Raw genomic sequence first — 115343 nt, forward strand, 5'->3', positions numbered from 1 at the left:
ACCCCACCATGATCACGCCTTAGCGGTCTCGGGCCGCCAGGTCCACTCCGTGCGGTCGTACAACGGGGTGAGTCCGAGCCGGGCAACCTTGTTCAGCGACGGGTTGGCACCCTCCACCTCCGGCTTGTCGACCTCGACGACAAGCCAGCGGCAACCGGCTGCGGCAGCGGCCTCGGCCCGGGCGGCGATCAGGGCCGACTGCACCCCGCGCCGACGATGGCTCTCCCGCGTCGCAGCGCAGTTGAGGTGCGCCGACTCACCGTCCAGGAACAGATTGGCGACGCCGACCATCTGATCGCCGTCCCACGCGGCGAACGCGTGGCACATGCCGCTCCGGGCCGCCGCCGACATGGACGCCGCCAGGTGCTCGTTCGGCGCGCCGAACAACTCCCAGGTCAACGCCGCCCACTCGTCGATCTCCTGGTCGCCGACCGGCCCGACGCGCAAACCGGTGCTGGCCGGTTTGACGTCACCAACCGCACCGGCGCACTGCACCAGAGTCGCGCCCGGGGTGAGGCCGTGCGCGGCGGCGATCTCGGCCCAGTCACCCGGGAGAAATTCCGGGGCGATCTGAATGTGGACCAAGGGGCTGCCGTGCTCCCGGTAAAAATCGACGATCTCGGTGATCAGCTTCTCGGTAACCGGTTCGGTGATGCCGAAACCGAGCGCCTTGTTGAAAAAGCCACCCATCGGATCGTTGCGGAGGGACAACATCACCCCGCCGCCGATCCGGCCGGTAGTGACACCGAACGCCTCTAGCACCGACTCGGGCGCGTTCGCGCCCCAACGGTGCATGAACTCCGCCTCGACAAGTTCGGCAATCTTGGTCAGGTCAGCTCGCGACATGGGCACTCCGGTCAAGAGACGATCTCGCTGGCACGCCGTCATTGAACGCCGCAGGACGGCGAGAACGTAACGGCTGTCGCCGAGGTGTGATCGGGATCGCCACGGCAAACCGCAGGTCAGAAGCGGTGCGCAGGCGACGCCCAACGGTACGTGTCAGTAACCGGTGATGCCGTCAGGGGGCGCAACTGTCGTCATGGCGCTCCAGCGAACTGCACCGGAACAGTGACGGGTTCACCTGCGACGGCGGCTGCCACCTCCGCGACGCCTGCTCGTAGTCGTACGCGAGGGAGAGCAGGGACGCCTCGGTGTAGGCGGTGCCGAGGAAGGACATGCCGACCGGGCGGCCGTTCGCCGGGTCGTACCCGATCGGCACCGCGACCGACGGGTACTGGGCGCGGGCGCCGATCCCGGCCGAGCCGCTGCCGACGAAGACGATCGCGTCCAGGGTCTGCGCCCGCAGCACCGAGTCGATCCGGTCCCGCGCGGCGGCGATGCCGGTGTCGCGGTTGGTCTCGTACGCCGCCTTTGCCACCGGGTCGGTCAGGTCGATCTCGTTCGAGGTGACCAGTTGGGTCTGGCCGAACTTGATCGTCCCCTCGGCCGCGTGCGCCAGGTTGTACCGGACCACGTCGTCCAGGGTGTCCATCGGCGCGCTGCGCGGCAACCGGGCCAGGTAGGCGTTCAGATCCCGCTTGAACTCGTAGTCCAGGATGCCCGGCGGCAGCCCGCCGGTGCTGACGGTGACCGGTACGACGGTGGCGCCACGCGCCCGGAGCACGTCGAGCGCCTCGTTGAAGACGACCCCCTGGTTGCCGGTCGGGGTGCTGGCGACCCCGATCCGCTTGCCCGAAAGCGCCGTGGTGGACAGTGCCCGGGTGTAGTCGGTGCCGACCACGCCACTGCTGGTGGCGGTGACCGGGTCCTCCGGGTCGATCCCGGTGAGCGCGGTGAGCAGCGCGGCGGCGTCGTACACCGAACGGGTCATCGGCCCGGCGGTGTCCTGGCTGGCGGCGATCGGAACCACACCGGTCCGGCTCACCAGGCCGACCGTCGGCTTCACCCCGACCAGCGAGTTCGCCGCTGACGGGCTGAGAATCGACCCGGAGGTCTCGGTGCCGATGGTGACCGAGGCGAGCGCCGCGGCGGCGGCCGAACCCGAGCCGGAACTGGAGCCGCTCGGAGTCTGGCTCACGTCGTACGGGTTGAGCACCTGTCCGCCGAGTCCGCTGTAACCCGACGGCATCCCGTTGGTGGTGAAGTTGGCGAACTCGGTCAGGTTGGTCTTGCCGAGGATGATCGCGCCGGCCGCGCGCAGCCGGGTGACGAGGAAGGCGTCCTTGGCCGGGTACGAGTCGGCGAGGGCGAGCGCACCGGCGGTGGTCGGCAGCCCCAAAACGTCGATGTTGTCCTTGACCAGGACCGGAATGCCGTGCATCGGGCCACGGGCGCGGCCCTTGCGACGGTCGGCGTCGGCCTGGCGGGCCTGCTCGACGGAGTCCCGGGTCAGCACCCGGACCGCGTTCAGTCCCGGGCCGTTGCTGTTGAGCGCCCGGATCCGCTCCAGGTACGCCCCGACCAGTTCCTCTGAGGTGACCCGCCGGGCGTCGAGTGCCTGCCGCAGTTGCGGGATGCTGGCGCGCTCCAGGTCGATCGGGAACGGCCGGTGCCGGTCGGTCGCCTCGGTCGGCGTCCCGACGGAGGCGACGACGAGCGCTGCCGCGACGGCGAGCACGGCGGTGAGCAGGACGAGCCGGGACGCGTGTCGCGGCCGGAATAGCGCAACGGTCTGACGCACCTGTACGACCCTTCGATGAGGCCGCGCCCGGTCGGAGGGCCGGGCGCGAAGTGGATCCGAGACGGTGTCGATCTAGGAAGAGAACACGGTCCCGCTGTTGTGGCCGTGCGACACAGAGATTGCCATCCGGTAAACGATTTCGCTTGCCCGTACCCGGACTCTCGTCCATCCACTTCGGACCTCGCTGGGCACCTTCAGACAGAACGTTGGCCGGCGGGCTCGCGCACCATGAACACGTCCACCGGATCCTCGGCCTCGAGAGTGAAACCGTGCCGCTCGTACAGCCGCCGGGCCGCACTGCCTTGCAACACCTGCAGCCGGACCGGGATGCCGTCGCGGTCGCACCGCTCCAACAGCTCGCGCAGCACCGCCGCACCGATGCCGCCGCCGTGCAGGTGCGGGGAGAGGTAGAAGTGCTCCAGCCAGTGGGCGTCCTCGGCCGGCCGCAGCGCCACGCAGCCGGCGAACGCACCGCCCACCTCGATCACCCAGGTGTGCGCCGGCACGAACCGCTCCCGCAGGCGCTGCCGAACCCGACACTCGTCGTACCGCCCGAGCCGCTCCAGGTCCGCCCGCAGCACCACGGCCCGCAGCTCGGCCACCGCCTCGACGTCCACCGCCGAAGCGGGTCGAAGCTCCCAGTCCGCCATGATCGCAGACTACTGGCCGAGATTGTCCCGCCCCGGTGCAGGTCACGGGGCGGTCAGCGCAGCCGGCGCTCGTAGCAGAGCGACAGGTCCGAGCCCACGTAACTACCGAACGCCTCGATCGGGTGGTAACCCTCGCGCTGATAGAAGCGCTGGGCGTCCGGCTGGGCGGTGCCCGTCTCCAGCCGAAGCGTGGTCCAGCCCCGGTCCATCGCGGCCGACTCCAGTGCCCGGAGCAGACCCGTTGCCACCCCGGTTCCGCGCGCGTCCGGGAGGACGTACATCCGCTTGATCTCCGCCGAGTCCCGGGACAGTTGGCGCAGTGCTCCACAGCCGAGCGGCCGGGCGGTGGCCACGTCGAGGGCGACGACAAAGACCGCGATGTCGGACTCCGACGGGGGTGTGCCGGGCTCGTGCTCGTCGGTGCCGTAGCGGGCGTCGAGTTCGGCGCGCTGCCGGGCCCGCAGGTCCCGACCCGCTGGATCGTCCCAGGGCCGGGTCTCGACACGCCATGGTCGCGCCACCTCGCCCCGCTCCACGTACGTCATGGGACCAACTGTCGCCCAACGCTGTCCACCGTTGCGCGCCACCCCCCGCTCCCAGCCACGCCAGGCGCCCGGAAGCAGGCATTTCCGGCACTGACCCGGAGTCGGGAGCGACGAGCGTCGCTACGTTGGGTAGCTAGTGCTCGCTGGCCACTCATCGAAACGACTATCGTCGTCGATCGCTTTGACCAGGAGATTGATCCATCCGATGCTCTAGATGTCGCGACAACCCGACATGAGAGTCAACCCCAACATCACGCTAAGTATGCGGACATGAGCATCTCCGCAACTCTTTTGCCGCCCAACCCACGGTTCCGGCCCAAAGCAACGATGTAAGTGGTCTCTGGAAATTGATCTGTTACAAGCAAGACCTAGGAAGGCCACCTTTGGCAGGTCTAGCGTTCCCGGCTTAGAAAAGCCGTGCTAGCCCCGGTTCGGGCCGATTGATGCACAGCGATCAGCGCGTACAAGGAGGTCTCCGGGTGGAGCCGATGGTCACAGGTCCGGGCGCAACCGGTGCCGGCGAGACGACCGGCCTCGCGGTGGCCGATCCGACACCGCCGTCGGCCAAGGTCAAGACCGTCAGCAAGTCGCCGACCCGGATCGCCCTCGCCCGACTACGCACCGACCGGGTCGCGATGACCTGCGCCATCATCTGCCTGGCCTTCGCGTTGATCGCGATCTTCGCACCGCTGCTGGCCAAACTGGAGGGACAGAGCCCGACCGAGCTGCACCAGGACCTGATCGACGAGTTCGGCTTCCCGACCATCGGCCCCACCGGCGAGCACTGGCTCGGGGTGGAACCGCGCCTGGGGCGTGACCTCTTCGCCCGCTGGGTCTACGGGGCCCGACCCTCGCTCATCGTCGCGGTCACGGTCACCGCGATCACCACGTTCGTCGGGGTCGTCGTCGGCCTGGTCGCCGGCTTCTCCGGTGGCTGGGTGGACCGGATTCTCTCCTGGCTCATCGACCTGGTGCTGAGCCTGCCGTACCTGCTCTTCGCGATCGCCAGCTCGGCCGTGCTGGTGGCGATGTTCGGCGGCGCCGAGGGCGCCTCGTCGGAACAGGTCGCGAAGATCCGCTTCATCTCGCTGATCTGCGTACTCTCCTTCTTCGGCTGGGCCAGCCTCGCCCGGCTGGTCCGCGGACAGGTGCTCTCGCTGCGGGAACGGGAGTTCATCTCGGCCGCCCGGGTGCTCGGCGTACCGACCCGGCAGATCCTGTTCAAGGAGCTGCTACCCAACCTGGTCGCGCCGATCGTCGTCTCGGTGTCGCTGGCCCTGCCCGGCTACGTCGTGGCCGAGGCCGGGTTGACCGTGCTCGGTGCCGGACTGATCGAGCCCACACCGTCGTGGGGTCTCACCATCGCCGCCGCCGAGACCTACTACCGGGCCGACCCGCTCTACCTCTGGTTGCCGGTACTCGGCATCACCATCCTGGTGCTCGCCCTGAGCCTGCTCGGCGACGCCGTCCGCGATGCCTTCGACCCACGGACCCGCCGCTGACCGGCGCCCCGCGCCACAGCCCGGACCGCCACAAGACCGGACCCGCCACCGACGGGGTCCGCCGCACAGGAAGACCGGAGCCGTCACCATCGGTCTCCGCCGAAAAGGAAGACAGGAGCACGTTTGTGAGGCACATGAAGGTGGGTCTGGCCGCTGCGGTCACCGCCGCGCTGGCGCTGTCCGGATGCGGCAGCCCTTCGGCCAACAACAACAGCGGCGGCGGGGGTGACACCTCGGCGATCAGCACCCAGCAGAACGCGCTCGACCCGACCGCGAAGGGTCCCGCGGCCGAGGTGCCCGGGGCGAAGAAGGGCGGGACGATCACCGTCTACTCCCAGTCGACCCCGGACAGCTTCGACCCGACCGACATCTACTACACCGACTCCGGTGAGATCGCCAAGCTGATCTTCCGTACGCCCACCCAGTACGCGGTCCGGGACGGCAAGTCGGTGCTCGTACCCGACCTCACCGACCTGGGCACCGTGTCGGACGACAAACTCACCTGGACCTTCAAGATGCAGTCGGGGCTCAAGTACGCCGACGGCAGCGAGATCAAGGTCGAGGACCTGGCGTACGCGATCAAGCGCTCCTTCGCCCACGACGTGTTCGCCAACGGCCCCACCTACCAGCTGACCTACTTCAAGGACGGCGACAAGTACAAGGGTCCGTACACCGGTGGTGACACCTACGCCGGTGTGGAGACCCCGGACGCCACCACGCTGGTCATCCACCTCGCCCAGCCCTTCGCCGACCTGCCCTTCTACCTGACGTTCTCGGCGTTCGCGCCGATTCCGAAGGAGAAGGACACCAAGGAGAACTACAAGAACAACCCGGTGGCCAGCGGCCCGTACCAGTTCGACGCCTTCACCCCCGGCACGGAACTGAAGCTGAAGAAGAACACCAACTGGGACGCCAACTCCGACGCGGTCCGGCACCAGTACGTCGACGGCTGGGACTTCAAGTGGGGCCAGGAAGACGTCAAGACCCAGCAGCAGGTGCTCAACAGCAACGGTCCGGACGCCAACGCGCTCAACTACGCCCCGATCGACGCGTCGCTGATCCCGCAGCTCACCGGCGACAAGAAGGCTCAACTGCTGCAGGGCGACAGCCCGTGCAACTACGCCGTCAACCTCGACACCCGCAAGATCCCGCTGGAGGTCCGCAAGGCGATCGCCAAGGCGTACCCGTCCGACCAGATCTGGAAGGCCGGCGGCCTGAACAGCTACGTCGCCGAGCCGTCCAGCACCATCCTGCCGCCGAGCGTGCCGGGCTACACCAAGTACGCCCCGCTGCCCGATCTGAGCGGCACCGGCACCGGTGACCCGGCCGGCGCCAAGAAGCTGCTGGAGGCGGCCGGCAAGGTCGGATTCGAACTGAGCTGGTACTACGACAACACCAAGCCGATCCCGCAGCAGACCGCCCAGATCCGGGCGGACGCCCTGAAGGCCGCCGGCTTCACGGTGAAGCCGATCGGTGTCACCACCGCCGAGCTGCGCGCCAAGATCGCCGACTACGACGCGCCGGTCAACATGGGTCAGGGTCCCTCGGGCTGGTGCTCGGACTGGCCCACCGGCGGTAGCTGGTTCCCGGTGCTGTTCCAGTCGCACAGCATCAGCGACGGGATCAGCTGGGGCCTCCTGTCCGACAAGGAACTGGACGCGAAGATCGACGCGATCGCCGCCCTGCCGGCCGAGCAGGCCACCGCCAAGTGGGGCGAGCTGGACAAGGAAATCATGGGCAAGTACGTGGCCATCCCGCGCTACTACGTCAAGATGGCCACCGTCATCGGCTCGAACATCGGCGGTGGTGTCGGCGACGGCACCCAGGGTGAACCGTTCTACGTGGACATGTTCCTCAAGAGCTGACCTTCCTCCCCTCGGTGGGCGCCGGTCAACGCAACCCCGCAGCCGACCGGCGCCCACCCCCTCTCGTTCCGGCTGGCCTGGTCCAGCCCACTGACCACCCAGGAGCTTGGCGGTGCTCTTCTACATCCTGCGACGGATCGCCAGCGCGATCTCCGTCGTCGTCGTGACCCTGGTCGCCAGCTTCGGGTTGTTCTTCGTCGCGCCCACCGACCCCGCCGGGGTGATCTGTGGCCAACGCTGCACCCCGGAGCGGTACAACGAGATCAGCAAGAGCCTCAACCTCGACCAGCCCGTGGTCGACCAGGTCACCGACTATCTCAAGGGCCTGGTGACCGAGCGGACCTTCACCTCAGGCGGCCTCTCCATCAAGTGCCCGGCACCCTGCCTCGGCTACTCGTACACGCTCGGGCAGCCGGTGACGAAGCTGATCGGACAGGCCCTGCCGGTCACCATCTCGATCGTCCTCGGCGGCGCGGTGGTGTACCTGATCGTCGGCATCCTGGCCGGCATCATCGCGGCCCGAAGACGCGGCACCACGATGGACCGGTTCATGGTCGGATCCGCGCTCGGGATCAACGCGGTGCCGTACTTCGTGGTGGCGCTCCTGGTCTCGCTCTACGCGACCTTCCTGCCCCGCTCGGGCTACCACCCGTTCCTGGAGAACCCGGCCACCTGGGCGACCGGGCTGCTGGCAGCCTGGCTCACCCTGGGCCTGACCAACGCCGCGTCGTACACCCGCTACGCCCGCGCCTCCATGATCGAGACGCTCGGTGAGGACTACATTCGCACCGCCCGCTCGAAGGGCATCAGCGAACGGCGGGTCGTCTACCGGCACGGCCTGCGGGCCGCGATCACCCCGGTCGCCACCATCTTCGGCCTCGACCTCGCCTTCCAGCTCACCGGTGCGATCTTCACCGAGGCCCTGTTCGGCCTGCCCGGCCTGGGGATGCTCACCCTGCGCGCCTTCAACCAGTACGACCTGCCGGTGCTGATGGGCGGGGTGCTGATCGGCTCGGTGGTGCTGGTCGCGATGAACCTGGTCATCGACGTCCTGTACACGATTCTCGACCCAAGAGTGAGGCTCGGATGAGCGAACCGCAGGTGGCGGTGAACCCCTCGGCCACGTCCGGAACGGACGGCCGTAGGCCCGAGACGGTCGCCCGGACCCGGAACTTTAGCACCATGGACAGCTCGGCCGAGCAGTCCTACCTCACGGTACGGGACCTCACCGTGTCGTTCCCGACCGCCGACGGTGTGGTCCGCGCGGTACAGGGGCTCAGCTACTCCGTGCCGCTCGGTCGTACGCTCGCCATCGTCGGCGAGTCCGGCTCCGGCAAGAGCGTCTCCAGCATGGCGATCATGGGGCTGCACGATCCCAAGAGCACCCGGATGACCGGCTCGATCCAGCTCGGCGGCCACGAGATCGTCGGCATGTCCCAGCCGGAACTGCGTCGGCACCGGGGCAGCGCGGCATCGATGATCTTTCAGGACCCCCAGTCGTCGCTGCACCCGTACTTCACCGTGGGCGACCAGATCGTCGAGGCGTACCGGGCACACCACAACGTGTCGAAGCGGGTCGCCCGGGAACGGGCGGTCGAGATGCTCGGCCGGGTCGGCATCCCCAGCCCGCGACGCCGGCTCGACGACCACCCGCACCAGTTCTCCGGCGGCATGCGACAGCGGGCGATGATCGCCATGGCCCTGGTGAACGACCCGAAGCTGCTCATCGCCGACGAGCCGACCACCGCGCTCGACGTCACCGTACAGGCGCAGATCCTGGACCTGATCATGGATCTGCAACGCGACTTCGGCTCGGCGGTCCTGTTCATCACCCACGACCTCGGCGTGGTCGCCGAGATCGCGGACGAGGTCCTGGTCATGTACGGCGGCCGCGCGGTCGAGTACGGCCGGGTCGACGCGATCCTCGGCCGCCCGCTGCACCCGTACACCTGGGGCCTACTGGAGAGCATCCCCGCGGTCTCCGGGGAACCGACCCGGCTGCACCCCATCCCCGGGCTGCCGCCCAGTCTGCTCGCCCTGCCGACCGGATGCGCGTTCCACCCCCGGTGTGAGTTCCCCGACCGGGTGCCGGGAACCGGTGCCTGCGCGGCCGAGCTGCCCGAACTGGTGTCGCGGACCGCCGACACCGCCCGGCAGTCCCGTTGCCACCTGCACCGCCCGGACCAGATCTTCGAGGCGGAAATCCTGCCCCGGCTGCCGTGAAGGACGAACGATGACCACCAGCACCATCCCGACCTCGGCCGAGCCGGCGCGCAGCCGCATCCCCAGCGTGCCCGGCGCCCCGCTGCTCGAACTGCGCGACCTGAAGATGCACTTCCGCACCCGGGGCGAGGGACTCATCGGCCGGGCCGACCACAGGATCCGGGCCGTCGACGGGGTCTCGCTGCAACTGCGCGAGGGCGAGACCCTCGGCCTGGTCGGCGAATCCGGCTGCGGCAAGACCACCACCGGACGGTTGATCACCCGACTGCTCGAACCGACCGGTGGACAGATCCTCTACCAGGGCACCGACATCGCCCACCTGAAGGAGCGGGAGCTGCGGCCGTACCGCCGGGAGCTTCAGTTGATCTTCCAGGATCCGTACTCCTCGCTGAACCCCCGGCACACCGTCGGCACCATCGTCGGCACCGCGCTGCGGGTGCACGACATCGTGCCCCGGGGCAAGGAACTCGCCCGGGTGCAGGAGCTGCTGGAGGTGGTCGGGCTCAACCCGGAGCACTACAACCGCTACCCGCACGAGTTCTCCGGTGGTCAGCGCCAGCGGATCGGCATCGCCCGCGCGCTCGCCGCCCGGCCGAAGGTCATCGTCGCCGACGAGCCGGTCAGCGCCCTCGACGTCTCGATCCAGGCGCAGGTGATGAACCTCCTGGAGGACCTGCGCAAGGAGTTCGGCATCGCGTTCATCTTCATCGCCCACGACCTCGGCGTGGTACGCCACTTCTGCGACCGGGTGGCGGTGATGTACCTCGGACGGGTCGCCGAGATCGGCGACCGGGACGGGATCTACGGAACACCGAGGCACCCCTACACCCAGGCGCTGCTCTCCGCGGTGCCGGACGTCGGCGTGGTCCGGGGCACGCCGCCCAAGGCCCGGATCCGGCTGGTCGGCGACGTGCCGAGCCCGGTCGACCCGCCCTCGGGCTGCCGGTTCCACAGTAGGTGCTGGAAAGCCGAGGAGATCTGCTCCACCAGCAGCCCGGCGCTGCTGGAGAAGGCGCCCGGCCAACTGGCCGCCTGCCATTTCGCCGAACCCCAGCCGGCGGTACAGGACCCGGTCGCCTGATCCGTGGCACCCACCCCGGGAAACTCAGGGGATGACGAGGCGGATGCCGGCGGCGCCGGGCCGGTCCATCGTGACCAGCGCCTCCGGCGCCTCGTCCAGGGTCAGCGTCCGGGTCACCAGGCGACCCGGGTCCAGCACCCCGCCGGTGATCAGCCCGAGCAGCGCCGGGTACGCGTGCGCCGCCATGCCGTGGCTGCCGCGTACCTCCAGCTCGCCGGCGATCACCAGGTCCATCGGGAGCGCCGGCGCGCCGAGTACGGCCGGCAGGAGGCCGACCTGGATGTGCCGGCCCTGTCGACGCAGACTCCGGATGCCGGCCACGCAGGTGTCGTGGCTGCCCAGCGCGTCCACCGAGAGGTGCGCGCCGCCGCCGGTCAGGTCCCGTACCGCCTCGGCCACCCGTGCCGGACCGGCCGCCGCGCCCAACCCTGAGCCGGCCGTGCCCGGATCGTGGGTCACCTCAGCCACGTTCACGGTGGCCACCGCGCCACACTCGCGGGCCAGGGCGAGCGCAGACTCGGACACGTCGACCGCCACCACCCGGGCCCCGCTCGCGGCGGCGATCATCACAGCGGAGAGACCCACCCCGCCGCAGCCGTAGACCGCCACCCACTCGCCGGCCGCCACCCGTCCCTGGCTGACCACCGCCCGGAAGGCGGTGGCGAACCGGCAGCCGAGCGCCGCCGCCACCGGATAGCTGACCTGGTCGGGCAGGGCCACCAGGTTGACCGCCGCGTGGTCGACGACCACGTACTGCGCGAACGACCCCCACTGGGTGAACCCGGGCTGGGTCTGGCGTGCGCAGACCTGCTGCTGTCCGGCAAGGCATTCGGCGCACCGGCCGCAGCCGTAGACGAAGGGCGCGGTCACCCGGTCACCGACCCGTACGCCGGTCACCTGCGGGCCGACCTCGGCGACCACCCCGGCGAACTCGTGACCGGGCACGTGCGGCAACCGGACGTCCGGGTCGTGTCCCTGCCAACCGTGCCAGTCGCTGCGGCACAGGCCGGTCGCCTCGACCCGGACCACCACGCCGTCGACCGGCGGGCGCGGATCCGGCACCGTACGAATCTCGGGCCGGGCGCCGTACTCGTCGAAAACCACCGCTCGCACGGTCGGCATCCTGTCACAGGTCACCGGCCGGCCGGCACCCCGTCCGGGTGCGGATCGCTCAGGTCACGGGCGTGACGCTGGCCGGTGGTGTCAGGTCGCGTACGGTCCCGAGCGTCGCGCCGTCGGCGCCGACCAGCACGATCGCGTAACCGGCCGCCGTCGGCTCGCTCACCGCGTGCGGGACGAGGAACCAGCCGCCGGTCACGGTCACCTCGGTCGGTGGCCCACCCCGGGTGATCCGGACCATTGTGGCCGGCCAGGTGCCCACCGTACCGAAGACGATCTCGCTGTTGCGGTTGACCGTGACCTGGTCGTCGGCACCTCCGCAGCCGCCGAACCCACTGACCCAGCCGCCGTGGTCCTCCAGGTCGAGGTAGTAGCAGCGGGCTCTGAGGTGGTCGCTGGCGACCGGATCGGTCACCCAGAGGCTGATCCTGGTCCCGTTGGGGAGCTGGTCGGTTCCGGCGAGCAGGTGCTGGGTCGGCGGCTCCGACACCCCCTCCTTTTCCCGTACACCGTCCGCGTACCGCTGGAACGCCTGGTCAACCCGGGTCTGCTGGTCCGGGGCCGGATCGTCGCGACCGACACATCCGACCAGTCCCGCGACAGCGACGACCAGCCCCACGATCGCTGATCGAGCCCGAACCCCGGTCACCCCATTGATCACGCCGAACGCCTCCCCCGTTGTACGTCCGCCCAGCATGCCCGTCCGGGACGACCGGGCGCAGCCCGGATTCCGCTCGACCCGTACGCGGACGGCCGGACATCGGCCGGGCTGGTGTCACCCGGCGGTCGGCGGCCGGGGGATCCACCGGTACAGCACGGCGACGGCGGCGGCACCCACACCGGCCATACTGAGCACGGCCACGGTCAACGACCCGACGGTCAGGACGGCGGCGATCAGCAACGGGCCGGCGCCGGTGCCGAGATCGGCGCAGAGGCGCCAGGCGCCCAGGAACTGCGCCCGCCCCGACACGGGTGAGACGTCCGCTCCCAGGGTCATGACCAACCCGCTGCTCAGGCCGTTGCCCAACCCCATCAGCATCGCCACCCCGGCGAGCCCGACCACCGTCGTGGCCAGCGGCAACAACGCGTGCGCCAGCCCGAGCAGGAACATCGACGGGACGGCCACCACCCGCCGGCCCCACCGGTCCATCACCTTGCCGGACGGATAGAAGAGCAGCATGTCGACCGCGCCGGAGAGACCGAAGATGAGGCTGAGCGTGGCGGGGTGGAGGTCGAGGTGCGCGCCCCAGAGCGGGACGACCGTCTGCCGTGCCGCGCGCAGTGCCCCGACCAGGAGGACACCGAGGCCGAGGGTCCGTAGCACGGCGAGGTTGTCCCGGATCACCGCGAGCGTGCCGACCCTGGCCGGCACGGTTCCCGTACCCGCCGTCCGGTCGACCGGCAGGCCGGGCAGGAGCACCAGCACCGTCGCCGCCACGGCCGCGGCGACCGCGTGGACCCAGTAGCCGCCATCGGTGCCGAGCACGGTCATCGCCGCCGCCCCGACGAACGGGCCCACAAACGCCCCGATCCGGCTCGCCCCACCGAGGGTGGAGAGGGCGCGGGCGCGCAGCGCGTACGGCACCACCTCGGTGACGTACGTCTGGCGGGCCACTCCCCAGACCGCGCCGACCAGTCCGACCGCGGCCACCGCGAAGCCGAGCATCCAGACCGAGGTGGCGAAGACACAGCCGAGCAGCGCGGGCACCACGAGCGCGCTGGACCAGACCATCGCGGGCCGCTCGCCGATCCGGGCGATCAGGGCGCCCGCCGGTACGGCGCCGACGATCTGTCCGACCCCGATGAGGCCGACCAGCACACTGGCGGTGCCGGCCGAGGCGCCGAGGGCGGTGCCGGAGAGCACGACCACCGGAGCGACCGCTCCCTGCCCGAGGCTGTAGATGGCGCTCGGCAGGTAGACCGTCGGCCCGAGGGAGCCGATCGTCACCGCCACGGACCCGCCGGTCCCGGTCCCGGAGCCGGAGCCGGAGCCGGAGCCGGAGCCGGAATGATCATGCACCGGATCAACCTATCCGGCGCCGAGGACGGGGCGGCCACCAGGGCTGTGAACAGGTGCGACGGCCCACAGAGGGACGCCGGCCCGGCAGCGGCCGATCGATCGAGTGGGCCGTGGGAGCGCCGGCGACGGGTTATATTCGGCGCACCCGAGGAATTGATCAACCTCCTCTCCGCTGCCGCTCGTTGTTCACGGATCGTCCACACGCCGCCCATACACCGCCCACGCCGCCCACACGCCGCCGACACGTCCAGGAGGCCGAAATGCCCGCACCAGTTCCACCGTTCACCCGCGAGACCGCGATCCAGAAGATCCGCATGGCCGAGGACGGGTGGAACTCCCGCGACCCGCAGCGGGTGGCGCAGGCGTACACGCCGGACTCCCGTTGGCGTAACCGGGCCGAGTTTCTCCACGGGCGCGAGGAGATCATCGCGTTCCTCACCCGGAAATGGGCGAAGGAGATCGAGTACCGCCTGATCAAGGAGCTGTGGGCGTACGACGGCAACCACATCGCCGTCCGCTTCGCGTACGAGTCGCGGGACGATTCCGGCAACTGGTTCCGCTCGTACGGCAACGAGAACTGGGAGTTCGACGACGAGGGGCTGATGCGGGTGCGGCTGGCCAGCATCAACGACGTACCGATCAAGGAGTCCGAGCGGAAGTACCACTGGCCGCTCGGCCGCCGCCCCGACGACCACCCGGGACTGAGCGACCTGGGGCTGTGAGGCTCAGGGGGTACGCGCCCCGCCCGGTGGCCGCCACGGCCACGGTACGTCCCGCAGCGCCGCCCGCACCAGCAGGTCCTCGAAGTCGCGCAGCAGTGCCACGGCCCGGTCCGGCGGCAGGAAACAGGTGTCCACGGTGAGGACCAGGCCCACCGCGCCGGGCGCGTCGACCAGTTGCAGCCGGCAGCGCCAGACGAACCTGGTGGCTGGTTCGGACCAGACCATCGTGCTGCGCGCCCGGACCTCGTCCAGCGCCCGCTGATCGAGGTCCGGTGCAGCGGCAGCCGGATCCCGGGGCAGTCGGATGTCATTGACCAGGCAGTACGGACCGAGCATCGTGAGATAGTCGAAACCCAGGTCGGCGAAGGCGCGCCGGATGGCGGGCGGGTCGTAGTAGGCGTGCCGGTACCCCTCCATCGCGGCCTGCCCGACCCGGGGCAGCAGCCGGGCGAAGCTGGGCCGGTCGGCGAGATCCACGACGATGAGTCCGAGCTGGTTGAGCTTGGCGATCGCGTCGCCGTGTCCGGGCTGGAACCGGTTGCTCGCCATGCTGACCAGACCGCACCGGTCCGGCCCGCGACGGGCCTCCGCACCTCTGGAGCCGGTGCCGGAGCCGTTGTCGGTGCCGTTGTCGGTGCCGTTGTCGGTGCCGGTGCCGGTGTCCGAGCTGGAACTGGAGCCGGTGTCGGAGCTGGAGCCGGTGTCGGTGTCGACGGTCAGTGCGGCGGTGGCCGCGAGCAGAACGGTGGAGGTGCTCACCCGGTGCCGCGCCGCGATCATGTGGCTGGCCAGCTCGACCGCCTCGGAGACCAGCGTCAGCTGCCGGTAGCGGGGCGGATGCGGCGGGCCGCCGTGGGCGAATCCACCCACGGGCAGGCGCGGGAACTCCCTGGTCCAGTAGTCGATCGCCCGCGCGGAGCGACGCCGCTGGGCCTGGGCCTCCCGCCGGGCGACGTCGATCGTCTGCAGGCCCGGCGGCGCGGCCACGGTTCCGCGTACGAGCAGGAGTCGCAGATCCCGCAGCACGGTCTCGGTGGCGTGAAAGTCCACTGTGGCGTGACTGAAGACGAGCACGATCCGGCGTACCCGGCCGGCGACGAGCACCAGCGCCACCCGTACCGGCCACTCCTCGGCGTGATCGAACGGGGCGTCGCCGAGTCGCTCCCCCACCTCGCGGGCGAGCCCCGCGCCGTCGTCGTTCGGGAGGTGGTCGTCCGTACCGCCCTCGACCGCCTCGACAATCAGCAGGGGTAGCCGTCCCGTGTCGGCCGCCACCTGCCGCAGTTCGTCCCCGACCGGGCGGACCCGGGTCCGCAGCGACTCGTGCCGGTTGACCAGAGCGCCGATCGCGTCGGCGACCGCCGGCACGTCGGACGGGGAACGCCGCGGTACGGCAACCACCCGGCACAGGTTGAGCCAGCTGTTTCGCGACCGGAAGTCGTCCAGGGTCCACCACATCGCCCGCTGTCCCCAGGTCAACGGGGCGGTCTCCGCCCGGTCGCCACGGAACTCGATGTCCGCCCACCGTCGCACGACGGTCCCGTCCGGTATCGCCACCCGCACCATGCACCCTCCCGGGACGTCTCGGTAACCAGCGATTCTCGGCCCCGATCGCGATGCCGGCAACGCACCCGGAGTGTTAACAAGGGGCCCTTGTACTACGGAAAACGATAAGAAGGGGCCCTTCCTTACATCGAGGGGGAAAGCGGTTTCCTGAGGTGGGTCGTCCTATGTGGAGGGTATCCGTGATTCGGTTCCAATCCGCTGCCCCGTTCGGCCGATCCCCGCCGGCCAGCGCAACGGGCACACTGCGAATCGGAACGCCGCGCTAACACTGAGCAACGACGAAACGCTGAGCTGACCGACCATCAGACCGACGATGCGGCCAATGCACGGGGTGGGCCCGCCCGTCTCGGCGAATTGAGGCAGACCACGTGACCGAGGTCGAGCTACCCGCACGACCGGCCGCCACCGGGCCGCCGACGATTCCCCGCCGGCCCGACGGACGCGCCCCGCTCTCCTTCGGCCAGGAACGGCTCTGGTTCATGGAGCAGTTCGCCCCCGGCACCGCCGCGTACGTCATCCCGGTCACCCTGCGCCTGCGTGGTCCACTCGATCCCGACCTGCTCGGCCGCGCCCTCGACGCGGTCGCCGCGCGCCACGACAGCCTGCGCATGCGCTTCACCCAGGACGTCGACGGCCTGCCCGCCGTCGACCTGGCCGGACCGGTCACCGTCCCACTCGTCACCGCCCACGCGCACAGCGCCGGACGGGCACGGGAACTGGTCGCCGACGCCGCCCGGCAGCCGTTCGACCTCGCCACCGCACCACTGCTGCGGGCGCTGCTCATCCGGCTCGGCGAGACGGACCACGTACTCCACCTCGCCGCCCACCACATCGTCACCGACGGCTGGTCGTTCGACCTGCTCCTGGGCGAGCTGGCCACCCAGTACGCCGGGTACCTCGACGGCCGCCCCGAGCCCTCGGCACCGGCAGTCCGGTACGGCGACTACGCGGCCTGGCAACGGGAACGCGTCGACAGCCCGGCCGTACGCGGCCAGCTCGACTACTGGCGCGGCGCGCTGGCGGACGTACCACCACTGGAACTCCCCACCGACCGGCCCCGACCGGCCGAGCAGGGCCATGAGGGCGCGACCCACCGCTTCACGCTCGACGCCGGACTCACCGACGAGCTGCGGCGGTTGGGCCGGCGCCATCGCGCGACGCTGTACATGACGTTGCTCGCCGGACTCCAGACACTGCTGTTCCGCCAGTCCGGGCAGCGCGACTTCGCGGTCGGCTCGCCGGTCGCCGGTCGGGTGGTGCCCGAACTGGAGCACCTGATCGGCCTGTTCATCAACACGCTCGCGCTCCGCGCCGACCTGAACCTCGACGCCGCCGCCGCAACCGGGGCCGGCGGCAGCACCGGCAGCGCGGTCGAGCCGAGCTTCGCGACGTTGCTCGGACGGACCCGGACAACGGTGATCCGGGCGCTGGCCCGCCAGGAGGTCCCGTTCGAACGGCTGGTGCAGGAACTGCACGTGCCCCGCGACGTCAGCCGCGCCCCGGTCTTCCAGGTGATGTTCGCGCTGCAGAACTACGCCCGGGGCGCGAACCGGTGGCCGGCCGGACTGGTCGCGGAGAGCTTCGGCACCGGCATCTCCAGCGCCCGCTACGACCTGGCGGTCTATCTCTCCGAAGCCGACGACGGGTTGCGCGGCAGCGTGCTCTACAACACCGACCTGTTCGACCCGCAGACGATGACCCGCTTCACCGACCACTACCGCAACCTGCTGCGCGCCGCGGTGGCCCGGCCGGACCTTCCCCTGGTCGACCTCGACCTGCTCGACCGGGCCGAACGGGACCGGGTGCTCTCCTTCGGCGCCCCGGCACCGGCCCGGCGGGCAGCGGGCGCCACGACAGCGACAAGCGACGCCGGGACCCTCGCCGACCTGATCACGCCGTACGCGGTCAGCACATCCACGACGGCGGCCGTGGTCTGCGGCGGCGACTCGGTCACGTACCGCGAACTGGACCACAGGGCGAACCGGATCGCCCGGTTCCTGCGTCGACGGGGCGTCGGGCCGGAGTCACTGGTCGGCGTCTGCCTGGAACAGTCGGTCGAACTCGCGGTGACCCTGCTCGGCGTACTCCGGGCCGGTGGCGCGTACGTGCCGCTCGACCCCGAGCAACCACCGGCACGGCTCGCCGGCATGCTCGCCGACGCCGGGCCGGCGATCGTCCTCACCGACACCACGCTCCGGGCCCAGCTGGCGCCGCTGACCGACGCCCCGCTGGTCTGCCTGGACCTGGTACGCGACGAGGTGGCGGCCGAACCGGAGACCGCGCCGCCGGACGGGGCGTCGCCGGACAACCTCGCCTACGTCATCTACACCTCCGGCTCCACCGGCACCCCCAAGGGGGTGGCCGTCGCCCACCGGCAGGTACTGCGCTACCTCAACGGCATCGCCGACCGCCTGGACGTGCCACCCGCCGGCCGGTACGCGCTGCTCCAGTCGATGTCGTTCGATTTCAGCGTCACCGTGTTCTACCTGGCCCTGGCGACCGGCGGCACGGTCCACCTGGTGCCCCGCCGCTGCACCGGCGCCGAACTCGCCGACGAGCTGCGCCGACACCGGATCGACTACCTGAAGATGACCCCGTCGCACCTGGCCGCGCTCGCCGCCGACGTGCCCCCGGGTGCGCTGCTCCCGCACCGGGCGCTGCTGCTCGGCGGGGAGCCGGCCGACCCCGGCTGGGCGGCCGGGCTGGCGGAGGGGAACACCCGGGTGGTCAACCACTACGGCCCGACCGAGGCGACCGTCGGCGTCACCACGTACCGGATCCGGGCGACCGGGACCGGGCCGGGACCGGTACCGATCGGCACGCCGCTGCCGTACGCCCGGGTCCACCTGCTGGACCACCGACTGCGCCCGGTGCCGGTCGGCACCGTCGGGGAGATCTACCTCGGCGGGGACCGGCTGGCCCGCGGCTACCTGAACCAACCGGGGCAGACCGCCGGGCGGTTCGTCGCCGACCCGTTCGGGCCGCCCGGTGGCCGGCTGTACCGCACCGGCGACCTCGGCCGGTGGCGCGGCGACGGCGAGCTGGTCTTCCTCGGCCGCCGCGACCACCAGGTCAAACTCCGCGGCTACCGGGTGGAGCTGGGCGAGGTCGAGGCGGCGTTACGGGAGCACGACGGGGTCGTCCAGGCGGCCGTGCTGCTCCGCGACGACCGGCTGGTCGCCTATCTCGAACGGCGTTCCGGCGCGGTGACGACCGAACCCGCCACACTGCGCCGTACTCTCGCCGACCGGCTCCCCGAGTACATGATCCCCACCCGCTACGTCTGGCTCGACCGGCTGCCGTTGCAGGAGCACGGCAAGGTCGACCGTGGGGCACTGCCCCCGCCGGGCGACGACCGACCCACGGGTACGCGGGTGGCGCCCGACGGCCCGGTCGAGACCGTCATCGCGGCGGTCTGGCAGGCGGTGCTCGGGATCGACCGGATCGGCGTCACCGACGACTTCTTCGACCTCGGCGGACACTCGTTGCTCGCCACCCGGGTGGTGGCCCGGCTCCGGCGCGAACTGCCGGAAACCGTCGACGGACCGGTGCACCCGGTCACCGTGATGGACCTGTTCAAGCACCGCACCGTACGCGAACTGGCCGAACTGGCCGAACTGGTCACCGGTGACGGCGGCCGGGCCGGCGGCCTGCTGCACGAGCTGACCCCACCGGTGCCGGCGACCACCGAGCGGGTGCGCTCCCTGGTCTGCGTCCCGTACGGGGGCGGCAGCGCGGTGGTCTACCAGCCACTGGCCGACGCGCTGCCGGTCGGGCACCGCCTCTACGCGGTGGCGGTACCCGGGCACGACATCGGCCTCGCCGACGACCCCCGACCGATCCCGGAGGTGGCCCGCGCGGTCGCCGACGAGATCCTGGCCACGGTCGACGGCCCGCTCGCCCTGTACGGCCACTGCGGTCCCGGCGGGGCGCTCGCGGTCGAGATCGCTCGTCTGCTCGAGGCCGCCGGCCGTGACCTGGACGCCCTCTACCTCGGTGGGGTGTTCCCGTTCGCCCGTCCGGTCGGCGGGGTGCTCGGTCCGTTGCTGCGACTGCGGCTGGCCGAGCGGATCCGCAGCGACCGGATCTACCGCACCTGGCTCCAGGCGCAGGGCGCCGACCTCGGTGCACTCGACCCGGACCAGGCCGCCTTCCTGATCCGCGCGATGCGGCACGACGCCCGGGTCGCCGAGGACTACTTCACCGCCCTGGTGCATCAGCGGGTGGCGCCGCTGCGGGCGCCGATCGTCTGCGTGGTCGGTGATCGCGACCGGGGCACCGAGTACGCCGAGGAGCGGTTCCGGGAGTGGCACTTCCTCTCCGACCGGACCGCACTGGCCGTGGTCGACGAGGGCGGCCACTACTTCCTGAAGTACCGGGCGGCGGAGCTGGCCGAGATCGTCACCACCGTCGACCGCCGGCTGGACCGGCCGGACCCGGCGACGGCGGGGGCGAACGAGACACCCGCCGCGCATGTCCCGGCGGAGCCGGACCCGGGCTGGCGGCTGACGGGGGTGTCCCGGCGTACCGCGGCGGAGACGTCCACGATGGACGGGGCTTCCGGCGCCGGCACCGCCCCGGAGTCGACGCGGGGCGGCGCACCGCTCCCGGTGGTCGCCGACGCCACCGTCCCGCGCACCCCCGAACCGAGTATCCGACGGTTCGCCCTGGTCGCGGTCGGTCAGATCGTGACCATGACCGGCACCGCGCTGACCAACTTCGCGCTGCCACTCTGGATCTACCTGGAGACCGGCTCGCTCGCCCGGTTCGCCCTCTTCGCCGTCCTCGGTCTGGTGCCGGGGCTGCTCGTGGCGCCGCTCGCCGGTGCGCTGATCGACCGGACCAGCCGGCGCCGGATCATCCTGCTCGCCTGCTGCGCCGCCGGTGGCGCGAAACTGGTCATCGCCGCCGCGCTCCTCGCCGACCTGGCCCAGGTGTGGCACTTCTACCTGCTGGTCGCCTGGCTCTCGGTGGCGTTGGCCTTCCAACGGCTGGCCTTCGTCTCGGCCGTGCCGCAACTGGTGCCGAAGCGCTATCTCGGTCACGCGAACGGGGTGACCCAGACGGCGACCGGCCTCACCCAGTTCATGGTGCCGCTGATCGCGGTGGCGCTGCTGGAGGCGGTCGACCTGCACGGCATCCTGGTGATCGACGTGGTGCTGTACGGCCTGGCGATCGTGGTGCTGCTCGCCATCCGCTTCCCCGCCACGATGGCACTACGGCGGCGGGAGAGCATCGGCGCCGAGATCACCGGCGGGCTGCGCTACTCGTGGCGACGACGCGAGTTCCGGGCCATGCTGGTCTTCTTCGCCCTGCTCAACCTCTTCCTCTTCCCCGCGCTGTTCCTGCTCTCCCCGCTGGTGCTCGGCTTCGCCGACCTCGCCGAGGTGGCCCGGATCGCCCTGGTCGGAGGGCTCGGCGGGGCCGCCGGTGGACTGGTCATGCTGGTCTGGGGCGGTCCCCGGCACCACCGGATGCGCACCGTCCTGATCGGCACCGTGCTGCTCGGCCTGGCCTGTGTCGTCACCGGCCTGCGGCCCGACCTGACGGTGATCGCCGCCGGGGCCTTCGGCATGTACCTCGCGCTCGGCGTCGTCAACGGCGTGTACGCCACGGTGGTGCAGACCAAGGTGCCGCAACTGTTCCACGGGCGGGTCTTCGCACTCAACCAGATGGTGGCCTGGTCCACCCTGCCACTGGGCTGGGGCGTGATCGCACCGCTCGCCTCCGGGTGGGCGGAGCCGCTCCTCCAGCCCGGCGGGGCGCTGGCACCGACGGTGGGCGCGGTGATCGGGGTGGGACCGGGCCGTGGCATCGGCCTGCTCTACGTCGCCTTCGGGCTGTGCATCGGACTGACCGCGGTGGTGTCGCTGCGTACCCGGGTGCTGGCGCGCTTCGACGACGAGGTGCCCGACGCGCCGCCGGACGACGTACTGGGCATCGAGGCCCGGCAGGCCAGGGCTGCCCGCGCCGGCACCGGGCCGACGGACCGGTCGGAGCGGGAAGTGGCCGGCGCCGCAACCGGCACACGGCACGCGGACGGGAGCTGAGGTGGCCGGCGGGACAGGAGCCGAGGTGGCCGGTGGTACGGGAGTCGTCGCTGGCGGCCGGGGTGGGCGGACAGCGGTCGCCCGGACCGTACCGGAGTTGCTGAGCTGGCGGGCGGCGGCCCACCCGGACCGGGTGGCGATCGAGGTGCACCGGGTCGCGTCGCTGACCTTCGCCGAGTGGGAGGCGGGCGCGACCGCGGTGGCCGCCGGGCTGCACGCGCGCGGGCTGGGTCCCGGTGAACGGGTCGGACTGCTCTTCGGCGCCGCCGGCTGGGTCGACTTCGCGGTCGCGTACTGCGGGGTGCAGCGGGCGGGCGGGGTGGCCGTGCCGCTCTCCGACCGGCTCGCCACCGCCCAGGTACGGCAGGCGCTGGCGCACTGCGCGGCCACGACGTTGGTCCACGGCACCGAGGCCGGTACCGGACCGGCGCCGGTCTGGCCCGTACCGGCTGCGACCGTGGCCGACCTCGTCGCCGCCGGCGGCGGATCGGCCGGCACCACCCCGGTCGCCGTGGCCCGTCCCGGGGACCTGGCCCAGATCCTCTACACCTCCGGTGCCACCGGCCGCCCCAAGGGCGTCGGCGCGACCCACGCGAACCTGACCGCCGCCGCGCCCACCCATCCGCGCCGGCTGGCACTGGGCCACTCGGACCGCTTCCTGCACGCGTTCGCGATCGGCACCAACGCCGCCCAGACGATGCTCTTCAACGCGCTCACCGCCCACCCCACCGCGCTGACCCTGCCGCAGTTCACCCCGGCCCGGTTCGCCCGCCTGGTCGAGGCGCCCGGCACCGGCACGGTCTTCGTGGTGCCGTCGATGGCGATCGAGTTGCTCAACTCCGGGGCGCTGCGCGGACGGGACCTGTCCCGGGTGCAGCTGATCGGGTCGACCGCCGCCCCGCTGGCACCCGCCGTCGCCGCCCGGCTCGCCGCGACCTTTCCGAACGCGGCGATCGTCAACTACTACACGTCGACCGAGGCGGCGCCCGCGCAGACCACAATGATCTTCGACCCGGCCCGCCCCGACGCGGTCGGCCGGGCCGGTCCCGGCACCCTGATGATCGCCGACGACCAGGGTCGGGCGCTGCCCGACGGCGCGACCGGACAGGTCTGGCTGCGCTGCCGCCACCCACGCGCCTACTACCGGGACGATCCGGCCAGCCAGGCCACCTTCCACGGCGAATGGGTACGGATGGGTGACGTCGGCCGGATGGATGCCGAGGGCTACCTCTACCTCGCCGACCGGCACGAGGACGTGATCAAGTCCGGGGCGTTCAAGATCTCCACCCTGGAGATCGAGGCGGCCCTCTACGAACACCCCCGGATCGCCGAGACGGCCGTCGTCGGGGTCCCCCATCCGGTGCTGGGCAGCACCGTCGCCGCGGTGGTCGTACCGCACCCGGGAACCCCGGAGGCCGAGTTCGCGCTCCCCGCGCTGCGCGGCTTCCTCGCCGGCCGGCTCGCCGACTACCAGCTCCCGACCCGGGTGCTGGTGGTGGAACAGCTGCCCCGCAACGAGGCCGGCAAGGTCCTGAAACGTCAACTGGTCAGCCAACTCGCGCACACCCAGCTTCCGGAGGGCCCGTGAACAAGACCTCGACGACGTACGCCCAACACGCCGTCTGGTTCACCGAGCAGGCCGGCGTCGCGGGCGGCACGTACCAACTGGCCCTCGGGATCAGGTTCGGCGCCGATCTCGACCAGTCCGCGCTGGCCGAGGCGTGCACGGCGGTGATCGACCGGCACGAGGTGCTGAGCACAGCGGTCGAGCCCGACCGGGACGGCGTTCCCGCCCTGGTCCCGGCCGCCGAGAAGATCTCCGTACGGCACGGGGAACTGACCGACGACCGGCTGAGTACGGAACTGACCCGACCGTTCGACCTGCGCCAGGGGCCGCTGGCCCGGTTCACCCTGCTGACCTCGCCGACCCGGGGCCTGCTCCTGGTCACCGCGCACCACCTGGTCTTCGACGGCATGTCCAAGGACGTACTCCTCGCCGACCTGGCGGCCGCGTACGAGGCTGCGGTGGCCGGCCGACCGGTCGACCTGGGCCCCGCCGCCGACCCGTACGCCGGGGACGCGGCGGCCGAGCAGGAGCGGGTCACCGCCGAACTGGAGCCGGCCCGGCGGTTCTGGGACTCCCGCTGGTCACCGCCGGGCGGGGTGGTCCTGCCCGGACTGATCCGGGTGCCGACCTCGGCCGAGCCCGGGCAGAGCCGGGAGTTCACGCTCGCTCCCGAACTCGTGCACGGCCTCGACCGAGTCACCCGGGAGATCGGCGTGACCCGCTTCGAACTGCTGCTCGCCGTGGTGCACACCCTGCTCGACCGGTACGGCAACCAGGATCTGCCGGTGGGCGTGGGCATGTCCACCCGTACCGCCCGCAGCGCCGGCCGGGTCGGCCTCTTCGTCAACGAACTGCCGACGTACCCGCCGGACCCGTCCGGCTCCTTCCGCGACTACGCGCACGCGGTCCGGACCGGGCTGCGGGAGGCGTACCGGTTCCGGCACGTACCGCTCGCGCGGGCGGTGAACGGGCTGCGCCCGGCGCCCGCGCTGACCCCGGTCTCGGTCGGCTACCGCCGCCGGGCGGCCGCGCCCGAGTTCGCCGGTGCGGCGACGGAGGTCGTCTGGAGTCTGTTCAACGGGACCGCCCGCAACGCGCTGCACGTGCAGGTCGTCGACGGTTCGGACGCGGTCACCGTGAGCCTGCAGCACAGCCCCGCCGCGATCGACGGCGCGGCCGTGGACCGGATCGGCGCACACCTGCGCACGGTGCTGGCGGCGGTGCTCGACGACCCCGACCGTCCGATGGTGACGCTGCCGCTGCTGCCGCCGGACGAGTGGGCCGGGCTGGTCGACGACGGCAACGCCACCGCCCGCGACTATCCCGTCGAGGCCACCGTCCCCGAACTCTTCACCGCGCGGGTACGCCGCCACCCGGAGGCGGTCGCCGTCGTCGACCGGGACCGACGCCTGACGTACGCGGAGCTGGACGCGGTGAGCGGACGACTCGCCGCGCTGCTGGGCCAGCGGGGCGTCGGGGCGGGTGCGCTCGTCGCGATCGCCCTGGACCGGTCCTGGCAGGCGGTCGCGGCGCTGCTGGCGGTGCTGCGGCTCGGCGCCGCGTACGTGCCGGTCGACCCCGCCTATCCGCCGTCCCGGCAGGCGATGCTGCTCGACGACGCCGATCCCGCGTTGGTCGTCACGACCGCACCGGTCGCCGCCCGACTCGACCCGCGAACTCCGGTGTTCGTCGTGGACGACCTCGACGCCGGCATCGAACCGGATGGGATCGTCACGGGGCAGGCGGCGCCGGTCGGCCCCGACGATCTCGCCTACGTGCTCCACACCTCCGGCTCGACCGGCCGTCCGAAGGGGGTCATGGTGCGCCACGGCGCGCTGGCCAACCTGCTGTTCGGCCTCGGCGACCTGCTCGGCGCCGGGCCGGCGCACCGGTGGCTCGGGCTGACCTCGCTCTCCTTCGACATCTCCGGGGTCGAAATCTTCCTGCCGCTGGTCACCGGTGGCAGTGTGGTGGTCGCCTCCGGTACGCACGCTGCCGACGGGCCGGCGGTGTGCCGGCTGATCCGGGAGCAGCGGGTCACCCACGTCCAGGCAACCCCGTCAGGCTGGCGGATCCTGCTCGACGCGGGCTTCGGCGGCCCGGACGCCGGCGGGCCGGACGCCGACTCACCGGACGTCGGCTCGCCGGAAAGCGGCGGAATCGTGGCGCTCGCCGGGGGTGAGGCGCTGCCGCTGCCCCTGGCCCGGGAACTGCGGGCCCGGGTGGCCCGCCTGGTCAACGGTTACGGGCCGACCGAGGCGACCATCTACGCGACCGCCGCCGACCTGCCCGAAGGGCCGCAACGGGTGACGATCGGGCGGCCGTTGCCGAACACCCGCGCGTACGTGCTGGACGCCCGGATGCGGCCGGTGCCGGTGGGCGTACCGGGCGAGCTGTACCTCGGTGGTCCTGGGGTGGCGAGCGGCTACCTGCGCCAACCGGAGCTGACCGGGGAGCGGTTCGTACCCGATCCGTTCGCGCCCGCCGGGTCGGGCGGGTCGGCGGGGCGGCTCTACCGGACCGGCGACCTGGTCCGGCGGTTGCCCGACGGCCGGTTCGACTTCATCGGCCGGGCCGACCAGCAGGTCAAGATCCGGGGCCACCGGGTCGAGCTCGGTGAGATCGAGGCCGGGTTGGCGGCACATCCGGCGGTGGTCGCCGCGGCGGTCGTGCTGCGCGGTGACGCGACCGAGGCCACGTTGATCGGGTACGTCGTACCGGCCGGCCCACCGCCCGAGCCCGGCGCGCTCCGTACCCACCTGGCGCGGACCCTGCCCGCCGCGATGCTGCCGAACACCTGGGTCTTCCTTGACCGGCTGCCGCTCACCGCGAACGGCAAACTGGACCGGTCGGCCCTGCCCGATCCCCCTCCGGACCGAATCCTCGTCCCCGGCCCGCCGACGACGCCGGTCGAAGACGACGTGGTGCGACGGATCCGGTCGATCTGGCAGGACGTGCTCCAGATCAGCGACATCGGCCTGGACGAGGACCTGTTCGACCTCGGTGGTCATTCGCTCACCATCACCCGGATCAGCGGCCGGATCCACCAGCACCTGGGGGTGGAGGTGCCGCTGGAGGTCTTCTTCGACACCCCGACGATCGCGGAGATCGCGGAGTTCGTACGAGATTCGGGAGGTGGGCGATGAACGCCGACGACGACCTGCGCCGACGGCTGGCCGATCTGGTGCACGAGGTCACCGACGGGGCGGTGACGGCGGACGACGCGCTGGACGCGACCGCCTCGCTGGTCGCCCTCGGCGTGGACTCGCTGGGTCTGCTCCGGCTGATCGACGCGATCGAGACCGAGTACGACGTCGAACTCGACCTCTCCGCCGGAGGCCACTCCCTGACCACCGTCGACGACCTCGCCGCCCAGCTCACCGCCCACCTGCCCGCGACGCCCTAGTGGTTTCCGTTCACCGCCGTCCCCGTCGCGTTGTCGGCCGGCTGCTCCCGGCCACCCGGCCCGCCGGTGCCGGTCAACTGCCGCCAGACACGGCACATGCTGTCGGCCACCCCGGTCCAGCTGAACTCGGTGGTGGCCCGGGCGACGCCCTGGCCGGCCAGGCGGCGGGCGAAGTCGGGGTTGTCCCGCAGCCGTGCCAACCGGTCCACCAGGGCCAGTACGTCGCCAGCCGGATAGGTCAGGCCCGCCGTGCCGAGCACGTACGGAATCTCGCCCACGTCACTGCCGACGACCGGCACCCCGCAGGCCATCGCCTCCACCAGTACCCGGCCGAACTGCTCCCGCTGCGGAATGCCGATCCACCGGACCAGGTTGCGCTGGATCACCTCGATCGAGGGCAGGACCAGCACGTCCATCCGGGCGAGCAGCTTCGGTAGGTTGCCGTGGTCGGTCCAGCCGTGTAGCCGTACCCGTCCCGGGCGGTTCGCGGCGAGGCGTTCGATCTCGGGGGCGAGACTGCCGCCGCCCACCGCCAGCAGGTCGCAGTCGAGCAGCTCGACCGCCCGGAGCAGGTCGCGTACGCCCTTGTGCGGCTCGAGCCGGCCGACGAAGCCCACGGTGAAGCGGCCGCCCTGCGGTCGGGGCGCCGGCCGGGGCTGGAACAGCGTGGTGTCCACGCCGAGCGGGACGATGGTCGCCGCCCCCCGGTAGCCCTTGGCGCGCAGCACGCCGAGCGCGGCGGGCGTGATCGGGAAGGCGTGGTCGACGGTGTCGTACGCCTGCCGCTCCAGGCGGGGGAACGGAACCGGGAAACGCATCACGATGTTCTGGGCGGCGTGCAGCGTGATCGGCGCGGCGGGCCAGTACCGCTGACGCATCCGGATCGCCTGCCAGGTGGTCAGGTAGGCGGCCTCGCCGATGACGTGTACGACGTCCGGGCACCGACCGCCGAGCAGGCGACCGGTGCCGGGCCGGAACAGCGCTGAGGCCATGTGTCCGGTGCGGTCCTCGCCGAGCAGGTGCGGCACCAGGTGGTAGCGCAGGTTCGACCGTTGCCGGGCCAACCGGTCCAGGGCCCGGTGGGTCGGTGCGGAGACGTCGGCGGCGAGCACCGTGAGGGCCACGTCGGGCCGGTCGCAGAGCGCCGCGAACAGCTCGGTCCAGTGTTCGGTACGCCTGCCCCCCGCTGTGATCAGGACGTGCATGAAGGTCCCCTTTCCAGAAGGTCGGGGGGTGTTTCGGCGTGTCCTGAATCATCATGAACCACCCGACACGCCGGAAAGCGCACAACACGTCGATCCGGGGCGAGCAAAAATCGGGGCCACGCGACGGTTGCGGTCGCGCGGCCCCGAGCAGTGCCGGGTGTACGGGTGGACCCGGTCAGCCGGCCGTGCCGGCCTCGCTGGTGCGCCAGTTCAGCCGGACGAGCAACTGACGCGCCTGTTCGGCCTGCTCCGCCTCGACCGCGATGGCGTACTGCTCCGCCTGTAGCGAGCTGCGTGAGGTGAAGTCGCGCCGACCTCTGGTCATCGCGTGTGCGCTGGCGCCGAAGATCGCTCCCCAGACCGCTCCGATCGCCACCGCGGCGATCAGCACGCCGACCCAGCTTCCACTGCTGAAGATGCCGAACAACACCCCGATGAAGAGCCCGAACCAGGCGCCGCTGGCCGCCCCGGCCGAGGCCGCGCGACCGGTGGTCAGCCGGCCGATGACGTTCTCCACCAGGCGCAGACCGGTGCCGACGATCGCGGTGTGCTGGACCGGGAACCCGCTGTCCGACAGGTAGTCCACGGCACGCTGGGCGGCGGCGTAGTCCGGGTAGGTCGCCACGGTCACCGTGGGCGGCGCGAGTTCCGGTACGGCACCGCCGGCCGAGGGAGGTACGGGCGTGCCGGCCGGTCCGGGTGGCAGGTTGCCGGCCCCGGGGGTCGAGGGTGTGGTCACCATTACCTTCTTTCGAGGAGTGTCGGGCGAGAGGTGGGTCGGGCGGTGCGGCGGTGGTGTCACCGTCGACCTTGGCGTGCGGCTGCCGGCTTGGCAATGTTGGTACGGTGTGCCGCCGCCCGTGGTGGCACGCGCCGGCCCACCCGCCCGGGGCCGACACCAGGGCCAGCAGACAGGACCACAGATGACTCCCCCGTCCACGACCGGACCGACACCAGCACCGGCGACCGATGCCCGATCCAACTGGGCCGGAAACATCACCTTCGGGGCCCGCCGGTTCCACCGCCCCTCCTCCGTCGCCGAGCTGCGTCGTCTCGTCGCCGGCAGCGAGCGGGTGCGCGCGCTCGGCACCGGGCACTCGTTCAACGACATCGCGGACACGTCGGGCGATCTCGTCTCGGTCGCCGGGCTGCCGGAACGGGTGGAGATCGCCCAGGACGGCCGGACCGTCACGGTGAGCGCCGGCATTCGGTACGGGGACCTGGCCGCACGGCTGCACGCGCGGGGTCACGCCCTGCACAACCTCGGCTCACTTCCGCACATCTCGGTGGCCGGTGCCTGTGCCACCGCGACCCACGGCTCCGGCGAACGCAACGGCAACCTGGCCACCGCGGTCCGCGCGATGGAGCTGGTCACCGCCGACGGGGAGCTCGTCACGGTGAGCCGGGAGACCGACGGTGACCGCTTCCCCGGCATGGTCGTCGGGCTGGGTGCCCTCGGCGTGGTGACCGCGCTGACGCTGGAGATCGAGCCGAGCTACGACCTGCGGCAGTACGTCTACCAGGACCTTCCCGGCGCAGAGCTGCACAACCGGCTCGACGATGTCCTCGGCGCCGGGTACAGCGTCAGCCTCTTCACCGACTGGACCGGCACCGGGATCGACCAGGTCTGGCGCAAGCTCCGGGTCGACGGCGACGACTCCCCCGCCACGTCCGACTGGTACGGCGCCACGCTGGCGACCCGACCGCTGCACCCCGTACCGGGGATGTCGGCGGTGAACTGCACCGAGCAGCTCGGTGTCCCCGGCCCCTGGCACACCCGGCTGCCGCACTTCCGGCTGGAGTTCACCCCGAGCAGCGGCGAGGAACTGCAGTCGGAGTACTTCGTGGCCCGGACCGACGCACGCGACGCGCTCGACGCGCTGGCCACCGTCCGGGACCGGATCGCGCCGGTGCTGCAGATCTCCGAGATCCGTACGGTGGCCGCCGACGACCTCTGGTTGAGCCCGAGCTACCGGCGCGACAGTGTGGCTCTGCACTTCACCTGGGTGAAGGACACCTCGGCGGTGACCCCGGTGCTGGCCGCGATCGAGGAGCGCCTGGCCCCGTTCGCCGCCCGCCCGCACTGGGGCAAGCTGCACGGCGTCGACCCCGAGGTGGTACGCGGACGCTATCCCCGCTGGTCCGATTTCATCGCGCTGCGCGACGAGTACGACCCGCGGGGCAAGTTCCGTAACGAGTGGAGTGACCGCTACCTCCCCACTGACCACTGACCACGGGCCTCCGATGGACGGCGACCACAAAGGTGGGAAAAACTCACTTTCAGCCTCCATAGTGTCTGATCTAGGACATCTGCGGTGTCGTCCCGGATACGGCGAATAACACCCCGGTAGGCTGGCCAGGCTCACAGAGCATCATTGCCCGCTTACAGCGGGTGGCGCCTGACCCGTTCGGGCTTGCCGAGCGGATCCCCACCCGACCGGAGGCAGCCATGGAATTCGTCCGACCTGTCCAGCGGTCCCTTCGCGCGGCCGCCGCACTGGGCGCTGTCGCTCTCCTCGTCACCGCCTGCGCCCTCGGCCCGGCGGGCGACCCGTCCGGCGGCGGCACTCCGACGCCGAGCGGCGCCGGTCACGGCGGCCACGACAGCAGCTTCGATCCACCAGTGCCGGCCCCGCTCCGGGACGGAGAACGATTCGTCAACCTGACCATGCCGCAGCCGTACACCCCGGCGGCACCGAACGGTGGCACCGACGAGTACCGGTGCTTCCTGGTCGACCCCGGACTCACCAACCCGGCGTACCTGACCGGCAGCCAGTTCCTGCCACAGAACGTCGACCTGGTCCACCACGCGATCTTCTTCCGGATCGCGCCGGCCGAGGCCACGGCCGCCCGCGCGCTGGACGACCGTACGCCCGGCGAGGGCTGGACCTGCTTCGGCAACAGCGGTATCGGGCGCGACGCGGCCTGGATCGCACACTGGGCACCGGGCGCGAACGAGACCCTGCTCGCGCCGAACCTGGGCTACCAGATGACACCCGGCAGCCAACTCGTCATGCAGGTGCACTACAACCTGCTCGGCGCGCCGCCCGGCGCGGTCGGCTCCGACAGGTCCGGCATCCGGCTCCGGCTCACCGACGGCGGGGCCGACTTCGTCCCCCTGCACACCACACTGCTCCCCGCCCCGGTCGAACTGCCCTGCACGGCGGAGGAGTCCGGGCCGCTCTGCGACCGGACCGCCGCCGTCGCCGACGTCGCACACCGGTTCGGCGCCGAGGCCGAGGAGGCGGTCGGCGAGCTGAACCAGTACTGCAACGGGGGCCGGGCGCCGACCGCCGGCACCACCCAGCACTGTGACCACCAGGTCACCGAGAAATCCACCCTGTACGCCCTCGCCGGGCACATGCACCTGCTCGGCCGCTCGATCAAGGTCGAGCTGAACCCGGGCACCACGAAGGCGCGTACCTTGCTCGACATTCCCGCGTACGACTTCGACGCCCAGGCGATGCACCCCCTCTCCGCGCCGGTCACCGTGGAGCCGGGGGACTCCTACCGGGTGACCTGTACGCACGACGCCGGTCTGCGCCGACAACTGCCCGCGCTGCAACCGCTGCCGCCCCGGTACGTGGTCTGGGGCGAGGGCACCAGCGACGAGATGTGTCTGGGCCTCATCGTCCAGTCCCACCCGGCCTAGATGTACCGCCCGGGGAGGTTGGTCGAGATTGTGTGACGACACGATCTGGTGTCGTAAGTAGGTGAAGGCCTCCGGTTGTGGACTGGCGCTGCCCAGGAGCCGCTCCAGCGACAGGAGGCCTTCATGTCCCACGCCAACGATGGCCTCCTCGCCCGGCTCCAGACACCAAGGTCATCCATCGAATCCGCCGACTAAGCCTGGATTTCTCAGCAGTCGAGCGTCCGAAACCACATGGCGGAGTCCGACTCGACGCCTACCCCACATGTCACCGTCACCTGGACGGGACACAGGTTGTCAGGCCCGCCGCCGCGACCAGTCGGAGGCCGCGGTGGCGCTGCGGGCGGTGCGCACGGGTACGCGCACGATCATCGGATTTCATGGACTGAAGCCGATGTTTCGTGACCGACCCACCGTCGCCCGGGACCGGGCTGACCACTACATCGTCGGATGTGGTCGAACGAACCGTCAGTCGCGGGAGCCGGTTCCATCGAGGACCGGCTCCCCGGCGGGTACGACCGGCAGGATGATCCGCGACGGTCGGGCCGCGTCGTGGTGGACGGTCTGGTCGGCGAACGTGCTGTCGGTCCCGTCGACCGACTCGGTGTTCGGGTTGCGGTCCCAGCGGGGGAAGTTGCTCGAGGTGACCTGGACCCGGAGCCGGTGGCCCCGGCGGAAGACGTGCCCGATCGACCAGAGGTCGATCTCGTGCTCCGCCGGCTGGCCCGGCTCGCCCGTGACCCGGACGATCCCGTCGGCGAGGTTGCGCGAGACGCCCGCCGGGTCGACGTCGCAGAGTCGGGCCACCCAGTCGGTGCCGGGGGCGCTGGAGGCGGCGACCAGTCGCATCCGGACCCGCCCGGTCACCTCCAGGTCGTCGGTGAGCGGCTCACCGGTGTAGACCAGCACGTCCGGCCGGCGTTCGACCCGTTCCTGGTCGAACGGGCCCGGTGGGTACTCCGTCGCCATCAGGATCTGTCCGCCGTGCGTGCGGACCGGATCGGCCGGGTCGTACCGGAAGGTGTCCGGTTCCTCGTCGGGCGCCGGCGGTTCGACGTGGAGCCGCCCGCCGGTGCCGAGGTACATCGGGGTGTCGACGGCACGGGCCAGCGGCCAGGCCGGTTCGTCCCGCCAGCGGTTGACCCCGGTGAGGAAGATCCGCACCGGGGCTTGCGGTGCCGACCGCCGCTGCGCCGCCGACTGGTCCGCCGCCGGTTTCAGCCACCGGTCGAACCAGTCGAGCTGGAGTTCGCCGAGGGTGGAGCGCAGGTCGAGGCTGCGCTCGTTGGCGGCCAGACCGAAGTTGAGTTCGCCCTGCTGGTGACCGCCCTGGCTGCGATGCGACCAGGGTCCGACGATCAGTTGGGCGGGGCGGCCGGTGTCACTCATCGCGCGGAAGTTGTCCAGGGTGCCCTGGATGAACACGTCGTACCAGCCGCCGATGTTGAGGGTGGGAAGGTCGATCTGGTCGTACTTGTCGGTGACCCGGCAGGCGGCGACCACGTCCGGGTCGGCGAGCGCGCGTTGGTAGCCCAGGTCCGGGACCTGATGGCGGGCGAAGGCCGGAAACGCCGCCGCGGGCAGTTCCCAGTAGGCGCCGGTGTCCAGCCCGTCCAGTTCGGCGACGAGCGCGACCAGCCGCCGGTGGCGCTCGTCGGGGGCGTCGTGGAACCGGCGGCTGATCAGGTTGGCGCCCTGTTGCAGCGACCAGTTGGCGCCGAGTCCGAGTTCGATCGCGCCGCCCCGGCCGAACAACCCGTCGAACGGTTCGGACCAGGTGAACGCGGGGGCGATCGCCTTCAGCTCCGGCGGCTTGCCGGCCGCCGCCATCCACTGGGCGTTGCCGAGGTAGCTGGGGCCGTACATGCCGACGAGTCCGTTGGCGCCGGGCAGGGCGGCGGCCCAGCGTACGGTGTCGTATCCGTCGGCCTGCTCGTGGCGTAGCGGCTCCCACTCCCCTTCGGAGCCGTACCGGCCCCGGGTGTCCTGAACCACGACCAGGTAACCCCGGCGTACGGCGGCCAGCGGGTTGAGGGTGGCGAGGATGCCCGGATCCTGCTTGCTGTACGGCGTCCGGACCAGCAGCACCGGCCACGGTCCCGCCCCGGCGGGCCGGAACACGTCGGCGCGCAGGACGACACCGTCGCGCATCTCGGCGGGTACGTCGAACTCGATCCGTACGTCCGTCATCGTCGTTCCTCCCGCGCTGTGGTTCCGGCCGGGCGTCGGCGGCGCCGGCCGGAACGAGGATAGCGGTGTGTCGGGATGGAAGGCCCGACCATCGGGCCCACCTGGTCCGATGGCGGGTCAGGCCAGGTAGCCGCTCGCCTGGAGGTGGAACAGCTCCTGGTAGAGGCCGTCCTCCTGGACGAGTTGGTCGTGACCGCCCTGCTGGATGATCCGGCCCTGGTGCATGACGTAGATCCGGTCGGCGTGCCGTACGTTGGCCAGCCGGTGGGTGATCAGGACGACCGTACGTTCGGGCCGGCGCCGTAGTTGCTGGAACAGGGCGTGCTCGGCGCGGGCGTCGAGGGCGGCGGAGGGTTCGTCACAGATCAGCAGGCGGGCGTCGCGGTAGAGGCCCCGGGCGGCGACGAGTCGTTGCCACTGCCCACCGGAGAGGTCATGGCCGTTCTTGAACTCACGGTTGAGCAGGGTCTCATAGCCTCTCGGCAGGCCGCTGATCATGTCGTGGGCAGCGGCCGCCGTTGCCGCCTCGGTCACACTGGGGCCGTCGCCGTTGCTCCGGTCGTAACGACCGATGCTGATGTTGCGGCCGGCGGTGAACGGGAACCGCCACCAGTCCTGGCTGATCACCGCGACCTGTCCGCTCAGGCTCGCCGGATCGAGCCGAGTGGTGTCGACTCCATCCCACCGGATCACACCGCCGCTTGGCCGGTACAGCCCGGCGATGAGCTTGGCGAGGGTGCTCTTGCCGGATCCGTTCTCACCCACCAGCGCGATCACCTCACCCCGGCGGATGCGCAGGCTCACCTGGTCCACAGCAGGGGTGTCGGTGTCCGGGTAGGAGAGGCTGACCTGGTCGAACTCGATCTCCTGGTAGCCCGGCGCGGGCTCGCCGCCGCCGGTCGGGGTGTGCCCGTCGGCGCGGTGGAGGAAGGACTGGAAGTCCCGGTAGTAGAGCGCGTCCTCATAGAGCGAATTGGTCGCGTGGACGGCCGTGCTCAGGCTGCCGCGGGCGGCCTGCAGGGCGAGCATCGCGGTCGCGGCGGCGGCCAGCGGCACCATGCCGGTCAGGAGCAGCCAGCCGAGCACGAGGTAGACGGCGAAGGTGGCGAGCCCGGCCACGGACGCTCCGGCGAGCCGGGTCACCGTCTGCGAACGGACCAGGAGCAGTTGTGCGCGGGTCTCCATCCGCATGATCCGTTGGTACTCGCCGAGCAGGAAGGTCCGCATCTGGTACGTGCGTACCTCGGCCGCGGTGTGCCGGTTGGCCATCAGGTGGGCGAGCATCCACATCCGCCGCCGTCGGGTGAGCCGGGCCAGCATGGCGAGATACTCCCGGCGGGCCATCCGGACCGCCGTGACGGCCAGGGGCGCCGCCGCGAGGAGCAGGCAGGGCAGCAGCAGCGGCTGGATGACGGTGACGGCGGCGGCCGTGGCGAGCACCCCGACCAGACCGGTGATCAGGTTGACCGTGTCGTCGACGATGGACGCCGCCTCCTCCATCCCACGGTTCCGGGCGCGGTCCATCTCCTCGGCGAATCCGGCGTCGTCGAAGGCGGCGAGTTCGACGGCGGTGGTCGCCTCGAACAGACGCAGCTCCACCCCGTAGTTGATCTGCGGGATCAACCGTGCCTGCGCCCAGCCGGCGGCGATGGTGAGTCCGCCCCGGGCCAGCACCGCCAGCGCGGCCAGCAGCAACGCGGGAGCGGCGGACCGGACCCGGTCGGGGGTCGGGCCGATGGCGAAGAGTTCGGTCAGCACGGTGCTGGTGGCGAGCAGGCCGAACGTGGTCATCACACCGGCGGCGACGTTCAGGCCGATCGCCGCCACCGTGTCGCGGCGGCTCACGCCCCAGGCAAGGGCGATCGCCTCCCGGACGATGGCGGGCAGTCGCCGTGCCACGGCCCAGAAACTGGTCGCCGCGAAGGCGGTGCCGTGGTGCATCCAATCGAGGTCGGCCAGTTCCGGCAGGGTCGCACTGGGGTCGGTGTCGTCGTCACCGTCCATGGACGCCCCGGTGCGCTGGCGAAACAGTTTGGCGGTCTGGCGCACGGCTCCTCCGTCAACCTGGCCGCTCGACCTCGGGCGGTCGGGGAACTCCTCCGATCACCCGAGCAGGCCATCGCGTTGCGTTAGTTTCCGCTCACACTGTGCCAAACACTGCCGGTCCTGTCGATGCGGGACCCCGAGAGCCGACTACATCTGCAGGAAGCTCTGGACACCGGCGAGCTTGAGCACCTCGGCGCGTACGTCCGGGCAGGCCCATGGACGCGCGACGGGCATCCCGAGGTCGTCGCAAGTGGAGGCCGACCGGGGCGGCCACGGCCTGCCGGGTCCCGGTCCCGCCCAGGGCCGGCGCTGGGGCGAACTGCCGGCAAGGGGTACGCCGTACGGGTATCCTGAGCTCGACAATTCAGCACAAACCTGGACGGGTGACCGTGCCTGACTACCCGCAGATGATCGTTCCGGCCAATCACGTCGAACCCGTACCGCGACGGATCCGGGCGATGCTCGGTGGCGAGGTGGTGCTCGACACCACCCGGGCGCTGTACGTCTGGGAGTGGCCGAACTACCCGCAGTACTACATCCCCCTGGCCGACGTACGCCCCGGGGTGCTGGTGGACGAGAAGCATCCGCAGCGACTGCGCCGGGGCACCGCGAACCGGCACGGGCTGAAGGTCGGCGACGCCACCCGTGGGGAGTCCGCGTGGGTGTACACCGGGGAGGTCCTCGCCTGCCTGGCGGAGACGGTCCGGTTCGAGTGGCAGGCACTCGACGCCTGGTACGAAGAGGACGAGGAGGTGTTCGTCCACCCGCGCAACCCGTACAGCCGGGTCGACGCACTCCGCTCGACCCGCCGGGTGCGGATCGAACTCGACGGCCTCGTGCTGGCCGAGTCGTCCGCGCCGGTGCTGGTCTTCGAGACCGGCCTGCCGACCCGGTACTACCTCAACCGCACCGAGGTCGACTTCGCCCACCTGGTACCCAGCGACACCGTGACCCAGTGCCCCTACAAGGGTCGGACCAGCGGTTACTGGTCGGTGCGGGCCGGTGACAAGCTGCACCCGGACCTGGCCTGGGCGTACGACTTCCCGACCCGGCAACTGAGCCCGATCGCCGGTCTGATCGCGTTCTACAACGAGAAGGTCGACGTGGTCCTCGACGGCGAACGGCTCGCCCGCCCGAAGACCCACTTCTCCTGAGCCGACGGCGCGCACCGTCCCGGTGCAGACTTGCCGGGTGGAGACGCGTGGGCCGTCGGCCGCACCAGGATGGGTGACGGTTGTGATCAGGTGCGCTGTCGCGGTCTTCGCGTACGGCACCGTGGTGCACCTGTTCCAACTCGCGAGCGGCGGCGCCCGCCCCTATCCGGACGTGCCCACGTGGTTGGCCGTCTACTTCGTCTCGCTCACCCTGTTCGACCCGCTGGCCGCCGGGCTGCTGGCCGCCCGCCGGGCCGAGGGGTTGTCGCTGGGCTGCGCGGTGCTGGTCACGGATGCCGTCGCGAACGGGTACGCCAACTACGTCCTCGACCCGGCCGTCGGGGTGACCGTCGGACGGATCGGCCAAGCGGTGATCACCGTGCTGGCGGTCGTACTGGTGGTGCTGACGCCCCGGCTCCGGCCCTGGCTCCGACCTGCGACGCAGCCTGCTTCGTCCAGATAAGCAGCGATATGCCAGTCGTGGTCGACTGAACCGGCACCGGCACGTCCGCGCGCACCGGGCGGAGGGCTGGCGATCACCCACCGGATATTGGCCATAATGGACGGATGGTCAAATGGGAGTACGCGTTGCTGGTCCGGCGTCGGGTGGGCGAGGGCCGAAGGTTGGATCTCACCTACATCTGGTACGGCCCCGACGGTTCCAGAAGGGACGTCTCGGCGTTCGGGGACACCGCGATCGCGCACCTCAACCGGGTCGGCGCGGAGGGCTGGGAGCTTGTCTCGGCAGCCGAGGACGTCAACAACCAGGAGAGCACGTTCGAGGTGCACCGCTACCACCTCAAGCGACCCGTTTCCTGACCAGCGCCACGCGGGCCGGCGGTGGGTCGCCCCACCGCCGCCCCGCTCGACCGGTCACCAGGCCGAAGGGACGTAGTCCTTCAGGAAGCAACCGTGGATGTCCTCGCCCTGTTCGCCCCGGACGATCGGGTCGTACACCCGGGCCGCGCCGTCGACCAGGTCGAGCGGGGCGTGGAAACCCTCTTCGTGCAGCCGCGCCTTGACCGGGTGGGGCCGCTCGTCGGTGATCCAGCCAGTGTCCACGCTGGTCATCAGGATGCCGTCGGCGAGCATGTCGGCGGCGCTGGTCCGGGTCAGCATGTTCAGCGCGGCCTTCGCCATGTTGGTGTGCGGGTGACCGGCACCCTTGTAGCCCCGGCTGAACTGACCCTCCATGGCCGACACGTTCACCACGTACTTGCGCCGCGCGGGTGCCGCCGCCATCGCCGAACGTAGCCGGCTGACCAGCACGAACGGTGCGGTGACATTGCACAACTGCACCTCGAGCAGTTCGACCGGGTCGACCTCGTGCACCCGCCGGGACCAGCTGTTCACCGCGTCCAGGTCCGGGGCGAGGCCGCCGGCGTCGATGGCGGTCGCCGCCGCGACCCGGTCCAGGGAGGCGGATCCGCTGGTCAGGGCGAGCGCGGTGAGCTCCTGTGGGGCGAGTGTCTGCCGCTGCTGCGGCAGCGCGGCAGCCAGCGCCGGCATGCCGGATCCGTGGTGCCCGAAGGTGACCAGCTCCGGCAGCGGCCCGGCCGGCAACGGTGCCGACTCGGCCGCGGCGAGCTGGGCGTACGAGCCGGCCGAGCGGCGCACCGTCTGCGCCGCGTTGTTGATCAGAATGTCCAGTGTCCCCTGCGCGCTGACCGAGTCGGCGAGCGCCACCACCTGAGCCGGATCCCGCAGGTCGATGCCGACGATCCGGAGCCGGTGCAGCCACTCGCCGCTGTCCGGCATGGCGGAGAAACGGCGGATCGCGTCGTTGGGGAACCGGGTGGTGATGGTGGTGTGGGCGCCGTCCCGGAGCAGGCGCAACGCGATGTACATGCCGATCTTGGCACGGCCGCCGGTGAGCAGTGCCCGGCGACCGGTCAGGTCCGTACGCGCGTCGCGGCGGCTGCGGTTGGTCGTCGCGCAGGCGGGGCAGAGCTGGTGGTAGAAGGCGTCGACGTGGACGTACCGCTCCTTGCAGATGTAGCAGGCCCGGGGCTTGCGCAGGGTGCCGGCGAGCGGAGCCTCGGTCGAGGACGTCAGGGGCAGGCCCTTGGTCTCGTCGTCGATCCGGCCGGGCGCTCCGGTGGCGGTGGCGGCGGTCACCGCCTGGTCGGCGGCGGCCACCGCGGCCTGACGCTCCTTGCGGCGGCGTTCCTTCACGCTCTTGAAGATCCGGGCGGTCGCCAGTCGCACCCGCAGCGCGTCCGGATGGTCCACCGGCAGCGCGTCCACCTCGGCGAGTACGCGCAGGCAGGTCTCCAGCTCCGCTGGGTCGATTCCCGCCGCCGACCCGCCGGCCTCACTCTGCTCACTCGCCGTCATTGCGCGCTGCCGCTCCGTACCTCGTGTGTTTTCCGCCGGTGACCCCGGAACTCTACGCGGAACCGGCCGGGGTCAGGACGGTCCGGGTCGGCGCGGGTAACGGATCAGCAGGCTGGCCTGCACCTCGTCCGGCCCGGCGGCGGAGTAGCTGTGCGGTACGTCCGAGCACCAGGAGATGTGCTCCCCCGCCCCGGCGAGCAGCGGCGCCTCCTGCGGACCGGCCCGCAGCACCCCGGAGAAGACGGTGACGTGCTCCGTCACGCCCCGCTGGTGCGCCGGCGAGACCTGCACCGGACCGGGCAGGACACGCAGCCTGAACAGCTCGTACGTGACCGCCTCCTCCTCGAACACGTGCAGCAGTGTGCCGATCACCGCGCGGCCGCGTACGACCGGCGGCGGCGCCGGGTCGGTCGTGCCGGCCGGCTCGGCAAGGACCGCAGCCAGGGGTACGCCGAGTTGCGCGGTGACCGCGTAGAGCGTCTCCAGCGTCGGGTTGCGGGTGCCCGTCTCCAGCCCGGAGAGGGTGGCCTTGCCGATGCCCGCGCGGCGGGCCAACGCGGAAAGGGAGAGCCCCCGCGCCTCGCGCAGGTCCCGCAGCCGTCGTCCCACGCCGGGACCGCCCGACGCGGCCACGGTTTTGTCCATGGCGCTATTCTCCATACCCCCGGAGCCGTTCCGTTTACGGAACGACCGACGCCGCACCTGGGAGGGCCGATGATCCGCCTGCTCCAACCCGTCCTGGCCGGTGTGCTGGCCGCCCTGGTCGGCTTCGCCAGCACCTTCACGGTGGTCCTCGCCGGCCTGCGGGCGGTCGGCGCCGACCAGCGGCAGGCCGCCTCCGGTCTGCTCGCCCTCTGTGTGGCGATGGGCCTGGCCGCGATCTGGCTCGGTGTACGGCACCGCACGCCGATCAGCGTCGCCTGGTCCACGCCGGGTGCCGCCCTGCTGGTCTCCACCGGCGCCGTCGAGGGGGGCTTCGCCGCCGCCGTCGGCGCGTTCCTGCTCTGTGGCGTGCTCATCATCGCCGCTGGCCTGGTGCCCGCACTCGGACGCGCGATCGCGGCGATTCCCGCCCCGGTGGCGAGCGCGATGCTCGCCGGGGTGCTCTTCGACCTCTGCGTCGCCCCGGTGCACGCACTGGTGCAGGTGCCGCTCCTGGCGGCTCCGATCATCGTCACCTGGGCGGTGCTGACCCGGTTCGCCCGACAGTGGGCGGTGCCGGCGGCGCTCGGGGTGGCGGTGGTGGCGATCGTGCTGACCGCACCGGCCGGTGGCCTGGCCGGTGCGAACCTCCGCCCCACCGTCGAGGTCACCGCACCCACCTGGACCCTGGCCGCGACGGTCAGCCTCGCCCTGCCGCTCTTCCTGGTCACGATGGCGTCCCAGAACGTGCCCGGCATGGCGGTGCTGGCCGGTTTCGGCTACCGACCGACGCTGCGATCGGTCCTGGTCGGCACCGGGCTGGCCAGCACCGCCGCCGCGTCGTTCGGCGGGCACGCGGTCAACCTCGCGGCGATCACCGCGGCCCTGGCCGCCGGGCCGGACGCGCACCCCGACCCTCGGCGACGCTGGATCGCCTCGGTCAGCGGCGGCGCCAGCTATCTCGTCCTCGGGCTGGGATCCGGACTGGCCACGGCGCTGGTGCTGCTCTCACCCCCGGTGCTGGTCGAGGCGGTGGCCGGGCTCGCCCTGCTGGGAGCGCTCGGCGCCGCGGTCGCCGGGGCGGTCGTCGACCCGATCGGGCGCCCCGCCGCCGTGGTCACCTTCGTGGTGACCGCGTCCGGAATCACCGTGCTCGGTCTCGGGGCCGCGTTCTGGGGTCTGCTCGCCGGTGGTCTCTTCCTCCTGCTGCACCGTCAGCGAAGTGACCCGGCGGGGCCGGCACCGGAGGTCCGTGTGCCGGACCAGGGTGACCGTGGACCGGCCCCGGTCGCATCCGGGCCGGCGGCGCCGGCCCGGAACGAGTGAGCTACCCGGGCCGGTCAGGGAAGGGCGACGGGGGGCAGCGTACGAAGTTCACCCAGGGTGTACTTGGCCACCTGCTCGACCAGCTTGATCCCGTCCGTCTGCTTCACGTGGTCGTCGGAGAGGACGGCGATGAGCCAGTCGTGTCCCGGCTCGACCAGGCGGCCGATGCTGTTGACCTGCCAACGCAACTTGTTCGCGTCGTCCTGGACCCAGCCGTTCTTGACGAAGACGTCGGTGGTCGCGGCGGTCGCCGCCGCCGGGATCCCCCACCGCTGTTCGGAGTCGACCTGACTCATCAGATCGAGGATCAGCTCGCGGTTGGACGCCTCGAGTGGGCCGTCCTCGGCGGTGATCGTCTCCAGCAGCCGGATCTGGTCCGCGGCTGTGGTGCTGGTCATGCCCCAGTGCACGTCCGGCTTCGTCTCGGTCAGGCCGAGCTTCTTGTTCGCGGCGGTGAGCCCGGAGACGCCGCCGATCTTGTTGAACAGGGCGGTCGCGGAGTCGTTGTCGCTGATCACGATCATCTTCCGGGCCCGCTCCCGGTCGCTGGCGGTGAGCTGCTTGCCCTGGTCCTGCAGGCGCAGCAGCAGCGACGAGAGAATGTCGACCTTGACGATGCTGGCGGTCTGGAACCGCCGGGTGCCGACCGTGAGATCGGTGGTGGTCAGCAGGTCGCGTACCCCGATGGCGATCCGGCCGCCGGTCTGGGTGACGTACGCCTCGATCCGGGTCTTCGCCTCGGCGAAGTAGTCCGGGGTGGGACTCGGGGTCGGGCTGGGGGTGTCCTTCGCCGCCGCGAAACCGTCGACGGCGTCGGGCTGACGCAGCACCACCCCCGCGCCGAGCGCGGCCAGACCTGCCGCCGCCACCACACCGGAGGCGAGCGCCTGCCGCCGGGACAGACCACCGCCTTGCCGCGAACGCTTACCCACGGTGGGCAACCTCCCCGTTGCTGACCGCGGCGTCGCCGGGCCTTACGGTCATGACCGGTCCGGTCGAACGTACGCCGAGGCGGGCAACCTCGGCGCGCGGCCGGATTCCTGCAGCGTTCATCGATCTCCCCAATCGCGCGCTACCGACCGTACAGTCATCACGAGCCGGAGACGCAACCGGAGCGCCGGAAACCCGCACCGGGGCGGCCGGATATCGCGCGTGTCACATCTCGCACACGACTGCACGTACAGTTGAGCATCTTTCGGATAAAGCAGAAGATGTAACAGTCTTGCATCACTCAACAGGCGTACGTCTCAGGGCGTGGGATACCGGACATGCGGGGCGAGAGACCACCCGGGGCGCGCCCGGTACGCCGGGGTCGGGAGAATGGCGCCGCAGCGCGAGCAGTCCGGAGCCGGAGGGACGGGACCAGCATGTTCGTCAAGGTCTGCGGGCTACGGACCGCCCCGGACGTCGCGGCCTCGGTGGACGCGGGCGCCGACGCGATCGGATTCGTGCTCACCCCGAGCCCCCGCCAGGTGACACCGGCCGAGGCCCGCGAACTGGCCGAGGCGGTGCCGACCGACGTGCTGACCGTCGGGGTGTTCCGGGGCGAACCGGTCGACGTGGTGCGGGCCGCCGTGGCGGCCTCGGGCGTACGCGCGATCCAACTGCACGGCGACGAGCCGGCCACCCACTACACCGCGCTACGGGAGCTGGGCCTGCCGCTGATCCGGGGCACCTCCCCCGGCGGTGCGGCCGGACTGCGCCCCGGCGCCCTCGGTGAGGACCTGCTGATCGTCGACTCACCGCAGCCCGGCTCCGGTGCCGCCTGGGACTGGGACACGCTGGACCGGGCCGCGCTCGCCGGGCGGTGGCTGCTCGCCGGTGGTCTGCGTCCGGACAACGTCGGCGCCGCGATCGATGCCCTGCGACCCTGGGGCGTCGACGTCTCCAGCGGTGTGGAGGTGCGGCGCGGAGTGAAGGACCCGGCACTGATCCGGGTGTTTCTTGAGGCCGTACGGACGCGGGTCGGGCAGAACTGATCTCGCGGTCGTCCGATATAAGTAGCGGATGGAGCTTCCCGCGTACCTCGCCACCATGCCGATGCACGCGATCACCGAGATCCACGGGGAGGCCGGGCTACGGGAACGGTTCCGACTGGAGATCCAGCGGTTCGCCACCGCCGACCGGGACCGGCTCACCGCCGCCCTCGACCTCGCCAGCGAACTGCACCGGGCCGACCGGCGGGTCCGCGAGCCGTACCTGAACCACCTGCTGCGGGTCAGCATCCGGATGCTGCACCACTACGACGTACAGGACGTCGACGTGATCGTGGCCGGCCTGCTGCACGACGCGGTCGAGGACCATCCGGCGGAGCTGGCCGGCCCGCTGACCGAGGGCGGCGACCGGACCGAGGCGGCCCTCGCCGAACTCGCCCGGCGGTTCGGCGCCCGGGTCGCCCGGCTGGTCGCGGCGGTCACCAACCCGGACTACACCGCCGACCGGGACCGGCACGTCCAGTACCGCGAGCACGTCGCGGCGAGCCTCGACGGTGAGCCGTGGGCGCGGGTGATCAAGATGTCGGACTTCACCGACAACGGGGTCGGTGTCATCCACACCACCGGTCCGAAGGTCGCCTCGTCGGCCCGCAAGTACCGGCCCCTGGTGCCGGTCTTCCGCGAACTGATCGGCCGACCGGACACTCCCCTGTCGCCCCGGGTGAAGCAGCACATCTTCCAGCAGCTCGACCTGGCCGAGGAGCGTTTCAGCGCCATCCTCGACCAACCCGCGTCGCACGCCTGAACCGGGCGGGTGGCCGCCGGCCGTACGGGCCGACGGCCACCCTGACGCCGCGACGCGCTACGACTTGGGTACGTAGAGCGTCTGGGTCCGGTAGTTGTTCCGGGTGCCGGCGGGTTGGTAGTTGTTCTCCACGTTGCCGGCGATGTCGACCGCGAACCACTTCACGGTGGTCCTGGCGTCGATCGTGATCTCCTGGGCGCCCTCCCGCATTCCGGCGGAGGTGAGGTGGCATCTGCCCAAGATCGAGAAGGCGGGCGTCCGGGCACTCCGGACGCCCGACGCCCGGAACGCCTATGGTTTGCGACCCACCGCCCCGAACTCGTCCACCGCACGCCTCGGCCTCGGGTCAGCCGGATCGGGCCGCCACAGCGGGCACGACACCACACCCGGCTCCACCAGCTCCAGCCCGTCGAAATAGCCACCGATCTCGTCCGGCGTACGGAGGTGGTAGGACTGGGAACCGCTCGCGTTCCACACCCCGATCGCCGCCTCGAACGCGTCACCGTCGACCACGTTCGTGCCGTCGGCGACCACGAGATGACTGCCCGAGGGCAACCCACCCATCAACCGGGCCACGATCGACCGGGCCTCGTCGACGTCCGGGACATGCCCGAGGATGTTCATCAGCATCAGGCCCACCGGCTGATCCAGATCCAACGTCGCCCGCCGCGCCGATTCCAGGATCCGGTCGGTGTCGCGCAGGTCCGCGTCGACGTACTCGGTCACCCCCTGCGGGGTGCCGGCCAGCAACGCGCGGGCGTGCGACAACACCATCGGATCGTTGTCGACGTAGACGATCCGACACTCCGGGGCCACCCGCTGGGCGACCTCGTGCGTGTTCTCCACCGTCGGCAGACCGGTGCCGATGTCCAGGAACTGACGGATGCCCACCTCGCGGGCCAGGTAGGTCACCGCACGGGAGAGGAACTCCCGCGACCCACGCGCGATCGGCACGATGTCCGGGAACAACTCCTGGAACTGGTCGCCGATCTGCCGGTCCACCTGGAAGTTGTCCTTACCACCCAACCAGTAGTTCCAGATCCGGGCCGAGTGGGAGACCGACGGGTCGATCCTGGACGCCGGGACGGAGGGCCGAGGGGACTCGGTCACGAGGCCGCACTCCTTAGACAGGAAGCCGGAAAGAATCAGTGAAAAATAGACGTCGAGGCGGTTTGCCGGCAAGCCGGCTCACACACCCGGCCTGACCTGCGTGCCGGTGCGCGACAATGGGCGCCATGCGGTTCGGCATCCTGGGTCCGACCCGGGTCCTCCTCCCCGACGGGCGACACCTCCCCGTCGGCGGCGCACGGCTGCGCGCCCTCCTGGCGCTGCTCCTGGTCGACGCCGGGCGGGTCGTGCCCGTACCGCGACTCATCGACGGTCTCTACGGAGACGAACCGCCCCGAGGCGCCGCGAACGCGTTGCAGTCACAGGTGTCCCGGCTGCGTCAGGCGCTGCCCGGCGACGACGGAACCCCGCCACTTGTCGAGTTCCACCAGACCGGCTACCGACTCGCCGTGGACCCCGACCAGGTCGACGCGCACCGGTTCACCCGGCTCGCCGCCGCCGGACACCGGGCGCTCGCCGCCGGCCACCGGCAGGACGCGGCGGCGCTGCTCCACGAGGCCCTCGACCTGTGGCAGGGACAGCCACTGGTCGACCTCGCCGACACACCCACCGGCCGCGCCCTCGCCGCCCGGCTCGAAGAGGCACGCCTCGCCGCCCTCGAAGACCGGATCGAAGCGGAACTCGGCCTGCCGACAGCCGCGCCGCCCGTCGGCGAACTGCGCGAGCTGGTCGCCACCCATCCGCTGCGGGAACGGTTACGCGGCCAACTCATCCGGGCGCTGCACACCGCCGGCCGGACCGCCGAGGCACTCGCCGCCTACGAGGACACCCGCCGCACCCTCGCCGACGAACTCGGCACCGACCCGTCCGCCGAACTCGCCGCGCTGCACCTGGCGATACTCCGAGCCGGCGAGCTCCCCCATCCGCACCCGACGGACGAACCGGTCCCGGCCCGGACAGCCCACGACACCACCGCACCGGCCGGACCGCCCCGGAACAGGCCACCGGGCCAGTTGACCAGCTTCGTCGGCCGGGAGGAGGAGCTTCGCCGGGTCGGCAAGCTGCTCGGCGAGGCGCGGCTCGTCACGCTCCACGGTCCCGGTGGCGCGGGCAAGACCCGGCTCGCGATCGAGGCGAGCAGCCGGCAGGAACTGGACGTCTGCTTCGTCGAACTGGCCCCGGTGCTCCCAGGGGCGAACGTCGCCCAAGCCGTCCTCAGCGCGCTCGGCGTACGCGAAGCCGGGTTGCGGACCCCGGCCGACCACCACCAGGACGCCGCCGACCGGCTCGTCGCCGCCCTGACCGACCGGCGGCTGCTACTCGTGCTGGACAACTGTGAACACGTGGTCACCGAATCGGCCACCCTCGCCGGCCGGCTGCTCGGCACCAGCCCCGGGCTGCGGATCCTCACCACCAGCCGGGAACCGCTCCGGCTGACCGGAGAAGTGCTCTGCCCGATCTCCGGACTGGCCCTGCCACCGCAGCGAAGCGGTCCCGACGCGGCCGGTGACTACCCGGCCGTACGTCTCTTCCTCGACCGGGCCACCGACGTGTCACCGGACTTCCGCCTCGACGCCGGCAACGTCGACGCGGTGCTGCGGATCTGCCGCACCCTCGACGGCCTGCCACTCGCGATCGAACTGGCCGCCGCCCGGCTCCGGGCCCTACCGGTCGCGGAGATCGACGCCCGGCTCGACGACCGGTTCCGGCTGCTCTCCCGGGGCAGCCGGACCGCCCTGCCCCGCCACCAGACGCTCCGGGCCGCCGTGGAATGGAGCTGGGACCTGCTCGACCCCGCCGAGCGGCTGCTCGCCCAGCGGCTGACCGTCTTCACCGGCGGAGCCACCCTCGCCTCGGCCGAGGGCGTCTGCGGACTGCCCGGGCACGACCTGGTCGAGGTGCTCACCAGTCTGGTGGAGAAATCACTGGTCGAGGTCGGCGACGGGCGCTACCGGATGCTCGACACCATACGCGCGTACGGCGCCCAGCGGCTGGTCGAGGCGGGCGAGGAGAAGTCACTGCGCCAGGCACACGCGGAATACTTCCTCGACCTGGCCCGGACCGCGGACCCGTACCTGCGCCGGACCGAACAGGTGGAGTGGCTGCGGCAGCTCGACGCCGAACGGGACAACCTGCACACCGCGCTCCGGCGGAGCATCCATGCCACCGACCCGACCACCGCGCTGCGGTTGGTCTCCGCCCTCTCCTTCTACTGGTGGCTGCGAGGCCTACGCGGCGAAGGCGCCGCACTCGCCGGCGAACTACTCGGCCGGCTCGGCCCGCAGCCACCCCCGGACCTGGCCGAGGAGTACGTCCTCTGCCGACTCAACGCCGCGCTCGACGGCTCCCGTGACGCGGGGCCGAGGGTCGGCCCGGGATCAGCGCAATGGTTGCTGCGCGACCTGGGGCGGCCACCCCGACAGCCGTTCCTGCTCTTCCTCTCCGCCATGGCCTCCGGCCCGCCGGAGGACGGCACCACCGAGATCGTGCTCGCCATGAACGAAGCGGACGCCGGCATGCTCGGCGGCGACGGGTGGGCCCGGGCGCTGGCCTCGATCGGACTCGGCGTCACCCTGCTGTTCGAGGGCGAACCCACGGCCGCCGAAGTCGAGCTGACCCGCGCGCTGCACGGATTCCGCGAACTCGGTGACCGGTGGGGGACCGTACTGGCGCTGGCCTCCATGGTCGAACTGGCCGACGGCCGGGGTGATCATTCGACCGCGCTGGCGTCGATGGCCGAGGCCCTGCGACTGGCCGAGGAACTCGACTCGACCGTGGACCTGTCCGACCTGCTACGCATTCGCGGTGACGTACGGGTGCACGCGGGCGACCTGACCGGCGCGTACGCCGACTACGGCCGGGCCGCCGAGTTGGCCCGGCAGGCGGGCGCACCGGAGATGCGGGCCGCCGCCCGGCTCGGCCTGGCCGAGGTGGCCCGGCTCCGGGGCGACCTGATCCAGGCCCGCGAGCTCTGCGACGCCGCGTTGGCGGAGTGCCCCCAGGGGTGGTTCGGCGCCGCCGGCACCCGCCTGGACGTACTGGTCGCACTGGGCCGGATCGCCGAGGCGTCCGACGACGTCCCGGCCGCCCGCGACTGGTACCGCGCGGCACTGACCAGCACCCTCGGGATGCCCAGCCTGCCCCCGCTGGGCCACGCGGTCGAGGGACTGGTCCGACTCGAACTGGCCCGGGGAAACCGGGAGCCGGCGGCGCTGCTGCTCGGCGCGGTGACGGCGGCGCTGCGTGGCGCCACCGTCGCCAACTCCGCCCAGCTGGTCCGGCTGGCCGAGAGCACCCGGTCCACGCTCGGCCCCGCCACCTACGACCCGCCCTTCGCCCAAGGCGCCGCCCTCACCACCCCGCAGGCCCTCAACCTCATCGCCGGTAAGGAAGGGCCCCCTGTTATCGCTTTCGGTATAGGAAGGGCCCCTTCCTAACACTCGTGCGGGGTGGCCGTCAGCCGATCGTGCGTGGTCGGTCAGCGACGGGTCGCACGCTCGGCCCATGACAACGACACCACCCGCGGTGTACGCCGACGGGCTCCGCAAGCGGTACGGCCCGAAGTGGGCCCTCGACGGCTTCGACCTGACCGTGCCGGCCGGTGCCGTACACGGGCTGCTGGGGCCGAACGGCGCCGGCAAGACCACGGCGGTCCGCATTCTCTCCACTCTGCTCCGCTTCGACGGCGGGCAGGCCCGGGTGGCCGGCTTCGACGTGGCCCGACAGGCCGAACAGGTCCGGCAGCGGATCGGACTGACCGGGCAGTACGCCGCCGTCGACGAGGTCCTCAGCGGGCGGCAGAACCTGACCCTCTTCGGCCGACTACACCACCTCGGTCCACGCGCCGCCCGGCGGCGAGCCGACCAGTTGCTGGAGCAGTTCGGCCTGACCGACGCGGCCGGCAAGTCGCTGGCCGCGTACTCCGGTGGCATGCGCCGCCGGCTCGACCTCGCCGCCAGCCTGGTCGTCACGCCACAGGTGCTCTTCCTCGACGAACCGACCACAGGGCTCGACCCGCGCAGCCGCAACCAGCTGTGGGAGGCCGTACGGACGCTCGTCCGGGAGGGGACCACCGTGCTGCTGACGACGCAGTACCTGGAGGAGGCGGACCAGTTGGCCGACCGGATCTCGGTGATCAACGCCGGGCGGGTCGTCGCCGAGGGGACCTCCGACGACCTGAAGTCGAAGATCGGTGGCGACCGCCTCGAGCTGGTGGTGCGCGACGCCGCCGAGCTCGAACCCGCCGCCGGCATCGTCGGGCGGGTCTGTAGGGCGGTCGTGGAGCGGGAGGTGGAGACCCGTCGGCTCAGCGCTCCGGTCACCGATCGGGTCGCCGCCCTCGCCGAGGTGATCCGATCCCTGGCGGACGCGGGGATCACGGTCGAGGACATCGGGCTGCGCCGGCCCACGCTCGACGAGGCGTTTCTCCACCTCACCGGCGGCCCGGTGACCGGGGTGGGCGCCACGAACGGTGCCACCGGTTCGTACCAGCGGGAACGGAGCTAGCCAGGATGATCACGACCACACTCCAACCGCGCCGAGCTGACCGTACCCTCGCTGCCCCGCCGGCGGCCTCGACCCCGCTGGGCCGGCTCCGCTGGGCGGTTGCGGACGGCTTGACGATGACCCGGCGGTACCTGACCCACGTGGTCCGGGCCCCCGAGGAGATCGTCCTCTACTTCACCCTCCCGATCATGTTCGTGCTGGTCTTCGGGTACGTCTTCGGCAGCGGCATGGCGGTTCCCGGTGGCGGCAACTACCGGGAGTTCCTGCTGCCCGGGGTATTCGTGATGACCATGCTGTACGGGCTCGGCGCGACCGCCACCGCCGTCGCCACCGACCTCAGCCGGGGCGTGGTGGACCGGTTCCGTTCGCTGCCGGTGAGCCGGTCCGCGTTGCTGACCGGACGTAGTGCCGCCGACCTGGTCCGGGCCCTGCTGGAGATGTCCACCCTGGTGGTCTGCGGACTGCTGGTCGGCTGGCAGTGGCGCAACGGCGTGGTGGACGCGCTGCTCGCGGTGGCGCTCATCCTGCTGCTGCGTACGGCACTGACCTGGGTCGGCATCTGGCTCGGGCTGATGGTGCCGAATCCGGACCAGGTCTCCATGATCGTCTTTCCGCTGGCCTTCCCGCTCACCGCGCTCTCCAACGTCTTCGTGGCACCGGAGCTGATGCCGGGATGGCTCGGCGCGATCTCGGTCTGGAACCCGCTGTCGGCCACCGTCGCCGCCGCCCGTGACTTGTTCGGCAATCCCGGCATGGGTGGCGACTCGCTGGTCGCCCAGCATCCGGTGCTGCTGGCGATCGTCTGGCCGGTGCTGCTGATCACGGTCTTCGCGCCGCTGGCGGTCCGCCGCTACCGCCGGCTGAGCCGCTGACCATCGGTCAGCCACGCGACCGCCGACCGCCGACGGACGTTCCGGGTGAGACCGGATCGGTTCGTCGGCGGTCGGCGGTCGAATGTCGGCGCCGTGTCGTACGGTGGCCGCCGTGTGGGAGGTCGAGGTACGCAGCAAGGTGCCGGGCGCGGCCCAGGACACGGCGCCGAGCGTGCTGGTCGAGCTGGAGCGGGACCGTACGACGGTGCGGGAACTGATCCGGCGGGCGGTCGAGGAGCAACTTCGGGAGTTACGAGCGGACGCCACGCGTTGCCGCCGGACGCTCGACCGCCAGTACCTCACCCGTGACGAGATCGAACGGCAGGCCGCGTCCGGGGTGGTCCGGTCGTCGGCGGTGCCGGACGCCGAGCGGGAGGTGACCCGGGCGCAGCGCGCGTACGAACGGCACGCGTTTGCGGTCTTCGCGGGTGGACGCCAGGCCGGTGGCCTGGACGAGGAGATCGTGCTGCGGCTCGGCGAACCGGTGCTGTTCCTGCGCCTGACCCCGCTGGTAGGAGGCTGACCGTGCCGGAGATTCCGGAGATGTACGTCGAGGCGGTCCGGAGCGAACGGGACGCGCTGCTGCGCCTGGTCGCAGAGGGACGGGCGATGGCCGCGAACGGTGACAGCGCCGGCCTGACCGCCTTCGCCGAACTGGTCCACCGGCAGATCGAACGGGCCGACGCGATCAGCCGCACCGGCGGGCATCTGACCCGCAACATCGACGACATCATCGAGGCGTTCGACGACCTCTTCGACCGGGCCTTCCCGGTCCAGCACCCGACCGATCCGGCGGAGGTGCTGGACGCACCGTGGCCGAGCCGACAGCGCGCGAAGCTGGTCGGCGCGCTGGTGGATCGGCCGGACTGGCCGAAACCACCGCTGGCCGCGCTGGTCGAGCGGGCCGTCGACAGCGGCGACGTACGCCTGCTGCGGTTGCTGGTGTGGACCCGGATCGGACGGATCGAGCGGGTCGAAACCGCCCGGATGCTCGACGCACTGCACGCCGCCGACTCCCTCGACGCCGCGCTGGTCGAGTACGCGTTCACCGAGGACCCCTACCTCGGTCGCGCGATCGCCGGCGACTCCGACGACCCGGACGCGGCTACGGAGCCGGCGGCCTGCGCGGCGGTCGTACACGACCACGTGGACGAGATGCTCTGGCGGATGACCGCGCCCGGAGAGCCGGCCGGCTGGCGCGACCTGCCGAAGATGCGGGTTCCGCGTGGCCTGCGGTTCGTCCGGCGGGCACTGGCCTGGCAGGGCGACGAACGGGTCGCCGTGCACCTGGGAGCGGCGGAGCTGACCGACATCGAGCGGAAGTCGCTACTCGAACTCCTGCGCGACGAACCGCCCGAGCGGTGGCGGGCAGCTTTCGACCTGCGACTTCCGGCCGGTGACGCCGAGACACTGTTGCCGCTGTTCGGGCTCGCCAGTGCGGCACCGTTGCTGCGCCTGATCCTCCGCCTCGCCGACGCGCCGGTGATCCGGCACGAGCGGGCCGAGATCCTCTCCGCCGCCGAGGCGGCCGGTGAGCGCAATGCCCGCGAACTGCTCGCGATGTGTCCGAGCGAGATCGTCTCCGCCGCACTGGGCTGGAACCGGGTGGCCCTGCTCAAACGGTTCCGGAACAACGCGCTCCAGGGCATCGCCGCGTACGGTCTGCTTCCGCTGGAGCCGGACGAGAGCGTGCTGGACCGCTATCTGGCGCTGCGTGAGTCGGCCCGCAACGGTGCCAGGTTCGGCCCGAACCGCCGGCAGAGCCACGCCGCCGCGATCGGCGTCGCCCTCGCACACCTGGCCCAGGTCGCGGGTTTGCGCAACGCCGACCATCTCGAATGGGACTGCGAGGCCGGGCTCGCCGAGGAGACACCGACCGGGTGGCGACTCGACGGCTACCAGGTGGCGCTGCGGCTGGACGGTGCCGATCCGCAGATCGCGGTCAGCAACGACGCCGGGAAGCGGCTCAGGTCCGTACCGCCGGCCGTCCGCGCCGATCCCCGCTACGCCGAGATCCGGGCACACCAGGAACGCCTCCGCGACCAGGCCCGGCGGATGCGTACCGGCCTGATCGAACGGCTCGTCGCCACCGAGGGCAGCCTCGACCCGGACGAGTTGGCACGGCTGTCGCGGCTGCCGTCCGGGGCGGCACTGCTGCCCGCGCTGATCTGGCGGGACCGGGCGGACACGATCGGTCTGCTGGACCAGGTCGACCGGGACGGCCCGGTCACGGCGGTGCACCCGTCCACGCTGTACGAGCGGGGGTTGCTCGCCCGCTGGCAGGCCGAGATCGTCGGACGTCGGATCCGGCAGCCGGTCAAACAGGCGTTCCGCGAACTGTACGTGCCGACGCCGGCGGAACACGCCGCCGGTGACCGGTCCAGCCGGTTCGCGGGCCAGCGGGTCAGCGGCCGGGTCGCCGTCCCACTCCTCGCCGGACGGGGCTGGGCGATCCACGACCGGTACGACGACGAGCAGCTCACCCGGCGGCTCGACGACCGGATCACCGCGGCCGTACGGTGCGACTTCGGTGGCTACTTCGGGCAGGGCGACGTGACCGTCGGCGAGGTCCGGTTCCTGGCGGCCGGCTCGGCGGTGCCCCTGGTCGAGGTGGCGCCGGTGCTCTTCTCCGAGGTCATGCGCGACCTGGATCTCGTGGTGTCGGTCGCCGGAACGGGCACGGGGGCGTACCACTCCCCCGCCCACGCGGCGAGCCGGGCGCAACTGCTCGGCGCGCTCATCGGCGACCTCGGGCTGGACCGGGTCACCGTCGACGGGTCGTCGGCGGTGGTGCGGGGCTCCCGGGCGACGTACCGGGTGCACCTGAACAGCGGGAGCATCCACGTCGAGCCGGGTGGTTACCTCTGCGTCGTGCCGGCGTCGTTCGGCCGTACGGGGCACCGGCGCCTGTTCCTGCCGTTCGCGGACGAGGACGACCTGACGGGCGTGGTGCTGAGCAAGGTACTCCTGCTCGCCGAGGACGACCGGATCACCGACCCGTCGATCCTCGACCAGCTCGACCGCCTGGCGCCGCGCTGAATGGTCTGGCGTCGCCGACAATGTGGGGGTGGGCATGTCAGGTACCGGCCGGCCGGTCTCGACCAGCGGGACGCACGTGGCGAGGGCGCGGCCGGCCGCCGGGGGCGGACGCTGGGTGGAGGTCTCGCCGGAACGGTTCCGTGGCTGGCTCGACGGTTTCTACCAACGGCACCATGGCGCCACCGAACAGGGCCTGGTGCTGACGGGAACGAGCAACGGTGACACGGCCACGCTGTGTCCGCCGCCCGGGCTGACCGGCGTCGAGGATGTCGACGCGCTGCTGGCCGGTCTGGTCCGACCGCCACGGATCGCCGTGCTGCTGGCGCGGAAGGGTGCCGCCGCCGTCGGTGTGGTTGACGGTACGTCTGTGACCGGCTCGAAGGTCGAACGCTTCTACGTGCAGGGCCGCACCGCGGCCGGCGGCTCGTCCCAGCAACGTTTCGCGCGGCGGCGTGCCAACCAGGCCCAGGCGGCCACCGAACGGGCAACTGAGATCGCCGCCCGGGTCCTGCTGCCGTACCGGCCGGGGGCGCCCACCGATCCGGACGAGACGATCCGTGCCCTGGTCTGTGGCGGAGACAGGTCGATGGTCGACACGATCCTGACCGACCGGCGCCTGGCCGCGCTGGTGCCGCTGCGTGACCCGCACCTGCTCGAATCCGCCGAGCCACGGCTGGTCGTGCTCGAGGAGGCGGCGGTGGCGGCCAGACGGGTCCGGGTCCATCTGGTGCCGTGACCGGAGCGTCGGCGGGGCTGTCGTACCCGGGTCTTAGGCTGGCCGCCGATTCCACCGCGACCCGCACGGGGTTCGGGGTGGCTGGTGCGAGCCGGGGTGCGCGGAGCCGACCCGGCCGATACGGGATGGGGTTCACACCGATGACTGGTTTCGGGGGCGAGCACACGGCCGCGCTGGTCGACACCGTCAAGCCGGTCGACACGGCCGAGCCGATCGACACCGCCGAGCCGGTCGACACGGCCGCGCTGATCGACACCGTCGATCCGGTGGTCGACGCCGGCCGGGCCGCGCCCTTCGAGGCCGTCGAGGAGTACCGGTCGGCGATCGACGCGATCAGGTCCGCCGCGGTCGCCTACTACACCGGCACCGATGTGACCATGGACGACGCCAGTTACGACGCGTTGATGGCCCGGGTGAGCGCCACCGAGGCCCTGCGGCCGCAGTGGCGTACCGCCGACTCGCCGACCGGATCGGTCGCCGCCGGTGTCGACATCGGCGGCGACGTCGTGCACACCGCCCCGATGCTGAGCCTCGACAACGTCTTCGGCGCGGACGAACTGCGCGGCTGGGCGGCCCGGTTGGAGAAGCTGCTCGGCCGACCGGTCGACGGGCTCACGGTCGAGCCGAAGATCGACGGCCTGGCCGTCTCCGCCCGGTACGTACAGGGCCGGTTGACCCAGCTCGCCACCCGGGGCGACGGGCGCGCGGGCGAGGACGTCACCACCCAGGCCCGCCTGGTCGTCGGGTTGCCGCAGCTCCTGGCCGAACCGGTCACGCTGGAGATCCGAGGCGAGGTCTTCATGACCGACGCCGACTTCGAGCGTGCCAACGAGCTGCGCACCGGTCACGGCGAGCCGGCGTTCGCCAACCCGCGCAGCGCGGCGGCGGGGAGCCTGCGCGCCCAGGACCGGGCGTACGAGGTGCCGCTCTCGTTCTACGCGTACGGCGTTCTGGGCGGCGGCTCACCGGACCAGGCCGGGCGCCACTCCGCCGAGATGACGTACGTCGGCACCCTCGGTGTCGCCACCACGGCGGGATCGCCGGCCGGGATGCCGGTCTGCGCCACGGTCGAGGAGGCGCTCGCGGCCGTCGAGGCGCTCAACGCGCAGCGCGGTCAGCTCGGGTTCGCCGTCGACGGTGCGGTGATCAAGGCGGACGCCTCGGCGGACCGGGAGCTGGCCGGGTTCTCCAGCCGGGCGCCGCGCTGGGGCATCGCCTACAAGTTCCCGGCCGACACCCGCACCACCACCCTGCTCCGGATCGAGGTGCAGGTCGGCCGGACCGGGCTGATCACCCCGGTCGCGGTGCTGGCTCCGGTGCAGGTCGGTGGGGTGGTGGTCACCTCGGCGACGCTGCACAACTTCGAGGACCTGGTCCGGCGCAATGTACGCGCGGGCGACACGGTGTTCGTACGGCGGGCCGGCGAGGTGATCCCCGAGGTGACCGGGGCCAAGCTCGACGAGCGGCCGGCCGACTCGGTGCCGTTCGAGCCACCGGCGCTCTGCCCCCGCTGCGGTGGCGAGATCGACCGGTCGCAGAAGCGGTGGCGATGCACGCTGGGCCGGGCCTGCGGCGCCGCCGAGTCCCTGGCCTACTTCGCCGCCCGCGACTCCATGGACATCGAGGGGGTCGGCGACAAGATCATCAACGCGGTGGTCGCGGCCGGGCTGGTGACCGACCCGGCCGACCTCTACGACCTCGACGTGGCGACCCTGGCGAAGCTGGAGCGGATGGGCGAAACCTCGGCGACCAAGCTGGTGGCGAACATCGAGCGTTCCAAGGCACAGCCGCTGTCGCGGGTGCTGACCGGACTCGGTGTACGGATGACCGGACGCTCCATGTCCCGCCGGTTGGCCCGGCACTTCGGCGAGATGGCGGCGCTGCGTCAGGCCGACGTCGAGCAGCTCCAGGAGGTCGAGGGGGTGGGCCCGGAGCGGGCGGTCACCATCGCCGCGGAACTGCTCGACCTCAGCCCGGTGATCGACAAGCTGGTGGCCCGGGGTGTCAACATGATCGAGCCCGGCCTACCGGCCCGGGTCGTGCCCGGCCCGAGCGTCGACACCAGCACCGGACCGGACCCGGTGGTGGGTGCGCCGCTGCCGCTGCGACGACCCGACGGCACCCCGATGACGGTGGTGGTCACCGGTTCGGTGCCCGGCCTGTCCCGCAACGAGGGCAACGAGGCGGTCGAACGGCTCGGCGGCAAGTCCTCGGGCTCGGTCTCCAAGCGCACCGACCTGGTGGTGGTCGGTGCGGGCGCCGGCTCCAAGGCGGCCAAGGCCGAGGAGTTGGGTGTACGCATCGTCCCCGCCGACCTGTTCGCCGAGGTGCTCGCCGCACATGCCGACGGGCGGGGCGAGGAGGCCGTCCGCCTGCTCGCCTGACGACCGGAAGCCGCCGGTGAACTGCCCGGTCGGCCGGCTGCGCCCAACGTCCGGCGGTGTCATCATCGCCGTCATGCCTGTCGCTCGTCGTACGTTGCTCGGAGCCGGCCTCGCCGCCGCCACGGCGACCATCACCGGTTGCGCCAGGGCCGACGGTGCTGACGGTGCCCCGGGCGGCAACGGCACCCCCGGCCCGTCCGGGGTCGCGACCGACGCGGCCGGCAACACCGCCCAACTCGGTTCGGCGCCGACCGGCTCACCTGGTGCCTCCGCGCCCCCCGGTGCCGGCCCGGGTGGTGCCCCCGCCCCGGCGGACCAGGCACCGTACGCGGCCGACGTCAGCAAGGTCCTCCAGCGCCACCTACCAGCGACCCCGCAGACCGCGCAGCACAGCGGATTCCCTGGCGCGGTCGCTCTCGTGGTCGTCGACGGCAGGACCACCGTCCACACCGCCGTCGGCGAGGCCCTGCGCTACGGTGCCGGCCCGAAGCTACTGCCGGCCGGGCAGCGGGTGCCCATGCGCCCGGACTCGATCTTCGACCTCGCCTCGGTGACCAAGGTCTACACCGCGATCCTGCTGCTGCAACAGGTCGACAAGGGACGTGTCGACCTGGACGCCCCGGTGGTCGAATACCTGCCCGAGTTCACCGGCGCGGGCAAGGACACGATCACGGTCGCGATGCTGCTCACCCACACCGGCGGTCTGCCGGTCGGGGCGAAGGTCACCGGCCTGCCCGACAACACGGCCCGCTGGAAGGCGGTCCTGGCCACCCCGATGGTCTCCGGTGCCACCGCCGGTGGCACCTTCCGCTACTCCAGCGTCGGGCTGATGGTCGCCGGAAAGATCGTGGAGAAGGTCACCGGGCAGCGCCTCGACGCGGCGCTCAAGTCGAATCTGACCAGCCCGCTCGGCCTGCGTGACACCGGCTTCACCCCGAACGGATGGCTCTCCGCCGGTGCGAAGAGCACCCGACTGGTTGCCACCGACGCGCGCTCCTCCCGGGGTCTGCTGCGCGGAACCGTCCACGACGACGTGGCGAACCATCTCGGCGGGGTCGCCGGGCACGCCGGCATCTTCGCCAGTGCGGCCGACCTCGCCGCGATCGGGCAGATGCTCCTGGCCGGCGGCACCTACCAGGGCAGGCGCGTCCTTGCCGAGGCCACGGTGCGGAAGATGCTGACCAACGCCAACGCAGGCAAGCCCGCGGTCGACCCGGAGCGCCCCAACCGCACGTCCGCGCACGGGCTCGGTGTCGTACTCGACCAACCCTGGTTCATGGGTCGGCTCTCCGGTGCCCGTACCTTCGGCCACACCGGCTTCGCGGGCCCGTCCCTGGTCGTCGACCCGGACCGGAAACTTGTCCTGGCCCTGCTCACCAACCGGGCCCACCCCAACTGGAGTTGGGCGAACCCGGATCCCGCGCGGGCCGCTGTGGCCGACGTACTCGCCCGCGCCGTCGGCTGACCGGACCGTCCGGGCCGGCGCCGGTGGCAGGGACTGCCGGGGATCCGATCGACTCCCCTGTGGATCTGTTCCACGCCTTATCCTGACCGGGAGCGGGGCGATCCGGGTTCAGCTGGGGAGGTCCTGATGTCGAACCTGCCGGTGGCCGACTCGGACAGCGGTGCACGCAAGATCGACCGGGGTGCGACGGAGGTCGGCTGCCCGGTCTGGCGCGACGAAGACGGGGTGTGGCGGGTTCGCGGCCACGCGGCCGGGCGGGCGGTGTTGCGCAGCACCGACACCCGCCAGGCCGGGTTGGGGGTCGAGACGGTCGAGAAGCTCAGCCCGAAAATCCGCCGACCCATCCTCTACCGCGACGGACCCGAACATCGCGAGGACCGCCGGCAGACCGCCCGCTTCTTCACACCGCGCCGAGTGGGCGAACACTACCGGGACCTGATGGTACGGGTCAGCGAGGCGCAGATCGCGCAGCTGCGACGGGACCACAGGGCGGAGCTGTCTCAGCTGAGCTTCCGCCTCGCGATCGAGGTGGCGGCGGCGGTGGTGGGGTTGACCGACAGCCGTCCCGGGCTCGACCGCCGGTTGGAACGGTTCTTCCCGGACGAGTTCGCCAAGCCCGGTTTCGGCAGTCCGAAGGCGATCGGTGGGATCTTCCGGCAGAACTTCGCCTGGCTCGCCGTCTACCTCGGTGACGTACGGCCGGCGGTCCGGGCCCGACGACGGTCCCGACGTGACGACCTCATCTCCCACCTGATCGACGAGGGGTGCAGCGATGGCGAGATACTCGGCGAGTGCCTGACCTTCGCCGCCGCCGGCATGGTCACCACCCGTGAGTTCATCAACCTGGCCGCCTGGCACCTGTTCACGGACGACGTGTTGCTGACGCGCTACCGCAGCGGTGACGAGCCGGCCCGGATCGCGGTGCTGCACGAGCTGCTGCGGCTCGAACCCGTGGTGGGCAACCTGAGGCGGCGTACGACCGGCGCGGTGGAGGTACCGGACGCGGGCGGTGTGGTCACCATTCCCGCCGGTGAACTCGTCGACATCGCGGTCAGCGTGGCCAACGTCGACCCCGGGGCGGTGGGTGACGACCCGCTGGCGGTCTGTCCGGGCCGGCCGCTCAGCGACGGGACGGGCGCGGCCGGGCTCTCCTTCGGCGACGGCCCACACAAGTGTCCCGGCGCGTACATCGCCATCCAGGAGGCGGACATCTTCCTGACCCGCCTTTTCTCGCTGAACGGCCTGCACATGGTGACGGCGCCCCGGGTAAGCATGAAGAAGGACATCTCCGGCTACGAGTTGCGTGGCCTGGTGGTGGCGCTCGCCGGGGCGTGACCGCGCCCCGGTGGCCGCTGCTCAGTCCGTTGCCGGTTCAGGTCTCACCAGCGCGCCGGTGTGGTGCAGGTGGGCGCGGCGTGCAATTGAAGACCTCTTCAACTGTTCAGGTCCACATCCGACGACAGTGATTCCCGCCACCGGCTACGACAGGCGCGAAGGGATGAGCCAGCCGAGGGCGTCCACCTGGGAGTCCGAAATTCTCGGTCACGCTCCGCACAGGACTAGCGCCACCGCCTCGGCGGACCCGCGACCCGTGCGGCATCAGTGGGCACCCGTCGCCACCTGCGGATACGGACTCTTTCGGAAAACTCGGTCTTGACCCGAGAAGTTGAAGTGTTTAGATTTCCTTTCCGGAACGCTTCCGATAAATTTCGCCCGAGCTGCACCCTGCCCATCCCCTCCAGGCACGGAGAGCGCGAAATGAGAAGTTCCAACGTCCCGCCCGCCCTCGTCTCCACCACTGCGCGCCGGCACCGGCGCCGACTCGCCGTCGCCGCGCTGGCCACCGCCTGCCTGCTCACCGCCTGTGCCGCGCCACAGCCGGCGGCTCCACAGGCGACCGGCGGCACGGTGCCCGACAGGCCCGCATCCCCGGTCGTCCTGAACGTGCTCGACGTCGCCGGCAACCTCCAGCTCACCCAGGGCATGATCGACGAGTTCGTGGCGAAGAACCCGAACGTGGTGTCGAAGGTGACGTACTCGAAGTCGCCGGCACCGGAGCTGGTCGGCAAGATCAAAGCCCAGCAGGGGGCGAACCGGGTCGACCTCGACCTGGTGCTGACCGGCGTGGACGGTCTGGCCGCCGGCATCGAACAGCAGCTCTGGACACCGCTACTGCCGGCGTACGCCAACCGGCTACCGGGCATGGCGAACTACCTGCCGGGCGCGGCGGCGATGCAGCAGCTCGCCGGGGACTTCGGGGTGACGGTCACCTACTATCCCTCCGGCCCCCTGATCGAATACCTGCCGTCGAAGGTGCCGAACCCGCCGAAGACCGCCGCCGAGCTGTTGACGTACGCCCAGGCGAACCCGGGTACGGTGCAGTACGCCCGGCCGTCGAACTCCGGACCCGGCCGCACCTTCCTGATGGGGCTGCCGTACCTGCTCGGCGACACCGATCCCAAGGATCCGGTCCGTGGCTGGGAGAAGACCTGGGCCTATCTCGCCGAGCTGAACCGGCACGTCAGCATCTACCCCTCGGGCACCAGCGAGACGATGAAGAACCTGGCCAACGGCTCGGCGAAGATCATCGTCAGCACCACCGGCTGGGACATCAACCCGAGGGTGCTCGGCACCGTGCCGGCCGAGGCGAAGATCGGCACCCTGGACGGGTTCCACTGGGTCGCCGACGCCCACTACGCGGTCGTACCCAAGGGGGTGTCGACCGACAAGCAGGCGGCCGTGCTCGCCCTGCTCGACTGGATGCTCACCCCCAACCAGCAGGCCAAGGCGTACGACAACGGCTACTTCTATCCCGGACCGGCGGTCAAGGACGTGACCCTGGCGATGGCCCCGGAGGCGAGCCGGAAGGCGATCGAGCAGTACGGCCGGCCCGAGTACGAGCAACTCATCGCGGATCACCCGGTCGAGGTTCCGCTCGGCGCGAAGGCACTGGTCGAGGCGTTCAGCCGGTGGGACCGCGAGATCGGCGGCGCGAAGGTGGGCAAGTGACCTTCACCCGGCTGCGGCTCGACGGCGTCTCACGCAGCTTCGGCGGTCACCACGCCCTGGTCGGACTGGACCTGACCATCGAGCGGGGCGAGTTCATCGCCCTGCTCGGACCGTCCGGCTGCGGCAAGTCGACCGCGCTGAACTGCCTCGCCGGGCTGCTGCCGTTGACCCGGGGCAGCATCTGGACCGACGAAACCCGGCTGGACACCCTGCCACCGGAGCGGCGCGGTTTCGGCATGGTTTTCCAGAACTACGCCCTCTTCCCGCACCTGACGGTCCGGCGCAACATCGCCTTCGGGCTACAGATGCGCCGGCTGCCCCGGGCCGAGGTCCGGCGCCGGACCGAAGAGGCGATCCAACTGGTACGCCTGGAGGAGCACGCCGGCAAACTGCCCGGCCAGCTCTCCGGTGGCCAGCAGCAGCGGGTGGCGATCGCCCGCGCGGTGGTGCTGGAACCCGCGCTGGTGCTGATGGACGAGCCACTGTCCAATCTGGACGCGAAACTGCGGCTGGAGATGCGGACCGAGATCCGGCGGCTGCACCAGTCGCTCGGCCTGACCACGGTGTACGTCACCCACGACCAGGAGGAGGCGCTGTCGCTCGCCGACCGGTTGGTGGTGCTGCGCGACGGCCGGGTCCAGCAGATCGGCCCGCCGGAGGAGTTGCACACCCGCCCGGCGAACCGGCACGTCGCCGACTTCATGGGCTACCGCAACCTGCTGCCGCTGCGCGCCACGCAACGGCACGCCAGCTCCCAGATCGTGGTGGAGGGCGAGGGGCTGCGACTGGTCGGCACCCCGGTCGGCCCGGTGCGCCCCGGCGACCCGGTGATCGCCGCCGTACGCCCCGAGGACCTGCGGATCGCGGAGGTGCAGGGCACCGGCCTGCTCGCCACGGTCGAGGTGGTCGAGTACCAGGGTCGGGAGGTGGCGGTCGAGGCCCGGACCGAGGGCGGGCTCGCGCTCAACCTGCGTACCTCCCAGCGTCCGGTCCTCGGCGAGCGGGTGGAACTGGTCGTCGCCCCGGCCCGTCTGCTGGTCTTCCCGACCGACGACCCCCCGACGGACGACGCCCGGACCGGCGACGGAACCCCGTCCGGCGGGACTTCGGCACCCGGGGCGACCACCCCGGCCGACAAAGCGGTACCGGCATGACCCCGCCGCCGACCGGCAGCGGGTCGACCGTACGGGTGGCACTGCGGCACCGCCTCGCCGAGCGGGGCGTCGACCGGCAACTCCTGCTGCTCGCCCCGGCGGCGCTCTTCGTCGCGGTGCTCTTCGTCTACCCGTTCCTCTACGGGGTGGGGCTGTCGTTCCAACCGACCCGGGGTGGAACGTTCGGGGCGTACCGCGAGTTCTTCGCCGACCCGTACCAGCGCGACACCATCTGGACCACGTTGCGACTGTCGCTGCCGGCGGCGTTGCTCAACGTGGCGGCGTCGGTGCCGATCGCGTACCGGATGCGCGGCCGGTTCCGGGGAAAGCGGCTGCTGACGGCGGTGCTGGTGGTGCCGATCACGCTGGGCACGGTGCTGACCGCCCAGGGCCTGCTCAACTTCCTCGGCCCGACCGGCTGGTTCAACCGGACACTGCTCAGCAGCGGCCTGATCGACGAGCCGGTACGGCTCACCTACAACTACTGGGGCGTCTTCTTCTCCCTCGTCATCACCGGCTTCCCGTTCGCGTTCCTGCTGGTGCTCTCGTACCTGTCCGGGATCGATCCGGCGCTGGAGCGGGCGGCGGCGACGCTCGGCGCCGGTTGGGCGCAGCGGTTCCGCCGGATCACCCTGCCGCTGCTGGCACCGGGGCTGGCGACCACGTTCTGCCTGACCTTCGTGCTCGCGTTCAGTGTCTTCCCGTCGGCGGTGCTGGTCGGTGACCCGGCCGGCGACACCCGGGTCATCTCGATCGCCGCGTACGAAGCGGCCTACCTGCGCTACGACTACCCGATGGCGGCGACCATCGCGGTGCTGATGGGTCTGGTCGAGTTGCTGGTCATCGCGGCTGTGCTCGGCTGGCGGTCGCTGCTCTACACCGGCTCGACGGCGGGAGGGAAGGGCTGATGGCGGCGATCGGACGCACGACCCGCCGACGTTGGGTCGCCAGTCCCGGGGCCTGGCTGGTCTGGGGTGCCGTGCTCTTCTTCTTCGTCAACCTGGCCGGTGTCGTCGGCTCGGTGCTGGTCAACTCGTTCGGCACCCGCTGGTTCGACACCTGGTTGCCACAGGGCTTCACCACCAACTGGTACGGCACCGCCTGGCGCGAGTTCGGGCTGTTGCCCGTACTGGTGGTGACGCTGGAGGTGTCCCTGCTGGTGGTCGGCATCTCGGTGCTGATCGGGGTGCCGGCGGCGTACGCACTCGCCCGCCGGACGTTTCCCGGTAGACGGCTGCTGTACCTGCTCTTCCTGCTGCCGATCCTGATGCCGCCGATCACGTACGGCATCCCGCTCGCCACGGTGCTCTACAAGTACGGCTTCGCCGGGCACCTCTCCGGTGTGGTGCTGGCCAACCTGGTGCCGTCGGTGCCGTTCGTGATCCTGACCATGACGCCGTTCATCGAGCAGATCGATCCGGCGATCGAACGGGCGGCGCGGATGTGCGGTGCCCGTACCGGTCAGGTTTTCGTCCGGATCCTCGCGCCGTTGCTGACGCCGGGCATCCTCGCGGCCTCGATCCTGGTCCTGGTGCGCACGGTCGGGATGTTCGAACTGACCTTCCTGACCGCCGGCCCGGACTCGCAGACCCTGGTGGTGGCGCTGTACTACTCGATGTCGGCGGCCGGCATCCGGGCGCAGCAGTCGGTCGACGCGATGGCGGTCATCTACACCTCGATGATGCTGGTGCTGCTGGTCGTCGCACTGCGTTTCGTCAACCCGACCCAACTGGTCGCCAGGGTCCGTGACGACATCGACTAGGAGCTGCATCGAAGCCGGTCAGAGCATTCGTTGACAGCGACAATCTGTTCCGGCTACAGGTTGTCGACACAGCCAGTGACGGTGGTTCGAGGCCGACCCGCGGATCGCGTCGTGCGTGGAAACGTGAGGCTCTGAGCGCGCGTGCGGCCGTATTCGGCTAGGGCGTGGAACGCGGCCTTCGGCCTCCACGAGCCGTCCGGCAGTACCCGCACGATCCCACGCGCGGCCAGGTCGTAGTCGTGCTCCGGGTCGCCGGTGGTCGGTAGGTGCCGGTTCGCGAACGTGTACACGAACGCCGCCTCCACCCCGCCGGTCTCATAGTCGCGCAGCAGGTCCACGACGTAGCGGGCCTGGCCCTCCTCGTCGCGCTCCAGCGCTGCGGTGAGCTTCGCGGGGCAACCGTGCTCGTCGTACGTCACCGGCTCCGCCCCGCCCGCGACCTCAGCGGCACCGCGGAACGTGCAGCAGCCGAACTCGGTCGCGGCGTACGGCTTGCCCTGCCCCACTGCCGCCGCCAGGGTTTGCGGGAACGCCGCGGCGTTGGTCGCGTCGCGGTAGCCGGCGTCGCTGGCGATGATGTCGAACGGCGCCCAGTCCACGTCCTCCAGCGGGATCGAGGCGTAGCCGACGGGGCCGCCGAACCGCTCCCGCACCGCAGGGACCACCTCGGCGAGGAAGTCGCGTACCGCGGCGCGCGCGACCGGGACCGCCTCCCGCATCCGCACCGGATCGGTGAACAGCGCCATGCGCTCGGCCAGGTCACGGCCGGGCAGGAAGCCGTCGGTGAACATGGAGATCTCGGAGCCCGTGAGGTACACGACGGAGGCCCCGCCGCGCCGCAGCCGCTCGGCCCGCTCGGCGCCGTCGAGCACGAACGCCATGAGCCCGTCGCGGTCGAGGCCGTTGGTGAACGGGCAGTACCAGACCTCGAGCCCGACCTCGGCGGCGAATCGCGCGGCCAGCTCCAGCCGGTCCTGGACCCCGCCGGTGATGCGTACCGCGTCGCAGTGCAACTCCTGACGGATGACGCGCAGGTCGCGCCGCACGGTCTCGGGATCGAACGGCTCATGGGTCGTGGACCCGGCGCTCACGAAACCGGTGTCGTAGTTCATGCCGAAGACGCGCATCGAGTTCTCCTCGCTCATAAGGTACGTCACGTACCCTATAAGGTACGTCCAGTACCCTACAAGACATGAGCACGAGGCGCCGGGGCGAGGAACTGGAGCAGGCGATCCTGCAAGCGGCGGCGGAGGAACTGCGCGAGTCCGGCTACGCGGGGATGACCATGGACCGGGTCGCGGTCCGGGCCAGGACCAACAAGAACGCCATCTACCGCCGGTGGCCACACCGAGCGGCACTGGGCATCGCGGCGTACCGCCACCTGTCCGATGCCGCGATGCCGAACCCCGACACCGGCACCCTGCGCGGCGACGCGCTCGAAATGCTGCGGCGGGCGAACGAGACGTGGTCCTCGCCGCACGGAGCCGTCCTACGCGGCCTGCTGGCGGCTGCGGCGGACGACCCGGCGCTGCTCGACCTCATGCGTGAACGGTCGGGCGCGGACACCATGGACCGCGCCTGGCTGACCATGCTCGAACGCGCCACAACCCGCGGCGAGGCGCCGCCGGCGGCCGCTCATCCGCGCGTCGCGACTGTGCCGATGATGCTGCTACGAGCCGAGTTCGCGATGCGCGGCATCCCCTCGGTCCCCGACGAGGTACTGATCGAAATCGTCGACGAGGTCTTCCTGCCGCTCGTACGGGGCCGCGCCTGAACACTCACACCGAACGCGACCACGCGCCAATCAATTGCTCTCCGGAACATGCTCCGCGCAATCCGACCCATGCATCCGCTCACCCGAGCCACGATCAAACGCAGGGCCACCCGCGCTGTCAGCGGCAGGTCAATGCGTCTGTCGCCGCCCACCGCAATCCGCGGTGCAGTGTTCGTTGCTGACGATCCCGGGGGTCACGCTGTCGACTCGTCTGACCCTTAAGGCAGGTCGCGCTGCTGAAGGACCCCGCGAAAGGGACTTGCCGACTCGCCCGCGAAGCGCGGGAAATCGCGCACGAGATCTTCCTCGGCTGCCTCATACGAGGAGTTCGCGAGCGCATCGTAGTACTTCCCGACGCTTGCCAGCCGAATCTCGTTGTCGCGATCGAGGTCGTTACTGAGGATCGCGTGCTGTCGCGCGATGAGCAGACTTATCTGGTTTCGCAACTCGGTGGTTACCGACTTGCGGCCTTCGAACAAGGCAACCAGCCGGCTGTCGGCTTCAAGCGCACGCCAGCCGGAAGCACGTCGCCGGGCCTCAAGGGCGCGCGACTCAGCACCTAGGAACGTGGCAGCACCGGAAGCCCCTGCGACCACAAACGCAAGGACAGCCGCCGGAACGCGCCCGTCAGCCGACGCCAGCCCTGCCGCCCCGGCGACCGCCGCCACTATCGCCGTAGGTAAACCCAGCGCAAGGTAGGCGATATTCCACCGACGAGCGGCTGCCGCAGTACTTCTGGCCTCGACATCTGCTGCTTCGGCGATCCTCATTGCTTCCGACTGCAGGTCTTTCCGGATCCGTGAGGCCTCGGCCGCCATCTCGTCACGATTGAGCGTCATGCGTCAAGCTTCCCCAGTGTCTGCCTCATTGCGCAAGCACATCGGTTCGACCGGGGGGGTGGATTCCGATGTTCCGCTACGGAACCGTGACGGCGGCCAACCGGGATGATCCTCAGCCTCCATGACCGCCCCTTACTCTGACACCAATCTTGGCGCACTCTCATCGGCATGATCGGGTGCGCTCATCTACGCCGACTCGTCGGCGGCTGGGTAGGCCGGAAGCTGTGAGATTCGGATGAGGGCTACGGTGGCGCGGGCTCGTACGGTGCGGTCTGGGTCCTGGGTGAGGGTGGCGATCAGTGGTCGTGCGCCGGTCCAGACGCAGCCGCCCCGCGCAGGTTTCCGAGCCCACGGGCCGCACCGGCGCGTACCCGCGGCTCGGCATCTACCAGCAGTGACAGCAGGGCGGCCGTCGCATCTGGCCGATGGTCCGGATGGATGGGCAGATAGCCGATGGTCTCGCCAAGCGCTGAGCGGACGTGCACGGCGGGATCGCGAGTCAGGGGTAGGAGGTGATTGACGGAGTCCGGGTCAGCGAACCAGCGCAGGTGCAATACGGCGGATCGCCGAGTCCAATCGTCCGGATCGTGCAAGGCGGACAGCACCAACTCGTATGCGCGCCTGTCGCCCTCGATGCTTGTCAGAGAACCCAGCACGGCCCGCCGGATCTGAGGGTCAACGTCAGTCAGCGCCTGTTGCAGCACGTTGATGTCGCTGGGCTGGATGAGGTAGCCAAGCGCCCACAACCCGGCACCGCGTAGGTCACGATGGTTGGCGACGATGAACGACAGCACGGTAGGCCGGCAGCCCGCCGGATCGGCTTTCATGATGTTCGCCAGCCAGGCACAGAGGTCGTCGCGGTCATCGCCGCGTAGTGGACGAGCGAACACGCGTAGCAGCAGCGGAAACGCCGCGGTGCCGCGAAGCCCGGCCAGGATGTAAGCCATCAAGTTCCGGCCGTACCAGTTGTGCTCGTCGAGATAGCGTTCCAGCGCGGCCTGCACGGGCGGCACCAACGAATAGTCACCGCTTGCGGCTAACTCCTCGAGCGCTGGCCATGGATCGCCGTCGAGCGTGTCGACATGGCGGAACACCTCGTCGAGCGTCACCTGAATCGCCTCCAGCGCCTGCCGGGCCGGCTTCGGCAAGATGTGAACGGTACTCCACCCAGGCGCGACTCGCGCCCGCTCCTCGCCATGCCGAGGGGAGTCGGGGCGCGCTTGTTCGCGTTGCTGCCGAAGCCGACCACTCGGGATCGATCCAGTCACCGTGACCGAGGCTCGGGGGCCTGAGGCGCTTGTCAGGGAGTCGGGCGCACTGCTCAGCGGGGCGGTCAGGGCAGGTAGTCGAACAGGTAGGTGCCGTGCAGGCCGGCTGCGGCCAGGCTCCCGCCGTCCGGGCGCCACACACATCCATAGAGCGGCGAGCCGACGCGGAGGGCGCAGATGCATCGACGTTCCGTGACGTGCCATAGACGGATCATGCCGTCGTAGCCTGAGCTGGCTAGCAGCGTCCCGTCGGGTGAGAAGCTGCAGGACGAAATGCCTCCGGTGTGGCCGTGCAGCCAGTGGGTTTCGCCGGTCGCCGCACGCCAGAGTTGTAGCCGGCCGTCCTGGGCGCCGGTAGCGAGAAACGCGCCGTCCGGTGAAAACGCGCAATGGTAGACGTCCTCGGTGTGGCCGGTCAGGGCTTGGCGGTGGCTCGCGGTCGTGGTGTTCCACAGTTGCACGGCGCCGTTGTGGCCGGAGAGGGCGAGGGTCGATCCGTCCGGTGAGAAGGCGCAGCAAAATAGCTCGTAGACCCCCGAGTTCAGCACGCCCAGAACGTTGCCGGTCGCCGTGTCCCACAGCCGGGCGGTGCCGTCGCGTGCGGTGGTGGCGAGCACAGTGCTGTCGGGCGAAAACTCACAGTGGGTCAGGTCGGCCGAGTGGCCGGCGAGAACGTGCCTGCGAGTCCGGGTTGCCGCGTCCCAAAGGATGACGACCGCCGACCCGCCACCCGAGGCGATCATCTTGCCGTCCGGGGAAAACTGGATGGAGGCGACCCAGTCGGGATAATCGAGCACCTGCGCTGTACGGCCAGTCGACACCTGCCGGAGCCGCGCGTCCACGTTGCCCGCAGTGGCGAGCAGGGTGCCGTCGGGCGAGAAGTCGCAGTCCCAGACGGACCTCGGATCGCCGTCTACTGTGAAGAGTGAGAGGCCGGTTGTCGGCTCCCATCCGCGTAGGTTGGCGTCGCCGTCGGCGGTGAGCAGCCGGCCGTCGGGCGCGAAAGCGCAGGCCCAGACCTCCCAGCCGTGCCCCTCCAAGCTGCGCAAGTGGGTGGCGCCGTTCGGATCCCAGAGCCGGATCGTACGGTCCGCGCCGGCCGTGGCCAGGAGACGTCCATCCGATCTGAACGCCGCGTCGTACACCTTGCCGACGTGGCCACGCAACGTCTGCAGGACGGCACCGTCGGGCATTCGCCAGATTCGCACGGTGCCGTCCTCGCCGCCGGTGGCCAGCAGCCGGCCATCCGGGGAGTACTCACACGCCCACACTCGTCCCTCGTGGCCTGCGTGGGCGAACAGCGGTACGCCAGCGTCGGCGTCCCACGCCCGTACGGTGCCTACCGCGTCAACGAAGGCGACGGTGCGACCGTCGGGGGCAACCGCGCAGTTGAGCATCCGGGTGCCGTGGCCGGTCGACTCCCGGACCAGAACGCCGTCGGTGACCCGGGACAGCCGTACGGCGCCGTCGCCGCCGACGGTGACGACAGTCGTGCCGTCCGGGGTGAACCTGCAGGCATGCACTCGGCCCTCGTGTATGCGGAAGGTACGCAGGTGGGTCTGCGTGCGTGGGTCCCAGATCCGCACGGTGCCGTCCGCGGACGCGGTGGCCAGCATGCCTCCGTCAGGCGAGAAGTCGCAGCCGAGGACCAGGTCGGTGTGTCCGCGTAGAACGCCGAGATGAGTCCCGTCTTCGGTGCGCCAGAGTCGGACCGTGGTGTCGGAACTCGCCGTCGCCACGATTCGGCCGCCGGGCGAGACGGCGAGATACTCAACTCCGGCGGAGTGCCGGTCGAGCTGCTCGTGGTCGGCGCGGGGCAGTGGCCACCGGTTGGCCAGCCGGGGCCGGGGCAGATGGGTCTCGTAGCCCACAACGAGGTCTTCCAGGCCAGGCACCGCCGCCAACTGGCTGGCCAGTGTTGCCCCCAGTACGGTCGGCGGCTCGACCGGCGTCAACAGTTGGCCGATCCGACTCAACGCTGTGCGCAGCGCGGGGCCTGTGGGCGCGGCGACGTGTTCCAGGTCGCTGACTGCTGCTGCGGCGGTGCCAGCGTTCCTGGTCCGGGCCTCGACCCACCGCAGGTCACAGAGCGTCGCCGCTGCCTCTCGGTCGTAGCCGGCGGCGACCAGATGAAAAGCCAGGTTGTCCCAGACGTACCGAGAGGATGGCGTCAGCTCCCACCAGGCCCCACGCCACCCGAGCGTGGTCGAGGGCAGCAGGCCGCGGGCGGCGTCAACGAACCGACGGTGCCGGGCGGTCAGCTCCGGGAGGTTCAACCCGTGTCGCAGGTATTCACCGATGACGTCGTGCAGCTGAAGAGCAGGCCGATCCTCCACAGACCAGCGACCGATCGCCAGCCGCAGCCGGACCAGCTTCCGCTGCACGGCGGCTACCTGCGCACCCTCGACACCGCGCGCGGCCCAAAGCAGTCCTAACGCCTCCTCGTCGGCCACTGCCTGCGGTGGCAGCACCGCAAGGTCGGCGTAGCAATCGCGCTCCGTATCGGACAGTAGTCGGAGGCTTGTGGCCAGCGTCGCCGCCACCGCCCGGTCCCGGCTGCTGGCGTCGTCGACATCGACACCGGTCGGGCCGTGCCTGGTGAGCTGGTCGGCGACCCAGACGGCGGCGGCCTCGCCGGTCGCTCCATCCATCGCGTACGCCTCGATCGTCCCAGCCGCCAGCCCCACTAGCACTGGCCAGCGGCCGGTGAGCGCGAGCAGGCGGGCCAGCGTCGCCGCCGTGATACCCCTCTCGCCAGCGACCAGCGCCTGAGCAGCCTGATCGGCGGTCATCGCATTCACGTAGACCCGCGCCGCACCGGCGGGGGCGACGCCAGCGTTTCGGGTCAGCACCAGCCGCTGGCACTGCGGACCACCGATCAAGAAGGGGTCGAGCTGGTCGGCCCGCCACACGTCGTCGACAACCATCAGCATTGGCGCGCGTTCAGCCAACAACTCGGCGAGCCGCTGCCCCGCCACTAGCGGGTCGGCAGTGCCTGGGCTGGTGCCGGAGAGCGCCTCGCACAGGCGCCCTACCTCCCCCGCCAGGCCGACTCGGGTCGTACGGTCGCCGACCGTGGCCCAAAGCACGCCCCCTGGGTACCGATCCGCGACCTGCGAATCGTGGCAAAGCAGCATCGCCAGCGTGGTCTTGCCGAACCCACCTGGCCCCTCAATGCTGAGCACTCCAGGTGTGGCGGCCCCATACGGGGCCAGAAGCCGCCACACCATGTCGGTCAACTCCGGACGCGGGACGGTGTTCGCCAGAGGCGCTCTTGCCATCGCCGGGGTACGCGGGGACATCGCCTCCGGTGGCACGAGATCCATCACCCCAGTGGCCGCCGCCGTGGCCTGGCTGTCGAGCCCGAAGGCCAGCAGCACGGCGACCAGGATCGCCACCGCCAAGCCGATCGCCAGCCACCAGTTCCAGGTGCTGGTGGCGAGGTTGGTCAGAATTCCGGCGGCGGCCGCGACAATCGGGCCGCCGGCCAGCAGCACGTTACGACTCAGCCGGCGCCTCGCGCGCGATCCTTGCAGCTGGTCACTGGCCATCCCGTCCATTGTTGGTGACCGAAGCCACGAACACCAGGGCGCACATCCTGAGCGAGGCATACCTGGCTGGACGGTTGCCAATCGTCGACCCGACTCACGACCGCAGGACTACGAATACACCAATACCCACCAACCCCGTATCGACCGCCGCCAGTCCGCTTTACCCTCGTCCTGTCCCTACTCACACATCCGATGATCACCAGGGAACCGGGGTTCCGTCCCAGGAAAGGAACTCGCCGGTGGGGCCGTCATCGGGCAGCAGTGCCAGCCGGACGGCGCCGGCCGCGGCCTCGGCCGGGTCTCCGCCACTGGCGGCGGCGGTCGCGTTGAGGTCGGTCTTTCGCAACCCGGGTGCGAGCGCGTTCACTTTGAAGCCCTCACCGGCGAGCGCCTGGGCGTAGAAGATGGTCAGCGCGTTGAGTGCCGCCTTCGACGACCGGTACGCGGCGAGTGAGCCCGTCGTGGGGAACCGCGCCTGCGGGCCGGTACTCCAGTCCAGTGATCCGGTGCCGCTGGAGATGTTCACGATCCGAGGCCGGGCCGATCGACGCAACACGGGCAGGAACGCGTTGGTCACCGCGACGATCCCGAACACGTTCGTCTCGTAGGTACGGCGAAAGCTGTCTACGTCGGTCTCGGTTACCGGGTTCAGGTCGACCGAGATTCCGGCGTTGTTGACCAAGATGTCGAGGTCTTCGACCTGACGGGCGACCTCGGCAATACTTTGATCGTTGGTGACGTCGAGGATCAGTAGGCGGGCGCTGCCGCCAATCTCGTCAACGGCCCGCTGTCCCCGCTCCGGGTCTCGGGAGCCGACGTAGACGGTGAGCCCGGCGGCCGCGAGCTGCCGCGCGATCTCCTTGCCGATGCCCTTGTTGGCGCCGGTGACCAGTGCCGTGGAATCGTTCATGCTGTCAATGATGCTGTCGGCAGTCCGGCCGATCCAGGGACAACCGGTACTGGCGGTGGAGGAGGCGCCCCATGGCCAGACCGGAGACGGCGCGGTTCCTGCGTCAACGGCGAGAGGACCTGCGCCCCGCCGACGTCGACCTGCCCGCCGATGGGCGCCTCAGGGGGTTCTATCCGCTGAACTCGACCACGGAAAGCGCCTTGTCCAGTCGACCGGCGGCCAGGTCGTCGTGGCGGATCACAAAACTCCCGTAATAGAACTCGTCGGCCCCCGCTCAACCGGATCGACAACCGGAGGTGCTTGGTGAACTCGCTGATCTCGTCGTCCGGGACGCCCAACGCGAGCGCCGCACGACGGAACTGCCCCTGATGATCCATGGCTCAACATGGTGCCACGAACGCATCGACCAGAGGGCGAGCCCGGCGATCGGGGTGGCCCACGGCCAGCACACGCCGTTGTCGCCATCGCCGCCGTGGGGTCGGGTGCGCGGACATCGGCAGTTGCGCGTGCAGGTGTGGTTGCCGCCTCAATCCCCCGCAGATGGCTGAAGGATTCGCGGGCCTCCGGTGTGCGGCGTCGGGTGGTAACCGGGGTGCGGTTGCGGCAGTGCCGCCACACATGCTGCGGAGCAGGCGTTCACCAACATCGGCAGGACGTCGGTGGCGACCAGGCCAGAGATCCAGACTTGGCGCAGCTCACCGTCCACCGGGCCATCGCAGACGCTGCAGGCTCGCACCGTTTCACAGCCCCACGTACCTGGGTCGAGTGCGTTGAAATCGGCCTCTGCCGAGCGGGTCAGCGCCCGCAGCTTCGGAAACGGCGGACGGAACTTGAAGTTTCCGTAGAGGGCGCGGGTACTCACCGTGCTGTCGCCGAGCTTCGCGCATCTGGTCAGCTCGTACGGGTACCAGTGCAGCCGGTGGGAGGTGTAAGGCTCGAATACCTCCAGGCTGGTCATTGCCCCGATCTCCAGCGGTATACGAACCAGGTTGGTGCCGTAGAGCACCAGATGTTTGACAGCGGTCAGCTTCGCGATCGTTGCCGGCAGCGTGACGATCTGCCGCCGCTCGGGAGCGCTCAGCTCCACGAAGGGTTTGAACACCGTCCGCCCATCCGCTGCGGCCTCGTCAATCAGCGCCAGCAGGTGCCGCCAGCCGGCCGCCTCGGTGTCCTGCCGGTCCGCGTGGAACACGACGCTGCTCGGCCGGGTTGCGACCGAGTAGCCGACGCAGCGGCACTGGTCGCGGGCCGGACCGCCCGCACCGGGTCCAACCGCATCCGCGAAGCGATTGGGGAACAGCTGCGGTCTGATCTCGCTCGCGTCCACGCCGAGACCCTACTGAGCCCCGTAAACCAAATTCCCTGTGATCGGCGGAGTCGCTCGTCATGTTCCGGAGGCCGTATAGGCGGTGAGGATGTAGTTGGGGTGGCGGTCGAGGTTCTTGTAGGCGCGGTCGTAACGCATGGTGGTACGGCGGGTCGGCGTGGCGGGCGGTGGTGATCAGGGTTTCGACCTGGAGGTGGCCCAGCCCGAGGTGGGTGATCCGGACTGGCGGTGCTCGCCGCAGTCGGCTGTCGTTCGCCGGAACGCGACAGGCTAGGTTGCTCGGATGAGTCTCCTCGATGACGTCGCGAGGCGTGACAGCTGGCGATGCTGGGTATGCGACGAACCGGTCGACGCCGACATGTCGGTGAACGACGCGCGCGGTCCCAGCGTCGACAGCCGCACCGCCGACAAGAAGGCCAAGGTCGCCGAGCGACTTGCGCACCGTGCCTGCAACACCCGCAAGGGCGCGGTCAAGGTGGTCATCGCCTGGCCGGATCGTCTGCACGTGGTCGAGCCCGCGCCGCTGATCACCGTCGCCGAGCGGCTCGAACGCAAGGGTGGCCGCGAGTTGGTCGCCCGCTGTCCGAGTAAGAAGGACGCCCAGGAGGCGGCGGACTGGCTGGTCGACCGGTTCTCCCGACTGGTGCCCGGACTGCCGGTGACCGCAAGCGTCGAGGCGGGCGGCGGACAGTACCTCGTCGCCCTGGCCACCAGCCGCCGCTGACCCGGGGAAGCCCGGACCGAGCCACCACCAGCGCTGCTCGCCATCCCGCGGCTCACAGCGAGTCGACGGCAGCGAGCGGCTCGTGCGTTCTGTCTTGACCTCGTCCTGCTGCCCGTTTGCGCCCCGACCGCAGCCACTTGCGCACGCCGCAATCTCGCTCACTCCAGGAGTGGCGGGCGCGGAAAGGCTGACGCGCATAGGTCGGCTCGACCGGCAACCTTCGCGACAACAGGACGGACAGGACATGGACCAAGGTACCCGCAGCGAGCTGCTCGGCCGCCTGGCTGAGGCAGTTGGGTCCATCGCAGTCGCACACCCGACGCGGGTTGCCATCGACGGACCGCCCGCCGCCGGCAAGACCACCCTCGCCGACGAACTGGCCGTCATCCTGCGCGACCAGGGCCGCGACGTCATCCGCGCGACGATCGACGATTTCCTCTTCCCCCGGGCGCAGCGCTATCCGCGCGGCCAGTACTCGGCCGAAGGCTGCTACTTCGACACCCACGACTACCACGCGCTGAACCGGGTCCTGCTCGATCCGCTCGGCCCGGGCGGAGATCGAGGCTTCCAATACGCGGTCTACGACCGCACAGCGGATACTGCGCTGTCCCCGCCGGTCACCACTGCCACCGCCGACACCGTGCTGCTCTTCGACGGCGTGTTCCTCATGCGCCCGGAACTGATTGATCGGTGGGATCTGCGCATCTTCGTGTCAACCGAGCTCGAGAAGACAGTGGATCGTGCCGTGATCCGAGAGCGCCGGGTGTCATCTCGAGCCGAAATCGAACGGCGCTGGCGCGAGCGTTACATCCCCTCCCAGCAATTCTACTTCGCTGCGGTCCGCCCGACCGATCGCGTCGACATTATCGTGCACAATGACGACCCCCAGGAGCCGGTCTGGGAGACTCGAACACACTGAACGCACTCGATTCGGCAGCTCCGTGTGCCACAGGATGTCGGGAAGCACTACGGTACGTGACGGCACATCACTCGGCGTTGGCACGATCGGCGGCGGCTCACCACAATGGCAGAATGCGCATGTGTCGAATCCCTCGCAGAGTGCTGCTCCGGCGCACATAGTTACGGCGTTCCTCCGGGACGGTAACCGGCTGCTGCTGTGCCACCGGTCCGCCGAACGCCACCGGTATCCCGACGTGTGGGATCTGCCGGGTGGTCACGTAGAACCCGGGGAGCTTCCTGCCGCGTCGCTAGTTCGAGAACTACGGGAGGAGCTAGGGATCGACGTCGCCCAGCCGACGGGCCCGCCGATGGACGAAATCCATGCCGACGGGTTCAGCATGCAGATTTGGCTGATCGAAACCTGGACGGGAACCCCGGCCAATGCCGCGCCCAACGAACACGACGCCATCGCATGGTTCGCGGAGGATGAGCTTGGAGAATTGCGCTTGGCTCATGACGGCTACCTTGCGATGTTCACCAAGGCATTCGCCGAGCAGCGAGCCTGACCTCTGACCGGGCGCACTCACATCGACAGTTTCGGACGTGGGTCGACACCCAAGGTCGGGTACGGAGCGTAACGGTTCTGGCTGAAGGTAGCGCGCACGGACGGCGGCAGATCCAGTCATCCGTGGAGCTGTCCGGCAAATCATGCTCGCTGCAAGGCCAGTAAGCTGCCCACATGTCTTCCGCACTTGTTGTTGGTTACGACCCGCAAGCCATGCCCGGCGTCGACGGACAGGCTCTTCGCGCGGCTCTCGATGGGGCGCTGAGCCGCTTTGGCGAGCACGGCATTGACGCGGCCATGGTGCTGGTCGTGTTCGATGAATCGGCCGAGTCCACCCTCGTCACGTCGCTGACCAAGCAGCCGTGGGATGTCGTGGTTGTCGGCGGCGGGATCCGCAAGACCGAGCAGTTGCTTCCGCTCTTCGAGCAGATCGTGAACCTAATCCGCCGCCACGCGCCCCAGGCCGCCATTGCGTTCAACACCAGCGGTGGGGACAGCGTCGAGGCGGCACAGCGCTGGCTCTGAATCCCGCCCGTCTGATCACGTCCTGAGCCACATCCGGGTCGCGGCAATGGGATCTGTGCCGTGGAAAACATACGCGCACTTGTCGTACCGCGGGCATTGTCGGCTTAGTCATGCATCCGTGACGGCAGCACGCTAGCCACGGCCATCGGTCACCCCCTGCGTCAACCGGTCCCAATCCACGACCAGCTCGATCACTCCATTCGCGCTGGTCACATCTCGCGTCTAACTGATTGGCATCGAACTACCCGGGATCATGGAGTCGGACGTCGCGGCAACGACGGCCCGACTCCACGATCCCGGATCACCGGAGGCCCGCACACTCCGGCAACGATCAGCGATCGACGAACTGGTGGTCGCTCTTGATCAACCCCTCCTGGTCGAGCAGGACGAAGTCGAAGCCGACGTTGCGCACCTTCCCCGAGGCGATGTCCACCATTTCCCAATTGAACCGGACGGCGTTGTGGTGCCCGGTCGCGTTCCGGACGGCCCGGAAGACATGCGTCCCCGGCCTGACCCACTTCTCGTAGGAGCCGGCGACCCGGGCCTCCATTTCCGCCTGGCCGTGCACCTCCTGCATGGGGGTGTAGTGGGCGACGTCCGGCGCGAAGAGTTCCGCGATGGTCATACGCCTTACTTCAGGGTCGGACTCGTTCCACATGTCGACGTAGCGGTGGGCAAGGTCGTGCAAATCCCTCACAAGGTTCCCTCTTCCTTGAATTACTTACGTTCCCTGGTTACTAACAACTTCCCCGGATTACCTGCGGCCGGGAGCCTTCGGCAGGGTCTGCACCACGAACGCGAGCAGGACGCTGATGCCGAGGACGCAGTACAGGCAGGCGGTGAAGGCGTCCGGATAGGCGCGATCCGCGCCTCCGCCACGCGAGAGCACGTCGTAGAAGACGAGCCCGACCAGGGCTACCCCGAGTGCGTTCCCCACCTGCTGCGCGGTGCCGAGTACGCCTGAGGCGGCACCGGCGTTGTCTGCGGAGACCCGAGCCAATACGGTCGCGGCCAGCGGGGCGATGGCCAGTCCCATGCCCGCACCGTCCAGGAAGAGACCGGGTACGAGCCAACCAACACTTCCGGAGGTACCGATCTTCGCGACGGCCCAGATTTGCAGCACCAGGGCGAGGATGCGGATCAGGCACCCGATGGCGATCGTCTGTCGCCCGAGTCTGGCTGCGACCTTGCGGGCCGTCATCGAGGTGATGATGTAGCCGAGCCCAAGTACGCCGAAGACCAGCCCCGAGTCCAGGGGATCCAGATGACGCCCCTGCTGCAGATAGAGGGCCAGCACCAGGAAATAGGACGCCATGCTGGCGAAGAAGGTCAGCTGCGCGACCAGCCCGGCGGTGAAGGCCCGTTCCCGGAAAAGCGCCATATCCATCGAGGGTGTGCCTCCATTCGCCCCGCGCCAGCGTTGCTGCCGGACGAACACGGTCAACAGCAGGCCGCCGGCGAGGAGACAGGGCCAGACCCAGAGCGGCCAGCCCTGTGCCCGTCCCTCGATCAGCGGCAGGCAGATCCCGACCAGGGCGAGCGTCACCAGGACCATGCCGATCAGGTCCAGCCGATGCCGCCCCGGTGCCCGGGACTCGGGTACATACCTGCCGGCCAGCAACGCGGCGGCCAGCCCGATCGGGAGATTGATCAGGAAACAGGCCCGCCATCCGAGGCCGAACAGGTCCTCCCTGATCAGGATGCCACCGATCAACTGTCCGAAGACGGCGGCGATCCCGGCGGTCGCCGCGTACCAGTTGATCGCGCGGGCCCGGGCCTCGCCGGAGTAGACCGTGCTCAGGATGGCAAGGACCTGCGGCACCATCAGGGCCGCCGCAAGCCCCTGAACCAGGCGGGCCACCAGCAGGAAGCCGGGGCCCGTCGCGACTCCGCAAGCCGCCGAGGCGAACGTGAAGACAATCATGCCGAGGATGAACGTCCTGCGGCGGCCGTACAGGTCACCAAGCCTTCCGCCGGTGATCAGCCCGACCCCGTACGCCAGGGCGTAGCTGGCGACGATCAACTGGATCTGGGCCTCGCTGGCCCGGAGGTCGGCCTGCATCGACGGAATCGCCACGTTGACGATGAAAAAATCCAGACCGGTGAGGAAGACACCGACCAGGACGACGGCGAGGGCGGCCCGATGCGGCAGTGCCGGGACCCTCGGCTGCGAACCCGAACCGCTCGAGGCGTCCACGCCGCTCGACGGTCTGGCGGAGGTCGGGGTTGTGATCACGCGGGGTCTCCAGTCGGCGGAAGCTCACCGCAACGGATGTTGGTCATGCGCTGAATCGTGCGACCAGCGCTGGCCAGCGACAATTCCCCGCAAGGAATGGCCGGGACGGAATCGGGGCGCTAGACATGTGGCGTGAACTTCCCCCAGGCACTCCGAGAACGCCGGACCCGCCGTCGACTCAGCCAGCTCGAGCTGGCGGTCCGCGCCGGCACCACCCAGCGACACGTCAGCTTCCTGGAGAGCGGCCGGTCGGAGCCGGGCCGTGAGATGGTGGTACGCCTGGCAGAATCACTGGATCTTCCGCTGCGGGAGCGGAACGGCCTGCTGCTCGCGGCCGGCTACGCCCCCGCCTACCCGCAGACCTCGTTGAACGATCCAGCGCTGGCTGCGGTGCAGACCGCGTTGCGGCACATCCTGACCGGGCACCTGCCCTATCCCGCGATCGTCGTTGACCGGCACGGCGACCTGGTCGCGGCCAACCCGGCGTTCGGGCTGCTCACCGACGGCGTGGCGGCCGGGCTCCTCGAACCGCCGATCAACGTGTACCGGCTCGCCCTGCATCCCCAGGGTATGGCGCCACGGATCGGGAACTTCACCGAATGGGCCCAGCACATCCTCGTACGGCTGCATGCCGAGATCCTCCGGAACCCCGACGACCGGCTCGCCGCCCTGCACGCTGAGCTGGAAGATTACGTACCGGACCGACCGCTGCCCACCGGCCACCTCGGGTTCGCCGTCCCGCTCCGACTGCGTACGGCGTACGGCGAACTGAATCTCGTCACGACCATCACCACCTTCGCCACCGCCGTCGACATCACTCTCGCCGAGCTGAAGCTCGAAGCGTTCCTCCCGATGGACGAGACGACCACCTCGATTCTCGCGGAACGGGCCAATGACGCCGCCGGCCGGGCGTAGCGCAGTGGCCCTCACGTCTGTCGGCCGGCGGGGCCGGCCGTTAGTCGACTGCCAGCCTGCCGCCGGCGGTCAGGACGAGTTGGCGGCGGATCTCGGCGAGACCGGCGACGAACAAGACGATCATCGCGGGCGGGTGCCAGATCAGCCACCACGGCTGCCAGGCGGTGACGATGCCGGGCAGGCTCAACGTAGCGGCGGCCATCGCCACACTGGCCTCCGCGAGGACCAGCGGCAGCTCGTAGCCGAGCAGCTGGGCCGCGCCCCGGATCCCACCGAGCAGGCTGTACTTGTTGGCCGACGCCCAGGCCGCCTGGTCGCCGACCGGGCCGGACGGTCTGCTCAAGCAGTTGACCGCCACCACCTCCACCGCGGTCATCGCCACCCGCCGTCCGGCCGCAGCCATCGCCAGGCGACCTGACGGCGAACCGATCGCCTACGCCGTGACCTGATGGCCAGCAGCGTGCGATGCCGCCAACTGCGGGATTGGCTCGACGCGGCCGCCGTCATCGCGTCATTGGCCGCCGAGGACGCCGCACTACGACGACAGGCCGCGAACTCTGCCACCCGATCGGTCATCCCACCGCTCCGTACGCCGGAGTTAGCTGACGCGGCGGTAGCGGATGTGGGTGGTAAGCGGTGAGTGAAGCACCTCGGCGGGTTCGAAGCCGAAGGATTCGACCCCGTCGAAGATGCGCTCGCCCGAACCGAGCAGGACCGGTGCGATGTCGAGGGTGAGCTCGTCGATCACGCCGGCGATCAATGCCTGTCGGACGGTCGAAGCCCCACCGGCGATGTCCACGCCGTTGTCCCCGGCAGCCTGGCACGCTGCGGCGTAGGCCGCGTCAAAGCCCTCGGTGACGAAGTGGAAGGTCGTCCCGCCTTCCATCTGGATCGGGTCATGTCCGTGATTGGTCAGCACGAACACCGGCGCGTGATACGGCGGTTCGGGGCCCCACCACCCGGTCCATTCCTCATCCCAGTCCCCGCGGATCGGGCCGAACATGTTCCGACCCATCACATACGCGCCCCGTGGGCGCATGAGCCACTCGTTCGCGACCTTGTCGGCATCGTTGGCGCGCGGGTCGCCGATGTGCCAGCCGTGCAGCTCCCGCCCCCGCTTGCCCAGGGGGTCCTCGCGGCTCTGGTCCGGCCCAGCGACGAAGCCGTCCAGCGAGATCGACATGTGGCAGGTGGTGTCCGGCAACTTCCTGGCCATCAGCGGCCCTCCTTCTTCTGGGCGATCTCGGCGACGTAGGCCGCCAGGTTGCTCAGCGTCTGCTCGCCGCCCTCGATCGCGTGGTACTTCTCTACGGCCTGGTCGCGCAGTTGTTTGGTGGGGAAGACCGTGCACATCACGATCCGGGTCGCGGTGCCGTGCGGCGCGAAGGCCAGGGTCGACTCGAAGGCGTTCGGGTCGCCGCGGGACTCACCGTGCAGCAGCGCGATCCGCTCCGGTGGGACGATCTCGGTCCAGGAGATCCACTCGGAGTAGTCGGTCCCGTCCGGCCCGTGCATCACGAAGTCCCAGACTCCGCCGACGCGGAACTCGAAGGACCGCGTGGTGGTGGTGAACCCCTCCGGTCCCCACCACCGCGACAGGTGCCGCACCTCTGTGAACGCCTCGAACACCAGCTCTCGTGGGGCGTCGATGACCCGGGAGATCACGATCTCCCGGTCGGCCGTCGCCGGCTCCGTCCGCGTTTCCTGCCTTGCCCCTGCCATCGGTCATTCCTCCTGCCGTGTCTGCTTGAGGTCCTGCACGTAGGTGTCCAGCCGGTCGAAACTCTCGTTCCAGAACCGCTCGAACCCGCCGACCCACTCGTGGACCGGCCGCAGCCCGCGGGCGTCCAGGCCGTAGAGACGCTGCTTGCCCGCCCCGCGGACCCGCACCAGCCCCACCTCCCGGAGCACCCGCAGGTGCTTGGACGCCCCCGGCTGGGTCATCCCCAGCTCCCGGGCCAGGTCGGTCACCGGCCACTCACCCGCCCGCAGCAGCGCCAGGATCTCCCGGCGCTGCGGCTCGGCGATCGCGTTGAAGACGTCCGACGTCGTCGCTGCTCGTGCCACGGCAGCCATCATATGCCCATATCGGCACGCGTCAAGTCGAGATGAATCAGGCCAACTAACCACCCACGGTATGCCGAACCGGGCCATCGCGTCCGAGGCTCGGGCTCCTGTCCCGTCACGGCAAGATCCACAGTACGGGCGACTGCCGGTGCCTACGCATCGGCACGTCCGGAAGTCTCGTGGAGCGCCGACAGTCACGATCTGTAACGCGCGGATCGTGGCAGATCAATGCCTTCACAAGGGCGGGTGCGGCTGCGGGGTGTTGGACCACCGAGCCCATTCGGGGACGACTCCACGCGACTTGAACGACTTCGGGCGTGGCGGTTGCAGCGGAATCCCGACGGATCCGGCTGAGCCGGGACCGTAGCTGCCCGGCACTACGAAGAACCCAGGACCAGTACGCGGGCCTTAAGATCCACTGCTATGGTCCGCACCACACCTGCGCGTCCCCTGGACATCACCGAACTCTTCCCCGAGCTGCGGGAACATTCCACCACCGCTACCCGCCTGCATCCCCGGCCCGGCGCTCCGACCGTTGCGGACAGCTCGGTCGGCGGACCGCTGCTGTGGCCGGCCGACGAGGTATGGCCGGTCTGCGACGACGCCGGGGCGCACGAGCCGTACAACCTGACCACCCCGGCCGCTGTGCGCCGCAGGCGGGAGATCCTCGCGACCGCGCAAGCCCGGGAGCCGCTGCCGGGCGGGGATTTCTTGACCGCGGAGGAGCGGGCCGAGCTCGATGCGGCCGACGCTCTGGACCTGGACGACCTGATCGAGGATCGGATCCCGTTGGTCCCGGTCGCGCAGCTGTACCGGCAAGATATCCCGGACTACGCCGGTCCGGACGGCACCGACCTGCTCCAGGTGCTGTGGTGCCCGGTGGACCACTCGGACCGGCACTACAGTCCTCGCGTCTTCCTCTACTGGCGCGACAGTTCCGCCGTCGGCCCGCTGCTCGAAGCGCCTCCCGAGCCGCTGGTGATCAGCGACATGTACCTGCCGGTTCCGTGCGTGGTGCACCCCGAGCAGGTTCGCGAGTACCAATACGCCGATCTGCTCCCCGATGACCTGCGCGAGCGGCTCGCCGAATGGGATGACGACGAAGACGATAGCCGTCCCCACTATCAGACCGACTTGTCGCTGGCGCCGGGATGGAAGGTCGGCGGGTACGCGAACTGGTCGCTGACCGATCCGTACCCGATGGATTGTGCTGCCTGCGGCACCGCGATGACCCTGATTTTCACCGTGGACTCGGGCGACTGGAACGGCATGCATTGCAGCTGGCGCCCGTCCGAGGAGAACCCGACCGCATCCCCAGACACCGTCGGCGTGCAGATCGGGCGCGGCTACTCGCTGTACACCTTCCGCTGCCCCGAATCATTCGATCATCCCCCGGCCACCGCTATGCAGTGACGCGGCCCCCTCCATGGCTTGCCGGCCTCCGAACGCACTCATCTCGACAGTTCCGTGCGCCACAGGATGCCGGAAAGCACCACCGTGCGTGATGACACATCGCCTGGCGTCGCGCACGGCCGGCAGACGACCCGAGGACGTCTTGCAGGACATAACCACGGCGGTCACCATACGATGCGGACTCCCAAGCGCGACCTGCAGCAGAGGAGCACGCGGTGATGAGAACGCTGCGACAAGACCAGCCGCCTCGCATTGAGTGCCGCCCCGCTGCCTGTCGTACCTGGACGGCAGGATGCTGGTTTGGCGATCGCGACGGCTCAGTGAGTGTTTGACAGGGGTGTCGGACGGCGTGTCCGTCGGGTGAGTGGATCTTCGTCCGAGAGTTCCGGTGTGGAGCGGACGCGGACGTATGACTCGGACCTGACCGATACCGAGTGGGAGATCATCGAGCCGATGCTGCCGTTGATCAAGGAGCCTGGCCGGGTGCCGAAGCACCCACGCCGGGACGTGGTCGACGCCATCTTGTACGTGGTACGTACCGGCTGTTCGTGGCGCCAGTTGCCGGTGGACTTCCCACCCTGGCAAACGGTGTATTGGCAGTTCAAGCAGTGGGAGAAGCGCCAGGTCACGCAGCGGATTCTCGACCGGTTACGGGAGGAGATCCGCCTCGCCGAGGGCCGGAACCCGCAGCCGTCAGCGGGAATCATCGACTCCCAGTCGGTGAAGGCCGCGGACACCGTCGGTAGGGACACCCGCGGCTACGACGCCGGGAAGAAGATCAACGGTCGCAAGCGGTTCATCGTGACCGACACCCTCGGCCTGCTGGTCTGCGTGTGGGTCCTCGCCGCATCGTGGCAGGATCGCGACGGGGCGAAGGGCGCCCTGGTGGCCGCCTACACCGCGACTCCGATCCGGTATGTGTTCGCCGACCAGGGCTTCGCCGGCCGTCTGGTCGACTGGTGCCGCAACATCCTGCACACCACGTTGGAGATCGTTCGCAAGCCGGCTGACCAGGAAGGATTCGTGGTTCATCCCCGCCGTTGGGTGGTCGAGCGGACTCTGGCCTGGATTACCTCGTACCGCCGCCTGGCCCGCGACTACGAACGCGACCCGGCGGTGTCCGAAGCCCTGATCCGGTGGGCCGCGATCAACCAGATGGTCCGCCGACTCGTCCGAGGCGGCCCAGCCCGCCGACGCCAACGACGCACGTTCAACCAGCCCGACTGACAACCAACTCAAACACTCACTCAGACCGTCCGCGTGGAGAGGACGATTTGGATGAGGGTCGGACCGCCGAGCCGTCTCGCTATCGATCACGACGACTATCACGCCGAGCATGTGGGGCGCACCGCTGAAGGAAAACAGTTCTTCCTCACCACCCCCTTCGAGCCCGCCATCCGTGCGGAGGAAGATGGTCAGGAGTTCGTCGCCTTGTACCTCTTCGACCCCGATGGCCGGTTTCTGGAGGCCCGGATTGATGCCTTCGGTCCCAGAGCCCGGATGGACCGCGCGGCGCGCCGGGCGGCATACGACGCCCGGCTGAAGGAACTTGGGGAGGTCACGTTCACCCGCATCGAAGTCGAGCCCTTCGCAATCAATCGGTTCGGTACGACCTTCGGCCTCATCCCAAGAGAGCCGGAGGAGGACGACGACGCATGGTGGGTCACCCTGGAGCCCGGCGACTACATGGCCTTCACCGACCCATGGGACAGCGGTGAGTACGACACCTGATGCCCAGTCAGGCAGACGCACTCAACTCGACAGTTTCGGACGTGGGTCGACACCCGAGGTCGGGCACGGAGCGTAATAGTTCTGGTTGAGGGTAGCGCGCACGGACGGCGACAGATCAGTGCGCGACCACGTCTGGAAGTTCCGCGCCCAGTAGCGGTAGCCGCACGTGTCGACGCCGCGCATATACTCCGCCAAAAAGGCGTACGTTGGGTCTCGTCGTTCAGATCTCGAAAAGCGTCTCACGCTGCGGCGGGTCGAGGACATTCCGTAGCGCGATGATGTTCCCGCGCCACTGCGATCCTTTCGAGACATCGTTCCATTCGACAGCGCGCCAGGAAGACGCTGCGAGAACGTTATCGAGGGCGTCGATAGCCAGCTGCTTCAGCGCGTTCGGGAACTGCGGCATCGGCGCGGACGGACCGTAGATGGGGCAAGCCGCTTCGCCTCCCGGGCATTGCGCAGCGATAAGAGCCGCCGCAGCTACCGCCTTCGAAATATGCCACATGTCGATGTCGACGTTAGCCGTGACCACACGGTCCAGCGCGCCACAGACCATCTCGATCCGTGCGTCCGCCGTCGCGGCGTCCAGGTCGCCGGCGAAGTCTGCGGCGTCGTCGTTATCGAATGGACCTACGTCCCAGAAGCCCAAAGCCGCCCCCCCCCCCCCCCCCCCAACTGGCACTTTCGCGATCTTCGACCAGCTCGGTGCCGGTCGTCAACCCGCCCTAGCACCCACCATCCTCGGTGGTGGCGCGGTGTGTGGCAGATCCGGATGGCTGTGCGCGCGGGAAAAGCCCTTCCGTTATTGCGTCAGATCCACGTCCAAGAACGCATCGCTCTCCACAAACGTCCGCGCCAACGTGCACGCCGCGGATGGAGGAAGACTTCTATGTCGCCCAGCGCGTTGTCAGCAGTACCACTGAGGTGTGGGATGGACCGAGCTCGGTGCAGCGCGGCGACTACTCGGCCCTCGTCCAGTTGGCGATAGACCCTCGCCGTATGACCCCGACACGTTGCTCCAAGAGCGCTGACCTGATGGTCGTCGTGCGTGAGTAAGTGAAGATACAGTTCCTGTAGTTCTTTCCAGTCCCCGTCGCCGTACAGTGCGGTGCCGGCCATGGCATTCAGTGCGCCAGAAAGGTCACCACGACCGAGTGCTGCGCGTACCTCGGCCGGTGTCGCTGACGGCGGGTTGTGGAAAACAAGATGTTCATGGGGCACGGGTCACATCCTTGCTCACATTGAGCCGGCACGGTCAGGCGGCCCGGGTCTTGGGCTCACTGAACTCGGCAGTTCCGGGCTCCGGTCGCAGCCGACGGCCAACACGGAGCGTGGCGACTCTGGCTGAGGGTGCCGCCGCACGGTCGGCGGCAGATCCGGATGCCTCGGCTTGAACGCCCTGTTCTTCCCCGTCACTGGCTCCAGCGGGCGCCCGGTATCGCCGCGTAGATCGCGTGCAAGCCGACGGGCGTTTGCGCCCGTACCCACACCCATATCCAGTCATCACCGTGCGTTCGCACGAGCTGCCCCGGCCGCGAGTACCAGCGGACGGGTGAGTCCTCGGCCTCGACCCACGTGGGCACCTCGGGCAGCGGTACGCGGTCAAAGCGCGCCACCACCGAGGGCACCTGGTCCGGTGGCAGCTCGCACGCGCTGACCGCCGCACCCTCCTGATCGATCGCGGCGGTCAGCGCGAAATCGACGCAGGCAAGCGAAAGCCGATCGAGGTACGGTCGCCATCCTGACCCGGTGTCGATGACGACCGGCGGGTCCGGCTGGTCGGCGGCGGCGAGCGGGATGCCCCACGCCGTCTCGGTGACCAACGGGTCAGCCCAGTGGAACGACAAAATCCCGTCCTCGGCGTAGATCCCACGCGGGTCGAGGAGCCCACTGCACGCGTACGCCTCGCGCAGCGCCACCGGCAGCCGAAGCCCCAGCCGGCTGGTAGCCTCCTCCACCCCGACAGCCGGGTCACCCGGCAGTCCCCAGGCGCTGGTGAACAAGCGCAGGAAATCCCACGCCGCGGCACGGTCATCCAGTCGCCGACGTAGCGCCCCTGCGGTATCGAACCCAGTCACGTCCGTCCTCAGCTCCGGTAGGGCACTCCACGCCTTCGAGATGGTCAGATGTGAACGACACTAGGTTGTGGCTCGCGGATCATGCATCTCGTTCGTTAGACGGGTAGGGCCCGTGGAGACCCGAGCAGCGCCGAGTGGGCTGTGCTGGAGCTATTGCTTCCGGCGCAGCCCGCTCGTGGCGGTCTCCCGATCTGCTTTCGTACCTCGCCGGGCCGGTCGCGGATCTGCTGCGGCGTGAAATGGAGAACCAGGATTCCCCGCGGCGACCCGACCGTTGTGGTGCTGAAGGCCCCCAGCCGGCCGCCAACGACCACCCCCCGTCGCCGTCGAGCAGGACCTTCTGAACTGAGGCCAGCCGTCGCGAAAAGCGCCGGCGCCGCGCCGATCGGTTCCGCCGTGTAGCTCATCGCCGCCTCGTGCTGTTGGCGATCTTCCCCGGCATGGGGAGGGAATCGCGCATCCGGCCGGCGGCGGGCCTACCCGGGGCGTGAGTGACCAAGCTCTCCCCGGTCGACTACGGTTGCCCGTCGGCTAGCGGCCACGGTTGAATCGCTGGTCCGACGCCCCGAACAGGTCAGGAGACCAATGACTGCCACGTCGTACACCCCGTCCGGTATCGCGTACGACCGGAGCGAACCGCAGGAGGGCGGCCTGCCCGTCGTCTTCATCCACGCGGGCATCGCCGACCGGCGCATGTGGGACCCGATCTGGGGCGACCTGGCCGCTGACCGTACGGTCGTCCGTGTCGACCTGCGCGGCTTCGGCGAGTCGACGACCCGGCCGGACGGGGCGCTGGACCACGTCGCCGACGTCCTCTCAACGCTGGAGCATCTGGGCGTCACGCGGTGCCACCTGGTCGGCGCCTCGTTCGGTTCAGGCGTGGCCATGGAGGTCGCCCTGACCCGCCCCGATCTGGTGCAGTCGCTGTTGCTGTGCCCGCCCGGTGGCAGCCTCCTGGCCGAGCTTACGCCCGATCTGCGCAGCTTCTTCGACGCCGAGAAGGCGGCCCTGGCCAGTGGCGATCTCGATGCTGCCGTCGAGGCCAACGTGACCACCTGGGTCGCCGGCCCCGGCCGCAGCGTTTCGGAGGTCGAGCCGTCGGTGGTGTCCGCCGTCCGGCTGATGCAGCGCAATGCGTTCGAGATCGCGGACTCGTGGGGCGAGGTCGACGAGGCGGAACTGGCGCCGCCCGCCCTGGAACGACTGGGCGACCTGGACCTGCCGGTGCTGGTACTTGTAGGCGGACACGATCTGGACACCACCCACGACGCCGCCCGCCGCGTGTGCGCCGGTGCGCCCCGGGCCCGGCGGGTGGATTGGGATGACGTCGCGCACCTGCCGTCGATGGAACGGCCGGTGGGTTTCGCCACACTCGTCCGCGACTGGACCGCTGGGGAAAATCCCTCCTCATAGGACGCCGCGAAGCGGTCGAGCGACGGCGGCCAGGGAGCTTCCCACATCCGAGCCGCCGCCTGCGGACTAGCCGTGCGCCCGTCGCCGCGCACGGACATCGACAGATCCGGACGTCGACCGACACCGGTGCCGTCACGAAACGTGACGGCACCGGCTGCGCGCGGCGCGCACGAACGGTGATAGACAGGGTCGCATACCGGCCGTCTCCAGCCGGTCGTCAGCGGCGATCAGTCCTGATCAGAAGGGGGGTGCGTCCTCGCCCATCAGCGCCAGCACGACGCCTCCCTTGCCACTCTTGAGGCTCTGGACCACGACCTTGCCGGTGCTGCCGTCGGGTAGTTCCAACGTGAAGGTCTTCCCGACCGCGTTCTTGGGGCCATTGCCGGCGCTGTTAGCGGGTCGGAAATCGCCTGCCCACGGCGGGGTCCCACCCTTGCGGGCGGGTTCGGCGAAGAGTGCGGCGGTGCCGGGGGTCCTGGTGCCGTCCGAGGAGAGGAGCACTGAGGCGGTGCGATAGGTAGCCATATACGGCAAGGCTATCCCGGACTGCGCTCGTTCGCGCCACGCATCTGCCCCGCAACACGGATGGCCACGGGGAGCGACCTTGATCTGCCCTCACCCCGTGGGTCGACCGTGCGTTGGCCCGGGGCGCGGCGAAAATTTTCCGGGGCGTGTCGATCCGCGGCCCGCTCGTTCGACGTGGGGGTGCGAGGGCCGAGAGGCGGCCCCGCCGGATGAGGAGAACACGATGCCGAAGTACATGTTGATCATGCGGGGCACCGATGAGTCGAACGCGGCCCTGATGGCCGGGTTCGAGGAGTTGGCGGCCTCGACTTACCAGTACATCGAAGACCTGGTCAAGGCCGGTGTGTTCGTCGCGGCCGAAGGACTGGACGATGCGGGCCAGGGCGTCGTGGTCGACTTCAGCGGCGAGACCCCGGTGGTCACGGACGGGCCGTACGGGGAGACAAAGGAACTGTTCGGGGGCTACTTCATGCTCGAAGTCGCCTCGAAACAGGAGGCGGTCGAGTGGGCCAAGCGGATCCCGGCGGTCACCGGGTCCAAGATCGAGGTCCGGCGGGTGGCCGGCGAGGACGAGATGCCGCAGGACACGGCGGGGTCCATCGAGGAACGGGCCCGGCGCGAGAGCAACGGCCAGATCTGATGGGTACGGCCGACGTCGAGGCCGTCTGGCGGATCGAGTCGGCGCGAATCGTCGCCGCGCTGACCCGGTTCACCGGCGATTTCGGGCTGGCCGAGGACGCCGCCCAGGAGGCGGTGGCCGAGGCGCTGGTGTCGTGGCCGCTCGCCCCTCCGGCCAATCCGGGCGGCTGGCTGATGACCACGGCCCGGCGGCGGGCCATCGACGCGATCCGCCGCCGGACCGCCCTCCAGGACCGGCACGCCCTGCTGGCGGCCGACCCAGCGGTCGACTCGGCGGTTGACGAGGAAATCGATCCCGACAGGATCGACGACGACATCTTGGCGCTGATGTTCGTCAGCTGCCACCCGGTGCTCTCCCGCGAGGCCCGGGTGGCGCTGACCCTGCGCGTGGTCGGCGGTCTGTCCAGCGAGGAGATCGCCCGCGCGTTCCTGGTGTCTGTGCCGACCGTGCAGGCCCGCATCAGTCGGGGCAAGAAGACGATCGCGGCGGCCGGGGTGCCGTTCGAGTTGCCGGCGGCGGGCGAGCGCCGGGAGCGGCTGGGCGGCGTACTCAGCGTCCTCTACGTGATCTTCACCGAGGGGTCGACGGCCACGTCGGGCGACCGGCTGCTGCGTCCCGATGTCGCGTACGAGGCGATCCGGCTGGCCCGTACGCTGGCCGCGCTGGAGCCGGACGAGCCGGAGGTGCACGGCCTGCTGGCGTTGTGCGAGCTGACGGCCGCGCGCTTCCCGGCCCGGACCGGCCCGGACGGTTCGCCGGTCCTGCTGGAGGACCAGGACCGGCGGCGGTGGGACTTCTCGGCGATTCGCCGTGGGCTGGCCGCGCTGGTCAAGGCGTCAACTCACGGCCTCGGCCCCTACGGCCTGCAGGCCGCGATCGCCGCCGCCCACGCGTCGGCGCCCTCGGTCGAGGCGACCGACTGGGACCGGATCGTGGTGCTGTACGAGGCGCTCGGCCGGGTCGCGCCCTCGCCGGTGGTCGAGCTGAACAGGGCCGTCGCCGTGGCCATGGCCACGGGTCCGGCGCAAGCCCTGGCCATCGTGGACGACCTGATCGCCTTGGACCGGCTCCCCGGTTCGCATCTGGTTCCGACCGTACGCGGGGAGCTGCTGGCCCGCCTCGGCCGGCGACCGGAGGCGCGCGCCGAGCTGGAGCTGGCCGCCCGGCTCTGCGCCAACCAGCGCGAACGCTCAGTGCTGCTGCGCAAGGCGGCCGCGCTGGGCTGACTTCTCCCGCTCGGGCGGCCGGGATTCGAGCGCGGCCCGGATGCCGTCGATCGCGTCGGCCAGACCGCCCGGCGCGGCAGCCGCTCCACCATGCCGGCGCCCGCGACAATCGCGCCGGCCACGTCGGCCGAATCCCCGAACGCGTACGCCGGGAACACGGAGAACCCGGTGAGAAACTCGTCCACGCCGTACCTGAACGCCCTTGGTCCCATGCCGGGGGCGTTCGGCGCACCGGGGCAGAGCAACGTCCCCGTACCGGGTTGGCACGGGGACGTGTGTGCGAGGTGTGCTAGGACCGTGTGGCGAGGCTGACGAAGGCTCGCCACGCGTCGGGGCCGAAGGTGAGCACCGGCCCGGTCACGTCCTTGCTGTCGCGGACGCCGACGACGCCGGGGAGGTTCTTCGCCACCTCGACGCAGGTGGACCCGCCGTTGCTACTGCGGGTCGACTTCCGCCAGATGGCGCCGGCCAGGTCTGCCATGTCGGTGCCACTTCCTTGAGCAGGTCGAGGGTGAACGCAGTGGGCAGGGCTACCGCTCGGATGGACTCCCACACCGCTCCCAGGGTATCAATGTCCGCTTGCTGGGTGACCACGCGCGATTGCAGCGGATCGTCCAGGTGCGCGGCCTCCCCGAGCGGCCCCTTCGCCATGATGAAGCCACCGGCGAGCCCAGCATGCGCCCAGGCATCGGCCGGCACCGATGCATCGCACTGATGCTCTACCTCGGCACCCAGTTCGTCGACGCCATCTCCGACCTCCACGTCTACGACTCCGCCCTCGGACCACCACCGGACGTACGCGCCATCTTCGACCGCATCATGTGCTGGATGCCACCCGAGCGCCCCCCGGCGTGAGCGGCCTCGTGAACACCTCGGGAGGACCAACGGCCGCTCTCGCCACGACGAAGGGGCTCGTCAGAGCGGCGTACCGGTGACGCAGGTGAGCAGACGATCCTGCCCGTACGTCGCGATTGATCGTTTTGTGCTGAACCCGTGTGCCTGGAGCAGGCGTTCTGTCGACACGACGTTCGCGGTGGCGTTCGCGGACATGGGCCGCTCACCGAACACGGCGAGGGTGCCTCCCGGAGCCAGCAGGCTGCGCATGCGCTCGATCTGCTCTGTCGCGGCCCCCAGCCAGAACAGGCTGACGTTGACCGCGAATATCTTGGTGAAGTAGTGCGGCGGAAGCTCGGTGGAGTCGAATCCGGCGTGTCGAATCTCGGCCCTGCCGGAGCGGATGTGGCTGGCGTTGCGTTCCGCGGCGAGCCGTGCCATGGTCGCCGCGCGGTCGATCGCCACGATCTTGCCGGTGGTGAGTCGTTCGGCGACCAGCGAGACAGCGACTCCGCGACCGCACCCGATCTCCAGCAGGTGGTCGTCCGGGGCGACTGCCAGCGTCTCCACCGCCCACCGCTGGCGGTGTGTCACCGCGGTCGTCTCGGCCGATTCGCGCGGTAGCGGGATCGGACTGCCGCCGACGACGGTCGGGTGTCGGACGGGCAGGACGCATCTCACGACACCGCTGACCGGGCCATGACCGGGGCCGGGACCGGATCGTGCGGGCGGACGGACGGCTCGCGTCGCACCGACCGGACTCTGTTCACACACCTGTCGCAACACCTTTCGGGATGGCGCCGTTCACTGCGTCTTCGGCGACCGGTGCGGCGACCAGGGGCGGCTGCGCAGGGTGCCCGTAGTAGCTGACCGGACGGGATTGGAGCGTCCGTGCGGCAGTAATCCAGGGTACGACCCGCACGGCCAGCGCCGCAGTGGGCCGTGCGCGGTGGCGGGAACCGCTGGGCGGCGCATCGCTCTCGGCGGGCCTCCGGACAGTCGCATCAGAAGGATCTTCGGTTGCTATAGCAACGACTATAGCGATTGTTCCCATATATGGGCTGGCGGCCCCGCCTGTCGAGCGGGGCCGCCAGTTGTCGCATCCGGTCGGTCGGCGCCGGTCGGCGCCCCGGCGGATCAGTGCATCATCACCGGTACGGGAACATCGCCGGCGTTCTCGTCGTCGGACGCGCCCGAGCCGCCAGCCACCGCGCCGCCGTCCTGACGCCCTGCGGTGACCAGGGTGAACGTGAGCAGAGCCGCCGCCACCAGCACGCCGACCGCCCACCAGATCGCGGTCGCGTAACCGTGCACCGCCGCCTCGTTGACCAGGTTCGAGTTGCCACCGTGGTCGAGCAGGTACGCCGTGGTGGCGCTGGCCGCGACCGTGTTCAGCAGGGCCGTGCCGATCGAACCACCCACCTGCTGCGACGTGTTGATCATCGCCGAGGCGACACCCGCGTCACGCGGCTCGACACCGTAGGTGCCCAGAGCCATCGCCGGCATGAACGCCGTACCCATGCCGAGCCCGAGCAGGATCATGCCCGGCAGGATCAGACCCGCGTACGAGCTGTCCACCTTGAGCTGGGTCAGGATCAGCATGCCGAGTGCGGCGACCAGGAAGCCCGGTCCCATCAGCAGCCGGGGCGCGACCCGGTTCATCAGCCGGGCACCGATCTGGGTCGAGCCGGTGATCATGCCAGCGATCATCGGCAGGAACGCCAGGCCGGTGACGACCGGCGACCACCCCTTGACCACCTGGAGGTAGTAGGTGAGGAAGAGGAAGAGACCGAACATACCGATGACCGCGATGCCCAGCGCCGAGTAGACGCCGGCCCGGTTGCGCTCGGTCAGCACCCGCAGCGGCAGCAACGGGTGGGCGACCTTCGACTCGACCAGGACGAACGTGGCCAGCAGCACGGCCGCGGCAACGAACGAGCCCAGGGTCCAGGCGGCGGTCCAGCCGTTGGTCTCGGCCCGGGTGAAGCCGTAGACCAGGGCGACCAGGCCCGTGGTGGCCAGCAGTACGCCAGGGATGTCGAGCTTGTTGCGGTTACGGGCCCCCGGCACATCCTTGATCACGAGGATCGCGCCAGCGGCGGCGACCAGCGCGAACGGGATGTTGACGTAGAGCGCCCAGCGCCAGTTCAGGTACTCGGTGAGCACACCACCGAGGATCAGGCCGATGGCACCGCCACCACCCGCGATCGCACCGAAGACGCCGAACGCCTTGGCGCGCTCCTTGGCCTCGGTGAAGGTGACCGCCAACAGCGACAGCGCCGCCGGGGCGAGCAGCGCGCCGAAGACGCCCTGGAGGGCGCGAGCGCCGAGCAGCATGCCGGTGTTGACCGCGATCCCGCCGATGGCCGACGCGGCGGCGAAGCCGAGCAGGCCGATGGTGAAGATCCGCTTTCGGCCGGCGATGTCGGCGATCCGGCCGCCGAAGAGCAGCAGCCCACCGAAGGCGAGCGTGTAGGCGGTGATCACCCATTGCCGGTTGCCGTCGGAGATGCCCAGGTCGTGCTGGGCGGCCGGGAGGGCGATGTTCACCACGGTCGCATCCAGTACGACCATCAACTGGGCCAGCGAGATGAATATCAGCGCTGTCCAGCGCCTCGGATTGGCTTCAACTTCTGTGGACATGAAGGTCCCCGCATTTTTCGCAAATATGGATGGAAACGGCAGCCTGTGGACGCAGGCAGCCCAGGTGGCGATGTGGTGGTCACGGCGGCGGGTCCACCCCGCCGTGCCGGTCAGTGGACGGGTTTACCGTTCGGCGTCGTGCAGGGCTCGTCGTTGAGCCGATGGGCGGAAAGCCGCAGGTCCGCCAGGGTTGCCGCACTCCCCGGGAGAACGGACCGTTGGGGCGCCCGCAACCCGTCGAGAAGCAGTTCCAGGTGCCGGTGGGCGTACGGCTCGACCGTTGCCTGTGCCGTACCAGGCAGCGGCCGGGTGAGCTGGACGATCGGGACGATCAGGTCGCCGACGCCGATATCCGGCCGCAGCTGACCGGACTCGCGGGCCCGGCGCAGCATGAGTTCGAAAGCGTCCTCCATCTGCTCCCGCGCCTCACACAACTCCGGATCCGCCAGGTCCAACCGGTCGGAGAAGACCGCGCAGAGCCCCCCGATGAGCAGGTCGGCCGAGGCGTGCGCGAACCGCCGCAGCGCTTCGAACGCGTCCGGCTCAGTTGCCCCGATCTGTTCCGCTTGAGCCGACAAACAGGACATCAAGCTCAACACCACCACTCGGATCAGTTCGTTCCGGTTGGCGAAGTGCCGATACAGAGTGGCGTTACCGACCCCGGCCCGCTGGGCGATCTCGTCCAGCGGTACGTCGGCACCCCGCTCCAGGAAGAGTTGGGCCGCCGCGGTGACGATCCGCTCGTAGTTACGAGAAGCGTCTGCCCGCTGACGAGGCAGCCGCTGCTGGACGACAGGGCCCGCCACGGCAGTATCAGTCACGTCGACGCTCCTCACTGAAACCGGGGAGTCCTTCCCCGGTTATCCGAAGAGTCAAACGGGGAAAGCCTCCCCGGTTATTTCGACCATGGCTGTGACCTGCGTCCCGACATCGATCAGCGCGCCTTCCCCGCCCACACCACACGGTCCAGGTGTTCCGTCCGGGACGTCCCGCGCAACCCTCGGCGTGTCATCGACCTCACCGCCACGACGAGCGACAGAGGTGGTTGACACGTCAATCACCCTCATACGATTGACACGTCAATCAGGTGGACACGCTCACTCACGAGGTGACGGTCCCGAGCGCCGCCCGGACGGCCAAACACCGCCGCCCGGACAGGCCGCAGAACAAGGAGGAGTTCCATGGGAACCCTGCACGGGAAGGTCGTGCTCATCACCGGCACCGGAGGAGGTCTGGGGCGCGTCGCGTCGCTGGCCTTCGCGAGGGAAGGCGCCAAGGTCGTCGGGGCCGACATCCAGATCGAGGCAAACAACGAGACGGTCGAACTCGTCCGCCGTGCCGGCGGAGAGATGACAGGCATCGCGCCGATCGACCTCACCGACCCGGAACAGGCACGGCAGATCGTCGAGGACGCCGTGGCGGCCTACGGCGGGCTCGACGTGGTCTACAACAACGCGGCCTCGCTCCGCTTCGGTTCGATGCCCGATTTCTCGGTCGAGGACTGGCGGGCCACGATAACAGGCGAACTCGACATCCCCTTCTTCGTGTCGAAGTTCGCCTGGCCGCACCTGGTCCGGCGCGGTGGCGGCGTCATCATCAACGCCGCGTCGATGGCCGGCATGATCGGTGGCGAGGTTCCCCCGATGGTCGCGCACGCCGCCGCGAACGCCGGCATCATCGGCATGACCCGGCAACTCGCGCTCGAAGGCGCCCGCGACGGGATCCGGGTGGTGGCGGTCAGTCCCGGGCCCATCCTGACCCCGGCCAGCGAGCGCGACCTCGGGGACAACCAGGCCGCCCGGGCCGCGATCACCAGCAAGACGCTCGTCAAGCGCTTCGCCCGACCCGAGGAGGTCGTCGAACTGGTGGTCTTCCTCGCCTCCGACCGGGCGGCGTACATCACCGGCGCGAACTACCCGGTCGACGGCGGCGCGACCGCCTGGTAGCACGGCCGGCGTGCAACCCGGCCCTAGGCGGCGGCGAAGACGAGGGAGACGTTCTGGCCGCCGAAGCCGAAGGAGTTGCAGACGGCGGCGTCGAGCCGCTGCTTACGCGGGGCGCCGGTGACCACGTCGAGCTTCACCTCGGGGGCCAACTGGTCGAGGTTGAGCGTCGGCGGGATGACCCCGTTGGCAACCGACAGCAGCGTGACGATGCCCTCCACCGCGCCGGCCGCGCCGACCAGGTGTCCCAGGCTGGACTTGGGGGCGGTGAGCAGCACGTCGTCGCCGAGCGCCCGCGTGATCGCGGCCGCCTCACCCACGTCGCCGACGACGGTTGAGGTGGCGTGGCAGTTGACGTGCTTCACGTCCGACGGCTGGAGCCCCGCGTCGGCGACCGCGTTGAGGATCGCCCGGATCTGGCCGGCGCCGGTCGGGTCGGGGCCGGTGATGTGATGGGCGTCGGAGGTGATGCCGTATCCGGCGAGCCGGCCGAGCACCCTGGCCCCCCGGGCGGCGGCGAAGTCGGCCCGCTCCAGGACCACCACCCCGGCGCCCTCACCGAGCACAAAACCGTCCCGGTCGACGTCGAACGGCCGGGAGGCACGCTCCGGGTCGTCGTTGCGCTTGGAGAGCGTACGGGCCTGGGCGAAGCCGGCGATCGTCAACGGCGCGATGGCGGCCTCCGCCCCACCGGCGATGACCACGTCGGCCTCGCCGGAACGGATCAGCCGGGCGGCGAGAGCGAGTGCCTCGGCACCGGAGGCGCAGGCGGAGACCGGGGTGTAGACGCCGGCGCGGGCGCCGAACTCCAGGCTGACCCAGGCGGCGGGTCCGTTCGGCATCAGCATCGGCACGGTCAGCGGGGAGATCCGGGCCGGCCCCTTCTCCTCCAGCAGGTCGTCCTGGTCGAGCAGGGTGTTGACGCCGCCGACGCCGGTGCCGATCACCACCGCGAGGCGGATCGGGTCGACCTCGGGGCTGCCGGCGTCGGTCCATGCCTGCTGGGCGGCAACAAGCGCGGCCTGCTGGCAGCGGTCCATCCGGCGGGCCTGGACCCGGGGCAGCACCTCGGCCGGAGCGACTGCCATCGGGGCGGCGATCTTCGTCGGCAGGTCGTCGGCGTGCCCGAACGAGGCCACCAGGTCGTCGATCCGGCGTACGCCGGAACGTCCCGCGAGCAGTCCCTGCCACAGCGAGTCGACGTCTCCGCCGAACGGTGTGGTCGCGCCGAGCCCGGTGACGACAACGTCCTGGGCGTTCATGCTGGCCTCCTCGTGGCATGCGTGGTGTGAGGGCTTGCCGTCCCGTAGTTGTATCGCATACAACTTTAGGGTGTCCACCGCCGAATCGCAGCCCCGGTCCCCCGCCCCACCCCGCGACCGGGGGCGGCGTACCCGGGCGTTGCTGCTCGAACAGGCCGCGGCGCTCTTCGGTGAGCACGGCTTCGACTCGGTGAGCGTGGCCGGGATCGCGACCGCCGCCGGGGCCCACCCGAACCAGGTCACCTACTACTTCGGGTCCAAGGACGCGTTGTTCGTGCACGCCGCGTTCCTGCTGCTGCTGCGCGACGCCGAGCGCCTGGAGCCGGTCGGTCGCCGGCAGCGCACACCGGAGGCGTTCCGTACGGCGCTGGCGCGTACGGCGCTGGCACTGCCCGCCGTGCCGATCGCGATCCGGGCGATGTCCATCACCCGGCAACGGCCCGAACTGCGGCCGGTCGCCGAGCAGAACCTGACCCTCCTGTTCCACCAGGCGCAGCGCTACCTCACCGCGATCCTGGAACTGCACGACTGGGTGATCGACCGACCCGCCGACGTCGAGACCCGCACCTTCTGGAGCGCGGTACTCGGGGCACGACTGATCTCGGAATCCGGCTTCGGCGGCCGATCCAGCGACATCGACCTCGCCGGGGTGCTCACCATCCGCCGCCGGGGTGCCGCCTACGATCCCGGGGGTGACCGTCATTGACAAGATCGCCTGGATCCGGATCGAGAACCACGCCATTCTCAGCACCCGCAGCCACGGCAAGGACGTCTACTACCTGCCCGGCGGCAAGCGTGAGCCCGGCGAGAGCGACCTCGCCACGCTTCTCCGCGAGATCGACGAGGAACTCGGCGTCGCCATCACGCCAGAGACGGTCACCCCAGCCGGCGTCTTCGAGGCCCAGGCGCACGGCCACCACGCGGGTACGACGGTCCGGATGACCTGCTACACCGCCGACTACCAGGGCACCCCCACGGCCAGCAGCGAGATCGCCGAGGTGAACTGGCTCGGATACGCCGACCGGCACCGGGTGTCCACCGTGGACCAGATCATTTTCGACCGGCTGTACGAGCAGGGCCAGCTCCGCTGACCCCGCTCGACCAACCCGCACCCGCCGTACGGCGGCGGTAGGCCCCGGAAACGCCGTACGGCTCCGGGGAGGCCCCGGAGCCGTACGAGAGGTACGTGCGAGAGGTCAGCCCTGCAGGCCCTTCAGCAGGTCGGCGAAGTCGGCCGTCTCGGCTGCGGGCGGCACGTCGATGGTCACCGGCTTGTTGAAGTCGGTGAAGTTGACGACCATGTCGTTCGCGTCGTTGAGGAAGGAACGCCCCCGGCGAACCTGGTACTGCTCGTCGATCCAGAGCTCGGTCTTGACCTCCTTGACACCGAGCTTGGTGATCATCTTCTCGGTCGCCGCACGGACCGACTCGGGGAACGCCGCGAGGTAGGGGGCGACCGGCATGGTCACCGCGTAGTGGACGGTCTGCGCGCCGTTCACCGCTTCCTCGCCGACGACGGTGACCGTCTCCGCGGTGAGGAGCGGCTTGAGCTGCATGGCCGGATCGATGTCGTCGACGACGTTCGTCATCGCCTCGACCCCGGCCTCACCAGCCGCCGACGAATCAATCTTGAACCACTTCTTACCGCCCATATCGGCCTGGTCGGCCGCCGGGACCTGGATGTAGAAGGCGGTGCCGATCACCCGTACGGTGGTCGTTCCCTCCTTCGGGTCCTCGACCGTGACCTCTGCCTTACGCTCACTGCCGAGAGCGACGGTTCCGGCTCCCTTGACGGCCTCGCCCTCCTGCTTGCCCTCCATCGCGATGGTCAGCGAGGTCGTCTTACCAGCGGCGTCCGCCGCCTTCTGAATCGAGCCCTTGGCATCGCTGGCCATCAGTGCCAGTCCGCTCGGCTTTTCCTCGACGGTGGACGGAGCGTCCTTCGAGCCACAGGCCGCGAGGCCGAGCACCGCGAGCGCGGAGACGGTCAGGACAGCGCTGTTCTTCCAACGTGCCACGAGAAAAGTTCCCCCGATGTGATGGGTGGTGTCGTACATGGGCAGCGCACTCTAACCCACCCCACCGACACGACTCACGTGGATTCCGCCGCCCCGGTCCGGCCGCCGGCTTCGGCTGAGGTTTCCCGAGGAAGGTCGAGGGGTAGCAGGAGCCACGACCGGCCGTATCGGAAACACCAGGGGGTTCAGATGTCAACCGACGCTCTTGTTCTCTTGAAGGAGGACCACAAGGAAATCCGGGCATTGTTCAACGAGTTCCAGCAGGCCGGCGAGAACGCCACAAAGAAGAAGGGCGCAATTGTCGAGCGCATTCTTGAGGCGTTGACCGTGCACACGTACATCGAGAACGAGTGCATGTACCCGGAGACCCGGAAGCTGCTGCCCGACCTCGAGGACGACGTGCTCGAATCGTACGAGGAACACCATGTGGCCGACGTACTCTGCCTGGAACTCGCCGCGATGAAGCCGGAGGACGAGCGCTTCGACGCCAAGACCATGGTGCTGATCGAGAACGTCACCCACCACATTGAGGAAGAGGAAGAGGAATGGTTCCCGAAGGTGCGTGAGGGGCTCGGCCGGAAGAAGTTGCAGGAGATCGGCGAGCGCATGATCGAACTGCGCGAGCAGGCGCCCCGGAAGCCGACCGATCCGAAGGCGATGAAGAAGGCGGTGGACGCGGCGACCGCCTGATCGCCGGTCCACGCCGCTATTTCAGGGAGTAACGATGCGCATCGGATATTTTCTCTCCAGCGAGGAGTACACCCCCGCCGAGCTGCTGGAGCAGGCGCGCGGCGCCGAACGGGCCGGCTTCGAGGCGCTGTGGATCTCCGACCACTTCCACCCCTGGGTCGACGCCCAGGGACAGAGTCCGTTCGTCTGGTCCACGATCGGCGCACTCAGCCAGGTCTGCCGGCTGCCCGTCACCACCGCCGTCACCTGCCCGACCGTACGCATCCACCCGGCGATCATCGCCCAGGCGGCGGCGACCAGCGCGGTGATGCACGAGGGTCGCTTCGTACTCGGCGTCGGCAGCGGCGAGGCGCTAAACGAGCACATTCTCGGTGACGCCTGGCCGAGCGCGGACGTACGCCTGGAGATGCTGGAGGAGTCCGTCGAGCTGATCCGCGAGCTGTGGAAGGGCGAGTTCACCAACCACCACGGCAAGCACTACACGGTGGAGAACGCCCGGATCTACACCCAGCCGGAGACTCCCCCGCCCATCTACGTCTCCGGCTTCGGGCCCAGGGCCGTGGACCTGGCCGCCCGGATCGGCGACGGCTACATGAGCACCATGCCGGACGGGGACCTGGTCAAGCGGTTCCGTGACGGTGGTGGCGGGAACAAGCCGTGCCAGGCCGGCTTCAAGGCGGCGTACGCGAGCAGCGAGGCCGAGGGCGCGCGGATCGCGTACGAGCGCTGGCCGAACTCCGGGGTGCCGGGCGAACTGTCCCAGGTGCTGCCCTCGCCCCGGCACTTCGAGCAGGCCGCCGAACTGGTCACCGAGGAGATGGTGCGCAAGGCGTTCGTCTGCGGCAACGATCCGGACGCCCACCTGGAGATGATCGACCAGTACGCCAAGGCGGGCTTCGACGAGGTCTACGTCGCCAACACCGGCCCGCACTACCAGGGCCTGTTCGACCTCTACGCCGAGCGGGTGCTGCCGGCGGTGCGGGACCAGCGACGCTGACGGCGTCAGGGAGGTGATGAGAATGGGCAAGGGCATCAACCGGCTCGCCTACAAACCGGTGGGCCTCCTGCTCGGTGTCGCGGCCGGTGCGGTCGCCGGGATGGTCTTCAAGCAGGTGTGGAAGACGGCTGCCGGTGACGACGACGCGCCGAACGCCACGGACGAGGAGCGGGGCTGGGGCGAGATCCTGGCCGCCGCCGCACTTCAGGGAGCCATTTTCGCGGTGGTGAAGGCGGCCGTCGACCGCAGCGGCGCGGTCGCCGTACGCCGAGCCACCGGCAACTGGCCCACCTGAGGGTAAGGAAGGGCCCCCTCCTATCGCATTCTGTATAGGAGGGGGCCCTTCTTAACGCCCGCACACGGCGGCCGGCGTCTCAGCCCTTCGGCGGGTACGGGTCGTCCTGGTAGGTGTACTCGGTCTCGACCCGCCCGTCGGCGGTGTGCAGGACCAGCTGGCTCGGCTGGTTCGCGCGGGCGGCCTCCCGGCCCTTGTCGACGGCCTCCTGTTTGGTGGCATACGTGCCGAACCCGCGTGATCCCTGTTCGATCTTCCAGCGACCACCATCGGGTACGACGTGAAATTCGCTGCGGCTCATCGCGCCTCCTCACCAGGGTTTTGAGATCATCGATCCCTTACTTCCTACCCCGGCGTCCCTGGCTCAAACGACCGTGGCACCGCACGTCGACCACGACGGCACCGCGCGCCCAGCTCGCGTCTCAGGCCGAGAGGAAATCGATCACGGCGCGTTCGGCCGCCGTCCGGGACGCCGCCGGGGCGATGTCGGCGGTTCGCCCGTCGAGATACCGGTCGATGATCCTGGGGTCGACGTAGGAGGCGCGGGCGACGGCGGGAGTGTTTCCCAACAGCTCGGCGACCTCGCGCATCACCTCGGCGACGACCCGTCGACGGCGCGCCGACGATCGTGACGGCTCCGTCTCGGCCAGTCGCCGGCAGGTGCGCAGTGTCGCGTGCCAGGTCCGGAAGTCCTTCGCGGTCATCGCCACGCCACACGAGCCGCGCAGGTAGTCGTTGACGTCGTCGGCGTGCACGTCGTGCCAGCGGCGCCCCTCCCAGTAACCGAAGAGCCGGTCGGCGTCGCGGCGACGACGGCGCAGATCCCGTAGCACCCGACAGACCTCGGGGTCGGTGATCCGGCGTACCTGCTCGATCCCACCCTTGCCGGTGAACTCCAGCACCACGCAACCGCTACGGCCCCGTACGTGCTCGGGGCGCAGGGTGGTCACGCCGTACGTCGGGTCGTCGCCGGTCGCGTACTCGTCGCCGCCGACCCGGAACATCCCGAGGTCGAGCAGACGCACCACAGCGGCCAGTACCCGGGACCGGGTGAGCCCCCGTCCGGCGAGGTCACGAGAGACCCTGCGGCGTACCGCCGGTAGTCGACGGGCGACCGCCAGGACGTGCGCGTACTTGGCTTTGTCCCGGTCGTCGCGCCAGCGCGGGTGGTAAAGGTACTGCTTGCGCCCGGCCGCGTCGATTCCGGTGGCCTGGAGGTGTCCACGGGGGTCGGGGCAGATCCACACGTCCCGCCAGGCCGGTGGGATGGCCAGTTCACGCAACCGACGCAACTCGGCCGGGTCACGAAGGGGTCGGCGGTCATTGTCGAGGAAGCTGACCCCACGGCCGCGTACGCGCCGGGTGTAACCGGGCTTCGTCTGGTCGGTACGCCGAAGCCGCATCGCCCACCACTCCCCCGGGTCGCTTCCCCGACCCACCTGACGATCTTGCGCCTGCGGTACCCGGATCGTCGGCACGGCAAACCACGATGAATCGTCCCTGGTCACCCCGTGATCGGCGAACCCCCGGTCTTGCCACAGATGCGTCTCGATCCCCGGACCCCGGCGGCTCGTTCGGTAACCTGAGCCGATGCTGTGGCGCAGGTCCAACTCGTGGTGGCTGCTCTTCGCCGCGGTCGCCGTCGTGTCGTCGGTGCTGGTCCTGCGCCGACCCCCCGGTGACCGCCTCTCCGACCTGCACATCTACCACGGTGCGGCGCAGGCCGTGGCCGCCGCCCGACCGCTGTACGAGTACGTCGCGGCGAATGGTGGCCCGTTCACCTACCCACCGTTCGCGATGCTGCTGTTCCGCCCGGTCATGGCCCTGCCGGAGCCCGTGGTCCAGGTGATCTGGCTGCTCGGCGTCTGTGCGGCGGTGGCCGCCGTCGCGGCCACCCTCGCCCGGGGCATCAACACCGCACCCCGCCACCGGCCGGCCGTCGTCGCCGTCGTCGCGTGCGCCCTGCTGCTCTCCGCTCCCGTGCAGAGCAATCTCCGCTTCGGACAGGTCAGCATCTTCATCGTGCTGCTGGCCCTGGTCGACGCGGCCGGCCTCACCCCCGCCCGCTACCGGGGTGCGCTGGTCGGCGTCGCCGCCGCGATCAAGCTGACCCCGCTGCTCTTCGTCGTCTTCTTCCTGGTGTGCCGCCGGTGGCGCGACGCGGGCCGGGCGACGGCGGCGTTCGCCGGGTGCGCCGTGCTGGCGGCACTGGTGTTGACCGGGGACAGCTGGGCGTACTGGACCGGGACCATGCTGGAGACGTCCCGGATCGGGAACCTGGCCTCGCTCGGCAACCAGTCGGTGCACGGCATGCTGATGCGAATCGGGGTCGCGCCGCAGACCCTCCCGCTGCTCTGGGCGGTGCTGGTCGCGCTGGTCTGCGGCACCGCACTGCTGCGTGCCCGGCAGGTGGCGGCGGCCGAACCGGTACGCGCGGCGGTGCTGGTCGGCTGCGCCACCGTGGTCGCGTCTCCGGTCTCCTGGACCCACCACCAGGTCTGGACCGTGCTGGCGGCGATGCTGATGGTGGCGGCGCAGGGGGTGCCGCGTCGGGTCGCCGGGGTGGTCCTGCTGCTCGTCATGACCGTTTCGCTCGGGGCGGCACTCGGAGACGTGTCGACCTTTCCCGGGGTGCAGTTCCTGCTGGAGAACGCCCGCGCGTTCGGGGCGGTCGCGGTCTGCCTGGCCGGGCTCGGCGGCGTCGCCGTGCTGGCGGCCCGCACCTCCCGGCGGGCCGGTGACCGGCGCGGCTGGCTGCGCGCGGTCACCGCCGCCACCGCCACGTTGGCCTGCTTCGCGGTGCTGCCACTGCCGGCCGGCGCGGACCCGACGTTCAAGGCGTACCGCCTCGCCGACGTCGACAACCCACGCTACTTCTACTTCTGCCGGGAGCCGGTGGAGTGCGCCCGCCTGGCGACCGGCGCACCGGTGCGGTTCGCGGTGGTCCGGGAGAAGACCAAGGTACGGGTGAACGGTGTCGTCGACGGCACCGTCGCCCGCCTGGAATACCGCTCCGCCCCCGGTGGCGCGCCCCGGGTCATCCCACTGTTGGAGGTGCATCCGGCACAGCGGACCTTCTCGTTCCGCAGTGCGAACATGGCCCACGGCCAACTGGTCGCGTACGCGGCCGACGGGCGGATCCTGGCCAGTTACCGCGACGAACTCAATCCCTAGACTGCCGACCCAAGCCGAAGATCAACTACCGGACGGATCGGCCACGCGCACCCGCTCGGCGAGCGTACGCAGGTACGCCAGGTTGTCCCGGGTCCGCTCGGCGAGCGGTCGGGCGGTGGAGAAGTCCTCCACCGTCACCCACCCGTCGTAGCCCACCTCGGCCAGTGCCCCGAAGTACGCACCCAGGTCCGCCTGCCCGTCGCGCAGCGGCGCCCACTGCTCGGCCCAGACGGTCGACCCGTCCGGCCGCTGCCCCACCGGCCGCCAGACGGCGTTCTTCACGTGCACATGGGCGAGGTACGGTCCGAGCATCTCGAACGCCGCCAGGTAGTCCTCCTGCCCCTCGATGACCAGGTTGCCGATGTCGTGGATCACCCCGACCCGAGCCGGATCGAGCCCGTCGACCAGCCGAACGGCGGCGGAGGCGGACGCCACGATGGTGCGGTGGTGCAGTTCGACCAGGACGCTCACCCCGTACCCGGCGGCCCGCTCGGCGGCCCACTCCAGATCCCGCCGGGTGGCGGCGAACAGGTCCGGGTACCGGCCGGTGCCGAGCGCCGGCATCGTCACCCGTACCCGGCCGGCACCGAGGACGGCGGTGGCGTTCAGCATCCGCTCCACATTGGCCCGGTCGTGGCTGGGTACGTATCCGCCGAGGCCCGAGAACTCCAGCCCGGAGGCGCGGGTGACCCGGTCGATCTCGGCAAGGTGCTCCTCCAGCCCGAGCAGCGGCCAGGTCGCCCGGTTGCCCACCCAGAAGCCCGGCTCCGCCGCCGGCTCCTGATCCGTGATCCGCCACTCGATGCCGTCCCAGCCCTGCTCCGCCAACGCCTCCGCGGCCTGGGACGGGGACCACTGCGGGGTCGAGGCGGTGAAGACCGAGAACCTCATGAGCGTCGCCCCTCGTCTCCACTCGGCACCGGCACGTTCCCGACCACCGTGGGCGGGTCGTCGTACGCGCCGGCCAGCACGTCGTCGTACCGCACCGGCCGGCCCAGCGCGGCGGACCGGTAGACCGCCTCGACCAGGGCGAGTGCGGCGAGCCCGTCCTCGACCCGGACACCCGGTGGGCGCCGGTGGTCGATGGCCTCCACCACGTCCCGGTACTGACGCAGATGCCCGAGCACGAAGCCGTCCCCGGCTTTCAGCGCCCCGCGCAGGTCAGCGGCGGGGACCCGGGCGGCGGCCTGGTTGGGCGGACGATGCGGCGCGACGTCGTCGTCGGCGGCGACATGGAAGTACTCGAGTTGGTCGTCGTCGATGACCGCGCTGCCCCGGGTGCCGTGCACCTGGAGCCGGACGCCCAGGCCCGGGTAGGCGGCGGTGGTCGCGTGCAGGGTGGCCAGCGCACCGGACCGGAACCGGATCGTGGCGACCGCGACGTCCTCGACCTCGATCCCGTGGTGCGCCAGCCGCGCCGTCTGGGCGGCGACCTCGACCGGTTGGCCGAGCAGCCAGAGCAGCAGGTCCACGGTGTGCACCCCCTGGTTCATCAGCGCGCCGCCGCCGTCGTACGCCCGGGTGCCGCGCCAGCCCGCCGAGTCGTAGTAGCCCTGCTCACGCCACCATGGCACGGTCGCCACCGCCGAGGTGATCAACCCGAGTTCACCGGCGGTGACGGCACTGGCCACCGCCACGGCGGCCGGGTCGAAACGGTGCTGGCTGACCACGGAGACGACGAGTCCCCGCTCTTGCGCGTCGGTGGCGAGGTCGGCGAGTTTCCGGGCCCGCCCGAGGGTGACCTCCAACGGCTTCTCGATCACGACGTGGGCACCGGCCGCCAGGGCCTGTTCGGCGAGTGGGGCGTGCAGGCCGCTCGGCGTACAGATCGCGACCAGGCCGATCGGCTGACCGGCGAGGGCGGCGTCGAGCGTCGGGTAGCGCGGTGGCGGCTCGGACCCGGTCATCCCGGCGACCCGGTCGGCCAGACCGATGGCGGCCGCCTGGTCGGGGTCGACCAACGCGGCCACCCGAAGCCGGTGATGCCGGTGTACGGCGGCCGCGTGGTTGGCGCCGATGATGCCGGCGCCGACGATGGCGACGCCGATCGGGGCGGGTACGGACGGGTCGGTTGTGCCGCCGTTCATACGGGAGGTTCTCCGATCGTCGGGGGCGGGGATCGGGGTGCCGGTCACTTGACCCCGCCGGTGGTGAGGCCGCTGACCAGGTAGCGCTGGAAGAAGAGGTAGAGGGTGACGACCGGTACGGCGCAGATCAGCGCCGCCGCCATCAGTTGGCCGTACACCGGGATCGCCCCGCCCTCCTGGGTGGCGCCGAAGATCTGCAGCGACACCGCGGCGGTACGGGTCTGCGGATTGGTCAGCACCGAGGCGAAGAGCACGTCGTTCCAGCCGAGCAGGAACGCGAAGATGCCCGACACGGTGAGACCGGGCCAGCTCAGCGGCACGATGATCCGGGTCAGCACCCGCCAGGACGACGCCCCGTCGACCCGGGCCGCCTCGTCCAGCTCGCGCGGCAGACCCCGCAGGTAGGTGACCATCACCCAGGTGGAGAAGGGCAATCCGAAGGTCAGGTAGGTGAGGAAGAGGGCCCAGCGGGTGCCGATCACCGGGACGCCGAGCACCGTCGCCGCGCTGGCGAAGAGCACGAAGACCGGCAGCAGCATCAGCGTGCCCGGGATGGTCTGCAACGCGAGCAGCCCGCGCAGGATCGCGATCCGGCCCCGGAACGCGACGCGGACCAGGACGTACGCGCTGACGATCGAGACCAGTGCGCAGACCACCGCGACGGCTCCGGCGACCAGCACACTGTTGAGCAGGCCGGGGCCGAGGTCGGTGGTGGACCAGATCCGCCGGTAGTTGCCGAGGTCGGGGTCGCGGGGCAGGAACTCACCGGCGGCGACGGCCAGGTCGGAGTTGATCGAGGCGAGGAACATGTAGAGCAGCGGCGCGCCGACCAGCAGCAGCCCGACGGCGAGGACGACGGCGCGCAGCGGTCCGGGCAACAGTCGGTTGATCTCGGTCGAGCGGGTGGATCGGCGCCGGACGGTCATGGTGTGCGCCCCTCGTCCGAGGTGTCGAGGCGGACCGCGCGCAGGTAGATCGCGATCGGGATCGCGACCAGCAGCAGCGAGAGCACCGCCATCGCCGCGCTGAGTCCGAAGCGGAAGTTCTGGAAGCTCTCCACGTACGTCAGCACCGGCAGGACCTCGACGTCGCGCGGGCTCGGCACCCCGAAGAGCACGAACGGGAGGGTGAAGTTGTTGACGTGGTGCAGGAAGGAGATGACCAGTGCCAGCGAGACCGGGCCGCGCAGGTAGGGCGCGATGACGTACCAGAGCTTGGCCGACCAGCCGGCGCCGTCGAGCGCGGCGGCCTCGTGCACCACCGGGTCGACGGTGTGCAGTCCGGAGACGGCCAGCAGGTAGACCAGGGGCCAGGCGGTCCAGACCTGCACGATGACCAGGGCCCAGAAACTGCGCGGACCGTTGAGCCAGAGCCCGGGTGCGACCCCGAACCACGCCAGCGCCGAGTTCGCCACGCCGTCGGGTTGCAGGATGATCCGCCAGACGGTGCCGACGACGAAGGCCGGCAGCACGTACGGGACCAGGAAGACCGAGCGGACCAGCGCGCGCCCCCGGAACCGGTCGTGGGTGGCGAGCGCGGCGGCAACGCCGAGCGGGAGGGTCAGCACGGTGGCGAGAAGGGCGTACCCGAGGCTGACGCCGATCGCGTGGAGCAGGTGTGAGGCGCGTACCGCCTCGACGTAGTTCGCCAGCGCCACGAAGGGCGCTCCCACCCACTGCCGGATCGAGTACTGGTCGAGGTCGAGCAGGGAGATGTAGACCGCGGTGAGCAGCGGTACGACAATCACCACGAAGGTCAGTACGCCACCGGGGACCAGCATCCAGAGGGGACGGTGGCGTTGCCGCGTACGGCTCATTTGGCCTTGTCCAGCGCCGCCTGGCCGGTGGTCTGCGCCTCGGCCAGCAGCGACCGCAGTCCGGTCTCGTCGACCCGGCCGGCGGAGAGCCCGGGGATCGACTGGACCACCACGTTGACCAGCGCCAACTGGATCTGGCTCCAGGCCCCGGTGAACGGGGTGCCGACCGACTTCGAGGAGGAGTCGACCACGGCCGCGAGCGCCGGATCGCCGGCCAGGGCGGCGGCGGCCTCGGCGTTGGTCGGCAGTTCGCCGAAGGTCCTGTAGTAGAGGCCCTGCATCTCCGGGTCGGTCAGCATCTTGATCAGCTTGAGGGCGGCGTCCTTGTTCCGGCTGTACTTCGCCACCACGAGGTTGTCACCGGAGAGGATGCTCGTCGCCGGGCGGCCCTGGGCGGGGAGCGTCGACGCGCCGGGCGGAACGGTGGGCATGATCGCGTAGGCGTACTTACCGGCGACCGGGGAGGCGTCCAGGGTCACCTTGGAGGTCGCCGACACCATCGGCAGGAACGCCGCCTTGCCCGCCGCGAACGCCGCGATGGCCTGGGCGTTCTTCCAGCCGACCGCGGCCGGGTCGACCACCTTGTCGGTCGCCGCGAAGCCCAGATAGGTGCGGTACGCGGCGAGCGTGGCCGGGTCGTCGAGCCGCAGCGACCCACCGTCCACCAGGGGGTTGCCGGCCTGGACGGTCATCGCCCAGATGAACTTCCACGGGTCGAACGAGTCGGCGTAGGCGATCGCGAGACCGTACCGGCCGTCGGTGGTGAGCCGCCGCGCCTGCTCGCGCAGGCCGTCCCAGCTCTCGGCCGGCCGGTCGATTCCGGCCGAGGCGAGCAGTTCCTTATTGTACGCCATCACGAACGGCCGGCTGGCGAAGGGGACACCGACCTCCTTGCCCGGTTCGGGTCCGGAGATGCCGAGGGCGGCGGGGAGGAACTTCTCCCGCCCGCCGATCTTCGCCCAGTCGTCGTCGCTGAGCTCCACGAACGCCCCGGTGGCGTACGCGGTCGGAGTGAAGGTGGTGCCGAGGGAGTAGACGTCCGGCCCCTGGCTGGAGAGGACCGAGGTCTGGATCTTCGTCAGCTCGTCGTTCGGGGAGGCGAAGGTCTCGAACCGTACGGTCACGCCGGTCTCGGCGGCGAACCGGGCCGAGACGTCGGCGAACCACTGCCGCTGCTGCTCGGGGTAGATGGAGTTCGCCTGGACCAGGACGTCCAGGCTGGAGCCGCTGGCGCCGCCCCCACCGCCGTCGTCGCCACAGCCGGTCAGGCCGGCGGCGACCACGGTCAGAACGGACAGGGTGGCCAGGGCTCGTCGCGTCTTCATCTACCTCAGCTCCTTCGCGTATCGGCGATGCGCTGGTGCGTGTTCCGGGAGGAGATCGCGACCCGGCGGATTTCACGGGACCGTAACAATCCCGCAGTATCGACGGCAATCGTTTGCCATGCTTTTGCCAAGGGTGGTTGCCTGTCGACATGGCCAGCGCCGAGCAGCACGCCGCGCCCGCGACAGCGGCCACCGACGGCGGGCGTCGTACCCGCCCGGTCACCATCACCGACATCGCCCGGGTGACCGGTGTCGTGCCGTCCACGGTCTCCCGGGCACTCAACAAACCGGGCCGGGTCAACGCCGTCACCAGGGAACGCATCCAGGCCGCCGCCCGCGAGCTGAACTACGTACCGAACTCGCAGGCGCGGGCGCTGATCTCGGGGCGGACCGGGACCATCGCGGTGGTGGTCTCCGACGTGACGAACCCGTTCTACTTCGGACTGATCCGGGGCACCCAGCAACGGTTGAAGGCCGCCGGTTACGCCCAGCTGCTCATCGACACCGAGGACTCCGGCGAACACGAGGCCGAGATGTTGCAGAAGATGCGCCGCTCCCTCGACGGCGCCATCCTCGCCGCCTCACGGCTGCCCGAACGGGCACTGACCGCCCTGGCCGGCGAGATCCCACTGGTCACGGTGAACCGGAACGTACCCCGGGTGCAGAGCGTCGTGATCGACACCCCGACCGGTATCGGCCTGGCCGTCGAGCACCTGGTCGGACTCGGCCACCGGGACATCGTCTACGTCGCCGGACCGGAGAACTCGTGGTCCAACCACGCCCGCTGGCGGGCCGTACGGGCGGCGGCGCAACGGTACGGGCAGCGGTTCCGCCACGTCGGACCGTTCCCGCGCGGGCGCCGATCCGGATCGGCGGTCGCCGACGCGGTGCTCGCCTCCGGCGCCACCGCCTGCGTCTGCTTCAACGACCTGTTCGCCATCGGCATGCTTCCCCGGCTCCGGCAACGCGGCGTACGCGTACCCGAGGACCTGAGCGTGGTCGGCTGCGACGACATCTTCGGCGCCGACTTCTGCCACCCACCGCTCACCACGCTGACCGCGCCGATCGAACAGGCCGGCGAGGTCGCCGTCGCCATGCTGCTGGCCCGGCTGGAGCAGCCGGTGACGGAACACCCGGGTACGGCACCGAGCCGACGAGCGGTGCTGCTGCCCGCGACCCTGACCGTCCGCGAGTCGACCGGCCCGGCGCCGACCACCCGACTCAGCGCAGTTCGCCCCCCAGCAGGCCCATCGTGAACTTGTCGTACCACCGGCCGTCGCGGCGGAAGACCTGGCGCAGCCGACCCTCGTCGACAAAACCCACCTTCTGGTAGACGTGGTGGGCGGCGTGGTTCTCGGTCACCACGGTCAACGTGATCTTGTGTAGGCGCATCTTCTCGAAGCCGTACCGGCAGACCGTGCGCATCGCGTCGGTCGCGTACCCCTGCCCCCAGTACTCCTTCTCGCCGAGGTAGATGTCGAGGTCGGCGACGCCAATCTCCGGTTCGGTGCCGTGCAGGCGTACCAGCCCGATCAGCTTGCCGTCGCTGAGCACCTCGACGCCGAAGAGCACGTCGCCGTACTCGTTGCGGGGCCGCTCATCCTCCAGCCACCGCCGGACCTGGGCCAGCGACTGCGCATAACCGTCGTCCATCCAGCGCATGACCTCGGGGTCGTGGTTCCACCGCCACAGCGACTCGGCGTCCGACGGCTCCATCGCCCGCAACTTCACCAGCTGCCCCAGCACGAACATGGGCTACCCATCGCGTGATCGCATTTGTGGACCCGCCAGTGCTAGCACGGACCAGGTCGCCACCCAATCCGAATACGCCCGCGCCCTGCCGTCGACGACCGCACCGGGGGCCACGGGCCTACCGGGCGGCCGCCGAGCGCTGATTTTCGATCTGTCCCAGCAGGGTCGCGTGCGTTTCCTCGTCGGCCGCCACGACGAGCCCGCCCACACCGAGGTGAAATGGCTGGCCCTCGATGCCGGTCACCACGCAGCCGGCCGCCTGGCACAGGGCGATACCGCTGGCGAAATGCACACTGTCCCGCAGCTGACCGTCGGTGACGTACGCGGCCCGCCGGCCGGCTGCCACCCAGGCCACTGCCAAGGTGGTGGAGACCACGCGCGGACGGAACCGCGCCACGAACCCCCGGTCGGCGAGCAACCGGACAGCCTGGAAAGCCGGGTCGTTCGGAAACGGCGGATCGAGGTTGACGTCCACCAGACCCGATTCGGCCGACGGCGTGAGCGGCTCGTCGACGCCGGCACGACGCACGTACGCGCCCGCCCCATCGGTCCAGAAGATCTCCTCGGTGAACGGGTCGGCCGAGGCCGCGACCAGGGTCTCCGCGCCCGCCCGCAGGGCGACGTTCACCGAGACCAGAGTGCCGCGCACGGCGTAGTTCAACGTTCCGCAGAGCGGGTCGACCAGCCACACCCGCCCGTTGCCGTCAGACCCGCTCCGGCCGCTCTCCTCACCCACCATGACGTCGTCGGGTCGAGCGGCGCGCAGCACGTCGAGGATGACCCTCTCCGCGTCGATGTCGACTGCGGTGGCGAAGTCGCCCGCGGTCTTCTCGAAGCGCGTCAACGCCTCCCCGTGACGGGAACGCACTTCAGCGGCTCCCGCCTCTGCCGCGATGATGACGAGGTCCCGGTCCGCGATCGACATGCGCGCAGCCTAATTCCCGGCCGGTGCGAGCGGGACCCGGTCACATCCGGGTGGCTACCTGACGGGCCAGGTCCTCGAGCGGTCTGCGGTTCTCCGTGGGGTCGTCGAGTCGGACCACGACCGGGCCGCCGCACGTGCCGGGTCAGCTCAACTTCGAGCCGGTGGTGGTCGGTCGGCTCGCACCGAGGAAGAAGATGCCGGGCAGCCCCTGGGTCTCGAAGCCGTCGCTCGGGTTGCGCCGTAACGTCGAACTCTCGATCCGCATGGTGCCGCTGCGGTCGTTGCTGACGAAGAAGACCGCCCCACCGCCCTCCTCGGCGTGGTTGTTCTCGATGATGCTGCCGGCGATCCGTACGGTGAACGTGTTGCCGTCGCAGTAGATCGCACCGCCGCTGCCGCCGCCGGGCGTACCGCCACGGGCCGGGTTCGCCCCCTGGCCGATCGCCTCGTTGTGGCTGAACACGCTGTTGAGCACCACCCAGGCGACGCCGATGCTGCTCAACGCGCCACCGTTCGAGCAGGAGCCGCCCTGGCCGGCGGCGCCGCCGAAGGTGCTGTTCACCACGTACACCGGTTTGCCCTGATACTGGCTGAGCACCCGGATCGCGGCCCCGCCCAGGTCCGGGCCGGTACGGTCGCACTTGTTGCGGACGAAGCGGGAGTTGACCACCTTGAACTGCCCGCCCCGCACGAAGATCGCGCCGCCGCCACCGCCCTCGGTCTTCTCCCCGGTCGAGTTGCCGTCGGCAAAGGTCAGGTTCTGTACGGTCAACTGCGGGTGGTCCTGGTTGTCGCAGTGCGACGTGGTCCAGCCCTGGGCCTGGTCACAGGTGTTCATGTAGAGAATGCGGTGCCGGCCGCCACCGCTGAGCGTGACCTTGCCACCGCCGTCCAGCACGATCCGTGGACCGTTGGCGTTCCTGACCTTCGCCGTCTCCGTCATGGTGATGGTCACCGGGTCCGGTCCACAGTTGAACGTGATCACCCCGCCGGCCGCGACCGCGGCGACGACCGCCCTGCCGGTGCAGCTCGCCCCGGTGCCGGTGCCGATCACCCGGGTCGGTCGGCTGGTGTCCACCGCCCGCCCCTCGGCCGGGACCGTGGCGCCGCCGCTCGGATTGCCCGCACGGGCCACCGTCGTCGTCGACCTGCTCGGCGAGGCTGACGGTGTGCCTGTCGGCGCCGCGCCGAGCCCGTCGTTCGTGCCGGTAGCCGGTCCCGAAATCGCGGAAGGGCTGCCGGAGGAGGTCGGCGGGGGCGTCGGCGGTTCGTCGTCGGCCGAGCGACCGCAGCCGCTGACCAGAGCGGCGGCCAAACCGATGACGAGCAGGAACGTACCGGGCTTGACGGGCATTCGCCGATGCTAGAAGGCCGGTGGTGCGCATGGCGAACCAGCCGTCCCCGAACCGGCCGGCAGGGCGGGACCAGCCGACAGCGAGTCGGCCGACGGGTCGATCGGCGAGGGCGAGGGCGAGTGAAATCGACCCTTAACTAGATCGAAAACTCCAACTCGGACGATGCGGGTTCCCTTCCACCGTCCCAGCCGCGGAGGTCACCATGTCCGCCCCGAACATCCCGTCCGGCCCGTTGCCCCGGCCCGCCCGGTGGCGCCCCGGCGCACTTCTCACCCCGCTGGTCAGCGCGACCCTCGGCGCGGCGCTCGTACTGAGCCTGACCACGTCGGCCGACCCTGCCGGCACCGACACCGCGCCGCCCTCGGGAACGGTCACCGGGGTCACCGCGCCGGACGGCATCCGCAGTGTCGCCTACACCGAGGCCCTCGCCACGGCGAAGACCCGCAAGCCGAAGGTGACCGTGATCGGGACCGGCGGCACCATCTCGGGTGTCGCCACCTCGCGCAGCAGCTTCACCGACTACCGCTCCGGCCAGATCGCGATCGCCAGCATGGTCGGTCAGCTCCAGCCCGAGATCGGTCAGGTCGCGGACGTCAGCACCGTACAGTTCGGCAACAAGGGCTCCGGCGGGTACACGATGGCCGAGTTCCACGCCCTCACCCTCGCCGTACAGAACGCGTTGAAGTCCGCGGACGCGGTCGTGGTGACCAGCGGCACCGACACGATGGAGGAGTTCGCGTACTGGCTCGACCTCACGGTGCAGAGCCGCAAGCCGGTGGTGATCACCGGTGCGATGCGGCCGTGGGCAGCGGTCACCCCCGACGGGCCGCAGGTGATCGGCGCGGACGGCCCGGCGAACCTCTACAACTCGATCGTGCTCGCGGCCAGTCAGACCACCTACTGCTACGGAACCGTGCTGCTGCTCGGCGACGAGTTCCACGCCGCCCGGGACGTGACCAAGACCAACTCGACCCGGATGGACACCTTCCAGAGCCGGGAGTTCGGCGTGCTGGGCTGGGTCGACGGGCCGAACATCAAGGTCGGCCGGGCGCCGTCCCGGGTCGAGGACTGCGACCGGACCAGGGACTGGCTGACCCCGTTCGACCTGTCCCGGATCCAGCCGACCGCGCTGCCCCGGGTCGAGGTCGTGACCAGCTACCAGCAGGCCGGCGGTGAGGCGATCACCGCGTTCGCCGCCGCCGGGGTGAAGGGCATCGTGACCGCCGGCACCGGCGCCGGTGGCCTCTCCTCCGCGCAGAGCAGCGCCCGGACCGCCGCCGCCGCGCAGGGCGTGGTCTTCGTGACCACCACCCGGACCGGTTCCGGTTCGGTCTACGGCAGCAGCACCGGACCGGTCATC

Annotated in this window: 100 protein-coding genes and 2 pseudogenes (1 of these 102 running past the window's edge); 53 read left to right on the top strand and 49 right to left on the bottom strand. The window is 70.3% G+C overall.

The window, feature by feature from the left end; translation table 11 throughout:
* Window positions 1–12: 12 nt before the first annotated feature.
* From BDK92_RS01715 to BDK92_RS01730, 4 genes are all read right to left on the bottom strand, one after another.
* Complete coding sequence (locus BDK92_RS01715) at window positions 13–846, bottom strand: GNAT family N-acetyltransferase (RefSeq protein WP_170208450.1); 834 nt, start codon at window positions 844–846, stop codon at window positions 13–15.
* Between the two features lie 172 nt (window positions 847–1018).
* On the bottom strand, window positions 1019–2641 hold the full coding sequence (locus tag BDK92_RS01720) for an amidase family protein (protein ID WP_121153962.1): 1623 nt from the start codon (window positions 2639–2641) through the stop codon (window positions 1019–1021).
* 194 nt (window positions 2642–2835) lie between these two features.
* Window positions 2836–3291, bottom strand: a complete 456-nt coding sequence (locus BDK92_RS01725) for a GNAT family N-acetyltransferase (protein ID WP_121153964.1) — start codon at window positions 3289–3291, stop codon at window positions 2836–2838.
* Between the two features lie 53 nt (window positions 3292–3344).
* The gene (locus BDK92_RS01730) at window positions 3345–3836 is read right to left on the bottom strand and encodes a GNAT family N-acetyltransferase (RefSeq protein WP_121153966.1); all 492 of its coding nucleotides are present in this window, start codon (window positions 3834–3836) and stop codon (window positions 3345–3347) included.
* Window positions 3837–4324: 488 nt separating this feature from the next.
* Here BDK92_RS01730 and BDK92_RS01735 point away from each other — a divergent pair, with 488 nt between their 5' ends.
* The 5 genes from BDK92_RS01735 to BDK92_RS01755 all read left to right on the top strand — a co-directional run bounded on the left by BDK92_RS01735 (window position 4325) and on the right by BDK92_RS01755 (window position 10507).
* On the top strand, window positions 4325–5338 hold the full coding sequence (locus tag BDK92_RS01735) for an ABC transporter permease (RefSeq protein ID WP_121161475.1): 1014 nt from the start codon (window positions 4325–4327) through the stop codon (window positions 5336–5338).
* Window positions 5339–5472: 134 nt separating this feature from the next.
* A complete protein-coding gene (locus tag BDK92_RS01740) occupies window positions 5473–7203 on the top strand; it encodes an ABC transporter substrate-binding protein (protein WP_121153968.1) in 1731 nt (576 codons plus the stop codon).
* 112 nt (window positions 7204–7315) lie between these two features.
* A complete protein-coding gene (locus tag BDK92_RS01745; RefSeq protein WP_121153970.1) occupies window positions 7316–8293 on the top strand; it encodes an ABC transporter permease in 978 nt (325 codons plus the stop codon).
* Window positions 8294–8385: 92 nt separating this feature from the next.
* Window positions 8386–9426: an ABC transporter ATP-binding protein gene (locus tag BDK92_RS01750; protein ID WP_121161477.1), complete on the top strand. Its 1041-nt coding sequence runs from the start codon at window positions 8386–8388 to the stop codon at window positions 9424–9426.
* A gap of 10 nt (window positions 9427–9436) precedes the next feature.
* A complete protein-coding gene (locus BDK92_RS01755) occupies window positions 9437–10507 on the top strand; it encodes an ABC transporter ATP-binding protein (protein ID WP_121153972.1) in 1071 nt (356 codons plus the stop codon).
* Between the two features lie 24 nt (window positions 10508–10531).
* Here the strand turns inward: BDK92_RS01755 and BDK92_RS01760 are convergent, their stop codons facing one another.
* The 3 genes from BDK92_RS01760 to BDK92_RS01770 all read right to left on the bottom strand — a co-directional run bounded on the left by BDK92_RS01760 (window position 10532) and on the right by BDK92_RS01770 (window position 13646).
* A complete protein-coding gene (locus tag BDK92_RS01760; protein WP_246016720.1) occupies window positions 10532–11629 on the bottom strand; it encodes a zinc-dependent alcohol dehydrogenase family protein in 1098 nt (365 codons plus the stop codon).
* 49 nt (window positions 11630–11678) lie between these two features.
* The gene (locus BDK92_RS01765; RefSeq protein ID WP_147456877.1) at window positions 11679–12287 is read right to left on the bottom strand and encodes a hypothetical protein; all 609 of its coding nucleotides are present in this window, start codon (window positions 12285–12287) and stop codon (window positions 11679–11681) included.
* Window positions 12288–12401: 114 nt separating this feature from the next.
* Complete coding sequence (locus BDK92_RS01770; RefSeq protein WP_211349015.1) at window positions 12402–13646, bottom strand: MFS transporter; 1245 nt, start codon at window positions 13644–13646, stop codon at window positions 12402–12404.
* A 260-nt stretch (window positions 13647–13906) separates the two neighbouring features.
* Between BDK92_RS01770 and BDK92_RS01775 the strand changes: the two genes are divergently transcribed.
* A complete protein-coding gene (locus tag BDK92_RS01775) occupies window positions 13907–14368 on the top strand; it encodes a nuclear transport factor 2 family protein (RefSeq protein WP_121153976.1) in 462 nt (153 codons plus the stop codon).
* Window positions 14369–14371: 3 nt separating this feature from the next.
* Here BDK92_RS01775 and BDK92_RS01780 read toward each other — a convergent pair whose 3' ends face one another.
* On the bottom strand, window positions 14372–15934 hold the full coding sequence (locus BDK92_RS01780) for a condensation domain-containing protein (RefSeq protein ID WP_121153978.1): 1563 nt from the start codon (window positions 15932–15934) through the stop codon (window positions 14372–14374).
* Window positions 15935–16302: 368 nt separating this feature from the next.
* On the opposite strand from BDK92_RS01780, the gene BDK92_RS01785 reads away from it, so the two are divergent.
* The 4 genes from BDK92_RS01785 to BDK92_RS01800 are packed head-to-tail and all read left to right on the top strand — an operon-like array spanning window position 16303 to window position 26957.
* Entirely contained in the window at window positions 16303–21984 is a 5682-nt protein-coding gene (locus BDK92_RS01785) for a non-ribosomal peptide synthetase/MFS transporter (protein WP_246016721.1), read from the top strand.
* Window position 21985: 1 nt separating this feature from the next.
* Window positions 21986–23572: a class I adenylate-forming enzyme family protein gene (locus BDK92_RS01790; protein WP_246016722.1), complete on the top strand. Its 1587-nt coding sequence runs from the start codon at window positions 21986–21988 to the stop codon at window positions 23570–23572.
* Window positions 23569–26697 (top strand): non-ribosomal peptide synthetase, encoded by a 3129-nt coding sequence (locus BDK92_RS01795; RefSeq protein ID WP_121153979.1) that lies wholly within the window; start codon window positions 23569–23571, stop codon window positions 26695–26697. The genes BDK92_RS01790 and BDK92_RS01795 overlap by 4 nt, the downstream gene beginning before the upstream one ends.
* On the top strand, window positions 26694–26957 hold the full coding sequence (locus BDK92_RS01800; RefSeq protein ID WP_121153981.1) for an acyl carrier protein: 264 nt from the start codon (window positions 26694–26696) through the stop codon (window positions 26955–26957). The genes BDK92_RS01795 and BDK92_RS01800 overlap by 4 nt, the downstream gene beginning before the upstream one ends.
* Here BDK92_RS01800 and BDK92_RS01805 read toward each other — a convergent pair.
* Both BDK92_RS01805 and BDK92_RS01810 read right to left on the bottom strand, forming a co-directional pair.
* Window positions 26954–28162, bottom strand: coding sequence for a glycosyltransferase family 4 protein (locus BDK92_RS01805; RefSeq protein ID WP_121153983.1), 1209 nt, complete (start codon window positions 28160–28162; stop codon window positions 26954–26956). The genes BDK92_RS01800 and BDK92_RS01805 overlap by 4 nt on opposite strands.
* 175 nt (window positions 28163–28337) lie before the next feature.
* Window positions 28338–28904: a YflT domain-containing protein gene (locus BDK92_RS01810; RefSeq protein WP_121153985.1), complete on the bottom strand. Its 567-nt coding sequence runs from the start codon at window positions 28902–28904 to the stop codon at window positions 28338–28340.
* 181 nt (window positions 28905–29085) lie between these two features.
* Between BDK92_RS01810 and BDK92_RS01815 the strand changes: the two genes are divergently transcribed.
* Both BDK92_RS01815 and BDK92_RS01820 read left to right on the top strand, forming a co-directional pair.
* Entirely contained in the window at window positions 29086–30393 is a 1308-nt protein-coding gene (locus BDK92_RS01815; protein ID WP_121153987.1) for a D-arabinono-1,4-lactone oxidase, read from the top strand.
* 218 nt (window positions 30394–30611) lie between these two features.
* Window positions 30612–31814, top strand: a complete 1203-nt coding sequence (locus tag BDK92_RS01820) for a monooxygenase (RefSeq protein WP_121153989.1) — start codon at window positions 30612–30614, stop codon at window positions 31812–31814.
* Window positions 31815–32279: 465 nt separating this feature from the next.
* Here BDK92_RS01820 and BDK92_RS01825 read toward each other — a convergent pair whose 3' ends face one another.
* Both BDK92_RS01825 and BDK92_RS01830 read right to left on the bottom strand, forming a co-directional pair.
* On the bottom strand, window positions 32280–34001 hold the full coding sequence (locus BDK92_RS01825; RefSeq protein WP_121153991.1) for a CocE/NonD family hydrolase: 1722 nt from the start codon (window positions 33999–34001) through the stop codon (window positions 32280–32282).
* Between the two features lie 117 nt (window positions 34002–34118).
* Window positions 34119–36050, bottom strand: coding sequence for an ABC transporter ATP-binding protein (locus tag BDK92_RS01830; protein WP_342775800.1), 1932 nt, complete (start codon window positions 36048–36050; stop codon window positions 34119–34121).
* Between the two features lie 380 nt (window positions 36051–36430).
* On the opposite strand from BDK92_RS01830, the gene BDK92_RS01835 reads away from it, so the two are divergent.
* From BDK92_RS01835 to BDK92_RS01845, 3 genes are all read left to right on the top strand, one after another.
* Window positions 36431–37201 (top strand): DUF427 domain-containing protein, encoded by a 771-nt coding sequence (locus BDK92_RS01835; RefSeq protein ID WP_246016726.1) that lies wholly within the window; start codon window positions 36431–36433, stop codon window positions 37199–37201.
* A gap of 82 nt (window positions 37202–37283) precedes the next feature.
* On the top strand, window positions 37284–37664 hold the full coding sequence (locus tag BDK92_RS01840) for a hypothetical protein (RefSeq protein ID WP_246016728.1): 381 nt from the start codon (window positions 37284–37286) through the stop codon (window positions 37662–37664).
* Between the two features lie 104 nt (window positions 37665–37768).
* On the top strand, window positions 37769–38020 hold the full coding sequence (locus tag BDK92_RS01845; protein WP_121153997.1) for a hypothetical protein: 252 nt from the start codon (window positions 37769–37771) through the stop codon (window positions 38018–38020).
* 54 nt (window positions 38021–38074) lie between these two features.
* Here the strand turns inward: BDK92_RS01845 and BDK92_RS01850 are convergent, their stop codons facing one another.
* Both BDK92_RS01850 and BDK92_RS01855 read right to left on the bottom strand, forming a co-directional pair.
* Window positions 38075–39538 carry an SDR family oxidoreductase gene (locus BDK92_RS01850; protein ID WP_121153999.1) on the bottom strand — a complete coding sequence of 488 codons (1464 nt, stop codon included), beginning with the start codon at window positions 39536–39538 and terminating at the stop codon, window positions 38075–38077.
* A 72-nt stretch (window positions 39539–39610) separates the two neighbouring features.
* Window positions 39611–40183 (bottom strand): XRE family transcriptional regulator, encoded by a 573-nt coding sequence (locus BDK92_RS01855; RefSeq protein WP_121154001.1) that lies wholly within the window; start codon window positions 40181–40183, stop codon window positions 39611–39613.
* A gap of 69 nt (window positions 40184–40252) precedes the next feature.
* On the opposite strand from BDK92_RS01855, the gene BDK92_RS01860 reads away from it, so the two are divergent.
* Entirely contained in the window at window positions 40253–41506 is a 1254-nt protein-coding gene (locus tag BDK92_RS01860) for a benzoate/H(+) symporter BenE family transporter (RefSeq protein ID WP_121154003.1), read from the top strand.
* A gap of 14 nt (window positions 41507–41520) precedes the next feature.
* On the opposite strand, the gene BDK92_RS01865 is transcribed toward BDK92_RS01860, so the two are convergent.
* Window positions 41521–42438, bottom strand: coding sequence for a serine hydrolase (locus BDK92_RS01865; protein WP_147456878.1), 918 nt, complete (start codon window positions 42436–42438; stop codon window positions 41521–41523).
* A 435-nt stretch (window positions 42439–42873) separates the two neighbouring features.
* On the opposite strand from BDK92_RS01865, the gene BDK92_RS01870 reads away from it, so the two are divergent.
* Window positions 42874–43485 (top strand): phosphoribosylanthranilate isomerase, encoded by a 612-nt coding sequence (locus tag BDK92_RS01870; protein WP_121154007.1) that lies wholly within the window; start codon window positions 42874–42876, stop codon window positions 43483–43485.
* A 28-nt stretch (window positions 43486–43513) separates the two neighbouring features.
* On the top strand, window positions 43514–44245 hold the full coding sequence (locus BDK92_RS01875) for an HD domain-containing protein (protein ID WP_121154009.1): 732 nt from the start codon (window positions 43514–43516) through the stop codon (window positions 44243–44245).
* A 57-nt stretch (window positions 44246–44302) separates the two neighbouring features.
* Here BDK92_RS01875 and BDK92_RS38715 read toward each other — a convergent pair whose 3' ends face one another.
* Window positions 44303–44455, bottom strand: coding sequence for a hypothetical protein (locus tag BDK92_RS38715; protein WP_170208451.1), 153 nt, complete (start codon window positions 44453–44455; stop codon window positions 44303–44305).
* An 81-nt stretch (window positions 44456–44536) separates the two neighbouring features.
* Window positions 44537–45355: an SAM-dependent methyltransferase gene (locus tag BDK92_RS01880; RefSeq protein WP_121154011.1), complete on the bottom strand. Its 819-nt coding sequence runs from the start codon at window positions 45353–45355 to the stop codon at window positions 44537–44539.
* Between the two features lie 125 nt (window positions 45356–45480).
* Here BDK92_RS01880 and BDK92_RS01885 point away from each other — a divergent pair, with 125 nt between their 5' ends.
* From BDK92_RS01885 to BDK92_RS01945, 13 genes are all read left to right on the top strand, one after another.
* Window positions 45481–48750, top strand: a complete 3270-nt coding sequence (locus tag BDK92_RS01885) for an AfsR/SARP family transcriptional regulator (RefSeq protein WP_121154013.1) — start codon at window positions 45481–45483, stop codon at window positions 48748–48750.
* 67 nt (window positions 48751–48817) lie between these two features.
* A complete protein-coding gene (locus BDK92_RS01890) occupies window positions 48818–49819 on the top strand; it encodes an ATP-binding cassette domain-containing protein (protein ID WP_121154015.1) in 1002 nt (333 codons plus the stop codon).
* A gap of 116 nt (window positions 49820–49935) precedes the next feature.
* Window positions 49936–50691 carry an ABC transporter permease gene (locus BDK92_RS01895; RefSeq protein WP_211349547.1) on the top strand — a complete coding sequence of 252 codons (756 nt, stop codon included), beginning with the start codon at window positions 49936–49938 and terminating at the stop codon, window positions 50689–50691.
* Window positions 50692–50803: 112 nt separating this feature from the next.
* Window positions 50804–51214 carry a hypothetical protein gene (locus BDK92_RS01900; RefSeq protein ID WP_147456879.1) on the top strand — a complete coding sequence of 137 codons (411 nt, stop codon included), beginning with the start codon at window positions 50804–50806 and terminating at the stop codon, window positions 51212–51214.
* Between the two features lie 2 nt (window positions 51215–51216).
* Window positions 51217–53730 (top strand): DUF4132 domain-containing protein, encoded by a 2514-nt coding sequence (locus tag BDK92_RS01905; protein ID WP_121154021.1) that lies wholly within the window; start codon window positions 51217–51219, stop codon window positions 53728–53730.
* Window positions 53731–53806: 76 nt separating this feature from the next.
* Entirely contained in the window at window positions 53807–54466 is a 660-nt protein-coding gene (locus tag BDK92_RS01910; protein ID WP_121161489.1) for an acVLRF1 family peptidyl-tRNA hydrolase, read from the top strand.
* Between the two features lie 140 nt (window positions 54467–54606).
* Window positions 54607–56850 carry an NAD-dependent DNA ligase LigA gene (ligA, locus tag BDK92_RS01915; protein WP_121161491.1) on the top strand — a complete coding sequence of 748 codons (2244 nt, stop codon included), beginning with the start codon at window positions 54607–54609 and terminating at the stop codon, window positions 56848–56850.
* Between the two features lie 73 nt (window positions 56851–56923).
* Complete coding sequence (locus BDK92_RS01920; protein ID WP_121161493.1) at window positions 56924–58315, top strand: serine hydrolase domain-containing protein; 1392 nt, start codon at window positions 56924–56926, stop codon at window positions 58313–58315.
* 126 nt (window positions 58316–58441) lie between these two features.
* Entirely contained in the window at window positions 58442–59650 is a 1209-nt protein-coding gene (locus BDK92_RS01925) for a cytochrome P450 (protein WP_211349017.1), read from the top strand.
* Window positions 59651–60073: 423 nt separating this feature from the next.
* Window positions 60074–61324, top strand: coding sequence for an extracellular solute-binding protein (locus BDK92_RS01930; protein ID WP_121154023.1), 1251 nt, complete (start codon window positions 60074–60076; stop codon window positions 61322–61324).
* Window positions 61321–62478: an ABC transporter ATP-binding protein gene (locus BDK92_RS01935; protein ID WP_121154025.1), complete on the top strand. Its 1158-nt coding sequence runs from the start codon at window positions 61321–61323 to the stop codon at window positions 62476–62478. Before BDK92_RS01930 ends, BDK92_RS01935 begins: the two co-directional genes overlap by 4 nt.
* Entirely contained in the window at window positions 62475–63386 is a 912-nt protein-coding gene (locus tag BDK92_RS01940) for an ABC transporter permease (protein ID WP_121154027.1), read from the top strand. The genes BDK92_RS01935 and BDK92_RS01940 overlap by 4 nt, the downstream gene beginning before the upstream one ends.
* A complete protein-coding gene (locus tag BDK92_RS01945) occupies window positions 63386–64240 on the top strand; it encodes an ABC transporter permease (RefSeq protein WP_121154029.1) in 855 nt (284 codons plus the stop codon). Before BDK92_RS01940 ends, BDK92_RS01945 begins: the two co-directional genes overlap by 1 nt.
* A gap of 53 nt (window positions 64241–64293) precedes the next feature.
* On the opposite strand, the gene BDK92_RS01950 is transcribed toward BDK92_RS01945, so the two are convergent.
* Entirely contained in the window at window positions 64294–65397 is a 1104-nt protein-coding gene (locus tag BDK92_RS01950; RefSeq protein WP_246016730.1) for a glycoside hydrolase family 113 protein, read from the bottom strand.
* 35 nt (window positions 65398–65432) lie between these two features.
* On the opposite strand from BDK92_RS01950, the gene BDK92_RS01955 reads away from it, so the two are divergent.
* A complete protein-coding gene (locus BDK92_RS01955; RefSeq protein WP_121154031.1) occupies window positions 65433–66014 on the top strand; it encodes a TetR/AcrR family transcriptional regulator in 582 nt (193 codons plus the stop codon).
* A 218-nt stretch (window positions 66015–66232) separates the two neighbouring features.
* Here the strand turns inward: BDK92_RS01955 and BDK92_RS38290 are convergent, their stop codons facing one another.
* The 5 genes from BDK92_RS38290 to BDK92_RS01985 all read right to left on the bottom strand — a co-directional run bounded on the left by BDK92_RS38290 (window position 66233) and on the right by BDK92_RS01985 (window position 73909).
* Window positions 66233–66853: a hypothetical protein gene (locus tag BDK92_RS38290; protein ID WP_147456880.1), complete on the bottom strand. Its 621-nt coding sequence runs from the start codon at window positions 66851–66853 to the stop codon at window positions 66233–66235.
* Window positions 66854–67149: 296 nt separating this feature from the next.
* Window positions 67150–68001, bottom strand: a complete 852-nt coding sequence (locus tag BDK92_RS01965; RefSeq protein ID WP_170208452.1) for a HEAT repeat domain-containing protein — start codon at window positions 67999–68001, stop codon at window positions 67150–67152.
* A 185-nt stretch (window positions 68002–68186) separates the two neighbouring features.
* A complete protein-coding gene (locus tag BDK92_RS01970) occupies window positions 68187–71672 on the bottom strand; it encodes a WD40 domain-containing protein (protein WP_170208453.1) in 3486 nt (1161 codons plus the stop codon).
* Between the two features lie 196 nt (window positions 71673–71868).
* The gene (locus tag BDK92_RS01975; protein WP_121154039.1) at window positions 71869–72582 is read right to left on the bottom strand and encodes an SDR family oxidoreductase; all 714 of its coding nucleotides are present in this window, start codon (window positions 72580–72582) and stop codon (window positions 71869–71871) included.
* Window positions 72583–73108: 526 nt separating this feature from the next.
* Complete coding sequence (locus tag BDK92_RS01985; protein ID WP_121154041.1) at window positions 73109–73909, bottom strand: leucine-rich repeat domain-containing protein; 801 nt, start codon at window positions 73907–73909, stop codon at window positions 73109–73111.
* Window positions 73910–74192: 283 nt separating this feature from the next.
* Here BDK92_RS01985 and BDK92_RS01995 point away from each other — a divergent pair, with 283 nt between their 5' ends.
* The 4 genes from BDK92_RS01995 to BDK92_RS02010 all read left to right on the top strand — a co-directional run bounded on the left by BDK92_RS01995 (window position 74193) and on the right by BDK92_RS02010 (window position 76623).
* A complete protein-coding gene (locus tag BDK92_RS01995; RefSeq protein ID WP_121154042.1) occupies window positions 74193–74633 on the top strand; it encodes a hypothetical protein in 441 nt (146 codons plus the stop codon).
* 244 nt (window positions 74634–74877) lie between these two features.
* A complete protein-coding gene (locus BDK92_RS02000) occupies window positions 74878–75552 on the top strand; it encodes a cytidylate kinase family protein (protein ID WP_121154044.1) in 675 nt (224 codons plus the stop codon).
* Between the two features lie 34 nt (window positions 75553–75586).
* Window positions 75587–76099 carry an NUDIX domain-containing protein gene (locus BDK92_RS02005; protein WP_121154046.1) on the top strand — a complete coding sequence of 171 codons (513 nt, stop codon included), beginning with the start codon at window positions 75587–75589 and terminating at the stop codon, window positions 76097–76099.
* A gap of 173 nt (window positions 76100–76272) precedes the next feature.
* Window positions 76273–76623, top strand: a complete 351-nt coding sequence (locus BDK92_RS02010) for a hypothetical protein (RefSeq protein ID WP_121154047.1) — start codon at window positions 76273–76275, stop codon at window positions 76621–76623.
* A gap of 331 nt (window positions 76624–76954) precedes the next feature.
* Here BDK92_RS02010 and BDK92_RS02015 read toward each other — a convergent pair whose 3' ends face one another.
* Entirely contained in the window at window positions 76955–77320 is a 366-nt protein-coding gene (locus tag BDK92_RS02015) for a nuclear transport factor 2 family protein (RefSeq protein ID WP_121154049.1), read from the bottom strand.
* 57 nt (window positions 77321–77377) lie between these two features.
* Window positions 77378–78820, bottom strand: coding sequence for an MFS transporter (locus BDK92_RS02020; RefSeq protein WP_246016732.1), 1443 nt, complete (start codon window positions 78818–78820; stop codon window positions 77378–77380).
* A gap of 171 nt (window positions 78821–78991) precedes the next feature.
* On the opposite strand from BDK92_RS02020, the gene BDK92_RS02025 reads away from it, so the two are divergent.
* Window positions 78992–79774 carry an MmyB family transcriptional regulator gene (locus tag BDK92_RS02025; protein ID WP_121154051.1) on the top strand — a complete coding sequence of 261 codons (783 nt, stop codon included), beginning with the start codon at window positions 78992–78994 and terminating at the stop codon, window positions 79772–79774.
* Between the two features lie 82 nt (window positions 79775–79856).
* Here the strand turns inward: BDK92_RS02025 and BDK92_RS02030 are convergent.
* The 4 genes and pseudogenes from BDK92_RS02030 to BDK92_RS02045 all read right to left on the bottom strand — a co-directional run.
* Window positions 79857–80084: pseudogene (locus tag BDK92_RS02030) on the bottom strand (NADH-quinone oxidoreductase subunit H); the annotation flags it as partial.
* 288 nt (window positions 80085–80372) lie between these two features.
* Window positions 80373–80957, bottom strand: a complete 585-nt coding sequence (locus BDK92_RS02035) for a dihydrofolate reductase family protein (RefSeq protein WP_211349018.1) — start codon at window positions 80955–80957, stop codon at window positions 80373–80375.
* A gap of 32 nt (window positions 80958–80989) precedes the next feature.
* Complete coding sequence (locus BDK92_RS02040) at window positions 80990–81496, bottom strand: SRPBCC family protein (protein WP_121154053.1); 507 nt, start codon at window positions 81494–81496, stop codon at window positions 80990–80992.
* A 3-nt stretch (window positions 81497–81499) separates the two neighbouring features.
* Window positions 81500–81841, bottom strand: coding sequence for an ArsR/SmtB family transcription factor (locus tag BDK92_RS02045; protein WP_121161503.1), 342 nt, complete (start codon window positions 81839–81841; stop codon window positions 81500–81502).
* 423 nt (window positions 81842–82264) lie between these two features.
* Here BDK92_RS02045 and BDK92_RS02050 point away from each other — a divergent pair, with 423 nt between their 5' ends.
* From BDK92_RS02050 to BDK92_RS02060, 3 genes are all read left to right on the top strand, one after another.
* Window positions 82265–83254, top strand: coding sequence for a hypothetical protein (locus tag BDK92_RS02050; protein WP_121154055.1), 990 nt, complete (start codon window positions 82265–82267; stop codon window positions 83252–83254).
* A gap of 390 nt (window positions 83255–83644) precedes the next feature.
* On the top strand, window positions 83645–84481 hold the full coding sequence (locus tag BDK92_RS02055) for an IS5 family transposase (RefSeq protein WP_121154057.1): 837 nt from the start codon (window positions 83645–83647) through the stop codon (window positions 84479–84481).
* 51 nt (window positions 84482–84532) lie between these two features.
* The gene (locus BDK92_RS02060; RefSeq protein ID WP_121161505.1) at window positions 84533–84985 is read left to right on the top strand and encodes a hypothetical protein; all 453 of its coding nucleotides are present in this window, start codon (window positions 84533–84535) and stop codon (window positions 84983–84985) included.
* A 220-nt stretch (window positions 84986–85205) separates the two neighbouring features.
* On the opposite strand, the gene BDK92_RS02065 is transcribed toward BDK92_RS02060, so the two are convergent.
* Both BDK92_RS02065 and BDK92_RS02075 read right to left on the bottom strand, forming a co-directional pair.
* Entirely contained in the window at window positions 85206–85634 is a 429-nt protein-coding gene (locus tag BDK92_RS02065; protein WP_121161507.1) for a DUF4259 domain-containing protein, read from the bottom strand.
* 763 nt (window positions 85635–86397) lie between these two features.
* Window positions 86398–87063: an SMI1/KNR4 family protein gene (locus BDK92_RS02075; RefSeq protein WP_147456881.1), complete on the bottom strand. Its 666-nt coding sequence runs from the start codon at window positions 87061–87063 to the stop codon at window positions 86398–86400.
* A 585-nt stretch (window positions 87064–87648) separates the two neighbouring features.
* Here BDK92_RS02075 and BDK92_RS02080 point away from each other — a divergent pair.
* A complete protein-coding gene (locus BDK92_RS02080; RefSeq protein WP_121154063.1) occupies window positions 87649–88476 on the top strand; it encodes an alpha/beta fold hydrolase in 828 nt (275 codons plus the stop codon).
* A gap of 237 nt (window positions 88477–88713) precedes the next feature.
* Here the strand turns inward: BDK92_RS02080 and BDK92_RS02085 are convergent, their stop codons facing one another.
* Window positions 88714–89001 carry a hypothetical protein gene (locus BDK92_RS02085; RefSeq protein ID WP_246016734.1) on the bottom strand — a complete coding sequence of 96 codons (288 nt, stop codon included), beginning with the start codon at window positions 88999–89001 and terminating at the stop codon, window positions 88714–88716.
* A 223-nt stretch (window positions 89002–89224) separates the two neighbouring features.
* Between BDK92_RS02085 and BDK92_RS02090 the strand changes: the two genes are divergently transcribed.
* Together BDK92_RS02090 and BDK92_RS02095 are read left to right on the top strand one after the other, a co-directional pair.
* Window positions 89225–89641 (top strand): YciI family protein, encoded by a 417-nt coding sequence (locus BDK92_RS02090; protein ID WP_121154064.1) that lies wholly within the window; start codon window positions 89225–89227, stop codon window positions 89639–89641.
* Entirely contained in the window at window positions 89641–90867 is a 1227-nt protein-coding gene (locus BDK92_RS02095; RefSeq protein WP_121154067.1) for an RNA polymerase sigma factor, read from the top strand. The genes BDK92_RS02090 and BDK92_RS02095 overlap by 1 nt, the downstream gene beginning before the upstream one ends.
* 289 nt (window positions 90868–91156) lie before the next feature.
* Here the strand turns inward: BDK92_RS02095 and BDK92_RS02100 are convergent, their stop codons facing one another.
* The gene (locus BDK92_RS02100) at window positions 91157–91348 is read right to left on the bottom strand and encodes a DUF397 domain-containing protein (RefSeq protein ID WP_121154069.1); all 192 of its coding nucleotides are present in this window, start codon (window positions 91346–91348) and stop codon (window positions 91157–91159) included.
* 71 nt (window positions 91349–91419) lie between these two features.
* Window positions 91420–91518: pseudogene (locus BDK92_RS41070) on the bottom strand (hypothetical protein); the annotation flags it as partial.
* 24 nt (window positions 91519–91542) lie between these two features.
* On the opposite strand from BDK92_RS41070, the gene BDK92_RS38295 reads away from it, so the two are divergent.
* Window positions 91543–91722: a hypothetical protein gene (locus tag BDK92_RS38295; RefSeq protein WP_147456882.1), complete on the top strand. Its 180-nt coding sequence runs from the start codon at window positions 91543–91545 to the stop codon at window positions 91720–91722.
* Window positions 91723–91782: 60 nt separating this feature from the next.
* Here the strand turns inward: BDK92_RS38295 and BDK92_RS02105 are convergent, their stop codons facing one another.
* From BDK92_RS02105 to BDK92_RS02115, 3 genes are all read right to left on the bottom strand, one after another.
* Window positions 91783–92271: a class I SAM-dependent methyltransferase gene (locus BDK92_RS02105; protein WP_170208454.1), complete on the bottom strand. Its 489-nt coding sequence runs from the start codon at window positions 92269–92271 to the stop codon at window positions 91783–91785.
* A gap of 567 nt (window positions 92272–92838) precedes the next feature.
* Window positions 92839–94344 carry an MFS transporter gene (locus BDK92_RS02110; RefSeq protein ID WP_121154073.1) on the bottom strand — a complete coding sequence of 502 codons (1506 nt, stop codon included), beginning with the start codon at window positions 94342–94344 and terminating at the stop codon, window positions 92839–92841.
* Between the two features lie 110 nt (window positions 94345–94454).
* A complete protein-coding gene (locus tag BDK92_RS02115) occupies window positions 94455–95165 on the bottom strand; it encodes a TetR/AcrR family transcriptional regulator (protein ID WP_211349020.1) in 711 nt (236 codons plus the stop codon).
* A 360-nt stretch (window positions 95166–95525) separates the two neighbouring features.
* On the opposite strand from BDK92_RS02115, the gene BDK92_RS02120 reads away from it, so the two are divergent.
* Complete coding sequence (locus BDK92_RS02120; protein ID WP_121154077.1) at window positions 95526–96290, top strand: SDR family NAD(P)-dependent oxidoreductase; 765 nt, start codon at window positions 95526–95528, stop codon at window positions 96288–96290.
* A gap of 23 nt (window positions 96291–96313) precedes the next feature.
* On the opposite strand, the gene BDK92_RS02125 is transcribed toward BDK92_RS02120, so the two are convergent.
* Complete coding sequence (locus BDK92_RS02125) at window positions 96314–97549, bottom strand: beta-ketoacyl-[acyl-carrier-protein] synthase family protein (protein ID WP_121154079.1); 1236 nt, start codon at window positions 97547–97549, stop codon at window positions 96314–96316.
* Between the two features lie 70 nt (window positions 97550–97619).
* On the opposite strand from BDK92_RS02125, the gene BDK92_RS02130 reads away from it, so the two are divergent.
* A complete protein-coding gene (locus BDK92_RS02130; RefSeq protein WP_246016736.1) occupies window positions 97620–98255 on the top strand; it encodes a TetR/AcrR family transcriptional regulator in 636 nt (211 codons plus the stop codon).
* Complete coding sequence (locus tag BDK92_RS02135; RefSeq protein ID WP_121154083.1) at window positions 98242–98640, top strand: NUDIX hydrolase; 399 nt, start codon at window positions 98242–98244, stop codon at window positions 98638–98640. The genes BDK92_RS02130 and BDK92_RS02135 overlap by 14 nt, the downstream gene beginning before the upstream one ends.
* 105 nt (window positions 98641–98745) lie before the next feature.
* Here the strand turns inward: BDK92_RS02135 and BDK92_RS02140 are convergent, their stop codons facing one another.
* Window positions 98746–99567, bottom strand: coding sequence for an SCO4651 family lipoprotein (locus BDK92_RS02140; RefSeq protein ID WP_147456883.1), 822 nt, complete (start codon window positions 99565–99567; stop codon window positions 98746–98748).
* A 189-nt stretch (window positions 99568–99756) separates the two neighbouring features.
* On the opposite strand from BDK92_RS02140, the gene BDK92_RS02145 reads away from it, so the two are divergent.
* Genes BDK92_RS02145 through BDK92_RS02155 form a run of 3 tightly spaced genes read left to right on the top strand, consistent with a single transcriptional unit; the run spans window position 99757 to window position 101549 of the window.
* Window positions 99757–100257: a hemerythrin domain-containing protein gene (locus BDK92_RS02145; protein WP_121154087.1), complete on the top strand. Its 501-nt coding sequence runs from the start codon at window positions 99757–99759 to the stop codon at window positions 100255–100257.
* A 34-nt stretch (window positions 100258–100291) separates the two neighbouring features.
* Window positions 100292–101254, top strand: a complete 963-nt coding sequence (locus tag BDK92_RS02150) for a TIGR03557 family F420-dependent LLM class oxidoreductase (protein ID WP_121154089.1) — start codon at window positions 100292–100294, stop codon at window positions 101252–101254.
* Between the two features lie 22 nt (window positions 101255–101276).
* Window positions 101277–101549, top strand: a complete 273-nt coding sequence (locus BDK92_RS02155) for a DUF4235 domain-containing protein (RefSeq protein ID WP_121154091.1) — start codon at window positions 101277–101279, stop codon at window positions 101547–101549.
* Window positions 101550–101628: 79 nt separating this feature from the next.
* Here BDK92_RS02155 and BDK92_RS02160 read toward each other — a convergent pair whose 3' ends face one another.
* Window positions 101629–101850, bottom strand: a complete 222-nt coding sequence (locus tag BDK92_RS02160) for a DUF2188 domain-containing protein (protein ID WP_121154093.1) — start codon at window positions 101848–101850, stop codon at window positions 101629–101631.
* A 121-nt stretch (window positions 101851–101971) separates the two neighbouring features.
* Entirely contained in the window at window positions 101972–102952 is a 981-nt protein-coding gene (locus tag BDK92_RS02165) for a DNA topoisomerase IB (protein WP_121161509.1), read from the bottom strand.
* Window positions 102953–103139: 187 nt separating this feature from the next.
* On the opposite strand from BDK92_RS02165, the gene BDK92_RS02170 reads away from it, so the two are divergent.
* Window positions 103140–104723: a glycosyltransferase 87 family protein gene (locus BDK92_RS02170; RefSeq protein WP_121154095.1), complete on the top strand. Its 1584-nt coding sequence runs from the start codon at window positions 103140–103142 to the stop codon at window positions 104721–104723.
* A 21-nt stretch (window positions 104724–104744) separates the two neighbouring features.
* Here BDK92_RS02170 and BDK92_RS02175 read toward each other — a convergent pair whose 3' ends face one another.
* The 5 genes from BDK92_RS02175 to BDK92_RS02195 are packed head-to-tail and all read right to left on the bottom strand — an operon-like array spanning window position 104745 to window position 109951.
* Entirely contained in the window at window positions 104745–105614 is an 870-nt protein-coding gene (locus BDK92_RS02175; protein WP_121154097.1) for a sugar phosphate isomerase/epimerase family protein, read from the bottom strand.
* Window positions 105611–106810 carry a Gfo/Idh/MocA family protein gene (locus BDK92_RS02180; protein ID WP_121154099.1) on the bottom strand — a complete coding sequence of 400 codons (1200 nt, stop codon included), beginning with the start codon at window positions 106808–106810 and terminating at the stop codon, window positions 105611–105613. The genes BDK92_RS02175 and BDK92_RS02180 overlap by 4 nt, the downstream gene beginning before the upstream one ends.
* Window positions 106811–106854: 44 nt before the next feature.
* The gene (locus BDK92_RS02185; RefSeq protein ID WP_121154101.1) at window positions 106855–107736 is read right to left on the bottom strand and encodes a carbohydrate ABC transporter permease; all 882 of its coding nucleotides are present in this window, start codon (window positions 107734–107736) and stop codon (window positions 106855–106857) included.
* Window positions 107733–108626, bottom strand: a complete 894-nt coding sequence (locus tag BDK92_RS02190) for a carbohydrate ABC transporter permease (RefSeq protein ID WP_121154103.1) — start codon at window positions 108624–108626, stop codon at window positions 107733–107735. The genes BDK92_RS02185 and BDK92_RS02190 overlap by 4 nt, the downstream gene beginning before the upstream one ends.
* Complete coding sequence (locus BDK92_RS02195) at window positions 108623–109951, bottom strand: ABC transporter substrate-binding protein (protein WP_121154105.1); 1329 nt, start codon at window positions 109949–109951, stop codon at window positions 108623–108625. The genes BDK92_RS02190 and BDK92_RS02195 overlap by 4 nt, the downstream gene beginning before the upstream one ends.
* A gap of 149 nt (window positions 109952–110100) precedes the next feature.
* On the opposite strand from BDK92_RS02195, the gene BDK92_RS02200 reads away from it, so the two are divergent.
* Window positions 110101–111207, top strand: a complete 1107-nt coding sequence (locus tag BDK92_RS02200) for a LacI family DNA-binding transcriptional regulator (protein WP_121154107.1) — start codon at window positions 110101–110103, stop codon at window positions 111205–111207.
* Here the strand turns inward: BDK92_RS02200 and BDK92_RS02205 are convergent.
* The 3 genes from BDK92_RS02205 to BDK92_RS02215 form a co-directional block, all read right to left on the bottom strand.
* Complete coding sequence (locus BDK92_RS02205; RefSeq protein ID WP_121154109.1) at window positions 111173–111703, bottom strand: GNAT family N-acetyltransferase; 531 nt, start codon at window positions 111701–111703, stop codon at window positions 111173–111175. The genes BDK92_RS02200 and BDK92_RS02205 overlap by 35 nt on opposite strands.
* Before the next feature lie 118 nt (window positions 111704–111821).
* Window positions 111822–112628 (bottom strand): inositol monophosphatase family protein, encoded by an 807-nt coding sequence (locus tag BDK92_RS02210; RefSeq protein WP_121154110.1) that lies wholly within the window; start codon window positions 112626–112628, stop codon window positions 111822–111824.
* 142 nt (window positions 112629–112770) lie between these two features.
* Entirely contained in the window at window positions 112771–113982 is a 1212-nt protein-coding gene (locus BDK92_RS02215; protein ID WP_121154112.1) for a hypothetical protein, read from the bottom strand.
* A 203-nt stretch (window positions 113983–114185) separates the two neighbouring features.
* Here BDK92_RS02215 and BDK92_RS02220 point away from each other — a divergent pair, with 203 nt between their 5' ends.
* Window positions 114186–115343, top strand: the 5' portion of a protein-coding gene (locus BDK92_RS02220) for an asparaginase (RefSeq protein WP_121154114.1). Its footprint extends 141 nt past the window's final position; the window shows 1158 of its 1299 coding nt (coding positions 1–1158); it begins with the start codon at window positions 114186–114188; the stop codon falls past the right edge of the window.

Origin of the sequence: Micromonospora pisi (assembly GCF_003633685.1) — a bacterium.
Lineage (GTDB): Bacteria > Actinomycetota > Actinomycetes > Mycobacteriales > Micromonosporaceae > Micromonospora_G > Micromonospora_G pisi.

Bases quoted from the DNA above. Each gene is read 5' to 3' on its own strand.
- BDK92_RS02190 (WP_121154103.1), bottom strand. From the start codon at position 108,626: ATGAGCCGTACGCGGCAACGCCACCGTCCCCTCTGGATGCTGGTCCCC.
- BDK92_RS02180 (WP_121154099.1), bottom strand. From the start codon at position 106,810: ATGAACGGCGGCACAACCGACCCGTCCGTACCCGCCCCGATCGGCGTC.
- BDK92_RS01855 (WP_121154001.1), bottom strand. From the start codon at position 40,183: ATGGACAAAACCGTGGCCGCGTCGGGCGGTCCCGGCGTGGGACGACGG.
- BDK92_RS01970 (WP_170208453.1), bottom strand. From the start codon at position 71,672: ATGGCCAGTGACCAGCTGCAAGGATCGCGCGCGAGGCGCCGGCTGAGT.
- BDK92_RS02205 (WP_121154109.1), bottom strand. From the start codon at position 111,703: ATGTTCGTGCTGGGGCAGCTGGTGAAGTTGCGGGCGATGGAGCCGTCG.
- BDK92_RS01885 (WP_121154013.1), top strand. From the start codon at position 45,481: ATGCGGTTCGGCATCCTGGGTCCGACCCGGGTCCTCCTCCCCGACGGG.
- BDK92_RS01725 (WP_121153964.1), bottom strand. From the start codon at position 3,291: ATGGCGGACTGGGAGCTTCGACCCGCTTCGGCGGTGGACGTCGAGGCG.
- BDK92_RS01820 (WP_121153989.1), top strand. From the start codon at position 30,612: ATGGAATTCGTCCGACCTGTCCAGCGGTCCCTTCGCGCGGCCGCCGCA.
- BDK92_RS01870 (WP_121154007.1), top strand. From the start codon at position 42,874: ATGTTCGTCAAGGTCTGCGGGCTACGGACCGCCCCGGACGTCGCGGCC.
- BDK92_RS02210 (WP_121154110.1), bottom strand. From the start codon at position 112,628: ATGTCGATCGCGGACCGGGACCTCGTCATCATCGCGGCAGAGGCGGGA.
- BDK92_RS01975 (WP_121154039.1), bottom strand. From the start codon at position 72,582: ATGAACGATTCCACGGCACTGGTCACCGGCGCCAACAAGGGCATCGGC.
- BDK92_RS02185 (WP_121154101.1), bottom strand. From the start codon at position 107,736: ATGACCGTCCGGCGCCGATCCACCCGCTCGACCGAGATCAACCGACTG.
- BDK92_RS02215 (WP_121154112.1), bottom strand. From the start codon at position 113,982: ATGCCCGTCAAGCCCGGTACGTTCCTGCTCGTCATCGGTTTGGCCGCC.
- BDK92_RS02090 (WP_121154064.1), top strand. From the start codon at position 89,225: ATGCCGAAGTACATGTTGATCATGCGGGGCACCGATGAGTCGAACGCG.
- BDK92_RS01995 (WP_121154042.1), top strand. From the start codon at position 74,193: ATGAGTCTCCTCGATGACGTCGCGAGGCGTGACAGCTGGCGATGCTGG.
- BDK92_RS01895 (WP_211349547.1), top strand. From the start codon at position 49,936: ATGACCCGGCGGTACCTGACCCACGTGGTCCGGGCCCCCGAGGAGATC.
- BDK92_RS02150 (WP_121154089.1), top strand. From the start codon at position 100,292: ATGCGCATCGGATATTTTCTCTCCAGCGAGGAGTACACCCCCGCCGAG.
- BDK92_RS01805 (WP_121153983.1), bottom strand. From the start codon at position 28,162: ATGCACGTCCTGATCACAGCGGGGGGCAGGCGTACCGAACACTGGACC.
- BDK92_RS02035 (WP_211349018.1), bottom strand. From the start codon at position 80,957: ATGTCGATCTCGCTGGACGGCTTCGTCGCTGGGCCGGACCAGAGCCGC.
- BDK92_RS01920 (WP_121161493.1), top strand. From the start codon at position 56,924: ATGCCTGTCGCTCGTCGTACGTTGCTCGGAGCCGGCCTCGCCGCCGCC.
- BDK92_RS02085 (WP_246016734.1), bottom strand. From the start codon at position 89,001: ATGGCTACCTATCGCACCGCCTCAGTGCTCCTCTCCTCGGACGGCACC.
- BDK92_RS01850 (WP_121153999.1), bottom strand. From the start codon at position 39,538: ATGACGGCGAGTGAGCAGAGTGAGGCCGGCGGGTCGGCGGCGGGAATC.
- BDK92_RS01755 (WP_121153972.1), top strand. From the start codon at position 9,437: ATGACCACCAGCACCATCCCGACCTCGGCCGAGCCGGCGCGCAGCCGC.
- BDK92_RS02125 (WP_121154079.1), bottom strand. From the start codon at position 97,549: ATGAACGCCCAGGACGTTGTCGTCACCGGGCTCGGCGCGACCACACCG.
- BDK92_RS02040 (WP_121154053.1), bottom strand. From the start codon at position 81,496: ATGGCAGGGGCAAGGCAGGAAACGCGGACGGAGCCGGCGACGGCCGAC.
- BDK92_RS01735 (WP_121161475.1), top strand. From the start codon at position 4,325: ATGGTCACAGGTCCGGGCGCAACCGGTGCCGGCGAGACGACCGGCCTC.
- BDK92_RS01875 (WP_121154009.1), top strand. From the start codon at position 43,514: ATGGAGCTTCCCGCGTACCTCGCCACCATGCCGATGCACGCGATCACC.
- BDK92_RS02200 (WP_121154107.1), top strand. From the start codon at position 110,101: ATGGCCAGCGCCGAGCAGCACGCCGCGCCCGCGACAGCGGCCACCGAC.
- BDK92_RS01760 (WP_246016720.1), bottom strand. From the start codon at position 11,629: ATGCCGACCGTGCGAGCGGTGGTTTTCGACGAGTACGGCGCCCGGCCC.
- BDK92_RS02165 (WP_121161509.1), bottom strand. From the start codon at position 102,952: ATGCGGCTTCGGCGTACCGACCAGACGAAGCCCGGTTACACCCGGCGC.
- BDK92_RS02155 (WP_121154091.1), top strand. From the start codon at position 101,277: ATGGGCAAGGGCATCAACCGGCTCGCCTACAAACCGGTGGGCCTCCTG.
- BDK92_RS01925 (WP_211349017.1), top strand. From the start codon at position 58,442: ATGTCGAACCTGCCGGTGGCCGACTCGGACAGCGGTGCACGCAAGATC.
- BDK92_RS02120 (WP_121154077.1), top strand. From the start codon at position 95,526: ATGGGAACCCTGCACGGGAAGGTCGTGCTCATCACCGGCACCGGAGGA.
- BDK92_RS01845 (WP_121153997.1), top strand. From the start codon at position 37,769: ATGGTCAAATGGGAGTACGCGTTGCTGGTCCGGCGTCGGGTGGGCGAG.
- BDK92_RS02010 (WP_121154047.1), top strand. From the start codon at position 76,273: ATGTCTTCCGCACTTGTTGTTGGTTACGACCCGCAAGCCATGCCCGGC.
- BDK92_RS01810 (WP_121153985.1), bottom strand. From the start codon at position 28,904: ATGGTGACCACACCCTCGACCCCCGGGGCCGGCAACCTGCCACCCGGA.
- BDK92_RS38715 (WP_170208451.1), bottom strand. From the start codon at position 44,455: ATGCGGGAGGGCGCCCAGGAGATCACGATCGACGCCAGGACCACCGTG.
- BDK92_RS38295 (WP_147456882.1), top strand. From the start codon at position 91,543: ATGCGCCCAGGCATCGGCCGGCACCGATGCATCGCACTGATGCTCTAC.
- BDK92_RS02080 (WP_121154063.1), top strand. From the start codon at position 87,649: ATGACTGCCACGTCGTACACCCCGTCCGGTATCGCGTACGACCGGAGC.
- BDK92_RS01740 (WP_121153968.1), top strand. From the start codon at position 5,473: ATGAAGGTGGGTCTGGCCGCTGCGGTCACCGCCGCGCTGGCGCTGTCC.
- BDK92_RS02005 (WP_121154046.1), top strand. From the start codon at position 75,587: ATGTCGGGAAGCACTACGGTACGTGACGGCACATCACTCGGCGTTGGC.
- BDK92_RS01730 (WP_121153966.1), bottom strand. From the start codon at position 3,836: ATGACGTACGTGGAGCGGGGCGAGGTGGCGCGACCATGGCGTGTCGAG.
- BDK92_RS01715 (WP_170208450.1), bottom strand. From the start codon at position 846: ATGTCGCGAGCTGACCTGACCAAGATTGCCGAACTTGTCGAGGCGGAG.
- BDK92_RS02195 (WP_121154105.1), bottom strand. From the start codon at position 109,951: ATGAAGACGCGACGAGCCCTGGCCACCCTGTCCGTTCTGACCGTGGTC.
- BDK92_RS02145 (WP_121154087.1), top strand. From the start codon at position 99,757: ATGTCAACCGACGCTCTTGTTCTCTTGAAGGAGGACCACAAGGAAATC.
- BDK92_RS02000 (WP_121154044.1), top strand. From the start codon at position 74,878: ATGGACCAAGGTACCCGCAGCGAGCTGCTCGGCCGCCTGGCTGAGGCA.
- BDK92_RS01940 (WP_121154027.1), top strand. From the start codon at position 62,475: ATGACCCCGCCGCCGACCGGCAGCGGGTCGACCGTACGGGTGGCACTG.
- BDK92_RS01750 (WP_121161477.1), top strand. From the start codon at position 8,386: ATGGACAGCTCGGCCGAGCAGTCCTACCTCACGGTACGGGACCTCACC.
- BDK92_RS01930 (WP_121154023.1), top strand. From the start codon at position 60,074: ATGAGAAGTTCCAACGTCCCGCCCGCCCTCGTCTCCACCACTGCGCGC.
- BDK92_RS02060 (WP_121161505.1), top strand. From the start codon at position 84,533: ATGAGGGTCGGACCGCCGAGCCGTCTCGCTATCGATCACGACGACTAT.
- BDK92_RS01825 (WP_121153991.1), bottom strand. From the start codon at position 34,001: ATGACGGACGTACGGATCGAGTTCGACGTACCCGCCGAGATGCGCGAC.
- BDK92_RS02100 (WP_121154069.1), bottom strand. From the start codon at position 91,348: ATGGCAGACCTGGCCGGCGCCATCTGGCGGAAGTCGACCCGCAGTAGC.
- BDK92_RS02095 (WP_121154067.1), top strand. From the start codon at position 89,641: ATGGGTACGGCCGACGTCGAGGCCGTCTGGCGGATCGAGTCGGCGCGA.
- BDK92_RS01775 (WP_121153976.1), top strand. From the start codon at position 13,907: ATGCCCGCACCAGTTCCACCGTTCACCCGCGAGACCGCGATCCAGAAG.
- BDK92_RS01815 (WP_121153987.1), top strand. From the start codon at position 29,086: ATGACTCCCCCGTCCACGACCGGACCGACACCAGCACCGGCGACCGAT.
- BDK92_RS02175 (WP_121154097.1), bottom strand. From the start codon at position 105,614: ATGAGGTTCTCGGTCTTCACCGCCTCGACCCCGCAGTGGTCCCCGTCC.
- BDK92_RS01860 (WP_121154003.1), top strand. From the start codon at position 40,253: ATGATCCGCCTGCTCCAACCCGTCCTGGCCGGTGTGCTGGCCGCCCTG.
- BDK92_RS38290 (WP_147456880.1), bottom strand. From the start codon at position 66,853: ATGACGCTCAATCGTGACGAGATGGCGGCCGAGGCCTCACGGATCCGG.
- BDK92_RS01955 (WP_121154031.1), top strand. From the start codon at position 65,433: ATGAGCACGAGGCGCCGGGGCGAGGAACTGGAGCAGGCGATCCTGCAA.
- ligA (WP_121161491.1), top strand. From the start codon at position 54,607: ATGACTGGTTTCGGGGGCGAGCACACGGCCGCGCTGGTCGACACCGTC.
- BDK92_RS01780 (WP_121153978.1), bottom strand. From the start codon at position 15,934: ATGGTGCGGGTGGCGATACCGGACGGGACCGTCGTGCGACGGTGGGCG.
- BDK92_RS02050 (WP_121154055.1), top strand. From the start codon at position 82,265: ATGGTCCGCACCACACCTGCGCGTCCCCTGGACATCACCGAACTCTTC.
- BDK92_RS01890 (WP_121154015.1), top strand. From the start codon at position 48,818: ATGACAACGACACCACCCGCGGTGTACGCCGACGGGCTCCGCAAGCGG.
- BDK92_RS02170 (WP_121154095.1), top strand. From the start codon at position 103,140: ATGCTGTGGCGCAGGTCCAACTCGTGGTGGCTGCTCTTCGCCGCGGTC.
- BDK92_RS01945 (WP_121154029.1), top strand. From the start codon at position 63,386: ATGGCGGCGATCGGACGCACGACCCGCCGACGTTGGGTCGCCAGTCCC.
- BDK92_RS01800 (WP_121153981.1), top strand. From the start codon at position 26,694: ATGAACGCCGACGACGACCTGCGCCGACGGCTGGCCGATCTGGTGCAC.
- BDK92_RS02160 (WP_121154093.1), bottom strand. From the start codon at position 101,850: ATGAGCCGCAGCGAATTTCACGTCGTACCCGATGGTGGTCGCTGGAAG.
- BDK92_RS02110 (WP_121154073.1), bottom strand. From the start codon at position 94,344: ATGTCCACAGAAGTTGAAGCCAATCCGAGGCGCTGGACAGCGCTGATA.